Genomic DNA, 88492 nt, shown 5'->3' on the forward strand with positions numbered 1-88492 from the left:
CTGGTCATCACGGCTGTGGGAGGGACAGTCCTGCGACGCCGTTACACACCGTTCGGTGCGGCGCGCAGTACCGGCAGCTCCCTCCCGTCTTCCACGGACCGGGGCTTCGTGGGCGGGCAGGAGGACGACTCGACAGGCCTGTCATTGCTGGGCGCCCGTATGTACGATCCATCGTTGGGCCGGTTCCTGAGCACCGACCCCCTGACCGCCGCAGGGGAGCCACAAAGCCTGTCGGCGTACAGCTACAGCAACAACGACCCGGTCAACTTCGCGGACCCCACAGGCCTCCGCCTCGCCAACTGCGTGGGCGGCTGGGAGGCTTGTGGTCCCGGACCCTCAAAGCACCGGGGCGCATACACGGACAACACTGCTGGTTTGAGTACGACCAGCAGCAACTCCAGCCAATCCAACAGCGCGGGTTCGCCGGCGATCGGAAAACCCCTCGACAACAAGACGTACAACTGGCTCGAGGAACTCGGCTACAACGGTAGTTCGGACTTCACCCAGGACGACTTCAACAACTGGTTCTCGAACGCCAAGCAGGACAATCTCGAGCAAGTCCAGAGCTTCTACACTTGCATGGGGAAGCAGAAGTCGGCAAAATCATGCAGAAAGGATGCCGAGAGCAAGGCCCCGGAGCCGGAGAACGAAGGTCTGGTGTCCGACGATGCGATGCAATGGTATTCCGGGGCGGCCACCCTTGCCTTTGGCGCATGGGCAGCCTGCGAAATCGGTACGGTTGGTTTCGGTTCTGTGGTCTGTTCCGCGGGCGCTGTGGGCATCTACGCAGGCGTGGTACTCGGTGTTTCCGTGATTGCTACGGTCGACTCCTGCATGGAAAAGAAGTGGGGTGACTGTGCGCTCGGTGCCGTGAGCACCCTTATGGCAGGGCGTGAGTGGGTGACGGCCGGCCAGATGTCCGCAGCCGGTTCCAGTATCCGGAGCACTGCATCCACTGCCTGGCAGAAGACCAGTTCGGGTGCCCGATCTGCCTGGAACGCCGTCTCCAGCTGGCGACCCTTCAGCTAGCCGCCATACGATGGGGGGTTCTCGCCGGGCATTCAGGGGACCCCCCATTCGCAGGACAAAGCGGCAACTCGATAGTCTGCCACTCAGAGGCTGACGTGGAGAAAGAAGTGACAAAATTGGCGGGAAGCATACGATTGGTGCGGATCGTCCCCGCTGCCATGGGGGAGGCCGTGGCCGGCATATCTGCTGCAGCCCTCGTGGATGCAGTTCTCTTTGCGACGTCTGGTGATCTCCAACTCTCCGGGAGAACTGGTCGCATTCAGTGCGGTGTCGTTCTCGCTCTCGCTCTGCTGTGGACCGTCAATCTCCTGGTGTCACGACCTCGCGAACGGCGGGCCCATGCAGCGGCGGTGCCGGTGGAAAACCCGCAAGCACTGCGCGAGCAGGTTGTTCTGCAGCGTCGCCTGATGCGGCGGGGGCAAATCCGTAGTGCAGCACTCGTGACGGTTTTCTCAGTAGTCGTTTACCTGATCCACCTGCCCATCGCCGCTCTGGGCATGCCGGCCATGCTGCTGATCTCACTCTTGCACGTTTGGCGCATTTCGGTCTGGGAGCGCTCGAAGGGTCTCACCCTCTGGAAGCCGGCACCGTCCGAGGCTGGCCGTGAGGAATGGCGAAACTCGCCGTATTACTCGACACCTGTCGCATAGGAGACGCACCGTTTCGAGGGGCATGGGCCTGGCGGAGCACCGTCTGGCCCATGCCTTTTAGTACTCCAGTCAGATTTCGTGTCCTGAGCCGGTGGTTGTCGTTGTCCGGGTATGGAGGCGATAGTCGAAGTCGACCAGTGGCAGCGTGAGTTGGAGGCGGTGTTCGCTCGGGTGGCGGGCCGCTTTGCCCGGGTGGATCTGCGCCGGCGGATGCGGGACTATGTCCGCGGTCTGCTGGCGCCGGTGGGACGCAAGAACGGCTGGCAGTTGGCCGAGTGGGCCGGCCATCGCGACCCGGCAGGTCTGCAGCACCTGCTCAACGGCGCCCGATGGGACGCCGACGCGGTCTGGGACGATGTCCGGGCCCATGTCGCCGAACGGATCGGCCCGGGCGGGGTGTTGATCATCGACGACACCGGCTTCATCAAGAAAGGCAGCACGTCGGCGGGGGTGGGTCGGCAGTACACCGGAACCTTGGGAAAGATCGACAACTGCCAGATCGGGGTGTTCGCCGCCTACGCCACTGGCTCGGGCAGGGCTTTGGTCGACCGGGAGCTCTACCTGCCCAAGTCCTGGACGTCGGACCGCGAGCGCTGCCGGGCGGCGAAGATCCCCGACGAGCGGGGCTTTGCCACCAAGGGGGAACTGGCCCGAGACATCGTGCGCCGCTGCCTGGCCGCCGGTCTGCCCGCCGCCTGGGTCACGGCGGACGAGGCCTACGGCCAGGACTGGCACTTCCGCCGCCTGCTCGAGCAACTCGACGTCGGCTACGTGGTCGCCGTGCCCAAGTCCCAGCAGATCAAGTCCCTGGCCGGAATCTGGCGCATCGACCAGCTCATCGACGAGGCACCCGGTGATGCCTGGCAGCGGCTGTCCTGCGGCGACGGAGCGAAGGGGCCGCGGATCTATGACTGGGCCGCGGCCAAACTGCCCGCCAACCTGATCTTCGACCCCGATCCGCCCACCCACCACCGCTGGGTGATGGCCCGCCGCAGCCTGCCCGACCCCGCCGAGGTCGCCTACTACCTCGCCTACGCACCCGTCGGCATCGAGCTCGACGAACTGGTCCGGATCGCCGGCAGCCGATGGGCGATCGAGGAATGCTTCCAAGCTGTGAAGAACGAGTGCGGCCTGGACGAGTACGAGGTCCGCCGCTACCTCGGCTGGTATCGACACATCACCCTGGCCATGCTCGCCGACGCCTTCCTGACCGCCCTGACCGCCCTGACCGCCCTGGCCGCTCAGGCAGACGGTGACGCAAGGGGGCAGCAGAAACGGATCAGCCCTCGCCCCGCTCACCGTGGCAGAGATCCGGCGCCTGCTGGACACTCTCCTGCCACATCCCCGCCCCCATCAGGACAGACGCCTCCACGCCCTGAACTGGTCCCACTGGCGCAGACGCCACCAAGCCACAGCCCGCCGCTGTACTACCGAAAGGGAGCCAGCCCAGGACACGAAATCTGACTGGAGTAGTAAGAGCTGTCCCGTAATTCCTCGTCACAGGTGGGATGGACTTGCCGTGGCGGGTCTGATCACGTTGCTGGCGCCGTCGCGGATAGCCCCGTTAGCCGAGTTCTCGCCGCTCTACTTGCGGCCCGCCTCACAAGGGCAGCCAACTGGGCCATCCCACGGGCGTGCCGCCCGGTTCGCACATGCTGTCCGGGCGGCCGGGCGACACGTACCACACTGCCGGCTCCGGCCAGAGCAGCATCGTACTGGCAACACCTCGTCCCAGTAGTCGCCGATCCGGCCGCCGGACCAGCGGTACCTGCGGCGGCTCGCCAGGCCCATCGGGCCGCCGTGGGTGGCGCCGAAGAACGGCTCGGCCGCGGGGGACCGCCAGTCGACCAGCAGCCGGCGTCCCGCGCCGTCCGTCAGACCGAGCCGCCCGACGTAGACCGGTTCGGGGCTGTCCGCCGCGACCATGCGCCCGAGGCACAGGTCGAGGCCGAACCGGCGCAGCGCGCGCAGCCGAGCGGTCAGCCGGTGGATCTCCGCGTCCCGGTCCATCGCCTGCCGGCCCGCGCCACCGGGCCCCCTGCGCTCGGCGTCGAGGCGGTCGGACACCTCGGCGACCGACTGCTCAAGAGCCTCCGCGACGGCGGCGAAATGCCGTTCGTCGTCGGCGATCAGCCGCGGATCGGCCTTCGCGGAAAGGCGGTCCGGAAGGTCGAACGCACTGGTGGTCAGGGGATTCAGAATAATCAGCTCCGCATTCTCGGACCGCGGGCCCACCGGGCGCGCCGGCCCGGTTCGACGTCCTCACGCGAACCGATGCCGGCAGCGCCGCGGGTACTTCGCGATTCCCGCGTTTTCGCAGGTTCTGGCTTCGGCCGGTCATTGTGCGGGACACCGGGGGCCTTGCCGCAAGCCCCCCGGTGCGCTATAAGTTGAGAGTGGAAAGGAGTGGGAAACCGCCTTTCCCTTTCTTTTTGCCCCCGCTCTTTCACCGGCCGGAACCCGGCCGGACTTTCCTGCCTGCCGCCGGGTCCGCTGCGCGTGCCGGGCACCGGACGGTGCGGGACTCTGTAAGCGTGTGTGCTGCTCCAGCCGGCCGGATCCCCGCGGCCTACGCCGCCTCGGGCCGCCGGGCGGTACGCGTGACGCTGGTCGCCACGACGGGGTTCTTCCTGTTCCGCTACGGACTGGGCCTCCCGGTCGCGGCCACGTACGCCCTGTTCTCCGCCGTGGCGCTGGGCGGGCTCTCCAGGATCCCCGGCACCGGACGGCAGCGGGCCGCGACGGGACTGCGGGCGCTGCCCGTGTGCTGGCTGCTGGTGATCGCCGGCACCTGTCTGTCGGTGCGGACCTGGAGCGCCGTCACGGGCATGCTGGTCGTCGGCTTCGCCCTGGCCTTCTCCGCCGTGGGCGGTCCCCGCCCGGCCGGGGCGGCCCCCGGCCTCCAACTGCTCTACATCCTGCCCTCCTTCCCGCCGTACGACCCCGGCTCGCTCGGTGAACGCCTCGTCGGGACGACGACGGGACTTGTCCTGCTCATGGCCGCCGAGGCACTGCTCCTCCCCGAGCCCCCGCCGCCGTCGTACCGGGAGCGGGCCGCCCTCGCCGCGCGGACCGCGGCGCACTGCGCGACCCTCCTGACCGCGCCCCCGTACGCCCTGACCGGTACGGACAGCGCGGCGGCCCGGGAGGCCGGCGCGGCTCTGCGGCCGCTGACGGTGCCGGAGGCGGAACGTCCGGCCGGACCGGGGCTGCGCGACCGCGCCCTCGCCCACACCGGTCTGGCCACCCGCACCCTGCTCAGCCGGATGGCACGGCTGACCAGCCCGGGCGACGCGCAGGGCTCCCGGGTGACCGCCGTCCTGCGTGCGGTGGCGGCCCTGTCCGCCGGGACCGCGGACAGCCTCGGATCCGGGCCGTCGCCGGTGGCCGCCCACGCCGAACTGGTGGCGGCCCGGGCGGACCTGTCGGCCGTGTCGGCCGCCCCCGCGGCCGCCGCCCGGGGCGGCCCCCGTCCGCCGGAGTTCCCGCCCGCCGTACTGCGCCGGCATGCCGCCGTGCTGGAGATCGCCGACGCCGCGCTGGCCATGGCCACCGCGGCCGACCTGGCGGTACGGGGCCGGCGGGCGTCGCTGCCGGTGCCGCCGGGCCGCTTCTGGTACGCCAGGAGCCGGGCCCCGGTGCTGTGGTGGCACCGGGCGCGCGGTCACGCCGGGCGCCGGTCGGTGTTCTTCCAGAACGCGGTGCGCATCGCCCTGGCCCTGACCGCGGCCCGGCTGATCGCGGGCGTGGCCACGCTGCCGCACGGCTTCTGGGCGATGCTGGCCACGCTCACCCTCACCCGGACCACCATGGACGAGACCTGGAGCACCATCCGCCTGGCCCTCACGGGCACGCTGGCCGGGGCGCTGCTGACCGCCGGTCTGCTGACCCTGGCGGGCTCCGGCACCGGGATCTACGCCGCCGTGCTCCCGCTGTGGATGCTCCTCGCCTTCACCCTGGGCCCGGTCAAGGGCGTCGGCTGGGCACAGGGTCTGTTCACGGTGCTCGTGGCCCCGGTCTTCGCCCAGCTCGTGCCGCCGACCTGGCGGCTGGCGGAGGTGCGGCTGCTGGACGTGCTGGTGGGCAGCGCGATCGGCGCGGTGTTCGGCCTGCTGGCCTGGCCCCGCGGCGCCCATGACGAGCTGCGTCGAGCGGCGGCGGAACTCCTGCGCCGGGCGGCCGAGATCGTGGTGGCGACCAGCGCCGAGGTGGCGGCCGGCGGCACCGTGGCCGCGCCGCCGGTGGCGTCCTGCCACCGCTCGCTGCACCAGGCGGTCATCCTCGCCGAGTCCGCGTACGCCCAGTTCCTGAGCGAGCCCACGCCCTTCGGGGGCCGGGGGAGGAGGGCGGCGCCGGCGCCGGTGGACTGGCAGGCCGTGCTCATCGCCGGGCACCACACCCTGTGGGGATCCGAGCGGCTGCTGGATCCGCCGCCGACCGTGCTGGGCCCGGCCGCCGCCGAGTCGGCCGCCGGACTCGGGGACCGGGTGGCCGGCCGGATGCTGCTCGTCTCGGCGGCGCTCGACCCCGGGAGCGACACCCCGGCCGCGCCGGTGCCCCGCCTCGATCCGGTCCTCGCGGGCTTCACCGCACAGCCGCCCGGCGCGCCCCGGCGGTACTGGGCGACCGTCTCGTGGCTGAGCGCGCTGATGACGGACCTGTCACGCATCCCGCGCACCGGCCCTGAACGCGAGCCGGCGGCGGCCGGGGCACGGGCCGGCGACTGAGGCCGCTCTCGCGACAGCCCCCGGAGGGGCACGTCTGTCTGTTCCGTCACGGCGACGGCCGGTGAGGACAGAAGCGCTTGCGGGAGCCGGGCGGCCGCATGGATGATCCATTTGAGGCCGGTCGCTCACATCTGATCGGCACGACCGTTGCACACGAAGGGAAACCCCATGCCCGAGCTGGACGAACGCTTCGACGTCGTGGTCCTCGGAGCGGGACCCGGCGGCTACGTCGCCGCCGTCCGCGCCGCGCAGCTGGGCAAGCGCGTCGCCGTCGTCGAGGAGAAGTACTGGGGCGGTGTCTGCCTGAACGTGGGGTGCATCCCGAGCAAGGCGCTGCTGCGCAACGCCGAACTGGCGCACATCTTCACGCGCGAGGCGAAGACCTTCGGGATCAAGGTCGACGGGACGGTCTCCTTCGACTTCGGCGAGGCGTTCCGCCGCAGCCGCAAGGTCGCCGACGGCCGGGTCAAGGGCGTCCACTACCTGATGAAGAAGAACGGCATCACGGAGTTCGACGGCCGCGGCACCTTCCTCGACCCGCACACGCTCGAGGTGGCGGGCTACGACGGCTCGACCCGCACCATCGGCTTCGACCACTGCGTCATCGCCACCGGCGCCACCCCCAAGCTGCTCCCCGGCACCCGCCGCACCTCACGGGTGGTGACCTACGAGGAGCAGATCCTCGCCGAGGAACTGCCGCAGTCGATCGTGATCGCGGGCGCCGGCGCGATCGGCGTGGAGTTCGCGTACGTCCTGCACAACTACGGCGTGAAGGTCACCGTCGTCGAGTTCCTGGACCGCATGACCCCGCTCGAGGACGCCGAGGTGTCCGCCGAACTCGCCCGCCAGTACCGCAGGCTGGGCATCGACGTGCTGACCTCCACCCGGGTCGACGCCATCGACGAGTCGGGACCGACGGTGCGGGTCACCGTCACCGGCAAGGACGGCGCCCAGCAGGTCCTGGAGGCCGACAAGGTGCTCCAGGCGATCGGCTTCGCCCCGAACGTGGAGGGCTACGGCCTGGACAAGGCCGGCGTACGGGTCACCGAGCGCGGCGCGATCGACGTCGACGGGCGCTGCCGCACCTCCGTCCCGCACATCTTCGCCATCGGCGACGTCACGGCCAAGCTGATGCTGGCGCACGCCGCCGAGGCGATGGGCATCGTCGCCGCCGAGACCCTCGCCGACGCGGAGACCATGGAACTGGACTACGCCATGATCCCGCGCGCGACCTACTGCCAGCCCCAGATCGCCAGTTTCGGCTACACCGAGGCCCAGGCCCGCGAGCTGGGACACGACGTCAAGGTCGCGAAGTTCCCCTTCACCGCGAACGGCAAGTCGCACGGTCTCGGCGACGCCACGGGCTTCGTGAAGCTGATCAGCGACGCGAAGTACGGCGAGCTGCTCGGCGGCCACCTGATCGGCCCGGACGTCACCGAGCTGCTGCCCGAGCTGACCCTGGCCCAGCAGTGGGACCTGACGGTCCATGAGGTGGCGCGCAACGTGCACGCCCACCCGACGCTGGGCGAGGCGGTCAAGGAGGCCGTGCACGGCCTGGCCGGCCACATGATCAACATGTGAGAGCGGGCCGCGGCCACGATCCGGCGATCGTGGCCGCGGCCCGTCCCCGCCCGCACCGGTCAGTTGAGCGCCGGCGGACCGTCATGGGCGCCGGTGCCCCACCCGGACGGCTCGGCGCCGACCGTGAACGCCAGCGACCGCATGCCGCGCAGCTGCCGCGTGGTCACGTAGGTGCGGCCGTAGGGGGCGCCGTCGACGCGCGCCGACTGGATGTAGCGGTCGCCGTCCGAGGTGCCGGGCGCCGTCACGGTGAGCGAGCCGCGCGGGTAGTAACGGCGGTCCAGGGTGAGGTCGACCCGCTCGAAGACGGGCGTGGACAGGCCCCAGGTGTCGTAGCCGGGCTGCACCGGGAAGACGCCGATGGACGACAGCACGTTCCACGCGGACATGGTGCCGAGGTCGTCGTTGCCGGTCATGCCGGTCGGGGCGTCCGTGAACAGGGTCAGCGCGGCATGCACCACGTCGGTGGTCTTCCAGGGCTGGCCGGTCGAGAGATAGGTGTAGGGGGCGATGAGGTCGGGCTCGTTCTGCGGGTTGTACTTGTCCGCGTTGTAGTAGTCGTACGGCCCGTTCACCCACACCTCACGGGCCGTTCCGGCGGGGTCCCGCACCAGCTTGTCGTAGGCGAAGAAGGAGTCCAGCCGCTCGTTCGCCGCCTTCTCGCCGCCGATCAGGCCGACCATGCCCGGCAGGTCCTGCGGCACGAGCCACTGGTACTGCCAGGACGTCCCCTCGTGGAACCCCTCGCTCCGCGCCGGGTCGGCCGGGCCGGTGAAGGCGCCCGAGGCGTCGCGCGCGCGGAAGAAGCCGGTCGAGGAGTCGAAGATCCGGCGGTAGTTCTGGGCCCGGGCCGCGTAGCGGGCGGCGTCGGCGTCATGGCCGAGGTCGCGGGCCATCTCGGCGAGCATCGCGTCCGACAGGGCGTACTCCAGGGTCGCCGAGGCGCCGTGGTCGTAGTCCGAGTCGCCCGGCTTCGCGTGCGGCCGGCCCTTGACGTAGGGCGCGAAACCGTCCGCGATGTACTCCTTGTTGGCCTCGCGGCCCACCGCCGGCGAGTCGGCGGGCGGCACCCCGTCGGCGTTCTTCCTGAGGGCGCGGTAGGCCCGCTCCTCGTACCCCTTGAGCAGGCCCTGCTGGTAGGCGTTGGTCAGGAACGGCGTGACCGGGTCGCCGGTCATGATGTTCGTCTCGACCGTGCCGTAGCCCCACTTGGGCAGCCAGCCGCTCTCCTCGTCGATCCTGATCACCGATATCGCCATGTCCCTGGCCTCACGCGGCGCGAGCAGGGACAGCAGTTGCGACTGGGTGCGGTAGGTGTCCCACAGGGACCAGTTCTGGTAGTACGTGAAGCCCCGGGCGCGGTGGACCTTCTGGTCCCAGCCGGTGTACCGGCCGTCGGTGTCGCTGCCGATGTTGGGCGCGAGGAAGGACCGGTACAGCGACGAGTAGAACGTGCGCCGCAGGGTCTCGCCGCCGCCCCGCACCCGTACGTCGTCGAGCCGGTCCTCCCAGGCGCGCTGGGCCGCCGCCCGGACCTGCTGGAACGAACGCCCGCCCTCGGCACGGAGGTTGAGCGCGGCGCCGCGGGCGTCCACGTACGACAGGGCGGTCGTGGCCTCGACGGTGCGGTCCTTGCTCGTGTCGAACCGGACGTACGCGCCGTCCCGGCCGCTGCGGGACCCGTCGCTGACCGTGGAGCCGTCCCAGGTGCCGAACGCGGTGAACGGGCGGTCGAACCGGGTGACGGTGTAGACCGTGTAGGGCTTGGTGTCCTGGCAGAAGCCGCTGCCGGTGATCGCGGTCCGCACGGTCCGGTCGTCGAGCACCTCGACCTTGGTGGAGAGCGTGCGGTGCAGCGACTGCCCGGCGTTGAGCAGGACGTTGGCCTTGTCGGTGGCGGGGAAGGTGTAGCGCTGCACACCGGTGCGCGCGGTCGCCGTCAGCTCGGCGTCGATGCCGGTCTTCAGACCGACCTTGTAGTAGCCGGGGCCGGCCTGCTCGGTGTCGTGGCTGAACTCCGCCTGGTACCGCGCGTAGTCGGTCGACGTGACGTCGCCGGTGGTCGGCAGCACCGGCAGGTCCCCGCCCAAGCCGCAGCCCACGCCGGACAGATGGACGAGCGAGAAGCCCCGGATGTGGTTCTGGGCGTAGTCGTAACCGGTGTTGTGGCCGGTGTCCGGGGACAGTTGCACCATTCCGAAGGGCACGGCGGCGCCCGGGTAGGTGTTGCCCTCGTTCTGGGTGCCGATGAACGGATTGACGAGATCGGTCAGGCGGCCGTCCTGGGTCGCGGCCGCCTGGGCCGTGGGCGCGGCGAGGGCGGCGCCGATCAGCGCTGCCGCCGCGACCACCGTGCCCGCACCGCGTAGGCGTCGGCTCCAACTCGTGCGCGGATGGGTCCCACTCATGGGCGCGTGCGCCTCCCGAGGCTAGACAACGTTGTCAAATCGCACAGCGCGCCCATTCTTTGCGCTGTACGTGTACGCGTCAAGGGTGTGGACGGAGCGGCCCGGATCCCTCCGGGACCCCGGCCGGGCACGAAGGCGGCCGACGGGGCCCGCTCGTACGCCGTGACCCGTCCAGCCAGATGACCCGTCACCTCACCACGGACCGCCCGGCACTTGGCAAGGCGCGCGGGCGGCCACCGCTCGAACGGTGGCCGCCCTCGGTACGGTCTCGGGTCCGGTGCAGCCGCTGCCTATTCGTCGTTCGAGTACTGCGGCTGGGAGGAGACGAACACGTCGGGGCCGGCGATGTCGATCGCCGTCCGGATCTGCTCCGGCGTCCACTCGCTGAAGCCAGGCGGCGGGGCGGACGAGCGAGGCCGTCCCCCGGTCTGATCGGCCAGGTGGGGGCCGAGCCGGCGGACACCACCCGTTCGGGCGGTACATGCGGGCATACACGACCGAACCGGTGGCATCCGGGAAGTGATCACCGACAGGCCTGAGCCACCGCTTCGGGCGGCCCGGTCTCGCCCGTCATCACACCGAGGAGATTCGTCGTGTCACAGGTCGAAGAGTCCATCGAGGTCAACGTCCCCGTCCGTGCCGCCTACAACCAGTGGACCCAGTTCCAGGACTTCCCCCAGTTCATGGACGGCGTCGAGCGTATCGAGCAGCGCACCGACACCCTCATGCACTGGAAGACGAAGATCGGCGGAGTGGAGCGCGAGTTCGACGCCGAGATCACGGAGCAGATCCCCGACGAGCGCGTCGCCTGGTCCACCATCGGCGGCGACGCCAAGCAGGCCGGGGTCGTCACCTTCCACTACATCGACGACAACACCACCAAGATCATGCTGCAGCTCGACTACGACCCTCAGGGCCTGGCCGAGACCGTGGGCGACAAGCTCGGCTTCGTCAAGCGCCAGGCCACCGGCGATCTGCGGCGCTTCAAGGAGTTCATCGAGTCGCGCGGCGGCACGGAGACCGGCGCCTGGCGGGGCGAGGTCTGAGCCGTCGAGCCGCGTCGCTCCGACGGTGCCGGCGCGTCGCCGGGGCGGCGTCAGGGGTCGCCGTTCCCCACGGCGGTCCGCCGTCTGCGGCTCATCGTCGGTGACCACCTCGGCCGTGCGGACCGCGGCGCCCGGCACGCCGGGTCGGCCCAGGTGGTCACCGGTCGCGTCGGTGGCCTCAGGCAGCGATGACGGTGATGACGGCGGCCCGCTCCGCCCGGCGGCAGGCCGGAGCGGGCACCGCGGTGTTCAGGCGCTGGAGGCCTCGCCCTGCGGGTGCGCTCCGGCGGCCTGCGCCTTGTGCAGCTCCGCGGTGAACTGCGCGCCGGCGAGCAGCGCGAGGTTGGACAGCCACAGCCAGATGAGGAAGACGACGATGCCCGCGAGGGACCCGTACAACCGGCTGTAGGTGCCCAGCACATCGGCGTACAGCGCGAAGCCGGCCGAGGCGGTCAGCCACAGCGCGGCGGCCAGCGCGCCGCCGAGCAGGCTGTCCCTGCTCCGGCGGGCCGGGGCCGGTCCGGTGTGGAAGACCACCACGACCAGCACCGCCACCAGGCACAGCAGCAGCGGCCAGCGCGCGATGCCCCAGACGAGCTGCGCGGTGCCGTCCAGGCGCAGCAGCCGGCCGAGGAGCTCGGCGACGGGCCCGGACAGCATCAGCACCAGGGCGCTGACCACGAGCAGGGCCAGCAGGACCAGGGCGGTCGCCACGATGCGGTGCGCCTTGCGCCAGGGCGAGCGGCGGTCGGGGATGCGGTACATGCCGTGCAGGGCACGGCGGAAGACCGCGAGATAACTGCAGGCCGACCACAGGGCGCTGACGGCGCCCGCCGCCATCAGCGTCCAGGTCGTGGAGTGCTGCCTGAGCACACCGGCGAGCACGCCGTGGAGTTCGGCGCCCGACTGGCCGGGGGCGTAGTGGGTGACGTGGGCGATGAACTCCGCGGCCGTGCTGGGGCTGACCAGGCCGAAGGCGAGCACGGTGACCAGCAGCGAGGGGAGGACCGCCAGGATCGAGTAGTAGGTCAGCGCGGCGGCGTAGTCGGTGAGGTCGTCGTTCCACATCGTCACCGGCGTCCGGCGCAGGGCCGGCCACCACTCGCGGGCCGGCCGGGCCAGACCGCCGCGCAGGCCGCGCGGCCGCCGGGCGGGGCGCAGATCAGCGGACATGCGGCGGCCAGGGGGGACGGCGGCCGGAGCACAGGATGGCTGCTGTGCAGAAGGACAACATCTCTTCCAACGATCTGGGCGCGCTGACCTGTCCTGCTCGGTCACGGTCGCCGAAGGCTATCAGCCGGCCCCGGTGAGCTGGCCCGATGCGGTGATCTTGGGCGCAGGGAGCGTGTCGGGGGCAACGAGCGTGCGGCCGGCCTACTCCCTTAGGGGGCGAATGTCATCCCATTGGCGGCGTAATCGGCCGGTCAGGGCGCATTACCGGGTTTGTCGCCGAGAGGATGGTGCCCGACTGACAACGCGAACCGCGAGCATCGGGAGAGATCCGACCAGTGAGCATCCTCAACGAACCTCCCGGAGCAGCGGCAGCCGAGGACTCCTACGAGAACGAGCTGCCGGTCAGGCGCAAGCAGCCCGGCAACGTGGTGGTCAGATGGCTGACGACCACCGACCACAAGACGATCGGCACGCTGTACCTGTCGACGTCGTTCCTGTTCTTTCTCTTCGGCGGTGTGCTGGCGCTGCTCATCCGGGCGGAGCTGGCCCGGCCCGGTCTGCAGATCGTCTCCAAGGAGCAGTACAACCAGCTCTTCACGATGCACGGCACCGTGATGCTGCTGATGTTCGCCACCCCGCTGTTCGCGGGATTCACCAACTGGATCATGCCGTTGCAGATCGGCGCGCCGGACGTGGCGTTCCCACGGCTGAACATGTTCGCCTACTGGCTGTACCTGTTCGGCTCGCTCATCGCTGTGGGCGGCTTCCTCACCCCGCAGGGCGCCGCGGACTTCGGCTGGTTCGCCTACGCCCCCCTGTCGGACGCCATCCGGTCGCCGGGCATCGGCCCGAACCTGTGGATCCTCGGACTGGGCTTCTCCGGCTTCGGCACCATCCTCGGCGCGGTCAACTTCATCACCACGATCACCTGCATGCGCGCGCCGGGCATGACCATGTTCCGCCTGCCGATCTTCACCTGGAACGTGCTGCTGACCTCGGTGCTGGTCCTGTTCGCCTTCCCGGTGCTCGCCGCCGCGCTGTTCGCCCTGGCCGCGGACCGCATCTTCGGCGCCCACGTGTACGACCCGGCCAACGGCGGCGCGATCCTGTGGCAGCACCTCTTCTGGTTCTTCGGCCATCCGGAGGTCTACATCATCGCCCTGCCGTTCTTCGGCATCGTCACCGAGATCATCCCGGTCTTCTCCCGCAAGCCGATCTTCGGTTACATGGGCCTGGTGGCCGCGACCATCGCGATCGCCGGTTTGTCCGTGACGGTGTGGGCGCACCACATGTTCGTCACCGGTGCGGTGCTGCTGCCGTACTTCTCGTTCATGTCATTCCTGATCGCGGTCCCGACCGGGGTGAAGTTCTTCAACTGGATCGGCACGATGTGGCAGGGCTCGCTGTCCTTCGAGACACCGATGCTCTGGGTGGCCGGCTTCCTCGTCACCTTCCTCTTCGGCGGCCTGACCGGCGTCCTGCTGGCGTCCCCGCCGATCGACTTCCACGTCTCCGACTCCTACTTCGTGGTGGCCCACTTCCACTACGTCGTCTTCGGCACGGTCGTCTTCGCGATGTTCGCGGGCTTCCACTTCTGGTGGCCCAAGTTCACGGGCAAGATGCTGGACGAGCGCCTCGGCAAGATCACCTTCTGGACGCTGTTCGTCGGCTTCCACACCACCTTCCTGGTCCAGCACTGGCTGGGCGCCGAGGGCATGCCGCGCCGCTACGCCGACTACCTGGCGGCCGACGGCTTCACCGCCCTGAACACGATCTCGTCCATCGGCTCGTTCCTGCTGGGTCTGTCGATGCTGCCGTTCCTCTACAACGTGTGGAAGACGGCCAGGTACGGCAAGCCGGTCGGCGTGGACGACCCGTGGGGCTACGGCCGTTCGCTGGAGTGGGCGACGACCTGCCCGCCGCCGCGGCACAACTTCCTGACCCTGCCGCGGATCCGCAGCGAATCCCCGGCGTTCGACCTGCACCACCCCGAGGTGGCCCAGTTCGAGCACGAGGCCAATCTGGGCCGGCGTGACGCGGCCGAGCCAGAGGGCGGCCGGCGGTGACGACGCCGAACCGTCCTGGCGCCCCCCGGGGCGGCCAGGACGGCTCGCTCGCCAACGAGGTCGAGGGCTACCTGCTCCTGCACGCGGAGCTCGAGCAGGCCCAGCGGGAGGCCGAGGCGCTCTGCGCCCGCCTGCCCTGGCTCACCACCGGCCAGGCCGAGGACCTCACCCAGCACTACACCGAGCAGCGCCTCGGCCTGACGCGCCAGGCGCTCCAGGTCACGGCCGACCGCGCCAAACGGCTGCGCGGCGAGTACGAGGCCCGCTACCGGGAACTGCGCCGCACGCTGATCCGGCGCCATGCCGTGGCCGCCTGCTTCATCGTCACCTGCACCGGCACCGCGAACACCCTGGCCTGGTACGCGACCCGCTGAACCCCGGTGCCCGGGACGCGGCCGGGTCCGGCGTGTGCCCGGGGGAGCGGGGGGAACCCGGGGCCGGGGGACAGGGTGCGCCGGGGCAGGCAGCCCCGGCCCGGCGAGTGAGGTCCGGCATGCATGACATGGACGACACGGACGACACGGTCGATCTTCATTTCATCGGCAACGCGACGGTTCTGCTGCGCTACCGGGGCCTCACACTGCTGACGGACCCGAACTTCCTGCACCGCGGCGAGCGGGCGCATCTGGGGTACGGCCTGGTCAGCCGCCGGCTCACCGAACCGGCCCTGGACGTGGCGGACCTGCCGCGCCTGGACGGTGTCGTCCTCTCCCACCTGCACGGGGACCACTGGGACCGCCGGGCCAGGAACCACCTGGACCGGTCGGTGCCCGTCGTCACCACACCGCACGCCGCGCGCCGGCTGCGCGCCTTCCAGGGGTTCGGCAGGGCGGGAGGCCTGCGCACCTGGGAGAGCTGCGTCCTCCAGCAGGGGGGTGCGCAGGTGCGGGTGACCTCCCTGCCCGGCCGGCACGCCCTGCGCCCCGTGCTGCGCGGTCTGCTGCCGCCCGTCATGGGCAGCATGCTCGAGTTCGGACCGGCCGGCGGCCCGGTACGGGTACGGCTCTACATCTCGGGCGACACCCTCCTGTACGACGGCCTGGACGAGATCGCCCGGCGTTTCCCGACCGCCGACCTGGCCGTGCTGCACCTGGGCGGCACCCAGCTCCCCGGAGGCTTCGTCGTCACCATGGACGGCGCCCAGGGAGCCGAACTCGCCCGGCGCCTGGACTACCGCCACGTCATGCCCGTGCACTACGACGACTACACGGTCTTCCGCTCCCCGCTGCACGACTTCCTGACCGAGGCCCGCGGGCTGGGCCTCGAGGAGCGGCTGGTGCACTGCCCCCGCGGCCGGCACGCCCGGCTGGCGCCCCGCGCCGACCGGCCCACCGTCCACTGAGCCCGCCGGCACCGTACGGCGGCGGGCTCCCGGTGCGGGCCGGGGCCGGTCATGAGGTGCGACCGGGCCGGGGTGCGGCCGTCGGGTGCGCGGCGCCGGTGAGCCGGTCGAGTATCCGCTGTTCCGAGGGCTGCAGCGGCGGCTCGGAGGTCTTCGGGAGGGCCGGTCCGGTCAGGGCGGCCAGCAGGGCCCTGGGCCGCAGCGCGCGCGTGGCGGGCGTGGTGAGGCTGGTGACGTCCCACAGCGCCGAGGCCGCCTCGTACGTCCCGGTGGCCGCCCGGGTCAGCCGGTTGGTGTACCAGGCGGCGACCCGGTCGGCGGCCCTGGGCCGGGCGCCGACGACGTCCGGGTAGAGGACGTCCACCCCGACGGCGGTCGACCAGGCCGTGTCGACGTGGCGGGCCGCGCCGCGCAGGACGCGCCGGGACAGTCCGGGACCGGTGAGGCCGTGCCGCCGCACCTCCCGGGCCAGGACCTGCGCGCCGAGCGCCGCCACCGACATGCCCTGCCCGTACGCCGGGTTGAACGTCGCCAGCGCGTCACCGAGGACGATCAGCCGCTCTGGCCAGTGGCCGGCCTTCTCCAGGTACCGGCGGTTGTTGTCGGTGCTGTGGCCCCGGCTGACCGCCACGTCGGTGAGCGGTTCGGCGCCGGAGATGAGCCGGCCGACGATGGGGTGAGGCAGGGTGAGGGCGTACTCCAGGAAGCCCTCCGGGTCGCGGGGCGGTTCGCCGCCCCTGGTGCCGGCCGCGCTGACCATCCACCGGTTGCCCTCGATGGGCAGCACCATGGCGCTGCGGCCGGGCCGGCCGTTGTACGGGTTCGCCTGCACCAGGGTCAGCGGGAACGACTCGGCACCCGCCGGGGTCCGGTAGATCCGGGTGGCGTTGGTCAGCCCGGAGTCGATCTTCTTCTCCTCGATCCCGCTGATGCCGATGCCGGCCAGCCAGGCGAGGCTGCCCGAGCCGCGGCCGCTGGCGTCGACGACGATGTCCGCCTCCAGTTCGGGGCCCAGCCCGGCGTCCGCGTCCTGGCCGACACGGACGCCGCCGACCTGCCGGGCGTCGCCGAGGAACCCCTCCACGGTCGCCCGGTGGAAGGAGACGCCGGGCCGGGTCTCGAGCAGGATCTGCCGCAGCACCCAGTCGGTGAGCGCCCGGGTACAGGTGATCATGTGCGGTCCGCTGCGTTTCCAGCGGTGGAACCAGCTGCCGTCCGGAGTGAGGGCCAGCATCCCGTTGCTCAGCGCGATCTCGTGCGCTCCCGCCTTCAGGAGGCGGTCCCGCACGCCGACGGGGAACAGGTCCTCCATCGCGGACAGGCCGCCGGCCATGAGCAGGTGGGCGTGCCGTCCCTGCGGGACGCCACGCCGGTTCTCCGGCCCCTGGGGCAGCTCGTCCCGGTCGAGCACATGGATCTGCAGCGTGGGTTCCGCCAGGGACAGCGCTGCTGCGGCCACCAGTCCGGCGGTGCCGGCTCCGATCACGACAGCTTTGTGCGGCAACGGGCTCTCCTCGTAGTGTTCTTGAGACTGCGTCACTGGGTGTGTATTCGCTCCGGCGCCGCCTTGTGCAGACGGTGCACGGCGTTCGCCAGCTCGACCAGATCGATGGTGATGCGGAACTTCTCCGGTGGATCGGCGGGGCCGGCGCACTCGCCCGACGCACGGCGTAATCCGTCCATGATCATCGCTTCCTCCGATGCGGCGCGTGCCCTGTCCTGGCGCTCACCGCGCTGGACGGCAGCCGCGTACGCGGTGTGGCCGACCCGCTGGTCGAAGTGCGCGGTGAGCTGCAACAGGGCGTCGCGGATATTGGCCTCCAGCAGGTAGAGGCGGTTGCTCGGCAGTTGCCACCACAACTGCCACCAGGTCGGTTCCGCCCTCGGCGCCGTCGCCACGTCCTGCACGGCCGGCCACAGGGGCTTCAGCGCGCGGTAGGTGGCCAGGCTCTGCCGCTCCGCCGCCGCGGCGGAGGCGAGGCGCGGCAGGACGAAGCCGGCGGAGTAGATCAGGGCGCCCAGGGCGGCGGCCGGGGGCGCCACGGTGGTCGACAGGACGTCCAGGTCGTACCCGAGCCAGCGGGCGGCGACCGCGGTCACCTTGGTGAGGGTGAAGCCGAGGGTGTCGACCAGCAGACCCGCGAGGATCAGCCGGAGGCCGATCCGCAGCAGGCCGGTGACCTCGTCCCGCGCCCACTTCAGGCAGACCGCGCTCAGCACGATGGTGCTGGTCAGGTGCCCCACGAGGTAGAGGACGATCATCTCCCTCATGTACGGGGTGTTCGCGTAGTAGGTGTCCAGGTCGGTGAGCCGCTCCGTGCGCGCGTCCGCGAGGGCGAACAGCGCGACGACGGCGACCACGAGCGTGCCGTAGACCGCGACGGTCATCCGGACCATGCGCCGTATCCGCTCCCGCGGCCCGCCCCGCCAGTGGATCAGCAGGATGATCAGCGAGCAGCTGAACGCGGAGATCGAGCCGTAGGTGAGCGGGGCGCCGACGTTGGGGATGCCGGTGGCGCGGTTGACCGCCGCGAGGGTCACCGGCGCCGACCACACGAAGCAGACGGCGGCGAGGAACGTGGTGGCCCGGGTGGCGACGGTCAGCGGGGAGCGGGGAGTCGTGCGTGGTCGGCGCAGCAGCATGGCGGCCAGGGCCAGGAGGAAAGCCGCCGTATACACGACAAGACTCATATCGTGGGGGACTCCGTTCAGGTCCTCTTGCGGTGTGGGGGGACGGGGGCGGTCGTCGTCAGACGCGGGGCCGGGCCGGTCCGGCCCCGCCGGCGACGGGGGCGATGGCCCGCGTCGCGCGTCCTGATCTCTTCAGGGCGTCGGCGATCAGGACCAGGGCCTCGGAGTCGCGGGGGTGCGACAGGCGGGTGGCCGCGCCGGCGGGTTCGAGCAGGGGCTGGGTACTTCGCTGGGCGGCGGCCGCGATGGTGGCGGCCCACGCCGCGGAGACGGCTCTCTCCCGGTCGCCCGTCCGCGTCAGCTCCGCGTCGTGGACCTCGTCGAACAGCCGCGTGTCGAAGAGCGTCTCGATCGCGTGCAGCCCGTTGAGGATGGTGCTCCGGCGCCAGGTGCCCCACAGGAACGGCGAGCAGGGCCGCTCCACCCGCAGGGCGCGGTCGCGCAGCACCGGGTCCAGCGCGGCGTCCAGGGAGGCGAGCCGGAAGAAGTCGCGCCACGCCGAGAAGTGGTAGCCCGCCATCGGCAGCAGCACCCCCGCCACGGTCAGCAGTGCCCCGAGGCCCGCGCAGGCGGACGGTACGGACGTCGCGAGCACCGGCCAGTCCCGGCCCGACCAGCGCGCGACGACGGCGATCAGCTTGGAGACGCTGTACCCGGCGGTGATCACCGTGCCGGTGCCGATCGTCAGCAGACTGGCCCGCAGCCAGGGCCGCTCGCGCACCTCCGCCTCGAAGGCCCAGCGCAGCGACCACAGGGCGCTGACCGTCCCGGCCGTCAGGTGCGCGACCAGGTACAGGACGACCATCTCGGCGATCCAGGGCGTCGTCGCGTAGTACGTGTCGAAGTCGGTGCGCCGCTCCTGCGGCGTCCTGCCCAGCGCGAACAGCGCCGAGATACCGGCGAGAACGGCCGCGTAGCCGCCCATCCAGCGCCGCGTCGTCCGCCGCACCGCGGGGCCGCCGCGCCAGCAGGCGATCAGGATGAGCAGCGAGGCGCTGTAGGCGGTGATCGAGACGTAGGTGAGCGGGGCGGCCAGGTTGGGCACACCGCTGACCCGGTTGATCATCCCGACGGAAGGGGGCGCGCCGAACAGGAAGCACAGCGAGGCGAAAGCCAGCACCGCGTTGATGGCACGCTGGGACAGCTCGCTCCGGTGCCGGATCAGATCGGGCAGCTTGGCCAGCAGTCCGACCCACAGCAGTCCGCAACTGACGTAATTTATCGCCCCGCTCATTTCCGGTTACCCCGATAGTTGAGAGCGTCGGCGATACGGCGGGCCGTCTCACCGGTGATCACATCCCGCTCCATCAGCGCCCGCATCTGCTGGCCGACCCGGATGCCGAACAATTCGGCCTCTTTCTCGGGGTCGTCGTCGAAACGAGAACGTGCGGCAGCCGGCTGTGCGCCGTGCTCATGCCCTGCTTCCAGGGGGCCGCAGCCCCCGGCGGCCGGCTGCTCGGCGGCGAAGCCCTCCCGCTGCCGCATGTGCCACAGCTCGTGGCCGAGTATCTGCGCCTGGTGCCAGATCTCGGCGCCCTGCTCGATGATGACGTCGTCCCGGTCGGCGCGTTCCAGCCACATCCCCGTCGCCTTGAACTCGCGGGGAATGGGCACGCGGTGCACCTCCAGCCGGCGGTCGCCGCGCCACTGCCTGGCGGACTCGACCAGGGCCTCGAACAGGTCCTCCGGACTCCCGGCCGGTCCGGCACCCGGCCCGCCCCCGTCAGCGCCGGTGGCGCTCAGCCTTTCCCGGATGGGGTCGATGAGCGCCGCGGCTAGTCGGCGCATCTCCCGGTCGCGCCTGCGCTGCCTGTGCCACCGGCGGAGCCGGTCCGGGGAACTCATCGGCCGTCCAGCACACGGGCATGCCGGAGGGACTCCGGGGCTCCGCCCAGCCGGGCGCCGGCATCGTCTGCTGCCACCGAGTCCTCTCCCGGGCGCGTAGCTTCGGATCAGGGAACGTGCCTGACGTGAGGGTATCCGCAACGCCCCCCGGCAGGTCACCGGAGTTCGGCATCTCCGATTCGTCCTGCGGCCCGACTGCCCCTTTCCGCGGCGCCAGTTGACACTCCGTGATACCGGTCGACGGAACCAGCACGCGCAGTGACCCCTCCGGCCTACCGGGGTCCGGCCCACGGTCGGCCGTTAATCGCTCAAATCCGCCCGCACCGCTCCGATAGCATGATCCGGCCCAAGACGAGCGTCCTCGACGCCCGTTCCCCGGGAAAGAGGTGCCAACCGGCACAACTGGCGACCCAATAACCTGAGATCTGACAAATCGGCCAAAAAGTTGATACCTATACCATCGCGCGTGTTCTCGCGAATAAACAGCGGAGTCAAGTCCGTGCCGTGGCGTGAACCGCGGACCGTCCTGTGGATCGCCGCGGGGGCGGTGACCCTCGGCTTCCTCGTCGCGCTCGAGATCGCCGCGCATCATTACGGACTCGCTGGACCGATCGCCAGCCAGGCGCGAGAGGTGATCTTCCCGCCCAAGTCGGGCTTCCTGCTGTACGCCAGCATGGCGCTGATGATGGTCGTCCTCACCTGGCGGCAACGCGTCATCGCGCTGTGCACCGCGATCGGCATCGACGCCGTCATCCTGCTGGTGCGCTGGGCCGCGGGGGCCGACCTGACCGAGGGACACCCCTTCGGCAACGGCGCGCTGTGGGTGCTCCTGGGCTGTGCGTTCATCGCCGTCACCCGCCGTACGGGTGCGGAACGCGCCCTGCTGCTGAAGGGCGTCGGGCTGGGTCTGCTGCTCGTGGCCGGCCGCAAGACGGGCGACACCTGGCTGGTCATCACGTCCCAGACGCGCCCGGAGGTGCTCGACCAGTACGTGGCGGCCGCCGACCACGCACTGGGCAACCCGTCGTGGCTGGTGGGCCGGCTCGTCAGGGCCACGGGCCCGGTCGGCGCCCACGCGCTCGACTACGTCTACGCCCAGCTCGCGGTCGCCGCCGTGGTCGTCGCGATGTACCAGTTGCGCAACGTGGCGGCCGAACGCCGCTTCCCGCGCCACCACCTGGTGCGCACCTTCCTGGTCATCGGCCTCATCGGGCCCGGGATCTACATGATCTTCCCGGTGGTCGGACCGGTGTTCGCCTACGGCGCCGACGGCGGGCACTGGGCGGTGGCCAACCTGTGGCCGGACACCCCGACACCGCTGTCCGCCCCGCGGCACATGCCCTTCGACGGCATCACCCCGCGCAACTGCATGCCCAGCCTGCACACCGCCTGGGCCACCGCGATCTTCATCCACTCCCGCAGGGGCCCCCGCCTGCTGCGCTTCGCGGGCGCGTTCTGGCTGGTCGCCACGCTGACCGCGACCCTGGGCTTCGGCTACCACTACGGCGCGGACCTCATCGCCGGCGTGGTGTTCACCCTCACGATCGAGGCGGCCCTGCGTTCCCTCGAACGCGGCTGGGACCGCACGGGGACCTGGCTCGTCGCCCACGGCACGGCGGTGTTCGCGGCGCTCCTCGTCTCCTACCGCTACCTGCCGGTCGAAATGGCCAAGCATCCGTGGGTGTCCGGACCGCTGCTCGTTCTGGCGATGGGCTCGGTGATCCACGCCTACGTACGCGCCACCAGACTCTGGGACCCGCTGCCGCTGCCGGTCCCGAATCCGGAACCGCAACCCGAGCCGGCGTGAGCCCGCCGGGGGCGGCAGGCGAAAGCCGCTCCCGGAATCGCCGCAACCAGCGCACATGCCCTTCATCGCATGGAAAAAACCAGCAATTCCGTGCGTGTGCAGAAGAACCAAGGGCATTCGGTGGCCAGGAGGTTGATAACTATGGTTCCCCTGCTTCTGGTTCTTCTGCTGGCCCTCATTCTCTTCGGCGCGGGTTTCGCCCTGAAGGCACTGTGGTGGATAGCCGTCATCGTGCTGGTCGTCTGGCTGCTGGGCTTCGTCGTCCGGTCCGCGGACGGTTCGGGCCGCAAGGGGCGCTGGTACCGCTGGTAAACGGGTGCACCCCAGCGCACGGAACACGCCACGCCTGATTCGTGGAGGGGCCCGGCCGGGTACGGCCGGGCCCCACGCGTGTGCGCGAGCGCACGGTGCGCTCCCGAGCCCGCGGCGCGCGGGGCCGGGGCGGTCCACCACGGACCGGGCCCGGCTCAGGAAGCGGCCGCGACCGGGGCCGACGCCTCCCAGACGAACCCGTCGGGGTCGCTGAACGGACCGGCGGCGCCGGCGAGCACGAGCCGGTGCGATCCGGTGCCGTCGGCGGGCAGCCCCGCGTCCTTGGCGAGCGCGCGGCGCTTGTACAGAGCGAGCTTCACGGGTCCCGCTCCGGCGGCGAACTCGACGTACGTGCCGCCGAAGCTCCTGCCCACGGTGAGGCCCCGCTCGACGTAGAACCGCTTGCTCGCCCGCACGTCCTCGACGCCCAGCAGCACCACGAACTGGTCGAAGCCGCGGGTGACCGGGCCGGTGTCCTTCTTCGCCGACGTGGCGATCTTCCAGACCGTGCCGTCCGGGGCCTGGACGACTCCGCCGTAACCCCACAGCGACTTCGCGGCGGGCCTGAGGGCGGTCGCGCCGCCGTCGAGGGCCGCGCCGACGAGGGCGTCCACGTCGCCCGGCTGGGACACCACGAGCGACAGCGTGAAGCCGCGGAAGCCGCTCGCCGGTTCCCCGCCGGAGCGCACGCGCACGAGCGAGGGGTCCAGGCCGAAGGCGGTGGAGTGGAAACGGGCGGCGGCCGCGGCGTCGGCCACCTCGAGAACGACGGAGTCGATGGAGGTCATGTCCTCGACCGTAGAGAACACCGGGGCGCCGGGGCTTCTCGAAAACTGACCGATCCCTTCCCGGCGGCACGGCCGGCGGACGGGGTACCCGATCGGCGTCCCCCGGCGCACCCCGCTGCGGCGGAACGGGTGTGACCGCGGGGCCCGGTGGGCGCGCCGCGAGCCCGGCCCCGGCTTTCGGAGTACAGGTGTCCGCGTCGAAGGAAGGGAACCACGATGACTCCGCACAGCGGGCAGCCGGACATCGTCGTCGTCGGCGCGGGCCTCGCCGGCCTGGCCTGCGCACTGGACCTGTGTCACGCCGGCCGGCGCGTCGCCCTGCTCGAGGCGTCCGACGGCGTGGGCGGCCGCATGCGCACGGACCGGCGGGACGGGTTCCTGCTGGACCGGGGCTTCCAGGTGTTCAACACCTCCTACCCGCAGGTGCGGCGGCGCCTCGACCTGAAGGCCCTGCGCCTGCGGCCGTTCACCCCCGGCGTCATCGCGCACACCCCGAGCGGGCCCGTCCGCCTGGCCGACCCGACCAGGCGGCCGAAGGAGGCGGGGTCGCTGCTGCTCGGGAGGGTCCTGCCGGCCCGCGACCTGGCCGCCCTCGCGGCGCTCACCGCACGGGACACCCTGCTGCCCGCCGGCGCTCTCAAGCGGGGCCCGGACCGCTCGACCGCCGCGACCCTGATGCGCGCCGGTGTCTCGGCGCGCACGGTGAACGAGATCCTGCGCCCGTTCCTGTCCGGTGTCTTCCTGGAGGACGAACTGGAGACCTCCGGCCGCTTCTTCCACCTGGTGTGGCGGAGCATGGCCCGCGGGACGCTCTGCCTGCCCGCCGAGGGCGTCGGCGCCGTACCCGCCCGGCTGGCCCGCGACCTGCCCGGCGGCGTGCTGCGGACCCAGACGCCGGTCACCGGGGTCACCGCCGCCGGCGTGCTCCTGGCGGACGGCCGCGAACTGCCCGCCGCGTCCGTCGTCGTGGCGACGGACGCCGGCGCCGCGGCCCGTCTGCTGCCCGGCCTGGCCACGCCGGACACCCGCACCGTCACCACGTACTACCACGCCGCCGCCCGGTCACCGCTGGCCGAGCCGACCCTGATCGTGGACGGCTCCGGTGAGGTGCTCAACACCTGCGTCCTGACCGAGGTGACGCCCACGTACGCGCCGCCCGGCACCGCGCTGGTCTCCACCTCGGTACTGGGACCCGACCGCCCGGAGGCGGGCCGGGCCGTGCTGGGGCGCCTCGCCGAGCTGTACGGCACCGACACCGGCGGGTGGCGGCAGGTCGCCGCGTACACCGTGGCGGGAGCGCTGCCCGCCATGCGGCCGCCCTGGCCGCTGAGCCGCACGACGCGCTTCGCGCCGGGCAGATACGTCTGCGGGGACCACCGGGCGACGGGTTCGGTACAGGGAGCGCTGGCGTCGGGCACCCGGGCCGCCCGGGAGGTGCTGGCCGACCTCGCACGCGCCTGAGCGGCGCGCTCCGCTCACGGGGGCGCGTCACCCCGCGCGCGTTCCTGCCGGCGTACCTCGGCGAGGTCGGCGAGCCGCTCCAGCTGCCGCACGGGCTGCGCGATCCGCTGGTTGCGGGCGAGGCGATCGCGGTGCCGGTCCAGGAACGCCCAGTAGCCGGCGGTGTAGGGGCAGGCGTGCTCACCGGTGCGCTCGCCCGGCCGGTAACGGCAGGGCCCGCACAGGTCGCTCATGCGGTTCACGTACGAACCGCCGGACGTGTAGGGCTTGGTCGTCATCCGGCCGCCGTCGGCGTACTGGGACATGCCGACGACGTTGGGAACCATGACCCAGTCGTACCCGTCGACGAAGCAGCGGTGGAACCAGTCCGTGACCGCGGCGGGGTCCCAGCCCCGCTGCAGGGCGTGGCTGCCGAGGATCATCAGCCGGGGGATGTGGTGCGTCCACCCCGTGTCCCGCACCTGCGCCAGGACCGTGCGCAGACAGCGTGCCCCGACCGCGTCCGCGTCCAGCTCGGTCCACCAGCCGGGCAGCGGGGCGGTGTGCCGCAGGAAATTGGAACGCCGGTACTCCTCACCGAAGTACCAGTACAGCTGCCACACGTACTCGCGCCAGCCGGCGATCTGCCGGACGAAGCCCTCCACACTGCCGAGCGGCGCCCGCCCGGCGCGCCACTCCGCCTCCGCACGCTCGACGCACTCGGCCGGGTCGAGCAGGCCGAGGTTGAGCGAGGAGGACAGCAGACTGTGGCTCATCACCGGGTCCTCGGCGAGCACGGCGTCCTCGTAGGGCCCGAAGGTGCCGAGCCGATGGGACAGGAAGCGTTTCAGGGCGGCTCGCGCCTCGGCGCGGGTCGCGGGGAACGAGCGGGGGCCGTCACGTCCGACGAAGGACACGTCGCCGTCCCGCTCCCAGCGGTCGAGGTCGTGCCGGACCTCCTCGTCGATCCCGTCCTCCCGGGGGCGGTAGGGCGCGGGCACCGGAAGGGTCCGCGCGCCGCCGGGCGGCGGACGCCGGTTGTCGTGGTCGTAGTTCCACTGGCCGCCGGCCGGGGCCTCACCGTCCATCAGCAGGCCGTGTCCGCGGCGCACCCAGTGGTAGAAGTCCTCCTGCCGCAGGCGTTTGCCGCCGTGCCCGTCCGCCCACGCCGCGAAGTCGGCCATCGGCACCAGGAAGCCCCGCGCGGGGCCCACGGTGACCCGGGGGAGTGAGCGCACCAGCCGTGCGGCGGCGTACGACGTCGGGTGGTGCACGGTGACCGGGCGGCCGCCCGCAGCGCGCTCCAGGCCCTCCCGGTAGGTGCCGGCCCGTACGTACGTCATCCGGTCGCCGAGCTCGGCCGCCCGGTGGCGCATCGCGGACAGCACCAGGTGTGCCTTGGCCCGGTGGAAGCGCCTGCGCCGGAACACCGACCGGGCCTCGATCATCAACAGCGGTGTGTCCCGGCCGGGGCCGTCCTCGCCGGGGGTGAGGAAGTGCGGTCCGAGCTGGTCGCCGAAGAGCCAGTGCACGGTGCGTCCCGGCTCAGCCGCGGTGGCGGGCATACGGCGCGTACCAGCCGTCGTCGTGCATGGGGGTCTCCCGTCGAGGGCTTCGGGCGGTGCCGGCCGGTCGCGGCCGGGCGGCCGGGACCGGGCCGCCCACCCATCACTTCCCGGAACGGCTGGCCGGCCGATGCGCGGCACGGCGGCGCACCACCCGACCGGGGCCGCCAGTCGGCCGAAGGGCGCGAGACGTCAGCCGCCGGCGGTGAGGGCGACGGCGAGGGCGGCGACGATGAGGGCGTACGCGGCCACGGTGAGCGCGGCCCGGGCCAGACGCAGCGCGTTCACACGCGGCCGGGCCGGCGGCGTGAAGCTGCAACAGGGCTGCTGCGAGGGCCGGGCGGGGACCTCCAGCCAATAGGAACCCAGCAGGCGCGAGGTGCCGGTGAGAGATGCGTGTTCGTCATGCACGTGCGGGCAAACGGACGTGGGACACGGCGAGTTGCGGCGGCGGGCGCGGTCGGCATCAGACCGTGATCTCGCATAGTTCGCGGGCATCTGCCGGCGAGCCGTCCCGGTGACGCCCGACGAGGAGGACCACCCGCCCCCCGCGGCGCGGCCGGCGGGCTAGCGCACCCCGGCCGCCGGCTCCGCAGATTTGTTGCGAGCCGCAGGCGTGGGTGCAGGATGTGGGGGTAAGCGCTGCGTGGTCAGCCCCTCGCCAATGGCAAGAGCCGCGGGGAGGACAGCAGCGGCGGGTCCGGGATTTCGGGAGGGGAAGCATGACGCTCACGAGCATGGTGGCAAGAGGCACGCGGACGGCGGAACTGCCGGAGGTCGCCGACCCCTCCAAGGTGGCGCCCAAGGACGCCCGCGAACTGTCCAGGCTGTTCTTCCGGCAGCTCGCGGAGCTGGAGGAGGGCACCCCGGAGTACCAGTACGCGCGCAACACGCTGATCGAGATGAACATGTCCCTGGTCCGCTTCGCGGCCGGCCGGTTCCGCAGCCGGGGCCCGGAGGAGATGGAGGACATCGTCCAGGTCGGCATGATCGGCCTGATCAAGGCGATCGACCGGTTCGAGCTGTCCCGGGAGGCGGAGTTCACCTCCTTCGCCATCCCGTACATCGTGGGCGAGATCAAACGATTCTTCCGCGACACCACCTGGGCCGTGCACGTGCCCCGGCGCCTGCAGGAGGCCCGGGTGCAGCTCGCCCGCGCCACGGAGGAACTGCAGAGCCGGCTGGGCCGCATGCCGACGGCCGGGGAACTGTCGGAACTGATGAGCCTGTCCGAGGAAGAGGTGCGCGAGGCCCGGCTCGCCGCGAACGGCTACAACTCCTCCTCCCTGGACGCCACCATCAACGGCAGCGTGGACGGCGAGGCGGCGCTGGAGCACTTCATCGGCGCCGAGGACGCGGCGCTGGAGCTGGTGGAGGACTTCCACGCGCTGGCCCCGCTGATCGCCGGGCTCGGCGAGCGGGACCGGCAGATCATCCACATGCGGTTCGTGGAGGAACTCACGCAGGCCCAGATCGGCGAACGCCTGGGCGTCTCGCAGATGCACGTCTCGCGCCTGCTCTCGCGCACCCTCGCCCGGCTCCGCGAGGGCATGCTCAGCGGCCGCTGACCACTCGGCCCGCGCACGGAACCCGATGCCCGTCACTTACCTGACGGGCATCGGCCGTGTCCGTACCGCCGGACGGCCGCGTGCGGCGGAGAGGGCAGGATTCGAACCTGCGTGGGCCCCGAGGGGGCCCGACCGTGAGGCGAGCTCGCTGGTCCCCGATCAACCGCTCCGGGCACCTCTCCCTGACCGGCCCGGGCGCCTTCCCCGTGCCGCTCACGGGAAAGAGCCTGCCGTGTCCCTCTGACGGGACGCCGACGCGGCACTGACGCCCGCCGTGGAGCGGCGTGCGGGCCGCGCGGTCCCGCGCGCGGCCCGCGCCGGCTCAGCCTGCGTCGATCTGGTGGTCGGCCCAGACGTAGCTCTCCGGCAGCAGGTCCGCGACGGGGACCGCCCGGAGGCCGTCGGCGCTGCCGACGATGACCCGGAGCGCGGGGAAGTAGTCGAGCAGCACCTGGCGGCAGCGGCCGCACGGCGGAACGACCCCGCGGTCGCGGTCGCCCACGGCGACCATCGTCTCCAGGTCGTATGCCCCCTGGGCGGCCGCCGCGCCGATGACGACCAGCTCGGCGCAGGGCCCTCCGGTGAAGTGGTAGGCGTTCACCGCCGTGACGATCCGGCCGTCGCGGGCCCGGGCCGCGGCTGCCATGGTGTGGTTGTCGCCCCGGCAGCGCGTGCCGGCGACGTCCGCCGCGGCCTGGACGAGTTCGTGGTCCACGGGGTGGGCCTGCGTGTTCATGTGCTGAGCCTCCTTCAGATGTCCAGCGACCTTGACCCGCGGAACGGAAGCCGCGCAAGCCCCTATCGACGGCGTGCCTGCCCGGGATGCCGTCCGTGCCCCGTGGACCCGGGGGGTCAGTTCAGATGCCGGGCGAAGAACCGCACGGCACCGTCCAGTTCGAAGACCGGAAGCCCGCCGTGCCCGCCGGGGTTGGCGTGCAGCGTCTTCTCGGCCGAGGCCAGGGCGTCGAACAGCGCGAGCCCCGCCGCCCGGGGCACCCGCTCGTCGTCCCACTGCAACACGAACTCCACCGGAACGGTGATCCGCGAGGCGGCTTCCACCGAGGACGGCGCCGCCGCCCCGCCCAGCCCCAGCACGGCCGCACGGACCCGGGGCTCGGCGGCGACGAAGGGGACTCCGAGCCCGCAGCCGAGCGACACACCCCAGTAGCCCACCGGACCGGCGCCCACGTCCTCCACCGCCTGGACCGCGTCCAGCACCGCCCGCCATTCCGGCACGGTCCGGCGGGCCACGAGCGCCTGGAACTCCGCGATCAGCGGGCCCGGTTCCGCGCCCGCTTCCACAAGCGCCTGGTTCTCGGCCGCGAGCCGGCCGTACTCCTCGTGCAGGGGCCGGTCACCGTGGCCCGGAACGTCGACCACCGCCACCGCGAAGCCGAGCCCGGTCACGAAGCGGCGCGCCAGGGCGACGACGTCCGGGTCCTTCTTGTGGCGGCCGCCGCCGTGCCCGATCAGGACGAGGGGACGAGTGCCCGTGGCGCCCGCGGGCGTCCACAGCACACCGGGGATCTCGCCGAGGTGGAAAAGTCGTTCGGTGACGCCGTCGGACGACGTCGCGGAGGTGAAGCGCATGGCCTTGGCCCTTCGGGATGCCTTACGCGGGCACTCCCCGGACCGTGCGAGCGAGGGAGTCCCGACCTGTCGAAGCGTTGATCGGTCTCACCTCCTCGGTTCGCAGCGGCGCACGTCGGTCAGAACGTATCACCGCGCGAACCGGCGCCGCACGGAACCGGCCCGGTCCCGGACGGATTACGGCGCGCAGAAAAACTTCGCCGAACTATGTCGAGAACCCGTGGCCGGCTCCGTCCCCGGGGTGAAGGCGGCCAGAATGGGCCGTCCCGGTACCGAGGAGTCACACCATGGCGAAGTACTTGCTGCTCAAGCACTACCGCGGCGCTCCGGCGGCGGTCAACGACGTGCCGATGGACCAGTGGACGCCGGAGGAGATCTCCGCGCACATCCGGTACATGCAGGACTTCGCGGCCCGGCTCGAGGGGACGGGAGAGTTCGTCGACGGTCAGGCGCTCGCCCCCGAAGGGGCGTGGGTCCGCTACGACGGCGAGGGGCGCCCGCCGGTGACCGACGGCCCGTTCGCCGAGACGAAGGACCTCATCGCCGGCTGGATGGTGATCGACGTCGACAGCTACGAACGGGCCGTCGAACTGGCCGGAGAGCTGTCGGCGGCACCGGGCGCGGGCGGGAAGCCGATCCACGAGTGGCTCGAGGTGCGCCCCTTCCTGGCCGCGCCGCCCACCATCACGGAGTGACGTCACCCATGGACGAGGCACTGCTCAGGAGCCTCACGCCGGGCGTCATCGCCGTCCTCGTCCGCCGCGGAGCCGACTTCGCGGCGGCCGAGGACGCCGTCCAGGACGCACTGGTCGAGGCGGTGCGGGTGTGGCCGGCCGACCCGCCGGGGGACCCGAAGGGGTGGCTGGTCACCGTGGCCTGGCGCCGGTTCCTCGACGCGGCGCGGGCGGACACCTCGCGCCGCCGGCGTGAGGACCGGGCCGAGGAGGAGCCGCCGCCGGGTCCCGCGCCCGCCGTGGACGACACGCTCCAGCTCTACTTCCTGTGCGCCCACCCCTCGCTGACGCCGGCGTCGGCGGTCGCGCTCACGCTGCGCGCCGTCGGCGGTCTGACCACCCGGCAGATCGCGGCGGCCTACCTGGTGCCCGAGGCGACCATGGCGCAGCGCATCAGCCGGGCCAAGCGCACCGTGCGGGGGGTGCGGTTCGACCGGCCCGGCGATGTCGCCACGGTGCTGCGCGTGCTCTACCTGGTGTTCAACGAGGGCTACTCGGGCGACGTCGACCTCGCCGCCGAGGCCATCCGCCTCACCAGGCAGCTCGCGGCCCGGATCGACCACCCGGAGGTGGCGGGCCTGCTCGCGCTCATGCTGCTGCACCACGCCCGGCGGGCCGCCCGGACGGCGCCCGACGGCGCTCTGGTGCCGCTCGCCGAGCAGGACCGCGCCCGCTGGGACACCGCCTCGATCGCCGAGGGGGTCGGGGTGCTGCAGGCGGCTCTCGCCCGGGACCGGCTGGGCGAGTTCCAGGCCCAGGCCGCGATCGCGGCGCTGCACGCCGACGCGCCCACCGCCGGGGAGACCGACTGGGTGCAGATCGTCGAGTGGTACGACGAGCTCGCACGCCTGACCGACAGCCCCGTCGTCCGGCTCAACCGTGCCGTCGCCGTCGGCGAGGCGGACGGGCCGCGCGCCGGGCTGGCTGCGCTCGCCACGCTGGACGACTCGCTGCCCCGGTACACGGCGGTGGCGGCCTACCTGCACGAGCGCGACGGCGACCTGGCGACGGCGGCACGGCTGTACGCCGAGGCGGGCCGCAAGGCGTCCAACCTGGCCGAACGCGACCACCTCGTCCGCCGGGCCGCCCGGCTCAACGCCCGCCGGGCCCGTTGACCGGGCGTCATCCGGACGTACCGGCACGCGGCTCGGCGGGGCGCCGGCCGTGATGTCCGGTGAACCGGAGGGGGATGTCAGACCAGGGTCGTGATGCAGAACGGGTGACCGGCGGGGTCCAGCAGCACCCGCCAGCGTTCGGGCTGCGGCTGGAACCCGGGCTTGGTGGCGCCCAGGCCCAGCAGGTGCTTCTCTGCGACGTCCAGGTCGTCCACGCCCACTTCGATGTGGGCCTGCTTCTCCTGGGCCGGGTCCGGCCAGGTGGGCGGGCGGTAGCCGGCCAGGCGGTTGAAGGCGAGGCCGGTCGCGCCCTCCTTGCCCAGCAGGATGAAGTCGTCGCTGGTGAAGTGCGCCGACATGCCGAGCAACCCGCCGTAGAACCGGGCCAGTTCGGCAGGGTCGGCGCAGTCGAAGGTGACGGCGACGTAGCGGAAAGCGGGTGCGGAAGTGGTGTCCGTGCTCATGGGGGAACGCTATGCGCCGACCCGGACAGTTCCGGTCCTGGTCGTGGTGCGGTGTGGGAAACTTCCCCGGGTGATCGGCTCATCCGCCCGCCTGCTGCGGCTGCTGTCCCTGCTGTCCTCCCGGCCGTCGTGGACCTGTGCCGAACTGGCCGCGCGGATGGGGGTCACGGACCGCACGGTGCGCCGGGACGTCGCCCGGCTCCGCGAGCTGGGCTACACCGTCGACTCCGAGGCGGGCCCCTGGGGCGGCTACCGCCTCCGCGCGGGCTCGCGGGTGCCGCCGCTGGTCCTCGACGACGAGGAGGCGCTGGCCGTGGCGGCCGGACTGCGGGAGGCGGCGCAGGGCACCGCCTCGGGCGGTGACCAGGCCGCGCTCTCCGCGCTGCTGAAGCTGCGCCAGGTGCTGCCCCCGCGGATCGCCCGGCGGCTCGGCGACCTGGACGACGCGTTCGTCAGCCTGCCCACGGCCGACGGGCCGCGCGTCGCGACGGGCATGCTGCTGGAGCTGGCGGCCGCCTGCCGGCGCGGTGAACGGGCCCGGCTGTCCTACGTCGACGCGGAGGGGCGCACGACGCTCCGGGAGGTGGACCCGTACCGGCTTGTGTGCACCGGACGCCGCTGGTACTTCGTGGCCCGGGACGTGGCGCGCGGCGAGTGGCGGACGTTCCGGGCCGACCGGGTCGGCCGGCTGCAGCCCACCGGCCGGCCGGCGGACCTGGGCGATCCGCCCGACCCGGCGCGGCTGGTCTCCCGCAACATCGCGAACGGCCCCTACCCGGTCTCGGCGACCGTCCGTATCCCGCTCCCCATGGACGCGGCGCTACGGCTCGTCCCCGCGACGGTCGGCACCCATCGCGCCGACGGTCCCGACGCGACCGTGGTCGACATAGGCGGCCCCGACCCGGACGGCCTCGCGCGCTACCTCCTCGGCCTCGGCACACCGCTGCGGGTCCTCGCACCCGACTCGGTACGGCAGGCCCTGGTGGAGCGCGCCCGTCGGCTCCTGGAGGCCCAGGGGTGACCGCGCCCTCGCCGGAGCGGGGCGCCGTGCGGGGCGCGGCGGACGCGGGCGGGTCTCAGACCTCGACGCGGGGCCGGGCGGGGCTGAGGTAGTGCACCGCGGTGCGGTCGGCCCGCGGGACGAGCAGGCCCTGCAGCTCGTCCGCGGCGAGCTTGAGGAGGTGGCCGTCGCGGGTGGCGTGGAGGGTCTCCAGGAGGAAGGCGACCGTGGTTGAGTCCTCGGTGACCCGGGTGCGATGGGCGTCGCGGTGGTTCCAGTGCCGGGTGAGGACGTCCGTGCCGTCGAGGTAGACGATCTCGCCGGGCTTGGGGTGTTCGACGGTGCCGGCCTCGCCGAGGGGGGTGAACGTCTCGCTGCCTTCGGCGTGACGGATCTCGACCTCGCCGGTGACGTGGTCGAGGTCGAAGGCGCCGGCGGGCAGGCCGTGGCGGACGGAGACGGCGTTGTAGGAGTCGACGGCCCGGTTGATGCGCGGCAGGGTGCCCTTCTTGGTGAGACGGCGGCCGAGGGCGTCGACGCTGGGGCGGATGCGGCGGGGGTTGGTGCCGAAGGAGCGGTAGGCGGTGTGCCACGCGTCGATCCGGGGGTCCTGCTCGTCGGCGGGCTGCCAGGTGCCGTCGGCGAGTTGCTGCTCCAGGGCCTCCAGCGCGGCGGTGGTGTCGGGCCAGGGCTCCCGGCCGCGCAGACCGGCGGCGGTGACCACGGCGATGAGGGTGTCGGGGAAGGCGTCGGCGACGGCGGGGCTGATGCGGAAGACGGTCATGAGCGGATTCCTGTTTCGTGCGCGTGTGCGGGGCGGGGTCAGGGCTTCCAGGGGCCGATGCGGTCCAGGCGGCGAAGCTGCTGCTGTGCGGCGGGCACGTCGAGGCCCTGCCCGCGCCCGGTGAGGTGGCCGGCCACGGCCGTGCGGTGCTCGACCGGTTTGTGGTCGTCGTACTTGAACTTGGCCCGCACCTCGACGACTTCCAGCTCCAGGCCGCGGATGCCGGGCAGCATGCGCCCGTAGGGCGGCCGGCCGGGGTTGATCGGGGCGTGGTCGCCGTCGGGCTGGAAGTGCGCCATCTGCCGGCGCAGCAGCTCGGCCTTGGCCTCGGGGTCGTCGACGACGCGGGCCCGGCAGGAGAACTGCACGGCCGCGTAGTAGCTGGTGGGCACGCCGTCGGTGGGCGGGGTGCCGGGCTCGGCGCGCCAGGGTCCGGGGACGAACGCGTAGTCGCCGAAGACGGTGAAGGTGACGTTGGGGTCGTGCTCGATCGCCGCCCAGACCGGGTTGGGCCGGGCGAGGTGTATCAGCAGCCGGCCGGCGTCGGTGGTGAAGTGGGTGGGGACGACGGCGGGCGGGTGGCCGGGCAGCCCGTTGACGCTGAGCTGGCCGAAATCGTGCCCGTCGGCGATCCAGGCCCGCCATTCGGCGTCGTCCAGGCAGGCGTCCCAGGGCTGGATGAACATGCGGTTCTCCTTGCGGCGAGGGGGAGGGGTGGCGGCTCAGGCGAGGGCGAGGAGGCCGACGGCGACGGCGGCGGTGCCCAGGCCGACGAGCTGGCCGCGGTGGATGCGTTCGGCGAGCACGCCGCGGGCGAGCAGGACCGTGCCGGCCGGGTACAGCGCGGTCGTCACGGCCACCACCGTGAGGTCCCCGCTGCGGGCGGCGAGCAGGAACAGCAGGTTCGCCACCGAGTCGAGGGCGCCGGCGGCCGCGGAGATCGCGTACGCGGGCCGCTCCGCCCCGAGCCCGCGGCGCAGCATCCCGGCCGCGGCCAGCGTGACCGCCGAGGACACGGCCCGGCCCATGATCAGCGGAGCCACGCCGCTGTCCGCGGGAGCCTGGTGCAGGCAGACCAGCTGGAGCGCGATGGCGGCGCCCGCCCCGAGGGCCAGCACCAGCGCCGTCCGGGAGACCCGCGCCGAGCGGGCACCGTGCCCCGCGCTGACCAGCACGACCGCGACGAGCGCGAGCGGCAGGCCGATCAGCCCGGCGGGCGTCAGGCGTTCGCCCTGGCACAGGCCCACGCCGACCGGCAGCGCGGCGGACACCAGCGCGGTCACCGGTGACAGCACATTCATCGGCCCGATCGCCAGCGTCCGGTACAGCAGCGCGAACGCGGCGGCCGAGGCGACCCCGGACGCGGCGCCCCAGAGGAGGGCGCCGGTGGTGAACGAGGCGCCGAGGACCGGCCACAGCAGCAGCTCCACCGCGAGGGAGGCCGGAGCGGCGACCATCACGGTGCGCAGGACGTGGGCCCTGCGGGCGCCGAGACCGCCGAGGAAGTCGGCGCACCCGTAGGCGAGGGAGCTGCCCAGGGCAAGCAGCAGAGCGATCACGGTGCATCCCTTACTATCAGTGGAACGACTGAACCGTACAACGAACCGACCGGGTTGTGTCAATCAAACGACCGGACGGTACATTGCAGTGGTCCAAGGATGGTGATCGGATGGCAGAGACCGAGGCGGCCCTGCGTGCGCTGGCGCACAACGTCCGCGCGGCCCGCACCCGCGCGGGTCTGTCGCTGGACGAGCTGAGCAGGCGCGCCCAGGTGAGCAAGGGCGCCCTGGTCGCGCTGGAGAAGGCCCAGGGCAACCCGAACTTCGCCACCCTGGTGCGGCTGGCCGACACCCTCGGCGTCTCCGTCTCCGCGCTGCTGGAGGGCCGGGCGGAGGGCCGCGTGCGCGTCGTGTCCGAGGACGCCCTCGCCCCGTTGTGGAACGGACCGCGGGGCAGCGAGGCCCGGCTCATGCTGACCACCTCGGGCCCCGCCCCGGTCGAGGTCTGGCGCTGGAGCCTGGAGCCCGGCGAGGAGTACCCCAGCCACCCGCACCAGGCCGGCGTCGTGGAGACCGTCAGCGTCACCTCGGGGCGGATGACCCTGATCGTCGACGGCACCGAACACCCCGTGGAAGCCGGTGAGACCGCCACCTTCGACGGGGACACCGCCCACACCTACCGCGGCTCGGGAACCGGGACCTGCCGTCTGATCATGACCGTCCACCTTCCGCCCGGCCCGGGCCCGGCGGCCTGACCCGCGCGGCCGTGCGCTCCGGGCGCGGCGCTCACCGGTCGTGCGAGTTCGAGCCCCCGCTGGTGGTCCGCATGCCGGAGCGGCTGCCGTGCCAGTCCAGCACCAGGGCGGTGGCGTCGTCCGCCAGCGTCCCCCCGCTCGCGTCGAGGGCGGCCGTGGTCAGGGCCCGCACCACCTCGCGGGGGTGCTCGCCGCTGGTGTCCCGGATAAGGGCGGGCAGGTCGACCGCGGCCGCCTGGCGCTCCTGCATGCCGTCGGTGACCAGCACCAGGCGATCGCCCGGCTCGAGGCGGAACCGCTGCACCTCGTATCCGGCCGGCGAGGGCACCCCGAACGGCAGGTTGATCCGCACGGTCAGTTCCTCGACCCGTCCGTCGCGCAGCCGCAGCGGCCAGGGGTGGCCCGCGTTGACCAGCTCGCAGCACCCGGATTCCAGCTCGACGCGGATCAGCTGGCCGGTGGTCATGCCGCGCGCGTGTGCGACCAGGGCACGGTCCGCGGCGCGCGCCTGGTCGAGCAGGCCGAGGCCTGCGCGGCGGGCCCCGCGCAGGGCGTTCACGGTCAGCGTGGCCAGCAGCGCCGAGTCGGTGTCGTGCCCCATCGCGTCCGTGATCGACAGATGCAGTACGTCCTGGTCGAGGGCGTAGTCGTAGGTGTCGCCGCCTATGTCGTCCGCCGGGGCCAGACCGCCCGCGAGGGTGAACTGGGCCGCCTCGCAGCAGGCCGCCGACGGCAGGAGCTGGTGCTGGATCTCCGCTGCCAGGCTCACCGCGGTCGTGCGCCGCCCCGCGTGGTAGAGGTCGGTGAAGCGACGGTCGGTCACCACTATGTACGCGAGCGCGTGCGCGGCCCTTGCCACCGAGTCCCGGACCGAGTCGTCGATGCACGGGACCACCATCTCCAGCACGCCGATGCAGTCACCGCGGTTCGTCACCGGCGCCACCAGCCGGTAGCCGGCCCCCCCGTCTTCCTCCTCGTGCATCCGCTGGGAGCGCAGCACCCGGTCGTAGACGCTGCCCGCGAGCTGAACCCGCTCCGGCTTGCCGGGGGCCTCGTCGGCCGTACCGGCCCGAGGCAGCCGGACGGCCTCCTGGCCGAGCACGTCGACGAGGAGGAAGGACACCTCCGCCGCCGAGAAGCGCTTCTGCAGGTTCCGCGCCACCACGTCCACCGACTCGACCGGCGCGGCGTCCTCCGCCGCCCCGAGCACCTCGTCGAGGCCCAACCCGTCATCGCCGGCCACACGTACCTCCCTGGTCCTGCCCTTCCGCGTGCCCCGAAAGCACGGCCCGGATGCGCGGCCCCGCGCGAGCGGCACCGGCCCGCGCCCGGCACCCGGACCCGGGCCGGCCGGGTCAGGCCCGCAGCGCGGCGAGCGCGGCGGCGAGCCGCTCGGACACCTCGGGCGGGGTGGAGGCGTGCGGGGACAGCCGGAGCGAGTCCTCGCGCACCGTCAGCGCGATGCCCTCGGCGTGCAGCAGTTTCGCGACGTGGGACGGATCGTGGCCCGGCACGGCGAAGGAGAGGATGCCCGCGCGGCGGGCCGGGTCGGCGGGGGACAGCACCCGGCCCCGGTGCCGGTGGACCACCTCGGTGAGTTCGGCGATCCGCGCGGCGACGGCCGCCTCGACGGCCGCGACGGTGTGCCGCTCCACGAGGTCCAGCGCGGCGGCGAACGAGGCGGCCGCCACCGGACTGAGATTGGTGATGGACCACCGCCGCGCACCGGCGGCGGGCGGGTGCTCCGCGCCGTCGAACACTCCGGCGTCCCGCACCCCCGTCCAGCCGGTCAGCACCGGCTCCAGCGTCTCCAGAGCCCGGTCCGACAGGGTCGCGAAGCCCGTGGCCCAGCCGGCGCGCAGCCACTTCTGGCCGCCCGCGACCACCACGTCCGCCGCCTCCCACGGCATCTCGGCCACGCCGAACGCCTGGATGGCGTCCACGACGAGCAGCCGGCCGGGCCCGATCGCCTCGCGCAGCGCCGCCAGATCGGTGCGGAAGCCGGTGCGGAAGTCGACGGCGCTGACGGACACCGCCACCACGTCGTCGGTGAGGGCGGCGCGGACCAGGTCCGCGGTGACCCCTTCGCCGGGCCCCGGGTCCAGCCAGCGAGGCGTGGCCCGGCCCAGTTCCCCGGCGCGCCGCCACGGATAGTGGTTCGCGGGGAAGTCGCTGCGCGGCGCGAGGACCACGCCCTCCCGCACGCCCAGCGCGGCGTGGAACAGACCGGTCGAGGCGTTGGGCAGCAGCACGGTGTGCTCGGCGTCGCTGCCCGCCAGCCGGGCGGCGGCCTCGCGTGCCGTCACCTCCGCGCGCATCAGGTCGTCCACGGTGGTGTGGTCCGCGTGCGCGGCTGCTTCCATCGCGCGGGTGGTGGCGGCCACGGCGTCGCGTGAGGGCGGGCCGAACCGGGCGAAGTCCAGGTACCCGGCAGGGGTGTCGAAACGGTCGGCGTAGGAGGTGAGCACGCGGCTCGTCCTTTCACGGCGGGACGGACGGGGCGGGGCGGCGGGCGCCCCGGGCGGGCAGCGCCGCCGGCCGGCCGGTGACCCGGTGTTCCTCGCCGTTGCGTGTGCGCGTCCCGCTCGTCCGCACGCTACGCGTCACGTGCCGCGCGAGCGGCCCCGGGGTGCGCGTGCCCGGCGCCGCCGCGCCGGACCCGCTACGCGACCGGCGGTGTGCGCAGGGCGAGGAGGGCGACGTCGTCGAGGCCGGGCGGCCGGACGCGCTGCAGGAGCTGATCGGTGAAGGAGGTCAGCGGGCGGTGGGCCAGGGCCGCCGCGTGCTGGCGCAGCTCGGCCAGCCCCTCGTCGAGGGTGCGGCCGGGCGCCTCGATGAGGCCGTCCGTGTAGAGCAGGAGCGTGCTGTCCGGCGGCAGCGTCGTCGTGGCGTCGGGCCGGGTGACGCGGGTACCGGTGCCGAGCAGCAGGCCGTGCCCGTCGGTGAGGTACTCGGTCAGGCCGTCGTGGGTGATGAGCAGCGGCGGGGGATGGCCGGCGTTGGTCCAGGAGAGCTGCCAGAGGCCGTCGTCGGTGCGGGTCAGCCGGGCGAAGACGAGGGTGGCCATCGCCACGTCGGTGATCGGCATGATCGCCTCGTCGAGCCGGTCGACGATCCTGCTGGGCGGCTTCTGCTGGGACCAGGCGTAGGCGCGGAGCATGTTCCGCAACTGCGCCATCCCGGCGGCGGCCTCCAGGTCATGGCCCACGACGTCGCCGACGGCCAGTGCGGTGGCGCCGTCGGAGAGGGTGAAGGCGTCGTACCAGTCGCCGCCCACCTGCGAGGCGTCGGGGGCGGGCAGGTAGCGCACCGTCAGCTGCAGCCCGGGCACGCGCGGCATCTGCGGCAGCAGGTGGTTCTGCATGGTCTCGGCCACCGCCCGCTGGCGCTGGTAGAGGCGCGCGTTGTCCAGGGCAAGACCGGCACGGCGGGCTATGTCCTCCAGCAAGGTGAGGTCGGCGACGGTGAAGTCGTCCGGCTGCCCGGCGCGGCCCAGCGTCAGCGCGCCCAGCACGGCCCGGGTGCTGCGGATGGGCGCGATGGCGGCGGAACGGATGCCGGTCGCGTCGAACAGGCGGCGCTGCTCGACCGCGATGCCGGAGTCCGGGGCGCCGCGGTAGGTCTCCGGACCCGTGAGCGTGGAGGCGACGCCCCGCAGGGCCCGGGACAGCGGCATCGGTGACGTCTCCGGCACCGGCGGCATCGGCCCCTGGAGGTTCTCGTGATGGACCAGTGTGCTGCCGTCGGCCTGGACCACGGCGGCCCGCCACACCTCGTCGCGCTCGGTGATCAGGTCGATGACGGCCCAGTCCGCCAGCCGGGGCAGGACCAGGTCCACCAGCCGGCGCAGCGCCTCGTCGACGTCGAGGGTCGAGGTCAGTCGCGTGGTGGTCTCGGCGAGCAGGGCCAGTCGTTCCAGATCGGTGAGCGTCTCCGTCGCCTCGTCGGGGTGCGGGCCGGACCGCGGTGGCTCCGTCAGGGGGTGGAAGACCACGAGCGTGCCGCTCTCCTCGGCGCCGATGTCGTAGGGGGCGAGCATCCAGGAGATGGGCAGCAGGGAGCCGTCGGCGTGCGCGAAGTAGTCGATGTTGCCGTGCGCCGGGTGCCCGGAGTGGAACGCCTTGCGCATGCCGCACTGCGTGGCGGGCAGCCGCTGTCCCCGTGACCCGCGGTGCAGCAGGTCATGGGCGTCCTGGCCGATCATGTCCTCGGGTCTGCGGCCCAGCAGGCGCCAGCCGGGCGTGTTGACGGCGACGATGTGGCCCTGCTCGTCGACGGCGTAGGCGCCGGCGCCGATGGCCTCCAGCGCGCGGGTCAGCCGGGGCGAGGGCGCTGCCCGGATCCGCTCGTCGCGCGTCTCCGTGCTCTCCGGCCGCCCCATGTCCTCGCCTCCCGCTCATCTGTTCCGGCTCCGCGCCGCCGCTCGACGCGCCGTGCGAGGCCCTTGCCTGTCCCTTGTACCCCGTCTGCCCCACTGAAGGGGAGAAACCACGGCCCGGCCCCCCGGCCCGCCCATCGGTCAGGGGTGTTCGCAGAGCTGGAGAACACCGGCGACGGAGAAGCACAGGGCGCCCGTGAGCGTGCCCCAGTTCGCGATGCCGGTGCTGACGAGGTCGCCGGTGACGGGGCGGTCGAAGGCGGCGACGGCAGAGACCATGAACAGGGCGGAGCCGAGCTGGTTCACCGCGACGATCCACCAGCCGGGACTGCGCGGGCGGGCGCAGGGGCGGCCGCCGTGACAGATCTCGGCGAATCCCAGGTGCCCGGAGATCAGGAAGAGCACGCAGCCGATCACGTCGGGCACCCAGATCAAGCGGTTGGTCTGCTGGATGCTCAGGCCCCGCAGGAACGAGTCGATCAGGTTGACGGCGAACACCAGGGTGCCGGCGAGGAGCACGAACGCGCTCAGCCAGTCCAGCCGCATCGGCTCGTAGCTCCACCAGCGCCAGCGGCGCGTGATCAGCCGGCCCCCGGCGTGGAGCGGAGCGTTGATCACCTGGAGCAGTGACACGTAGCCGCCGGTGTTGAAGAACAGACCGCCGGCGAAGTAGACGGCGGCGCACCGCAAGGCGTCACCTGAGCCGAACTGGGCGATGCCCGCGCCCACCGAGAAGAGGGCTCCGCCGATGACGAAGGCGGACGCCGCGATGACGTTGAGCCTGCGCAGCCGGCCGACGGACACCGCGTCCGCGCGGGCGTGACGGCTGTGTGCGGCGCCGGGCGGACGGACGACGACCGTGCCGCGCCGCCGGGCGTCTCGTGACTCCCACACCACGGTCCCACCGCCGGGAGGGTGTGACGTCAGCCTGGTGACGAACGGCCCCGCGCCCTCGGCCTGCTGCTCCGGCTGCCCCACGCGTCGAGGTTAGACGGCGGGCGGCCCCGCGATCGCTGCGAAACGCCGCCCCGCCCAGGGCGTGGGCCAGCCGGCCGGGCACTCGTCGTGTACGGGCGGCCCAGGGTCTGGGCCGGTCGCGCGTGTGGCGGAGAGGGCAGGATTCGAACCTGCGTGGGCCCGTGCAGGGGCCCGACCGTGAGCGTGCTCGCTGGTCCCCGATAAACCACTCCGGGCACCTCTCCTCGTTCCCGGCCCGGCGTTTTCCCGGCCCGTTCACGTGAACGAGACTGGCAGGCCCCCCTGACGTGCCGCTGATGGGGCGCTGACGCGCGGCGGGCGGGAGCGCGGCGGCCCCGGGCGCGAGCCGGCCGGCTCGTCCCCCTCCCGAGCCGGCCGGCTCGCCCCTCCCGGTCGTGACCGGCCCACCCCGGCGCGGGCCAGAAACTCGGTGGCGGACCCGGGCGGCCGTTGGCCACCATGCCACGCATGAGCGATCAACCCGCGCGCTGGACACAGGCGACCGTCTACCCCGACATGTGGTCGGACCCGGACGACGACCCGCGCAACAACGAGAACAGTCCGGAGGGCGAACTGGCCACGCTCACCGACTTCCTGGCGAACTACCGCCTGACCCTGCGGATGAAGTGCGAGGGGCTGGACGCGGAACAACTGGCCCGCAGGTCCGTCCCGCCGTCGACGATGTCGCTGCTCGGGCTGCTCCGGCACCTCGCCGAGGTGGAGAGGGACTGGCGCAACTGGCTCGGCGACGGCGAACCGCTGCCGAAGCTGTACGGGGCGCGGGACGCCGACTTCCTGGAAGCCGTCGCGGAGCAGTCCGTGGTCGACGCGGCCCTCGCCGATCTGGAGCGTGAGCAGGCCGCCACCGACGCCGCGCTCGCCGCGTACCGGGATCTGGGCGAGCGCGTCGGGAAGGACGGCATCGCCGTGCGGGAGCTGCTGGTGCACAGGATCGACGAGTACGCCCGCCACTGCGGCCACGCCGACCTGCTGCGCGAGTGCGTGGACGGAAGAGTCGGCCAGTGACCGGCCCGGGACCGGTCCCGGCGGACCGGTCCCGGGGCGCGAAATCGCGCGAAAGGACGTGACGCGGCCCATAGGAGCCATGTCACGTCCTAAGCGAGGTCGTAGGAGCGGTCCGCGGCGACGGGGGCGATCAGGCGGCGAGAAGTCCGATATGAGGCATGTCTACTCTCCTGGGTAGTAGGTCACACTCTTGCGCGGTATCGGCGGGCCTGCCAAACATGTTGCTCGTTGCCGCCCCGCACACCGCGGGGCGACCGGGCGTCCATCGCCGGGTGTGCCCGCCGCCTCGTGCGGCACGGGTCCCGCCCCGGAGCCCTGCAGCGCGACCGGCACCCGGCCGGCGCTACCCGCAGACACCCAGGAGTCCCTCACCTATGACCGCGATCACCGCCAACCGCCGCCTTGCCCGCCTGCGCACCCTCGCTCTGACCGGCATCGCCACGACTGGCGCCGCGACCGTGGCCCTCACCCTGATGCCGGCTTCCGCGCAGGCCGCCGAGGCCCGGCAGACCGCCCACACCGTCACCGCCCCCGCGCGCGACGGCAGCACCGCCCCCAAGAGCGGCACCGGCAGCGTTTCCGGGAACCTCGACGGCTGGATCAAGCAGTCGCTGGCCATCATGAAGGAGAAGGGCATCCCGGGCAGCTACGAAGGCCTGCACCGCAACATCATGCGCGAGTCCGGCGGCAACCCCAACGCCCAGAACAACTGGGACGTCAACGCGCAGAACGGGATCCCGTCCAAGGGCCTGCTGCAGGTGATCGACCCCACCTTCAAGGCCTACCACGTCCCCGGCACCGCCAACAGCGTCACCGACCCGGTCGCCAACATCACCGCGGCCGCCAACTACGCGGCGCACCGCTACGGTTCCATCGACAACGTCAACTCCGCGTACTGAGAACCCGGCCGGACGCCCAACCACCCGGAACCGACGGCGCGTCCAGGTGGTCCTCCCGGCACCGACCTGCACGGCAGGCCGGCCCGGTGAGTCGCCGAGGGCCGCTCATGGTGCGGTGAACAGGGCCGGGAAACGCGGGCCGAGCCAGGGGCGGGGACCCCAGGCGAGGACCTGCCCCCGGGCGATCGCCCGCCAGGGATCGAGCCGGCCCAGGGCGATGAGCAGGAAGGCCACGGGGCCGAGCAGGATGGTGCAGTCCGCGCGCCGCTGCGGCGGCCCGGGCGTCACCCGCACCTCACCGCCGTCGAGCGACACCGCGAACTCCGCGCCCCCGCGCAGCCGGATGCGGTAACGGGCCCTGAGCCGGGCCGTGGCCACGGGGTCGGCCACACGCGGCATGACCGACAGCATGAACGGCATGCACAGGCTGACCCGGGCCGGGTCGACCATGTGCGGGCGTCGCATCGCGCGAGCCAGGTCGTATCCGTGGCCGAGCATGTGCGTGAGCAGGTACGAGGCGAGAACGGACCGGTCCATCACGCCCAACGGCGTGGCCGGCGCCGGACCGTCGGCCGCGGTGCGCGACAGGGCGTCGAGGAACGCCCCGGCCTGCTCCGTGATCATCGTCGCGAGCGGCCCCGCCCGGCGTTCCGTGAAGGCGGCGAGGGACTGCGCGTTCGCCGCCGCGAGACTTCGCGGTGTTCCGTCGCCATAGGGACGCTCCCGCCCGGCGGCCAAGTCGGCCATCAGCTCGTTCGCCATGGCGAGGTGTGCGGCAACCTCACCGACGGTCCACTCCGACCCCGGCACGGACAGTGCCGTGTCGCCCGCGCTCCGCACCAGCGCGGCTATCTCCTCGGCGGTGCCGCGGATCGCCTGCCCCAGCCCCTCGGGCAGCTCCCACGAGCCGTCCCGCCGTACCGTCGTGCCCACGTCACCAGCTCCGTTTCCCGCCCGCCGGACGCGTCCGACGTGCCGGCGGCGCTGGTACCCAACCAGACGCGACGGCGCATCACAAGCCCCGCCGCCCGCGGAGGGCCGTGACGGAAGCCGGGGGCTGCCGGCGGGACCCCCGTCAGTCCTTCCGCGCCTTTCCCGGCGTCCGGCCGGCGGGTACGGAACAGGCGGCCGTACTGCCCGGCAGCCGGTGGCGGTTGCGGGCGACGGCGCGGTAGACGCCGTGGGCGAGCAGACGCACCGGCGCGAGCTGCAGCACCGCTCCGGCGACGGCCCAGCCGCCGCGTGCGCTCGACAGCAGTTTCGCCACCGCCTGCGCGCCGCCGTACACGGTTCCGTCGGGCGTGACCCACAGCGCCTCGTACTCGGCCCGTTCCTCGGTGACGCCCAGAGTCTCCAGTTCGGCCCACTGGCGGGCCGTGATGTCGCAAGGGGGCCTGATCCACCGTCGTACGAGGTTCACCGAGGCCGTGCAGAAGCCGCAGTCGCCGTCGTACACCAGCACGGGTCGCGTTCGCATACCTCCATGATGCGTCGGCCGGTGCGTGCGCCGCGGGCGCGGGGCCGGCCGCCCCGCGCCCGCGTGCCCCGTCGAACGGGCCGTCGGCTCAGGCGGCCAGGGACTGGGACGTCCGCGTGGCCGTACGCCGGTTCGCGCAGAGCTGTGCCAGGAGGGCGTCGGCGGCGGCGAGGGCCTCGTCGATCGTCTGGGTGCCGGTCATGACGCAGAGCGTGTAGGAAGTGTCCTCCAGCTCTCTGCTCGAGCGGCCGGTGGGCCGCAGGTCATGGCGGAAGCGGGCATCGGCGAATCGAGCCAGCACCGAACGCAGTTCCTTCTCCGCAGGCAGCAGCACAGCGACAACCTCTCTCGAAGACGGGCCGTCACCCGGGGGCCCGTGACATCCGTGACTCGTGTGCCCCCGAAGGATCACGGTATGCACCACCGCCGTCGCACGCCGCCGACGACGCCCCCGTGTCACTCGTGGCCGGCCGCGCCCGGAGTCCCTTCCCAGAACGCGCGCAGTTCGGCGACGAGCGCCTCGGGAGCGTCCTCGGCGATGTGGTGTCCGGAGTCGACCGGGCCGCCCACCAGCCGGTCGCCCGCCCAGTCGCGCCAGACGCCGAGCACGTCCCCGTAGAGGCCGGCCATGTCGTCACGGGTGGCCCACAGCACCTGCAGCGGGCAGCCGATACGCCGGCCGGCCCGCCGGTCGGCCTCGTCGTGCTCCCGGTCGACCCCGAGACCGGCGCGGTAGTCCTCGCACATGGCGTGCACGGTGGCCGGGTCGTGGATCGCCCGCCTGAAGTCCTCGTACGCCTCCGCGCCCATCTGCTCGGCACCGGCCTTGTACCAGGCGTCGGGGTCGGCGTTGATGACGCGTTCCGCGGGTTTGTCCGTCTGTCCGAGGAAGAACCAGTGCCACCAGCTCGCCGCGAACCCGGCGTCACAGCGCGCGAGCGCCTCCGCGATGGGGACGGCGTCCAGCACGCTGAGGGCGGACACGGCCTCGGGGTGGTCCAGGGCCAGGCGTGTGGCCACGTACGCGCCCCGGTCGTGTCCCACCACCGCGAACCGCTCGTGTCCGAGCCGGCGCATGACCGCGAGGCAGTCGCCGGCCATGGCGCGCTTGGCGTAGGGGCGGTGCTCCGGGTCGGTCGCGGGCTTGTCGGACTGGCCGTAGCCGCGCAGGTCGGGGCAGACGACGGTGTAGCCGGCCGAAGCGAGCAGCGGGGCGACCCGGTGCCAGGTGGCGTGCGTGCGCGGGTGCCCGTGCAGGAGCAGGACGCCGGGGCCCTCGCCGCCGTGACGCACGCGCAGTCGCGCGCCGTCGCCCTCGCAGCGCGTCGTCTCGAAGCCTTCGAACACGCAACCTCCCAGGGTCGGTTACGAGGCGACTGCCCCGGGGCCGCGCGATCACGCCGGCCGGCGCAGCCGCGCGGGGCGGAGCCGAGCGCGGGCCGCCCGTTCCGTCGTACGGGTGGGGCGGCGGCCGATGAGTTCTCGCCCGGCCGGCGGTCGTACATCCTGAATGGTGCGTCTCGGCCGCGAGCGCGGCCGCGGCCTGCACGGACCGCCCGTCAGAACCCGGACACAACACACCGAGGACCCAGGATGCGCACTCTGATCAGCACCGCCTTCGTCTCGCTCGACGGCGTCGTGGAGGCCCCGGGCGGCGAGCCCGGTTACCGGAACTCCGGCTGGACCTTCAAGCACGCCGAGTTCCTCCCGGAGGCCTTCGAGATCAAGGGGCGGGAGCAGAAGGAAGCCACCGCGATGCTGATGGGCCGGCTGAGCTACGAGGCGTTCAGCCCCGTGTGGCCGGACATGACGGAATTCGCCGACTACAAGGTCATGCCGAAGTTCGTCGTCTCCACCACCCTCACCGAGGACGACCTCGTGCCCGACTGGGGCGAGACCACGATCCTGCGCTCGCTCGACGAGGTCGCCGCGCTGAAGGAGACCGAGGGCGGCCCGATCATCGTCCACGGCAGCGCCTCCCTGAACCGGTCCCTCTCCGACGCCGGCCTCATCGACCGGTACCACCTGCTGGTCTTCCCGCTCCTGCTCGGCGCGGGCAAGCGGCTGTTCAGCGACACGGACAAGGACGCCCAGAAGCTGAAGCTGGTCGAGCACGAGGCCTACGCCAACGGCCTGCAGAAGAACGTGTTCGACGTCGTCCGCTGAGCGGGCTCCCCGACCGCCCCTGCCCGTCCGGTGCCTCCCGCTCGTGTCCGTGCCGTCGTGCTCCGAGTTTTGGAACACGCTTTACGCGATACACGCAACTGTGGCCCGCTTCCTCACTGTCTGACAGGGAGTTGGGCCTGACATGGCCGAATGAAGAGAAAGTGGGGCAGTTCGTGGGACGGGGCAAGAGCGGCATAGGGATCGCAGTCGTGACGGGCGCGATGCTGTTCGCGGTGAGCGCGTGCGGAGGCACCGGCGACGACAAGGCGGGCGGCGACGACGCGAAGGCGCCCGGCGGGCACAGCGCCGGCGCCTCGCCGTCGCCGACGAAGCCCAAGGGGCCGCCGATGCTGCTGGAGACCATCACCCCGCAGACGGGGACCACGGTCGGCGTCGCCATGCCGATCTCGGTGGTCTTCACCGACCCCGTGGCCCAGAAGGCACGGGCCGGCGTGGAGAAGCACATGAAGGTGAGCGCCTCGCAGCCGGTGGCCGGCGCCTGGCACTGGTTCGGCGACAAGCGTGCCGACTGGCGTCCGAAGACGTACTGGCCGGCAGGTACGAAGGTGAAGATCGAGGCCGACATGCAGGGCGTGAGCAACGGCAACGGCCGCTACGGCGTGCACGGTTACACGCACAGCTTCACGGTCGGCGACGACGTGCGCGCGGATGTGTCGGTGACCGGCCACACCATGAAGGTGACCAGGAACGGCAAGCTGGTGCGCACCCTGGCGATCAACGCGGGCAGTTCCCAGTACCCGACGTGGAACGGCACGATGGCCGTCATCGACAAGCAGGAGAAGGTCCACATGACCTCCTGCAGCGTCGGCATCAGCTGCGACAAGGGCAGCTCCGACTACTACGACCTGACCCTGCCCTGGGACGTCCACCTCACCCAGTCCGGCACCTACGTGCACTACTCGACCGGTGACCCCAACCCGGGCAGCGGCAGCGCCCGCGGCTCGCACGGCTGCGTCCACCTGTCCATGTCGGACGCCAAGTGGTTCTACGGCCAGGTCAAGCAGGGCGATCCCGTCACCATCACGGGCTCGTCCCGCGCCAAGGCCCCGGCCGACAACGGGTACGCCGACTTCAACCTGGGCTGGGACGAGTGGCTCGCGGCGAGCGGATCCGGGGAGGGGACCACCGCGGCACTGTGACCCGCCGCGGTTCTCCTTCACCATATGACGAGATCGGCTCCCTCCGTTCACGGGAGGGAGCCGATCTCGTCATATGGCGGCCGTGCGGCGTCACGCGTGGCGGTGCGAGCGCCGGTTGCCGGTGACGAGTCGGTAGAGCACCAGCAGGATGAGGGAGCCGACGATCGCCGCGATCCAGGTGGAGAGGTCGAAGAAGCCGTCGATGGAGTCGACTCCGAAGATGACCTTGCCGAGCCAGCCCCCGAGCAGACCGCCGACGATGCCGATGAGCATGGTGACGATGATGCCGCCCGGGTCCTTGCCCGGCATGATGGCCTTGGCGATGGCGCCGGCGAGCAGGCCGATGATGATCCACGCGAGGATGCCCATGTGTGTGTCTCCGCTTCGTCGTGTAAAGACTGTGTTAGTTCATCGTGTGCACCGTCTCGGCCCGAACAAACGTCCTCTCTTCCAAGCTTGTTCTGGGAGCCCGTCCGGGGCCGGTCGGGATGACCCGCTCTCGGCCGGGGGCGGCCCCCCGGCGCGGAGGGAACCGGCCGCCGTCGTCCGGCGCCTGTCCGAGCGGACGCGGATGTGACACCCTGCAGGGAGAACCAGCCTGGTCTGGTGGGAGACCCCGCGCCGCCGTGCGGTGACCGTGCAGGTGTGGCCGATGGACGGTGCGGGTGGTCTCGCTCGGCTGTGAGCGGCCCCTGCCGCGCGCTTGACGGCCTACTTCCCGCAGTGGGAGCCGACCGTGATGGGCTTCGAACCCGAACGGTGGTTCCACCATGCCCTCATTCGACGTACGCGTCAGCAGCCGGCACGATCGCATCGTCATCACTGTCGCGGGCGAGCTGGACTTCGACACCTGCCCGCGGATCACCCAGGTCACCGACGCGGTGAGCGTCCGCGACCGCACCCTCTGCCTGGACATGGCGGGGGTGTCGTTCATGGACGCCAGCGGCCTGGCCCTGCTGCACAGCCTGCACCGGCACAGCGAGGCACAGGGCGGAGCACTGGAACTGTCCGGCCTGCAGGCCCAGCCGCGGCGCGTCCTGGAACTCGCCGGCCCCGGCGCCCGAGGCCAGGAGGCTGCCGGGGCACCGTAGTCGGGTGTGCCTTCCGTCCCGCGTCCGCTCTCGGTGTTGGGTAAGGCCCCGGCTGCCAGCAGGCACAGGACGTTGTCGGTGGCTCCGGTGACTGATGCCGCGTAGAGAGGCGTGGTGCCCTCGGCGTCGGTTGCCTCCGGGCGGGCCCCGGCTCGCAGCAGAGCGTTGATCTGGGTGCTGTCGCCGAAGGTCGCCGCCTCGACGAGACGCTTGGCCAGTTTCCCCCGCCGTCGTCTGTTCACGGTCGCTCAGGCTAGCCAGGAGGTGAGCGAAACGTCTGGTCACAACCATTCGTCGATGGCCGCTACCAGGACGGTCGCCTCGTAGCGGACCGCGAGTTCGTCATACCTCGCGGCCACTTCTCTGGTTCAAGCGCCCGGCTGGGCTCCGCACCGCCGGGCGGGCTTCCCGATTCCGCTCGGGGCGCCGCTCCTGCCTCCGGCCCGCTCCGCCCCGGTGCGCCGACGCCGGCCCACTGGCCCGGAGGGTACCGGGTCGAAGATCTCCTCCTGCGCGATTTGCATGTCCGGCGCCACCCGGTCGAAGATCGTCGGCTCCACGAAGAAGCCCCGGTCGTACGCCTCCCCGCCGAGCCGGCCACCGCCGATCACAACCTCGGCGCCCTCCTCCCGGCCGATCCGCAGGTGGTCGAGGACCCGGGCCTGCTGGCGGGCGGCAGAGCGGACCGACAGCGGTGAAGTCGCGCCCCCACCTTGGTCAGCCGTGACATCGATGTCATGTTTCGGCCAATGATCGCCTCCATGGAGCCACTGCCTGAAGATCCCTTGAAAGCGGGATCACTTCTGGACGACGCTGGGGCGCGCATTCGTGTCCGATCGCCAACTCCGGTCGCATCAAGGAGTCTTCAATGAGCTTGGCCATCCGTGCCTCGCTGGTCGCTGTTGCTCTCGTTGGGGCTGTCGCCGCGCCTGCGGGCGCGGCCTCCCAGGATCAACCACGTTCCGAAGCGAAGCCGTTGGCCGCGCAGTCCACCGCGGTGAGCGGGACGGGCGGTCTCAAAGTCGCCATCAAAGCCGCGAGCGGGACCGAAGAGGTTCTGAAGGCCGACACCGCCGCCGCGGTCGCCGCCGCCAACGTGTGCGGATCGGGCTACACCATCTCGGTGAGCGCCGCGCGGTACGGCACCTACGGCACCGCGTACACGTGGTGGAACGGCACCTACAGCGGTAGCAACACCCTGTACGACCGGCCCATCTGCGCCGTGTTCTTCAACGACACCGGCATCACGCACTACATGGGCATCCGGCTCAAGGACAACTACACCGCCACCGCGGACACCGAGGACTTCGGCGCCTTCTCCCAGTACGCCGGTCCCGTCTACCAGAGCAAGGGTTACTGCGGCCAGGCGTACTCCTACATGGAAGACGCCACCGGCAAGGTCCTGGTCGACAACTACCTCAGTGTCGGATCATGCAACTGATGCACCTCCCGTCCCGCCCGCTCCGTCCCGGCCCGGCCACACCGTGGAAGGGCCGGGGCATGTCCGGCCTCGCCGTACTGCTCCTGACGACCGGTTGCGGCGCCGGGGAGGACAACGCCCACCGCCCTGAGACGCCGACCGCGGTGGTCTCTTCGTCGGCGCGGCCGGACACGCCGACCGCCGTCGCCACCTCCGGGGAACCGGCGGGGGACGCCGAGCCGACGCCCTCCTTCTCACAGGACGGCGCCACCAGGGTGCTCTTCTACGGCAACCTGACGGTGTCCGCCACCCCGGAGGCCGACGGCGTGCGGACCACGGTCACCGTGCGCAACGACACCGAGGACAGCGCCAACTACTACATCGAGATCAGCGTCGGGAACGGCGTCGACTGGGTAGGCACGAACACCTACCGCCTGACCGATGTGCCTGCCCATGGCAGCGACAGCCAGACCAGCACTATCGGCGGCGTCCATCTCGGGCCCATCCCGCAGCACCCGAAGATTTACGTCGACCGGATGGAGCAGTACTGAATCGGGACGCGGCGTCTACCGGCCCGAGGAGACGCTGTCACGAAGGATCCACCATGGTCGCGTCGATCGACACCCGCTTCAACCGCCTCACCGCCACCCAAGTGACCGTGGAGGACACGAGCGGCCGCGACGCCGACCACATACCTCTGGCGTTCCCCCAGGACGCCGACCAGAAGATGGCCCGGGTGAACGGGGTCGAGGCCGCTGGCGTGTACACCAAGCGCAAGGCCCTTCGCAACGCCGTCAGTGACGAATGGACGCCCGTCCTCGACCCGGCGACCCTCGCCGCTGCCCCCGCACTCGGGCTCGCCACCGGTCTCCTCGTCGGCCTGTATCCGTCCTGGCGTGCAAGCCGCATCCAACCCGTCGAAGCACTGCGGCACTGACCTCACCTCCCTGGCGCGGTCCGCCCGGATCGCGCCACTTGCACCTGGTTTCACGCGAAAGGAAACAGCTGTGGCAGACGAACAAGTCCTCAGAGCCCAGAAGTGGGTCAACTCCAACTACGGCAGCGTCGCCGGCTACGTCGCCTGCCCGGAGAACGGCCAGACCGGTTGGGGGACCATGAACTCCCTGGTCATGGCACTTCAACACGAACTCGGCATCAGCCCGGTCGTGGCGTCCTTCGGCCCCACCACGGCCTCGAAGTTCGCCGCCCTCGGCGACATCGGCTTCGAGTGGGACACCAACCGCAACATCGTTGCCATCCTCGAGTACGCCCTGTGGTGCAAGGGCTACTGGGCCGTCGAGCCAGGCAGTGAGGGCTGGTTCACCGGCGTCACCCGTGATGCCGTCGCAAAGCTGCGGTCCAACATGGGCATTGGTGGCGAAGGAGTCATCAACGTCCAGGTCGCCAAGGCCTTGATGAACATGGACGCATACGTCGTCGTCGCGGGCGGAACCGACGGGATCCGCGAGATCCAGCAGTGGCTCAACGGCCGCTACTGGACCAGGAGCGCCTACAGCATCGGCCCGTGCGACGGCATCTACTCCCGCGACGTCCAGAAGTCACTGATGATCGCCCTGCAGTACGAACTGGGCATCGCCGCTCCGAACGGTAACTTCGGGCCAGCCACCCAGGCAGGGTTGCAGTCCCACACGCTCACCCAGGGCAGCTCCGGCGTCTTCGTCCAACTCTTCTCCGCCATATGCCTCTTCAACTCACCCACCTACGACAGCGACGGCAACGACGTCAACACGACATGGCGTTCCTCCTACGACTCCGGGCTCACCCAATGGGTCCAACTATTCCAGCGATTCAACAAGCTGACCGCGAACGGGAACGGTGACTACGAGACATGGGCACAGCTCCTGGTCTCCATGGGAGACCCGGATCGTGCTGTGACCGGCTCGGATACGCGGTACGAGATCACCAGCTCCCGCGCCAAGTGGCTGTTCGACAACGGCTACCGATTTGTCGGCCGTTACATATACGACCCGCCCGGCTCCACTCTCGACAAGGAGATCAAGCCGGGTGAACTGGACGTCATCTTCGGTGCAGGCCTCAAGGTCTTCCCGATCTACCAGGACAATGCCCGCCGGCTCGCGGACTTCACCTACACCAACGGCTACTCACACGGTCTGAACGCACACAAGTGCGCCTCCGACTACGGCTTCAATCGCGGTACCACCATCTACTTCGCCGTCGACTACGACGCGACCGGCGAGGAGATCGCCAGCTCCATCGTGCCGTACTTCCACGGTGTGCAGGCGGCCCTGGCCAGCCAAGGAAAGAAGTACACGCACGGTGTGTACGGATCCAGGAACGTCTGCAGCACCGTGAGCAACAAGACGTTCGCCCGTTACTCCTTCATTTCCGGCATGTCCTACGGGTTCTCCGGAAACCTCGGCTTCCCCATCCCCAGGAACTGGACCTTCAACCAGATCAAGGAATTCCACGTCACCAACGGCTCCGACGGGTTCGATCTGGACAACGACGCGGTCTCCGGCCTCGACCGCGGCGTCTCGTCGGTGAGCGACGCCGGTGGCCCTGCCGACGACTTCATCGCCTACGTCCAAAAGCTGTACGACCTGGCGGGCTCCTACGGTGCCAGCGGCCAGAAGCGCAGTCAGCTCGTCATGGAGTACATCCGCCACCACTCGTACGGCGACAAGGACCTCGCGAACAAGGTCGGCTGGTGGTACCTCATCGGCTCGTACGACAGTGGGTTCGTCGACTACTGCAACTCCAACGGCATGAGCGTCAAGGCCCTGTTCACCGATCCCTTCACCGGCTACCAGCTCGGCGCCGAGCACATGATGGCCACGGCCAACGCCCACCTCCTGACGGCGCAGCCGGACAACAAGAAATCGGCCAACGGGGGCGATGTCGGCGGTTGGGCAGGCGACTTGATGACGTTCTGGGCCGATTGGCGCAACTCCGAGCAGGAGTATGCCGATCCGCTGCAGTTCGCCCACGCCAAACTCGCGGTACCCGGGGTCAATTCATCGTTCGGATTCAACGATCTCATCGAGGACGCCGACGGATACCTTCTCGCCCGGGCTGTAAATGGCGGCAAGACCATCGTCGATGCTGTGAGGGACCACTACAACGGCGGCGGCGGCCTCAAGCGTTTCAACGACTATTTCACCAACAGGTGGGGCAACGCCACCGACTGCAAGACTTCCGCGCACAACGCCTTGACCGCGGTGGACGCGACGCTATCCGTCGCTCAGCTCCAACTCATCACCCTCGCCGGAGTGGTGTCTCCGAGCGACTACCAGAACCTCCCCGGCGGCGGTGACAAGCTCAGCAACTTCGAGCAGGGCTTCGTCGACGCACTGCTGGCTCGTATGGGTACGGAGACCGCCAAGCTGTCTCTGTACCAGGCGAACCACGAAAAGTACCTCAAGGCGGCCCGCTCACGCGCCGCCCAGTGACGACAGATAGAACTACGGAATGAAGCAAGCCGGAGCCCTTATCGCCGCACTGATCCTCGTCGTCTGGTTGGTGTGGAACCTGTGGAATGTCTTCCGTATCGTGACCGGACTTCGAGACCGATCATGGCGGCGCCCGCTGTGGTGGGTACGCGTGTGCTCTGTCTCTCTCTTCGCGGGCCTCTTGGCGTGGATCTGGGGCGTGTTCAGGACAGGGCTCGATGTCCGCGAAACGTGCCAGTTCGTCCATCACGTGCACTACGACAGGGCGTACAGGGATGCGCACGCAGCGGAGTTCCAGAAGTTCTTCCCACTGCACAACAGGTGCAATGCACACTTCGATCTGGTTCCCGCGTGGGTCAACCCGTCCCTTGCGGTGTGCGCCGTCATCTCCATCGTCGCCATGGCCGTCCTCGTGAAGTTCGGCATCACCCACCTCACTCGCTTGCCCCGAAAGGAAAGTCAGTCATGACCCAGACTGGTCTGTCACGACGCCGGTTCATCGGCGCCACGTCCGGCGCTGCGGTAGCCGCAACACTCGTCAACCTCAGCGGAACCGCAGTGGCCTCCGCCGACACTCGCACGTGGAAGAGCGCAACGTCGAAGAACGGCTGGTCCGTCCTGGACGAGGCAACAGCGTTCACCATTGAGGGCAGTGGCCGGAAGGTCTCACTCGCCGAGGGCGACGCGGCCACGATCCTGCTGCACGTGGCCCGAAGATTCCACTACGAGATCGACTCCCTGCGGGCCGGTGACGTTCACGGTTGGACCATCAACCGTGAGGTGGCCGAGGCATATGAGTCGAACTACCTGTCCGGAAGCGCGATAGCAATCCGACCCGTCGCGTATCCGGTCGGCGCGAAGGACAACCTGTACCCGAACGAACTTGTCGTCGTCCGCGACATCCTCGCTGAACTTGATGGCGTCGTGGCCTGGGGCGGTGACTTCAAGACGCCGAAGGAATCTCACTTCGAGATCGCGCTCAAGCCCAGCCACCCACGTGTGAAGGGGGTGGCTCGCAAGATACTCGGGTGGAACGACGGCCCGGGCAACCACGGTGCCGGCGCAACCGACGCCTTCGACCCAGAGCGCCTCAAAGTATCTCGCACGTTCACGCAACGCACATCTTGACTGGTCTGGTGCTCTTGCTCCCGCGAGTTGATCTAGGCCCCTCGGATCACGTCGGCTCGGAGAGCAAGGGCGATGCTGGGTGGCTGGGTGAGTGCGTTGCGCGGGACACCGGCTTCGAGGGCGAGGGCGGCGATAGTGGGCGCATCACCCAGCCGGCTCTCACCACGTGCTGGGTGATGCGCCTCTCGGCCGGGTGAGCGGCGTGGTCGGGGCGGGGGCAGTCATGGTGGTCATCCCCGTCGGTATCGGTCAGTGGCCCGACATCGGGCGCAGGCGCACGGGGACGGAGGCGTGCCCGTTGCTGATGAGGCTCGGCAGTTTCTTCAGCGCGGTTCGCTCCGTGGCGAGTCGGGCGTCGGGGAAGCGTTCGAAGAACAGGCGCAGCGCGGTGGCGACTTCGAGTCGGGCCAGCGGGGCACCGAGGCAGAAGTGAACGCCGTGTCCGAAGGCGAGGTGTTCCTTGCTGGGGCGCATGGCGTCGAAACGGTCGGCCTCCTCGTGCCAGTCGGGATGGCGGTTGGCGGCGGCGTAGGAGGCAAGGATCGCCTCGCCGGCCTTGATCGTCTGGCCGTCGGGGAGCGGGATGTCGGTGCGGGCATAGCGCAGGGGAAGGTGCTTGACCGCGGGCTGGTGGCGCAGGGTCTCCTCGACGACGTCCTGCCAGGTGCAGCGGCCTTCCCGGATGTGGGCGAGCTGCTGGGGATCGGTCAGCAGGGTGGTGATGGCCTGGTCGATCACGTTGACGGTGGTCTCGTATCCGGCGCTGATCACCAGCAGGAGCGTGTCGCGTAGCTCGGCGTGGCTGAGGGCGGAGCCGTCTTCCTCGTCGCGGGTGGCGATCAGCAGCGAGGCCATGTCCTCACCGGGCTCAGTGCGCTTGGTCTCGATCAGGACGTCCAGCAGGCCGTAGAGGGCGGCGGTGTTCGCGGCCTGCTCCTCGACGGAGAGATGGGTGGCGAACACGTTGTCCACCACGGTGCGGAACTCGGCGCGCTGGTCGGCGGGGACGCCCACGAGCTTGCCGATGACAGCGATCGGGAGCGGGTAGGCGAAGTGCTCGCGCAGGTCGACCGTCCCGTCGGCCGGGAGGCCGTCGAGGATGCCGTCGACGAGGGCCTCGATGTCCACCTGGAGGGCGGCGGTACGGCGGGCGGAGAAAGCGGGGGCCACCATGCGGCGCAGGCGGCTGTGATCCTTGCCGTAGGCGGTGAACATGTTCTCCGCCACGACCCACAGGGCCAGCGGCCAGGCGGTGACGGTCTCTGCGAAGGCCGGCCAGTGGGCGCGGCCGTCCTTGGAGACGTCCTTGCTGGTCAGGAGCTGCTTGAGGAGGGCCGGGTCGGAGACCGACCAGGCGCGCACGCCGAGGATGTCCACCAGCGTCGCCGGGCCGCGCTCACGCAGGGCCCGGTGTTCGGCGTCCGGGTCGGATCCGGTCGGGTCGAGGACGAGTATGTGCTGTTCGGACACGGTGAGGTCTCCTTCAGCTGCTGTGGAAGGTGACGGGCAGGGCGACCAGGCAGCGGTGGAAGGGAGGAAGACGCCAGACGACGTCGTCCCGGCGGCCGTCGAGGTCCGTCACGGGCAGAACGTCGACGGCATGGTGGATGGCGGCTTCGGCGCTGAGGTACGCATGCGATCTGGCCGGGCGGCTGTGCGGGCCGGCTCCCCAGGTGCGGTGGGCCCGATTGCCCAGCGGCCGGTGGGAGCCCAGCGTGGAGTCGTTGTTGCAGGCGGTGTGACTGATGACCACCGGCGGTCGGCCGGAAGCAGGGAGCCGCCGATGTCGACCGGCCGGGTCGGGTAGGTCATCAGGAAGTCCGCCATTCGAGTCGGTCCGCCGAACGTAGTGACTCCAGCAGGCGGAGTAAGTCAGGCCGGGACAAGGCCACCGCGCACCTCCTGCGTCCCGTCAAACATGGAGAGTTGCACGGTGGCTGCCTCATGTGCAGGGAGCGGAGACCGTCACCGGATGCACGCCCCGGGCATCCGCCCGCGCACACCCGCACGGCGATCGGCTACACCGTCACGCGTGAAGCCATCTCGTCGCAGCGGCTGGTGGAGTTCGCCAGTTCGACCATGCCGGGCCGCAGCCCCTGCTCGGGGACTGAATCAGTCATGTCACGCCGGCGCGGTCGCTCGCTCGGTGGATGGCCCCATGCGGTGAGCTTCGTCCTGCGCGAGCAGGGAGAGGAGTGAGGCCACCGTCACGCCGAAGTTGGCTTCGGCGGAATGGCGAAGGGTCCTCGTGGGCTCGATCTGGTACGTGTTGCCGCGTCCCTCGTGGGTGGGGGAGAGGTAACCGTCCTGCTCCGGGTCGGCGATGATCTTCTGCACCGCCCGTTCGGTGAGGCGACAGTCGCGGCGATGTCCCTGATCCGGGCGTGCTGGGTAACGGACGGCGAGGCACCGGTAACACTCTGCGTAGTGCCGCGGGAGGTTCGTCGGTGGCTGGCCTCACGACCTCACCGGGGCCGCCCGTGCACAGCGCCCGGGCAGGCCGACCGATCTGCTGCGATGCCAAGGAGTCCCACAAAAGCGCATATGTGCCGAACCGTATGACCCTCGCTGTCCGTGGAGCCAGACAGAAGCCGACTTGCACGCAGTACCTCATCGATTCCCTACATGCCGAAGGACGGATCAGAGGTTCCCGAAACACACCATGCGATGCATGCGCTCCTGGCACCGGCCACGCTCGTCGTGTCCCCGCGCTGCGAAGTCGCCGCCACCGCGCGGCCCCGGCCCGTACTCGGCGGACACCACGGCGACGGCACTGCGCGGCGACGGAGGCGTGCAGCGATCGAGAGAGGCCGTGAACACGGCATCCACCACACATCCCTGTCCTCGCCTGCGCCCCCCTGTCGGCGCAGTCCCCGTCACCACCAGATCAGTGAGGAACCGGCACCATGCATCTGAACTTCCGCACACCAGGCCCGCGATCACGCGCTGCGGCCGGACTGGCCGTCGCCACCATCGCCACCGCCGGCGCGCTGGGGCTCCTCAGTTCGTGCGGTCCGTCGTCGCATCCCTCGTCCTCCGGAGCCGGGGCCATCACGCCCGGTCCGGGTCAGCATCAGACCCCCGGGATGCCCGGTGCCACGAGGCCGGGGAACGCGGCGGGCTCCCCTCCCGGCTCGTCGCCGATGCCCAGCATGAGCATGCCCACGAGTCACTCGAGCCAGGGCGCGGCGGCCGCGCCGGTGACCGGGAACGCCGTTGCGATCAAGAACTTCGCATTCTCCCCGGCCACTCTGAAGGTGAAGGTGGGCACGACGGTGACCTGGACCAACCAGGACACCGACGCCCATACCGTCACCAGTGCCGGAACGGGCGGCCCGTTGCATTCCGCCGCCCTGGCCACCCACGCCACCTACCGCTACACGTTCACCAAACCCGGCACCTACGCCTACCTCTGCACCATCCATCCGTTCATGACCGCCACCGTGGAGGTGACCTGATGACCGACTACTACGACAGTCACGACGGAGCGCCGGACGACGACGCCGGTCGGCCCGACACGGAACACGGTATGACTCGGCGTCAACTGCTCCGCCACGCAGGATGGTTCGGCGGCGCCGTGGTGCTGACCGTGGCCAGTGGAGAGGTGATCAGCCACATCGCCGACTCCCCGGGCACCAACGCCGGGGCCACTGCGGATGCCGCCGCCGTGAGAAGCGGCGCGCTGCGGTTCGTGCAGGTCTCCGACAGCCATATCGGGTTCCAGGGCCCTGCGAACATGGACGTGGCCGGCTCATTCACCGAAGCGATCAACCAGGTCAACTCGCTCGGCTTCAGGCCTGACTTCGTCATGCACAGCGGCGACCTGACCCACCTGTCCACGGCCGGACAGTTCGATCAGGTCAAGCAGATGATGGCGGGAATGAGGACAGAGCGTGTCTTCACCGTACCGGGCGAGCACGACTCCATCGGCGATGCGGGCCGCGCCTACCGGCGGACCTTCGGCATGGGCACGCTCGGCGACGGCTGGTACAGCTTCGACACCCACGGCGTGCACTTCATCGCCCTGGTCAACACCCTGAGCCTGGAGAAGCTCGGCCATCTCGGCAACGACCAGATCGACTTCGTTCGCAAGGACGTCGCCGGACTGCCGTCGGACACCCCCGTCGTGGTCTTCAGCCACATCCCGCTGTTCGCAATGTACCCGCAGTGGGGCTGGAGCACCGACGACGCCCTCAAGGTCATCGCCCTCCTGCGCCGCTTCTCCTCTGTCACCTGTCTCAACGGGCACGTCCACCAGCTGTTCACCAAGACAGAGGGCAACATCACCTTTCACTCCGCCACCACCACCGCCTACCCCCTGCCCAAACCGGGCCGTGCCCCTGCCCCCACCCCGCAGGTCGTTCCCGCCCGACAGCTCAAAGAAGCACTTGGCATCCGCAGCGTCGGCTACCGCCAAGGCGACCGCGAACTGGCCATCAAGGATCAGAGGCTGGCATGAACATCCGAAGACTCCCCATACCAGCCTTGCGGTGGACGACCGCCGCCACCCTCGCCGCCGGCGGTTACATCCACGCCCAGCTCTACGTCGACGAGTACCGCTTCATCCACATCATCGGCCCCCTGTTCCTCCTCCAGGCCAGCGCGTCCTTCGCCCTCGCCGCCCTGCTGCTCCTGGGGACACCACCCCTGCTGCTCAGGGCCGCCGCGGCAGGCGTCGCGCTCGGGGCCCTCGGCGGCTTCACCGCCTCGCGCACCGTAGGCGTGTTCGGATTCACCGAGCGCGGCCTGCAGCCCGCACCACAGGCCATCCTCAGTCTCCTCGCCGAAACCGGAACGCTGCTGCTCCTCGCGGTCTGGCAGATGACGGTGGCCACACGACACCGCGCTGCCCGACCACCCGTCAGACCGGCGATCCCGAACCGGGCCACCACCCGCGCACCATTCGACTGAGCCACCACGGCGAAGCCCGCCGTCTACGACACCGGCCACTCTTCCCGGAACCAAGAGGTATCTCCCATGCACCTGGAACCACGCCCAGGAATCGCCTGGCCGAGTCCGCACCTTCGCGAACTGAGGGACGCTGTGCGCATCCTGCTCGGCCTGGACGACGACACCGCAGTCGTGATCCGCCAATTCGGCTGTGGTGGAATCGGTTACCCACCGCTGGAAACCGTCGTCGAGGTGCTGCCCATGGACGGCGGGCTCCACCGCTGGACACTCCACCGCCCAGCCGACGAGATCACCGAGCACGACCTGGCCTCCGCTTTTCAGTCGACTGCGGCTGAGCTGGGTTGACGGCGTCGATGACGTCCTTGCTGGCCGTACGCGGTCGCGGGGCATGCCGAGGGCCCGACACGTAGAGGTCGGGCCCTCCGCTGCCGGAAGCGGTTGTGAACGGTCGACCAGGCGCCGTAATTCACCCGGCAGCGCCCGCTGCCGCCCATCGGTCATGAACCGCCACATCACGCCCTCGAACTGCTGCCGCAGCCGCCCGGGACAGGGGTCGTGACGAGGCCTCACGCCGAAATGGTGAGCAGCTTCTGGCTGCTGCCGGCGTAGATGTCGAAGTGACTGATCGCTCCTGGCGACATGGGTACCGTCCCGGAAATCCTGGCGCCGCCCGGGTACTCGCCGGCCTGCCAGGTGGCGGCGGTCGCTGTGGCGCCCGTGACCCCGACCGCTTGCAACCTGCACGTGATCCCCGGGGGCGCTCCCTTGGCCGAGACCTGCAGGTCACTGCCCCAGGCGGCGGGCGAGACCTGCACCGAGGCGGTCACGCCTGTGGCGGGGTCGGTTCCGGAGAATGTGCGGACCGGGGCCGGTGACGTCGGTGCGGGCTGTGCCACCTGGCCGCTGGTGGCCGCGACGGTAGCCAGCCACGTGCCTCCCGACGCTGCCCCCGCGATGAGCGTCGTGGCCGTGGCGACCCCCACCAGCTGCCTCCGCCAGACGGTACGACGTCGGGACGCGGCCTGCTGGAGCAACCGGTCGAGCCGGCTTCCTTCGGTTCGCCCCGGGACGCCCCGTACGGCAGCGGCCGCAGGCTGCGGCCGCGCGCTTGCGGCGGCCCGCCGTACGAGCCGATCGGCCAGTTCCTCGCCTGCAGGCGCGGCCGCGGCCTCGGCCTCGGCCACGCTGACCGTCGCGAGCAGCGCGGGCAGCCCCGCCAGTTCGGCATGCTCGGCGCGGCACTCGCCGCATTCCGCGAGGTGGGCGCGCACCCCCTCCGTCTCCGCAGGGGACAGCGCGCCTAGCACGTACCCGCCCAGGGACAACCGGATGGCGTCATGGTCGCCCTTCATGGTCTGCACCTCCTCCACGCCGCTGTCACGGCTCGATACCCCGTTCCTGCAGCGCCAGCCGCAGAGCCTTCAAGGCGTAGTACGTCCGCGACTTCACGGTGCCTACCGGAAGGTCGAGCACCTCCGCGGCCTCGACCATCGTCCGGCCCCTGTAGTACGTCTCCAGCAGCACGGCACGGTGTTCCGGGGACAGGGTCCGGAGGGCGTCGGCCACCGCCCAGCTCTGCAACGCCTGCTCGATCTCGTCTTCCCCGGCCGTCCGGTCCGCGACCCGTTCCAGCGCCTCGCCATCGACCTCGGTAGGCCTGGCCTGGCGGGCCCGGTGGGCGTCGACGACCAGATGCCGGGCAACCGTACAGAGCCATGCCCGGGCCGGACCGCGTTCGGGGTCGAACGCCTCGGGGTGCTGCCAGGCCCGCAGCAGTGTCTCCTGCACCACATCCTCGGCCCATTGCCAGTCTCCCGAGGTCAAACGCAGGACGAAGTGGAACAGCGGCCCGGCGTGCTCGGCGTACAGCGTGCGGAGCAGTTCCTCGTCCGCGTCGGAAATGGTCCCCCCGCCAGAGACACGGTTTCCGGAGCCATCCGGCTCACTCGTTGGACCGCGCTTCGGAAGACTCCACGGCATGGAACAATTATCGCATAGTGCGTAAATCTTCAAAATGTCACAAAGGGCACTTAAGTGCTGAAACAGGCGCTCCGCGAGCACGGCGGATTCACTGCCCACGTCCTGCTGGGCCCCCTGCCATCACGTACAGCGGCTGCGCTGTCGCAACCGACGCCCCGGCATCCGGCTACCGGCCGACGGATCACCACCGTCCACGCCGCAACCAACTCCGGGTCGCGCGGGCCCTTGCGCTCGCCCGCGCGAGAGGCTGTTGTGGAGCACGCGATCGAGTGTCTGCTCCTCCGCGCCGGAGGCCCGGATGACCTTACGCCGGAATGGTGAGGAGCTTTCGGCCGTTGGCCGCGTATATGTCGAAGTGGCCGATGGATCCGGGGGGCACAGGTGCTGTCCCGGAAATCGTGTTGCTGTCTGAGTAACCGCCGGCCCGCCAGGTGGCGGCGGTCGCTGTGTCCCCCGTGACCGCGACCGCTTGCAGCCTGCACGTGGTCCCGGGGGGCGCTCCCTCAGCCGTGACCTGCAAAGTGCTGCCCCAGGCGGCGGGTGAGACCTTCACCGAGGCGAACACGCCGGTGGCGGGGTCGCTTGCCGACAAGGTGCGGACCGGGGCCGGCGAAGTCGTTCCCGGTTGAGCCACTTCACTGCCGGCGAAGCCCGCGATCGCCAGCAACGTGCCGCTGGAGGCGGCCGCGGCCATGAGCGTCAAGGCGGCCGCGACACTGACCAGCCGCCGCCGACGGGTCGCGCGACGTCGGGCCGTGGTCTGTCGGAGCAGTTGCTCCAAGAGACCGGGCTCGGGCACCTGCGGGATGGACGGCTCGGCGGGTGGATCAGTCAGCTGTGGGCTGGGACGGGCGCGGTGCGCGGCCTGTCGCAGCAACCGGTCCGCCCGGTCCTCGCTGGGCGTGGGCGCGGTCCGACCCGAGGCCTCGGCCTCGGTGATCGACGCGAGCAGGGTGGGCAGCCCCGCCAGCTTGGCGTACTCAGCCTGGCACTCGGTGCATTCCGCGAGGTGGGCGCACACCCGATCCGACTCTGCGGGCGACAGCATCTCCAGCACGTATGCGCCCAATGACAGCCGGATGGCGTCACGGTCCGCATTCATACTGTCCACTCCTTCCTGCCGCCGTCACGATGCGTGTAGGGACGTCGAGCGCTGTGCTGCTTTGACCGTCGTCCGGCCCTGGTACACGTCGCGGCCAGCAGGGCGCAGGGCGCACTTCGCCTATAAGAGACACGGCTGCGGCAACGATTCGGATCAGCCATTGGAACCCTTTTTTGCGCAGGGCTTCCCTTGTCACTCCGCGTGGGTCGCTGTGCATGAGGCCGCCGCCACCGCGCGAGCCGGTCGTGGTGCCGCGTGCTGAGGAGCGGGTCTTCGTGCGGCCCGCCCGCGAAGGGACCCCACAAAAGGTGCGCATCCATCGAACCGGGTGACGTCCGCCGCCCGTGGAAATGAACAGCGCTACCGACCACGGGATCCCCCCACACCGACCGCAAGGAGCGAGCTGAGATGACCGACACGCTCCACTCGCAGCGAGGACCCGTGACGCCCGCGACGCTCACACCGACCAGGCACGTGGAAGCCTCCGCCGCCGAACGGCCGGCCCGTACGCGGCGCGAACGTCACGCACTTCGGTCGTACGAGGCGCTCGGGGAACACGGCGGCTTCACCGCCCGCCTCCACTCGGGCACGTTTGTCATCGCCCGCGACGGCTACGTCGCAACCGGCGCCGACCGCGTTCGGCTCTTGGCAGGCCGCCGGGCCGAAAGGACGACGTCGTGAGCGTGTTCCTGCCGGGGATCGGTGCCGCCTGCTGCCTCGGCTTCGGCTTTGTCCTCCAGCAGCGACAGGCCCAGCGGGCGCCCCTTTCCGAGTCTCTCTTCTTCCGGTTGCTGCTCGGCCTGATGCGTCATCCGCAATGGCTGGTCGGCGTCGCCGCGATGATCGTGGGCATGGTGCTGAGCACCATCGCCCTTGCCAACGGCGAGGTGTCGCTGGTCGAACCGCTCACCACGACCAACCTGCTCTTCGCGATGGCACTGTCCCGCTGGCTCACCGGCCAGCCGCTCGGCTGGAACGGCTGGGGCGGGGTGCTGCTGCTGGCGCTGGGCGTGACGGGGTTCCTCGTCGCCGGACAGCCGTCGGAGGGCGGGCACCTGGCCGGGCCGCTGCGCCAGTGGATCCTCTTCGGCATCGTCGTCGGACTGGCCGGGCTGCTCGTCACGCTCGCCCGGCACCTCCGGCCGGCGCTCCGGGCGGCCGTGCTGGCCTGCGCCGCCGGACTCCTGTACGGGTTGCAAGACTCCCTCACCCGCATCTCGAGCCGCATCGTCAGCAGACACGGGATCGCAGTGCTGTTCGCGCACTGGCAGCCCTACGTGGTCGCGTGCCTCGGCGTGACCGGCCTGGTGCTCGTCCAGACAGCATTCCAGGCCGCGCCGCTGCGCTCCTCACTGCCCGCGCTCACCGCTGCGCAGCCGCTGGCCGGGATCGCCAGCGGCGTCGGCATCATCGGCGACCGGCTCCAGGCCACGCCGGGCGCGCTCACCGTGCAGACCGTCGGACTCATGACGATGGTGATCGGCATTGTGCTGATCGGCCGCCACCCCTGTGTGGCTCCAGAAGTCCCGCACGGGCGCTGAGCCGCGTGTGCGCTGAGTCCTGATTCGCCGTCAGCCACTGCAGTACTCGTGGATGAGCAGGGCTGTGCCTCATACCCCCGACCTCTTCAGCACCATGCCCACCAAGCCCGGGCTCGGCGGGCAGCTACCGTCCGACCCTCAGGCGCGTGGGCCCAGCCAGGCCTCCGGTATCGACGTGACCCGCAGCAAGTCGAGCAAAAGGTGCGGATCACTCGAACCGAGGGGCGTGCGTCGGCCGTGGAACTGAATGAGCGCGCCTATCCACGATCCGGCCCACCGACCGCCCCGACCTTGTCGGCGGTCTCACCCCGTTCCGAGCTCCGCACTTCCACAGAAGAGCAGAAGACCATGTTCGTGACCGATTCCCCCAGCCCGAGCTCACAGCTCGGCCGGCCCTGCCCTCACCAGGCGTTGCTCACCCTGCCCGCGCAGGAGGCGCACGTCTCCGCCGCTCGTCACTTCGCGGCCGATCTGCTCACGGCCTGGAGTGTGCCCGCGAGCGAGCGGGACTCCGCCGTTCTCATCGTCGACGAACTCGCCACGAACGCCGCCCAGTACGGCCGAGAACGCATGACCCTCCAGCTCGTCCTCCACGACGGCACTCTGCACATCGTGGTCACCGACTCCGGCAAGGCCGTGGAGCGCCACCGCCCCGACATCGCCCCCGACGAACACGGCCGAGGCACCTCCATCGTCCAGTACCTCGCCCAGTCGACCCAGGTGCACCAGACGCGCAGTGGCCGCGAAGTCCGCGCCTGCCTGAGGTGCTCGCCATGACCGGCCCGGACGTCCCGCACGGGCCGCGGCCCTCCGCCGGGGCCGACACTGCGGCACAACGACAGGCCACCGGGGGCGGCTGCGGCGCCGGGTCACCCGACGACCCCTCCGCGCGGTCCTCCGCGGCCCACAAGCCGCGCCCCATCGACGGCTGCCCGGACCCGGCCCAGGTGCCCACACGGCTCCGGGCGAACCTGTCGGCCCTCGACCACGCCGGCCCCGACCACGACACGGTGCTGTGTCAACGCTGCGGCAGAGGCATGAGCGTGGAGGTCAGCCCGAACAGCGGCGAGGACATGGCCGCCCCGCCCCCGCATGAGGCGTACGCGGACGCCCCCGACCTGCGTCGCGAGATGCACCAGGTACTCGCCCTCGGTGCCGAACGCGACGGCCGCCGGGCCAGGTCCGTCATCGGCCCCCCGGTCGACGCGACGGCCGCCGAACGCGCCTGGCTACTCCGCCGGGCCGCCCTCATGGACCGGATGGCCCTGGACGATCCCGGCCCCGGCCCGGCCGCGGCCGCCGCACAAACCGCCGAACAACTCGTTCTGCACGACCGCCGCCATCCCGACCTGGTGGCCGGCCCACACCATCCCGACGCCATCACACTCGCCCCCAGCCGCCGCCTCTACGTCCGCCAGGAGTACGCCGCCTGGACGGCCGCAGGGCGCCCCGGAACCTGAACCGACCCCACCCCCGTCAGGAGGAAGGACATATGACTCGCAAGGATGTCGACTCCAGGAACACCCCCACAGCAACCGACCGGCCCCACTCGCCTCGCCTTCCACGCTCGAATGCCCTGCGTGAACAGTGCGCCGACCTGCTAGAGGAACGGTCATGCCAGGGAAGGGCGATCAACACACCATGGCCGAACACGCAGACCCACCAACCGCTCCAGGTGCCCGAGCGTGATTGCTCTCAGGGACAGCGGCTGGGGGTCCAACCGACCCGAAGGCCCCCGCACATCCTGCGGGCCGGGCAGCCGGCGCAAGTGGCCATGCAGGTCACAGGTGGTGAACTACGCCCCGTCATAGGCCTGTTGCTGATCGATCTCCCCACGGTCGCGGCGGCGCCCCAAGGCCGTACGGATACGCACGGTAGCAAGCATGCGTTCGAAAGGCTGGTGTAACGATGTTCCGCAATGCGTTGGAGCCCTGGCACCTGCTGCTCCTGGTCGCGGTAGTGGTTCTGATCTTCGGTTCGAAGAAACTACCCGACACGGCCCGGGCGCTGGGCAAGGCCATGCGAATCCTCAAGAGCGAGACGAAGGCCATGAAGGACGACGGCGCCTCGAACGAGCCACGCCCCGAGCCGGAGCCTGCACCGGGGCCGCGGACGATCCCGGACGCTCCCGAAGACACCGCCACTGTCCGCACCGTGCCCACGGACAGCACGACCAGACACCGAGACTGAGCCCGGTCCAGCGCGCCCCTGGCTGATCCCCCGCACGAGATGCTGCCCGAGCCTCCCCTGCCGGCTCGCCTCTCGCGTGAGCCGCTCCACCGGGCGACAGAGACGATCAAGTACTAACGCCGGGCCGGTGGTCTCCGGCCCGGCGCACGAGATGAGGACGCGGCGTGCCCCAGTCAACCCGCAACAAGGAGAAGGATTCCGGGGGGCGGATGCCGCTCGCGGAGCACGTTCGTGAGCTTCGCAACCGGCTCGCCAAGGCCGTCCTGGCCATCCTGGTCGTCACGATCGCTGCGGCCCTCCACTACAGGGACGTCATAAACTTCTTCACCAGGCCGGTGCTGGACTCGGTCGGCTGCCCGACGTCCTTCGCCGTTCTGGCCAAGCAGACCGCGAACACCACCTGCGCGCGGATTACGATCAACGGTCTGCTCGCGCCCTTCACCCTGGCGCTGAAGGTGACCCTGATGACCGGCGTCGTGCTGGCCTCGCCGGTATGGCTGTACCAGCTGTGGGCTTTCGTCGCTCCCGGCCTGCACAAGCACGAGCGGAAATACGCCTACGCGTTCGTCGGCGCGGGCGTCCCCCTGTTCTTCGGCGGCGCCTTCTTCGCCTACAAGGTGCTGCCCACGACCGCGAAGGTGTTGATCGACTTCACCCCGCACGGGGTGAGCAACCTGCTGCCGCTGGACGATCTGCTCGACCTCGTCACCCGCATGGTGGTCGTCTTTGGTCTCTCCTTCGAGATGCCGCTGCTGCTGGTGATGCTGGACCTCACCGGGGGAGTGTCCGGCCGGCGAATGCTCGGCTGGTGGCGCGGCATGATCCTGGGGATCACGGCCTTTTCGGCTGTGGCGACGCCGAGCACGGATCCGCTGTCCATGCTGGCGCTGGCCGCGCCGATCTGGGTGCTCTATTTCGCCGCCGTTGTTTTTTCGCTTTTCCATGACCGGCGCAAGGCCCGCAGAGAGGCAGAGGGACCGGGCGACGACGAGGCCTCCGACCTCGAACTCACGCCGCAGGACATCGGCGAAGTGGAATCGGTGTCCGCCGGCCAGCCCCTGCCCGCGCAGCCGGACGCTGACGACGACCGCGCCCACGGGTAACAAAAGCCAATTCGGTCACCGGCGGGCTTGACGGTTCGTGCCTGGGCCGTTGCGCCCACTGCGAGGACCCAATGCGGCACTGGTGCTGATGGACGGAATGGCCGGACGCCGGGGCGGCGCTCGCTCAGGCCGGGAAGTGACGCCACTTGCCCTCGGAGACGACCTCGACCGCGCCGTCGACGACCGTGATGGCGGTGTCGTCGTCGATCGCGTATGCGGGATTCGAGAGGCCGGCTGCCCACTTCTCCGCCTCCGCCATGGTGTTCTCCGGCAGGGCTGTGTGATCCACATGCGGGAAGATCGAGAAGTCGACGACGCCCAGCGCGCTGTCGTCCCCGGTGGGCGCCGTCCACTCGACGAAGTATTCGCCGATACGAGGGGCCATCACCATGCTCCCGGCGCTCAACCCCACCCAGACCTTCTCGCTCAACGACGGCAGCAGGTCCGCCAGGCCGGATTGCCGCATCCAGTGCGCCAGATACAGCGCATCACCGCCGTTCACCAGCAGGACGTCCGTCTCCTGGACCCAGGGGACCCAACGCTCTGCACCGATGCTGGGCAACGCCGTGAGCTCCAGCACTCCCAAGGACTTCCACCCCAGGTCGCACATGGGCAGGCGAGACTGTCCACTGATGAACCGCCAAGCCCCAGCAGGACTGCCCATGGGGTGCCCGTACCCCGCGGTGGGAATGCACAGGGCGTCGGACTCGGCGATCGGCTTGCCCAGCAGCCGCACCAGCGCGTCCTGGATGCTCGCGTTGGTGATACCCGCCGCCGTAAGAAGAAGCTTCAAAGTGGCCCCTGACCCGAGTGTGATGGAGCGGTCTGACCGGTAGACCGGGGACCACGTCGAAACTCATCGCTGTGCAGCGTGGCCATGCACCGGCGGTCGGCGAACGGACATGTAGCGCAGGGCGAGGCTCGGGGCTGGGGCGGGCGCGAGGGTCGATGGCACAGCGAGCGGCCGCAGCCATGCCGTCCGACGTGGGCCGACGCCTCGCCGAACCGATGGCATCGCTCAGCGGGGCCTGAGTCCGTCGACGACGACGTCCAGCATGCGGTGCAGTTGGGGGCGTTGCTCGGGTGCGCCGGCCACGGAGAGCAAACCGGCGAGGATGCCGCCTACCTCGACCGGGTCCATGTCGCTGCGCAGTTCTCCTGCTGTGGCGCCGGCCTCGAGCACCATCGCCAGGACTTGCTGGACCTCGTCGCAGACCGGTCCGGTGCCGAAGCGGCCGGAAGCGCTCATGGCGACCAGGGCCTCGCAGATGCCGCGTCGTTCGCCGGCCCAGTCGGCGAATCGGAGCATCCATGCGTGGAGGGCCTGTGCGGGCGGCTTGGTAGCCAGCAGGGTGTGCGCGTCTTCGCGCAGGGGGCGGATTTGGTCCCGGTAGACCTCTTCGACCAAATCTTCTCGGGTGGGGAAGTGCCGGTACAGGGTTGCGTTCCCCACTCCCGCGCGTTTGGCGATCGCGTCCAGCGAGATCGGGCGTCCGGAGGCGAAGGCTTCGGCGGCCGTGGCGATCAGCTGCTCGCGGTTGCGCTGCGCGTCGGCGCGCAGGGTGCTGCGTGGAGGTGTCATGACCTTCGCGATCGTGAGTGTCGGATGAGGCTCGGGAACTATTCGGGGATGTCCCCGGTTCAGTGTACGGTGTGACAAACGGGGAGTTCCCCGATTACGGGTGGCCTCACCCATCGCTTCAGCGACGAAAGGTTTGCCATGTCTAAAGCGGTCATCACCGGGGGAACGACCGGGATCGGCACGGCGGCTCGATCGTGCTGACCGTCGGCATCGGACCCCGTCGCGGCACCCCTGGCGCCACGGTGGGGGCGGCGACACGCGGCGCGCTGCTGGCCATGCTGCCCTTCCTCGCGCTCGAACCGGCCCCGCGCAGGACTGGCGTCAACGCCGTGAGCCCCGGGGCCACCGGCACCCCGCTGCTCAACATCACCGGCCAGGACATCACCGTGGCCGGCGGCTACGGGCTCGGCGCCTGAAACCCGGGCGAGTCGACCACCGATCCGCACCTCTCGAACGCCACGAACCGCACCTCACAGGAGAACACGATGGCACTCACTCTCGACACCTATCGGCTGCTGGGCCGTTCCGGACTCCGGGTCTCACCGCTGGCGCTGGGCACGGCGACCTTCGGCACCGAGTGGGGCTGGGGCGCCGAGCGCGACGAGGCGCGCAAGCTCTTCGACCGCTACACCGAGCTCGGCGGCAACTTCTTCGACACCGCCAGCACCTACACCAACGGCAGCTCCGAGCGACTGCTCGGCGAATTCGCCCGCACCAACCGCGACAAGATGGTGCTGGCGACGAAATACTCGACGCTGCGTCAGCCCGGTGACCCGAATTCCGGGGGTACTCACCGCAAGAGCATGCTGGCGTCGGTGGAAGCCAGCATGCGGCAGCTCAACACCGACTACATCGATCTGCTCTACGTGAACGTATGGGACTTCAGGACGCCGGTGGAGGAGATCCTGCGGGGCCTGGACGACCTGGTGAGGCAGAGCAAGGTGCTGTACGTGGCGATCTCCAGCGCCCCGGCCTGGCAGGTGTCGCGCATGCAGGCGATCGCCGACCTGCGCGGCTGGTCACCACTGGTCGCCCTGGAGACCGAGTACAGCCTGATCGAGCGCACCGCGGAGCGTGACCTGATCCCGATGGCACGCGAGATGGGACTCGGCGTGGTCCCCTTCTCCCCCTTGGGCGGCGGGGTGCTCACCGGCAAGTACAGCCGGGAGGACCAGAATCAGGCGGGCTCCGTTGTCGGCGAAACCGCCGGCAACCGCAAGAGCCTCAACGTCGCCCTGGGATGGGTCACCGACCGCAACCTTGCCATTGCCGATGTGGTGAAGGAGGTGGCCTCGGAGCTAGGCCGCACACCCGCCCAGGTCGCACTGGCCTGGACCCTGAAGGCCCCGGGCGTGACGGCACCCATCATCGGCGCCCGCACCATCGCGCAGCTGGAGGACAACCTGGGTGCTCTGCAGATCGACCTCACTCCTTCCCAGCTGGCCCGCCTCGACGAGGTCAGCTCCATCGACCTCGGCAATCCGCACGGCTTGCTCGCCAGCGATCACATCCGCACGGTCACCACAGGCGACATGAAGATCGAAACCCTCGGCTGATTCCATTCATGAATGGCGACATCCAGATATGTCGACATGCTCTTGATGATGGAACGGAGCAACCTCGGTATGGGTAAGTACAGCGACAAGGATGTGGTGATCACGGGTGGCAGCAGCGGCATGGGGCTCGCGCTGGCGAAGCTGCTGGTGCAAGGTGGAGCCCGCGTGGTGATCACCGGCCGTTCTCAGGCCAAGCTCGACGCGGCAGGCGAGCGGCTCGGCGAGAATGCCGTGGCTGTCCGGGCGGATGTGGCCTCACTGTCCGACCTGGATATGCTCGTCGGCCGTGTGAAGAGCGAGCTCGGCTCGATCGAGGCTTTGTTCGTCAACGCCGGCATCTCACCCCTCACGCCCCTCGAGTCGACGACCGAAGACGTGTGAGGGCGGAGCGGACCGCGAGCAACCCTATGAAGCGCTACGGCACCGTCGAAGAGTTCGCCAAGGCGGCCGCATTCCTCGCCTTCGATGCCACACCGGTCTACCCTCGGGGGCGCGCGGCCTGGGCAGGGCGTCCCGGGCGGTCAGGGCCAGGTCGAGGCGTCTGTTCATGTCCAGCTCGAACCGGCCGTAGGGGTCCACATGGGTCCAGAACAGCGGGGAGAGCGCCCGCCGGTCCGCGGTTGGTGATCTGGTGATGTGACTGGGTGAGTGAACGCAAGCCGTATCCGCTACGGGATCCTGATACCGCACCGGCGCTTGGTCCGCGACTACGAGCACCGCTCCTCCTCCGCCTCCCGCGTCTACTGGGCGATGTCCCACGTCATGACCCGACGCCTCACCGGCGCGAACGCCCCCACCTGGCGCGACCGGCAGACTGTGACCGCGTGACTATCCAGCCCCTACTCAACGCGCTCGGCATCCAGGAAGACGCCGCCAAGGACCTGGCCGACGGCCTCCGCACACAGATCGCCGAACTACAGGGCCGACTAAAGGAATCCGAGACCCATCTCGAGCACCTCGCGATCACTCGGAAGACCGTCACCGGCCTCACCGACCGGGAGGTGTCGAGCGTTACTGCGTACCGCTTGATGGCGATCGAAAACGGGCCACGATCTGGTGTGCGTACTGATCCTCCGGGCCGCAGTCCTGGACCGCTCGATGGGCCTCCTGGGCCCGATTCGTCTCGCACAGCAGCCGGACAAGGACGTACAGAGCGTCACGGTCACCATCTTTGGCGCGGCTACGCAGAACCGCCTCCATCCCCTGATCGCGAAGCGATCTGTTGAGTCTCCGACGTGCATGGACATCCGTGAGAGCAAGCTCCGTGAGTTCGGAGAACCGCTCCGCACGGGCGAGCAAATCCATGTGCCACAGATGGTTGTCGTGCATGTCGTGATCGGTGGAGTAGCACTCGGCATGGGCGCTTACCAACGCGATGGCCGCATCCCAATCCCGGAGCTGTTCCGCTACCCGGGCCTGCTCGAACCAGTCCACAGGACGAGTATCGCGCAGTGCTGTCTCGTACAGCGTGGCGGGAGTGGTCGCCTATGACGGTCCGCGAGGCCCAAGCACCTACCGCAACCCGTCAAATGCCATCAAAACGACCTCTTAGAGACAAGCTTCTCAATCTGATGGTTGGCCAGTGGTGATGCTTCTCGCCGGTGGTCGGTGAGCGGTGTAGGAACCGATGCGGGTGGTTCGGGCGTTTCAGCTTCACGGCAGGGGCGCTGTTTCTAGGCTGGGTCCGATCGAAGCCGCGCGGGACGGGGGAAGCAAGTGGATGCTGAGGCGGTGCAGTTGGTGGAGCAGGCGGGGCCCTATCTGACGGCTGCGGTGGGGGCGTACGGGGCGGTGGTGCTGACGCGTGCGCAGGACGCTGCCGCTGATGCCACGGTGGGTCTTGGGCAGCGGATTCTTCAGTCGTTGTGGCGCCGTGGGGACGAGGCGGGTCGGGCAGAGCTGGAACGCGTGGTGGACGAGGCCGCCGACGAACAGGACGACGTCTACTCCGCAGCGGTGCTGAGCAGGCTCCTGCGGCGCGCGTTGCGCGATGATCCCGGGCTGCAGGAGGAGTTGTCGGCCCTGTTGCCGGCTGCGGGCACGGTCACCATCACGGCGTCGGGCGAGCGTTCGATCGCCGCGCAGCACATCCGTACTGCGATCACTGGTGACGGTCAGACCCCGCCGCTGCCGTGACGACGGATGACGCCGCAGCTGGGAATCGGATCGAGGCCTCCGGGGGGCGGGCCATCGGGGCCCAGCGCATCAGAGACGCCTACACCGGCGATCTGAACGTCCTGCCGGCCGGAGTACTGCACGCGCCGGACAAGGTCACTGCGGCCCCGGGCACCTCGAACCTGCCCCCGGCCACGCTCTGCCTGGGCCGGGATGATGAGCTGGCCTGGCTGCGCCGTGTTCTGGCGGGTGAGGGCGAGGGAGCGATCACGCAGAGCGGTGCGGTGCACGGGCTGGGTGGGATCGGCAAGAGCACGCTCGCTCTGCGCTATGCCCACCGCCACCGCAGCGACTACTCACTGATCTGGTGGATCAACGCCGCCTCCGCCGACGAGATCGAGACATCCCTCACCGAATTGACCAGGGAGCTGGTCCCCGATTGGGCGGCCTCGACCGAGCGCGGGGCGCAGGTGTCGTGGGCGAGGCAGTGGCTGGCCTGGCACCGGGGATGGCTGCTCGTCTACGACAACGTCGAGGACCCTGCCGACCTCGCTCCCTATATTGGCGCACTGCACCAGGGTCACCAACTGGCCACCAGCCGTCGCACAACCGGCTGGCCGGACAGTGTCGCCACCCTTTGTCTGGGCAACCTCAGCCCCGACGATGCCACCACTCTGCTGTGCCGTCTGGTGTTGAAGGACACCCTGCCCACGCCCCAGCAGAAAGTGAACGCCCGCGCGCTCGTCGCTGATCTGGGGTATCTGCCACTTGCCGTCAAACAGGCCGGCGCCTACCTCGCCCAGAACCGAGGGGTCAGCCTGGAGGCTTACCGGCGCCGATTCGGTGCCAAACTCTACAAAACCGCCCTCGGCGTCGACGCCGAACGTACCATCGCCCGAGTTTGGAACGTCACACTCCAGATCTTGGAGGCCGAGCATCCCCTGGCTGTAGAGGTGCTGCACACCGCCGCATGGCTTGCCCCCGACGACATCCCCCACAGCCTCCTCACACCAGTCGACGCAGACCCGGACGACATCGCGGAAGCCATCGGCACCCTCGCCGCCTACAGCATGGTCGCCGACACCGGCACCACCGTCACCATCCACCGCCTGGTCCAAACCGTCCTACGCACCGGTGACCACGCCCAACCACCCCGGCACTTGCAAGGACGCGCTCATGCCGAGCAAGCAGTCCTCCACCACCTGACCGCGGTCTCAGGGAAGGAGATCTCCGCAAGTCAGTGGGATGACCTCACCGCCCACCTGGTCACCCTCGCCGCCACGACACCGCCCGGACACCACAACGCTCGCCTCACTGACTCCTACGTCACCGCCGCCGACCGCCTGCACCATCTGGGCCACACGGCCCGCGCCATCCCCTTGCTGGAAGCCACCCTCGCCGAGCGTGGACGGGTCTTGGGCGACGCCCACCCCGACACCTTGACCAGCCGCAACAACCTGGCCGGCGCCTATCGCGCGGCGGGGGACCTGGAACGGGCGATCACTCTGTACGAGGCCACCCTCGCCCAGCGTGTACGGGTCTTGGGTGACGCCCACCCCGACACCTTGACCAGCCGCCACAACCTCGCTTACGCCTACCGGGCGGCGGGGGACCTGAAGCGGGCCATCCCTCACATCGAGACCGCCCTCGCCCAGCGTGTACAGGTTCTGGGTGATACCCACCCCCATACCCTGACCAGCCGCCACAACCTCGCCGGCGCCTATCGGGCGGCGGGGGACCTGGAACGGGCCATCCCCCTGCTGGAGACCACTCTCGCCCAGCGCGAGCAGATCTTGGGTGATACCCACCCCGACACCCTGACCAGCCGCAACAGCCTGGCCGGCGCCTATCGGGCGGCGGGGGACCTGGAACGGGCCATCCCTTTGTACGAGGCCACCCTCGCCCAGCGCGAGCAGGTACTGGGTGATACCCACCCCCATACCTTGACCAGCCGCAACGACCTGGCGGGCGCCTTCCGGGCGGCGGGGGACCTGGAACGGGCCATCTCCCTGCTGGAGGCCACCCTCGCCCAGCGTGAGCAGGTCTTGGGTGATACCCACCCCGACACCCTGACCAGCCGAAACAACCTTGCCGCCGCCCGTAAAGCGGCGGCGGCTGGGCAGCAAGCGAATACAGCCACCCCAGCGACCGCGCTGGACCATCAGCCACCCTCAGACACGGCCGAAGACTCGGCATGACCGCTCAAGGGTCGCCATCCCGGCAGTTTCCATGAGGGGATTCACGGGGAACAGCAGCGTCGATCGCGCTCCGGCTCAGGTCAGGGAGTTGCCAGGTCAGCCGCCATCCGCATTCGCCGTCTTCCAAACCGGCTCATTTGCCGGAGTGAGCAGCCCTTTTCAAGACCGCGTGCGGCGGCTGACATCAGTGGCTGACACCAACAAGCGCGCATACCGACGATCGCCACCGAACCTCAGTGGACGACCGACCGAGGCTCAGAACCGGTTGGTGGACATCGACTGTCCCCGTGGCCGACCTGATAAGGATGAGGGCAGATCTTCAAGTCTGTGCCTCCCGGAGGGTGCGGATCAGTTGCTGACTACGCGGGAGGGGCGTAAGGGTTCCCGTTGGGCACCGGTGGGCCACCCCACCGTGCCCCCGGTGGTGGGACAGGGACCCAGTCCGGGCCCCGGTGATCCAGCCACCATCTACCGATGGTGTGAAACTTTTTCTCGAAGCTGCGATCCCAGTTGAGGAACGCGGTGATCGGCGCCCGCAGGCGAGTACGGCGGCCACCCGCTTCGTAGATCACGACGGTCCGGCTCCCGAAGAGAGACTCGATCTGGATGGCCTGGACGCTCGACCACGGGATGGTCCGGCGGCGGAGGTTGTGCACGATGGCCGCGGATGGGGTGAGAGTGACCCCGAAGAGCCGGGAGGCGATCGGCACGACACACCACACGAGCAGTTCTGAGACCAGAAAGAGGCCGGACGGTCCGCCGTCCACCCGGAACAGGACCTGGGAGGCCACGATGATGATGCCGGGCACCATGGACAGCAAGCGTTGGAGGGGCGTCAACCGGTACCGGATGCGCGCCGGCGGTATAGCCGCGACCTGCGATTGCTCCATCGATCCCCGCCCCTCACTCGATGCAGCCCGTGATGGCCCGTCATCGCGATGGCAGCATGGCGGACCAGGGGCGCCCTGTCCATCTGCCTACTCTCGGGAGCTCGGGACGAAGAGGCCGTGCCAGATGCATGCCAGCTCGTGCGAGGAACGCCAGGGATCAGGGGCAGCTACCTGGCCTCACTGGGCGCGCCGTCCATCTGCTGTGGAGGGGGAGGGAGTGTCACGGGCTGTGGTCGCGTCCGTCCCGCGGGGCGAAGGCTGCGAGGGCGTCGGCGTCGGACGCGCGAGCGTGCAGGAAGTAGTCCGCCCACTCGGTGATGTCGGGGTAGGACGAGTCCTGGCTGAGCTGGGTGGCTGCGGCTTGGAGGTCGAAGTGCACGGTGCGGATGTCGGTATCGAGTCCGTTGAAGACTTCCTGCCAGCGGTCGAGGCGGGAGTCGACCAGGACAACCTCCTCGTCGTCGCGAGGGGTGGCATGGCAGAACAGCACCTTTCCCAGCCGATGTGGTCGGCGGTGCGGACGTCTGGTTCGGCGAGCACTGCCTCCAGGGCCGGCAGGACTCCGTGAATGTCGGACAGGACGGCTACTCGGTTCAGCATGGTCACCACTGTGGGGCGAAGGCAGCCGAGCGGAATGATCTTTCGCCGGCGCGTAGTTCAAGGGGGGCCGTTCAGCGTGTGTGGTCGCCGGGTGCGTAGTTCTTCCAGGGGGCTCCGGCCGCGGTAGCGATGCGGGCAACCAGGCAGCGCACCGCGGCGGCCGCCACCAGGAGGGGCAGCACCACCAGGCACGCCGATGTCGTGCCGCCCGCGCGGCCTCTCGCATCAGGCTCGCGCTCGTGCTCGCGCCGCCCTCGTATCCAGCCGTCGCCATCTGCCGCCCCTCCCTCGTCACGCCGGAGGCTGGCGCTCCGGGGCGATCTGACATCGTCAGCGTCGTCTGGTGTCTCTCGGGCAACACCGAGGAGTTCACCAGGTAGAAGGTGCGGTTGTCGGGTACTTGCAAGAACGCTGTTTGCCCAACGGCAACGATCCTGCCACGCCCCTGGGAGAAAAATGACGATCCCGCTGGACACCCGGTCCTCTGAGCCCTCGCCGGCATCGACGCTCGCCGGACGATACGAGCTGGGTGAACATCTGGGGGCCGGCGGTGCCGCGGACGTTTATCGCGGCATGGATCTGCGGCTCAGTCGTCCGGTGGCGGTCAAGGTTTTTCGGCCGGGGAGCGGCACGAGCCTGAAAGACCGGTTCGAGGATGAAGCTGTCGTCCTGGCCCGCTTGCACCATCCCGGACTGGTGACCGTCTTCGACGTCGGCCGCCACGAAGGGCACGCCTTTCTCGTCATGCAACTGGTCGAGGGCAGCACCCTGCGCAGGCGCATCACCGAAGCGACCATGACCGTTCCCGCTCTTGTCGAGCTCGGGATCCCGCTGGCCGAGGCCCTCGGACACGTGCACCGGGCGGGAATTCTGCACCGTGACGTCAAGCCGTCCAACATCCTGCTGGACGCGCTGAATCGGCCCTACCTCACTGACTTCGGCATCTCTCGGGCGATCGACGCCACCGCGACCACGCGGGACGGCGCCATCGTGGGGACCGCCGCGTATCTGGCCCCCGAACAGGTCACTGGCCGTCGCGTGGAGCAGAAGGCCGACATCTATGCTCTCGGTCTTGTACTGCTGGAGTGCCTGACGGGTCGGCTGGAGTACGAGGGCGCCCCGCTGGAGTCCGCGGTCGCCCGGCTGCACCGGGCACCGCGGATCCCCAGGCGACTGCCTGCGGAACTACGCGATCTGCTGGGTTCCATGACCGCGATCGAGGCGGCGGACCGGCCCGATGCGCAGACGTGCGTGGCAGTCCTGTCCAGGTTGCAGCGGTGCGAGGCCGGCGCAGGCGCTTCGACACCGGCAGCCGGCCTGCCGGACGGCGTGCGTTCCGGCTCCGACCGCGGAACTCAACGCGCAGACAGCCGAACGGTCCTCCGGCGTCACAGGATGACGCTCGCTGCGGCCGGGGCGATGGTTACCGCGACAGCGATCGGGATGACCGTGCCGACGTGGGGCTCCGAGGCCTCAGCCGATCGGAGGTCGTCCGCGACCTCGCCCATTTCTCAGAAGCCTTCGGCGGCTGCCGAGAGCAGGGAACACAGGGTTGAGAACAGTGCTGCCCAGCCTGCCCGTACGGGAGAGCCGGTGCCTACAGGCGCCGTAGCGGCCGTGGACTCCATTCCGGCTCCGGCGACGCCCCTTTCGTCTCGGCGCCCACAGCCGGAACAGGCAGACCACAAGGACGACCATCACGCCCAGAAGGATTCGGCAACGTCCCTCGCGTCTCGGTTCTCACGACCGAAACCGGCGGGACACAAGGACCACCATCACACCGAGAAGGCGACGAGGGACAGGGCCAAGGGTTCCGAATCCGGCGGGGAACACCCGGCCAGGAGCGGGCCGAAAGCAGGGAAGCACACGGCGGACAAGGGCGGAGGCCGAGGAAAGCCTCACCGGTAGCGACAGGAGGGACAGTCTCGCTGTGTCGAGTGGACTGGCGGCAACCGCAACGACGTCACCCAGTTACTGCCCCTGCTCGACGCGATCGCGCCCGTCCGCGGCCGCGTTCGCCGTCCCGTCGCAAGCCGGACTCGCTGCTCGCCGACCGAGGCTATGGCCACGACATCTATTGCCACCAGGTCCGCCACCGAGGCATCGTGCCTGCCATCGCCCGCCGCGGCACAGGGCTGGGTACCAACCGTTGGGTGATCGAGCAAACCTTCGCCTGGCCCCATGGCTTTCGGCGCCTGCGGATCCGCTGGCACGACGGGCATCCCAAAGCGAGAACCTCGGACTGCGATGCCGCCTCGGCCCGGGCGCAAGCCGTCACCGGTAATCCAGTCGCCAGGACCGGTCCCGTTCGGCAGACTCCACCCAGTGGACCAAGTAACGAAGATCGCGAGCCGGCTGGCCGGCGTTGGCGGCGTCGTCGCGGTCTGCCTCGGCGGCAGCCGGGCACGCGGCACGCATGGTCCCGGTTCCGACTTCGATCTTGGCCTCTATTACCGCCCTCCGCTGGACACCGCCGCCTTGCGCCTGCTCGCCACCGAGCTGACCGGCGGCGAGGTCGAGGTGACCGAGCCGGGCGGGTGGGGTCCCTGGGTCGACGGCGGTGGCTGGCTGACCGTCGAGGGGGTGCACATCGACTGGATCTACCGCGACCTGGACCGCGTGCACCGGATCTGGCGGCAGTGCCAGGCCGGGCACTTCGAAGTAGGCACCCAGGCGGGCCACCCGCTCGGGGTCTACTCGCACGCCTACGCCGGTGAGGTAGCCCTCGGACGCATCCTCGCAGACCCCACCGGTGAACTGGCCGCCTTGCAGGAGCAGATCCAGACCTCATACCCGCAGCCGCTACGTGAGTCGCTGGTCGCCAACGCGCGATGGGAAGTGCCGTTCACTTTGTCCATCGCCCGCAAAGGCGTGACCCGGGGCGACGCCTTCTACATCGCCGGTTGCCTGTTCCGCGTGGTGGGACTCCTCGTGCACGCCCTGCACGCCCAGGCCGGGTGCTGGGTGGTCAACGAGAAAGGAGCCGTCCAGGCGGCAGGGCAGCTTCCGACCGCTCCGGCCGACTTCTCCGCACGCGCCCACGCCCTGTTCGGCGCGCTCGGCGCCACCTCGGACGAGCTCACCGCCGCGATCGACGACGCGGACCAGCTGGCCGCCGATGTCTTGGGCAACCTCTCTCCAGGGTGACGGGGCGCACTGTCACGCACGCTACTGCAAGTGCTCCACCTGCATAGCTACGGACCGCTCGCCCGATTGCCCCGGATACGACCTGGACCACCTGGTACATCGACGCCGCCATCGCCCAACTCCGGGTCAAAGACCACGAGATCCGGGACGAGGACATCGCTCGGCTCTCCCCGCTCAAGCACCGCAACCTGAACCTGCTCGGCCGCTGCAGCTTCACCGCCAGCGTTCCGGCCGCCGGTGCCCTGCGTCCGCTGCGCGACCCTGATCTACGCCCGCCGGCCTAGGGCGGCGGGCGTCACTTCTCGTGTGTGCCGGGTTCCGCGTTGATGGATGTCTGGTAGACATCCGCGTACGTAGGGGAGTCCTTGACCAGGTCGTCGCAGAACGCGGCGACGTCGGTGCCGATAAGTTCCACAACCCCCTTGCCTGCGGCGACGCCCTCCTCGAAGAAGTCGACGATCCCGGGGAGCAGGGGCCCGTCAGACAGGCTGGTCGGTCCGACTTTGAACAGGTACTTCTGCATTTCCTTGTAGACGATCTGGTAGTCCGGGGGAAGTGCCTTGACCCGAGCCACGTGCGCCCGCCACTGTTTTTTGCCTTCGATGATGTCGTGGATGCTCACGTCAGCCTCCTAGCCGGCTCAACTTCCTTGCGACGTTCCTGTTCAACTGCGCGCGCCACCGGTCGCGATAGGTCCGGGCCCCTGCTCCGCCGGCCAGCGCGGTGCAGAAGCCTTGGATGTCCTCGCCGAGCACCTCGTGGACGCTCTGGCCGTCCGCCGCTGCTACTTCGAGCAGCCCCAGGGCGGAGTCGAGGATCGGCGCCAGGTTGCGACCGGTGAAGTCCCCGTAGGGGAAAAGGTGAGTGATGATCTGCCCCCAAGCCGCCCGGTAGCCGTCCGGCAAGACCTCGGCCCGGGCCTCGAACGCTTTCCATTCCCTGGTGAGATCGCTGCCGGTGGCCTTCTCCCAGAAGTTCATCTCCCGCCCTCCTTGAGCCTGTCGATGCGTGATGAGACGTACTGCCACTTCGCCCAGAACTTCGCGAGTTCCTCGCGTCCGGCGTCGTTGAGCGCGTAGAACTTGCGCGGCGGACCAACCTCGGAGGGTCGTTTCGTCACCTGAACGAGCCCGTTCCTCTCCAGCCGCAGCAGGATGGTGTACACCGTCCCCTCGATGACGTCGGCAAAGCCGAGCTCGTTCAGCTGACGGGTGATGGCGTACCCGTACGTTTCCTCGCTGTCGATGATTTCCAGCACGCACCCTTCGAGCGTGCCCTTCAACATCTCCGTCAGGTCTTCCATCGCGGGTACTCCTCAGCCCTGTCGGTACTGCGTAGTACCGAGTACCGCTATACGGTACCACTGAGTAGTGAAGGGTGGCAGGGCCTCGGGGGTTGAGGAACATCCATGTCAGATCGTGCGCTGAGCCGACGTCGGCCCTGGTGGGCGACCGGCGGGGCATCGGCACGGGCGCCCTTCGCCTTGACCGGGCAACGACGCTGGCCCGGCTTTCCTACGGACAAGCCCGCGCCCTGCTGGACGACCACACCGCGGCTGTCGACCGCGCGTCGCGGGCCCCGATGCGGGAGGGTGTTGTCCATTCACAACGGACGGAAAAGAGCAAAGGCAAGGAGGTTACCCACTCCTTGCCACTTTCAACTTATAGCGCACGGGGGGCCTTGCGGCAAGGCCCGGGTCGTGGCGCAGAATCGTCGGCCGAGGCCAGAACTTGGGGAAATCAGGGATTCGCGAAGTATGTGCGCCTTCGAAATGCAACCTTGTTGAATGGGGGGTTCATGATTGATGTGATCGTTGCCGGCGGCGGACCGACCGGCTTGATGCTGGCCGGCGAGTTGCGGCTGCACGGCGTGCACACGCTCGTGCTGGAGAAGGACGCGGAGCCGACCAGGATCGTCCGCTCGCTCGGCCTGCACGCGCGCAGCGTCGAGGTGATGGACCAGCGCGGTCTTCTCGAGCGGTTCCTCGCGCTCGGCAGGCAGCACCCGGTCGGTGGTTTCTTCGCCGCCATCGACAAGCCGGCGCCGGACCAGCTGGACACCGCGCATCCGTACACCCTCGGCATTCCGCAGACCACCACCGATCGCCTGCTTGCCGAGCACGCCACCGAACTCGGCGTCGAGATCCGGCGCGGCTGCGAACTCGTCGGGCTGAGCCAGGACGAACACGGGGTGACCGCCGAACTCGCCGACGGCACGCGGCTGCGCTCGCGCTACCTCGTCGGTTGTGACGGCGGCCGCAGCACGGTGCGCAAGCTGCTCGGTGTCGGGTTCCCCGGCGAGCCCTCCAGGGTCGAGACGCTGCTGGGCGAGGTGGAGGTGACCGCGCCGCCGGACACGCTGAACGCCGTGATGGCCGAAGTGCGCAAGACCCACAAGCGGTTCGGCGCCATGCCTCTCGGGGACGGGGTGTACCGCCTCGTCGCGCCCGCCGAAGGGGTGGCCGAGGACCGTACGGTGCCGCCGACCCTGGACGAGCTGAAGCGGCAGGTACGGAAGCTGGCCGGCACCGACTTCGGCGTGCACTCACCGCGCTGGCTCTCCCGCTTCGGCGACGCCACCCGGCTGGCCGAGCGCTACCGGACCGGCCGGGTGCTGCTGGCCGGCGACGCGGCGCACATCCACCCGCCGACCGGCGGGCAGGGGCTCAACCTCGGCATCCAGGACGCGTTCAACCTCGGCTGGAAGCTGGCCGCCGAAGTCAACGGCTGGGCACCGGAGGGACTGCTGGACAGCTACCACACCGAACGGCACCCGGTGGCCGCCGATGTGCTGGACAACACCCGCGCGCAGATGGAGCTGATGTCCGTCGAGCCGGGTCCCCAAGCAGTGCGCAGGCTGGTGTCGGAACTGATGGACTTCGGGGAGGTGAACCGGTACCTGATGGAGAAGATCACTGCGATCGGGGTCCGCTACGACTTCGGCGAGGGGCATGAGCTGCTCGGCCGACGGCTGCGGGACGTGGGGCTGAAGCGGGGTCGCCTCTATGAGCTGATGCATGGCGGCCGCGGGCTGCTGCTCGACCAGACCGGCCGCCTCTCGGTGGCAGGCTGGGCAGATCGAGTCGACCACGTCGCCGACATCAGCGAGGAACTGGACGCGCCCGCGGTGCTGCTGCGGCCGGACGGCCACGTGGCGTGGGTTGGTGACGATCAGCAGGATTTGCTCGACCGGCTTCCCCGGTGGTTCGGCGCTGCGGTCAGCTGAGCGCGCAACTCGGGGCACGAAAGCCCACCGGGCCTGCCGGGACGGAGCGGGTACGCAAAGCTGTCACTCGTGAGGAGACGCTGTACCCGCTCCAGGCCACTGACCAGTACTGCCCCGGAGTGGGAGGCGGCCAAGAGGCCGGTCACTCGTCCTCGAGTAGTGGCGCAGCGCCCGCGCTCCGGCTCCCGGACGGCGCCCCGGCCGGCCGCCCGGCGCGGCCGCAGCTCCGACGCACCGGCCACCCATGCTGAGAGCAGGCCACGCCACGCGGCAGCCCTTGTCACGGCGCGGGTGCTGTCGATCACTGACAGGTCCGTTGTCAGTGTCGGCGTCTATGGCACGTATCCGCGGAACCGCTGCGTCGCGGAAAAGGTCGACCACTGCCTCCGCACTGGTCGCACCCCGGCTCCGGGGACGGTGTGCCGGGGCAGCATGTCCTGAGGCTCGTGCGGTCCGTCGGGCGGCTTCGAGAGCCGCACCTCCGACCGCATGACCTGCGCCGCGGACCGGACGGGACGCCCCGCGCGCCGATGGGGCGCGCGTCCGGCACCGGGCGGGTAGGGAGCACCCGCCCGGCAGGCCGTCGACGCGAGGGCGCCGGGACCCTCAGATGTCGATGACGCGGTAGGCGATGGTGTAGACGCCACCGGACCCCTCGAGCGAGCGGTACTGGATCTCGGCGCCCGCCTCACTGCCCGTCACCAGCGTCGCACCCAGCTTGTCGTCGCCGCTCGTCGTGTCGTAGTCCCACAGCGTCATGGTGCGCGCCTGCTGCTTGCCGAGGACGAGGGCCGCGTTGCCGTTGCCATCGGTCATCGACCGGACGTAACCCGGGCCCATCGTCTGGTACTTGAGGCTCCCCGGCCACACCTTGACGGCGTTTCCGTTGGCGTCGGTGACCTTCAGGTAGGCCTCGTCGTGATCGCCCTCGCTCTGCTGGTGACAGGTCAGCTCCAGCAGTTCGATGCGGACGTAGTCGATCGGCTCGGCCTGGGCCGCCGCGGCGAATCCGGCGACGCTCCCCAGCGAGAGCAGAGCGGCCGTGGCCACTCGAGCGATTCCACGCATGGTTGGTTCCCCCTTGAACGGTGTGGTGGCCCCGCGTTGTCCTGCGAGGCCCGTGCCGTCCCCCGGCACGCATCCACCCTGCCCGCCGTCACCGCCTCGCATCTACGCGCGTCCCACTGAGTGGAACGCGGCCGGACGCCCTCACGGAAGTACCTCGATCCCGGACCGGCCCAGTGCACGGGTGACGGCGGCGGCTGCTTCGGCGACCCGGTCCGCCATCACCTCCAGCCGCTGGCCGGCCTCGACCATCACGGCCACCGCCCCCACCACGGCCCCCGCCGCGAGCCGCACCGGCAGCGCGGCGCAGCAGACACCGGCCACCACGTCCTCCCTGTCCAGGACGGCGCCGCTGCGCACCGGGCCTCGCAGCGCTTTGCCCAGCGCCGTGTCCAGCGAGAACGCCTCGCCGTTGCGGACCGGCACGAGTGGCTCCGTCCGGCCGGGCACCGAGCAGACCGTCAGAGCCCGTTCCTCGTGCATCACCGCCAGCACCGCACTGCCTCCGGTGGCGGCTCTCAGCCGGTGCAGCGGCAGGCGTCCCGCCATGCGCAGTCCCGGGTGCGGCTGCCATGCCTGGCCGAGCCGGTAGAGCTGTGCGCCCAGCCGGTAGCGCACGCCACGGCGCTCCACGGCCCCCAGGGCCACCAACTGCTCCAGCAGTCGGTGAGCCGTGCTCTTGGGCACTCCGCAAGCGACCGCCAGTTCGGTCACCCCTGCCTCGTCGCCGTGCCGCCGCAGGGCTTCCAGCAGCGCGAACGCCCCCTCCAGCACTCCGCGTCCTCTGTCCGCCGTTCGTGTACGTACGGCTGTGTCCATGACATCCCCCCGATGGCGTGTTTTGGTCGCGTCGCCCCACAACGGCGCGGCCCTCAACGTCCGGGCCCATGTTCCCCGGACCGCTGTGCCGGGCGAAACCATTCCGGCGTGTCGCCCCGCACACACCTGGGATGCTCGAAGGCTGCCTTCGCGCCACCGCTCCCGTGACCGCTGAGAACGACGCCCACGCCGTTTTCCCGAAGGAAGGACGGCCCGGTGCGGCATGCGGTCCTCGCCGACGGTCTGGACGCGTGGCTTGTCACACGCTACGACGACGGACTCACCGCCCTGTCCGCCGGGGCCGGCTCGTCGGAGTTATTCGCGAGCCTCGACACATCGCCTGACCTGGTCGAATGAAATTGCGGACAGTCGAGGTGTTCCGCGTCGCGGATCATGGTTGACGGGTTGCAGCGGATGACCTAAGCTCACTTTCCATTCGATCAAGGTTGTGAAACTCTCGGGGGGTGAATCCAACCATGATGGTCGAGACCAAGTGGGGATTGTGCGAGCGTGAATGTTGAACATCCGCTCCACCTCACACTGTTCATCTTTCATTCAACTTCCGGATCCTGATGCCGGCCACCCTCAGTGGGCTCTCTCGAAGAGAGCCGTCGTGGCCATGGACCGTTGACGTGCCGCCGGGATGGCCTGTCGTGCTGGACAGCGGGAGTCGCCGACTGAACGCGGACAGCCGCTCCCGAAGACCGTCCGGAAGTGATCGGTCCGCACGAAGAACGCGCCAGCTCAGCCGGATCAATCGGCTCAGCACGCGGCGGTCAAGCCTTTTTCGGGCCACTTTGTTCAAATCCACGGGGACCGTGCGCGCATTCTTCGGCGGCGCCTTCTAGGATTCGACGCGGAGCCAATCGGTATCGGACCTGACGGGACCACTCGCGCGATTCCCGGCACCCGCTCCAACGGCCGCCGGCACCCGGTGTCCGTCATGTCACCGAGCGCTGACTGAACCGCGACGGACTTATTCCGGCCGCTGTCGTCCTGAACTCGACAAACACTGCCCTCCGGCCCGCAGAGCGGTTCGGTCCGAACCGCATGCCCATGCGCCGGCATTCAGGGATCCCGTAGCGCGAATCCGGCTGTTTTCCACCGGCTATGCCCCCATCAGGCACACCCACCGGCCTGATGCTCCTACTGGGACGGACACCGATGAGCGAATCGACCACGTTCAGCGAGACCTTCACCGTCACCGCCGACAACCCCCTGCTGCACGGGCACGTCGTCTACGGACGCAGCCTCCTGCCCGGAGTCGGCTACGTGGACCTGGTCCTCCAGGTCCTCGCTCGGCATGGCCACCCCATGCAGGACGTGGAGTTACGCAACCTCACCATCCTTGCCCCGCTCGTCGTAGGATCCGGTAACCGCGCCCTGACCACCGTCGAGGGACGCCGGGGGCCGGACGGCGGCTGGCGTGTCGAGGTCCGCAGCCGACGCCCCGAGGACACCGCCGACGTTCTCCACGCCGTCGCGACGGCGCACCGCTGTGCCCCCGCCGCCTACACCGAACGGCTTCCGCTGCCGGTCGACGGGGCCACCCGGAAGACCACGCTCGATGAGATCTACACCTGGTGCCGCGAGTACGACCTGGTCCACTCCGGTCTGATGAAGATCGGCGGCATGGTCCACCACCGACCCGGCGACTGGATCGCCGAAGTGGAACTCGCACCCGAACACCGGGGAACCAACCCCGCGTTCCTCTTCCACCCGGCCCTGTTCGAGGCGGGCCTCCTCGGCGGTGGCGTCGCCATCGGCATGCTGTACGGCGACAACGACGGCCCCGGCCTCTACCTGCCCCTCATGTTCGAGCGGTTCCGCGCCACCGGACCGCTGGGGAGCCGCTGCTACGTCCGCGTCCGCGCCGACTCCGTACGCCGGGACGAGGAACTCATACGGCTCGGCGTGGAGTTCTACGACGCCACCGGCGCGAAGGTCGCCGAAGTGGGTCAGTTCGTGGCCAAGCGGGTACGCGCCGCGTCGTCCCTCGACGTCAGCGGCGACGCCTCCACGCGGCCGGCACCGGCTCCCGCCGCGCCTGTGGTGGCTGAGGCGGCGGTTGCTTCGGTCGGGGGGAGCCTGGCCGAGGTGGTGCAGGGGTTGGTGGCTGCCCGGTTGGAGGTGGCCGCGAACCAGGTGGATGTGGGGCTTGGCTATTACGAGTTGGGGTTGGCATCGGCTGATCTGTTGTCGTTGGTCACCGCGTTGGAGGAGCGGCTGTCGGTGGAGTTGTCGCCGACGGTGATGTTCGAGTACCGGACGATCGCGGAGCTGGGGGAGTGGCTGGAGTCGCAAGTGCCGGCGCAGGCCCCGGTGACAGCCTCCCCCGCGACCCCTCTCCCGTCCGATGGTGGGCCGGCTCCCGTCGCCCCGGCTCCCGTCGCCCCGGCTCCCGTCGCCCCGGCTCCGGACGCCGCCGCCCTTCCACAGCCCAGCGTCCGGAGCGGCGCTCCGTACTCCGACTCCGCCCTGCGCGCCGCCCTCGCCGAGGAGGTGTCCGCGCTCCTCGGCGTTCCCCTCGCCGAACTCCACGCCGACGCCGAGCTGGCCGAGTTCGGCCTGGACGTGAGGGGCCTGGCCCACCTGGCCGACCGGGTGAACGCGCGCCTCGGCCTGACCGTCCCGCTCGCCGCCTTCCAGGAGCACCACACCCTGCGGGCCCTCGCGGAACACCTCGGCCGTGCACACCGCACCCCGGTCGTCTCCGGACGGCGGATACCGACGGCGCAGCCCCATCCACTGCTCCACCGGACCGTCAGCGGTGACGGCGACAGCGACGGCACGACGTACGAGACCCGTTTCACCGGCGACGAGCCGTTCCTGCGGGACCACCAGGTGCACGGCGACCGGATCCTGCCCGGAGTCGCTCATCTGGAGATGGCCCGGGTGGCTGCCACGAGGGCGCTGGGACGAGGCGATGCCGCCGCCGTCCGGCTGACCGACGTGGTGTGGCTGCGGCCCGCCGTCTGCGGTCCCGACGGACTCGTGCTGCGGGTGCGCGTTCGCACAGCCACCGCGGACGGCTGCACGTACGAGATCCACAGCGTGGACGAACGAGGTGACTCCACCCTGTGCAGCCAGGGGCGCGTGGCCCTGGCCCAGGACGCCCCGCGGCTCCCGGTCCTTCTCGACGACCTGCGTGCCGCCTGCGTCGATGCCGTGCACCCCGGCGAGCACATCTACGGGCTCTACGACGGCATGAACATGGTCTACGGCCCCTCCCAGCGTTCCGTGACCGGGCTGCGCACCGGCACCGACCCCGACGGACGCCCCCAAGTCCTGGCCGAACTGCGCCTGCCGCCCGAGGCGGAGCCTCTCGGCGTCGC

General features: G+C 70.5%; 84 protein-coding genes and 11 pseudogenes (1 of these 95 running past the window's edge). 51 read left to right on the forward strand and 44 right to left on the reverse strand.

The window, feature by feature from the left end; translation table 11 throughout:
* The 3 genes and pseudogenes from TNCT1_RS21055 to TNCT1_RS21065 all read left to right on the forward strand — a co-directional run.
* Positions 1–1029 carry the final stretch of an RHS repeat-associated core domain-containing protein gene (locus TNCT1_RS21055; protein WP_160160420.1) on the forward strand. Its footprint begins 5436 nt before the window's first position, so only the last 1029 of its 6465 coding nucleotides appear in the window; its start codon lies off the left edge, out of view; it ends in the stop codon at positions 1027–1029.
* A 95-nt stretch (positions 1030–1124) separates the two neighbouring features.
* Entirely contained in the window at positions 1125–1679 is a 555-nt protein-coding gene (locus tag TNCT1_RS21060; protein WP_143634429.1) for a hypothetical protein, read from the forward strand.
* A 111-nt stretch (positions 1680–1790) separates the two neighbouring features.
* Positions 1791–2897, forward strand: a pseudogene (locus TNCT1_RS21065) (IS701 family transposase); the annotation flags it as partial.
* A gap of 504 nt (positions 2898–3401) precedes the next feature.
* On the opposite strand, the pseudogene TNCT1_RS21070 reads toward TNCT1_RS21065, so the two are convergent.
* Positions 3402–3878, reverse strand: a pseudogene (locus TNCT1_RS21070) (AAA family ATPase); the annotation flags it as partial.
* Positions 3879–4213: 335 nt separating this feature from the next.
* Between TNCT1_RS21070 and TNCT1_RS21075 the strand changes: the two are divergent.
* Complete coding sequence (locus tag TNCT1_RS21075; protein WP_143634431.1) at positions 4214–6406, forward strand: FUSC family protein; 2193 nt, start codon at positions 4214–4216, stop codon at positions 6404–6406.
* A gap of 168 nt (positions 6407–6574) precedes the next feature.
* A complete protein-coding gene (lpdA, locus tag TNCT1_RS21080; protein ID WP_143634433.1) occupies positions 6575–7987 on the forward strand; it encodes a dihydrolipoyl dehydrogenase in 1413 nt (470 codons plus the stop codon).
* 59 nt (positions 7988–8046) lie between these two features.
* On the opposite strand, the gene TNCT1_RS21085 is transcribed toward lpdA, so the two are convergent.
* On the reverse strand, positions 8047–10395 hold the full coding sequence (locus TNCT1_RS21085; RefSeq protein ID WP_143634435.1) for a GH92 family glycosyl hydrolase: 2349 nt from the start codon (positions 10393–10395) through the stop codon (positions 8047–8049).
* Between the two features lie 593 nt (positions 10396–10988).
* Between TNCT1_RS21085 and TNCT1_RS21095 the strand changes: the two genes are divergently transcribed.
* Positions 10989–11441 carry an SRPBCC family protein gene (locus tag TNCT1_RS21095; RefSeq protein ID WP_143634439.1) on the forward strand — a complete coding sequence of 151 codons (453 nt, stop codon included), beginning with the start codon at positions 10989–10991 and terminating at the stop codon, positions 11439–11441.
* Positions 11442–11690: 249 nt separating this feature from the next.
* Here the strand turns inward: TNCT1_RS21095 and TNCT1_RS21100 are convergent, their stop codons facing one another.
* Positions 11691–12614: a YihY/virulence factor BrkB family protein gene (locus tag TNCT1_RS21100; RefSeq protein ID WP_174266379.1), complete on the reverse strand. Its 924-nt coding sequence runs from the start codon at positions 12612–12614 to the stop codon at positions 11691–11693.
* Positions 12615–12949: 335 nt separating this feature from the next.
* On the opposite strand from TNCT1_RS21100, the gene ctaD reads away from it, so the two are divergent.
* The 3 genes from ctaD to TNCT1_RS21115 all read left to right on the forward strand — a co-directional run bounded on the left by ctaD (position 12950) and on the right by TNCT1_RS21115 (position 16022).
* Positions 12950–14680 carry a cytochrome c oxidase subunit I gene (gene ctaD / locus TNCT1_RS21105; RefSeq protein WP_143634441.1) on the forward strand — a complete coding sequence of 577 codons (1731 nt, stop codon included), beginning with the start codon at positions 12950–12952 and terminating at the stop codon, positions 14678–14680.
* A complete protein-coding gene (locus TNCT1_RS21110; RefSeq protein WP_174266380.1) occupies positions 14677–15054 on the forward strand; it encodes a hypothetical protein in 378 nt (125 codons plus the stop codon). Before ctaD ends, TNCT1_RS21110 begins: the two co-directional genes overlap by 4 nt.
* 119 nt (positions 15055–15173) lie before the next feature.
* Positions 15174–16022, forward strand: coding sequence for an MBL fold metallo-hydrolase (locus tag TNCT1_RS21115; protein ID WP_373920492.1), 849 nt, complete (start codon positions 15174–15176; stop codon positions 16020–16022).
* A gap of 49 nt (positions 16023–16071) precedes the next feature.
* Here the strand turns inward: TNCT1_RS21115 and TNCT1_RS21120 are convergent, their stop codons facing one another.
* Genes TNCT1_RS21120 through TNCT1_RS21135 form a run of 4 tightly spaced genes read right to left on the reverse strand, consistent with a single transcriptional unit; the run spans position 16072 to position 20501 of the window.
* On the reverse strand, positions 16072–17526 hold the full coding sequence (locus TNCT1_RS21120; protein ID WP_143634444.1) for an FAD-dependent monooxygenase: 1455 nt from the start codon (positions 17524–17526) through the stop codon (positions 16072–16074).
* Positions 17527–17558: 32 nt separating this feature from the next.
* Positions 17559–18713 carry an MAB_1171c family putative transporter gene (locus tag TNCT1_RS21125; RefSeq protein WP_143634446.1) on the reverse strand — a complete coding sequence of 385 codons (1155 nt, stop codon included), beginning with the start codon at positions 18711–18713 and terminating at the stop codon, positions 17559–17561.
* Positions 18714–18771: 58 nt separating this feature from the next.
* The gene (locus tag TNCT1_RS21130) at positions 18772–19947 is read right to left on the reverse strand and encodes a hypothetical protein (RefSeq protein WP_216856670.1); all 1176 of its coding nucleotides are present in this window, start codon (positions 19945–19947) and stop codon (positions 18772–18774) included.
* Positions 19944–20501, reverse strand: coding sequence for a toxin (locus tag TNCT1_RS21135; protein WP_235902779.1), 558 nt, complete (start codon positions 20499–20501; stop codon positions 19944–19946). Before TNCT1_RS21135 ends, TNCT1_RS21130 begins: the two co-directional genes overlap by 4 nt.
* A 556-nt stretch (positions 20502–21057) precedes the next feature.
* On the opposite strand from TNCT1_RS21135, the gene TNCT1_RS21140 reads away from it, so the two are divergent.
* Both TNCT1_RS21140 and TNCT1_RS21145 read left to right on the forward strand, forming a co-directional pair.
* Positions 21058–22365 carry a phosphatase PAP2 family protein gene (locus TNCT1_RS21140; protein WP_143634629.1) on the forward strand — a complete coding sequence of 436 codons (1308 nt, stop codon included), beginning with the start codon at positions 21058–21060 and terminating at the stop codon, positions 22363–22365.
* Between the two features lie 141 nt (positions 22366–22506).
* Positions 22507–22677, forward strand: a complete 171-nt coding sequence (locus TNCT1_RS21145) for a DUF5670 family protein (protein ID WP_143634452.1) — start codon at positions 22507–22509, stop codon at positions 22675–22677.
* Between the two features lie 155 nt (positions 22678–22832).
* Here TNCT1_RS21145 and TNCT1_RS21150 read toward each other — a convergent pair whose 3' ends face one another.
* Positions 22833–23465, reverse strand: a complete 633-nt coding sequence (locus TNCT1_RS21150; RefSeq protein WP_143634457.1) for a glyoxalase — start codon at positions 23463–23465, stop codon at positions 22833–22835.
* A gap of 216 nt (positions 23466–23681) precedes the next feature.
* Here TNCT1_RS21150 and TNCT1_RS21155 point away from each other — a divergent pair, with 216 nt between their 5' ends.
* Positions 23682–24926 carry an NAD(P)/FAD-dependent oxidoreductase gene (locus TNCT1_RS21155; protein WP_143634460.1) on the forward strand — a complete coding sequence of 415 codons (1245 nt, stop codon included), beginning with the start codon at positions 23682–23684 and terminating at the stop codon, positions 24924–24926.
* Between the two features lie 14 nt (positions 24927–24940).
* Here the strand turns inward: TNCT1_RS21155 and TNCT1_RS21160 are convergent, their stop codons facing one another.
* Entirely contained in the window at positions 24941–26470 is a 1530-nt protein-coding gene (locus TNCT1_RS21160) for a cryptochrome/photolyase family protein (protein WP_235902781.1), read from the reverse strand.
* A 192-nt stretch (positions 26471–26662) separates the two neighbouring features.
* Positions 26663–26881 (reverse strand): hypothetical protein, encoded by a 219-nt coding sequence (locus TNCT1_RS21165; protein WP_143634463.1) that lies wholly within the window; start codon positions 26879–26881, stop codon positions 26663–26665.
* 311 nt (positions 26882–27192) lie between these two features.
* Here TNCT1_RS21165 and TNCT1_RS21170 point away from each other — a divergent pair, with 311 nt between their 5' ends.
* Positions 27193–28038: an RNA polymerase sigma factor SigF gene (locus TNCT1_RS21170; protein ID WP_143634466.1), complete on the forward strand. Its 846-nt coding sequence runs from the start codon at positions 27193–27195 to the stop codon at positions 28036–28038.
* A gap of 86 nt (positions 28039–28124) precedes the next feature.
* On the opposite strand, the pseudogene TNCT1_RS35605 reads toward TNCT1_RS21170, so the two are convergent.
* The 3 genes and pseudogenes from TNCT1_RS35605 to TNCT1_RS21180 form a co-directional block, all read right to left on the reverse strand.
* Positions 28125–28220 (reverse strand): annotated as a pseudogene (locus tag TNCT1_RS35605).
* 140 nt (positions 28221–28360) lie between these two features.
* A complete protein-coding gene (locus TNCT1_RS21175; protein ID WP_143634469.1) occupies positions 28361–28774 on the reverse strand; it encodes a cytidine deaminase in 414 nt (137 codons plus the stop codon).
* A gap of 116 nt (positions 28775–28890) precedes the next feature.
* The gene (locus TNCT1_RS21180; RefSeq protein ID WP_143634473.1) at positions 28891–29628 is read right to left on the reverse strand and encodes a dienelactone hydrolase family protein; all 738 of its coding nucleotides are present in this window, start codon (positions 29626–29628) and stop codon (positions 28891–28893) included.
* A gap of 287 nt (positions 29629–29915) precedes the next feature.
* Here TNCT1_RS21180 and TNCT1_RS21185 point away from each other — a divergent pair, with 287 nt between their 5' ends.
* Together TNCT1_RS21185 and TNCT1_RS21190 are read left to right on the forward strand one after the other, a co-directional pair.
* Positions 29916–30323: a YciI family protein gene (locus tag TNCT1_RS21185; protein WP_143634475.1), complete on the forward strand. Its 408-nt coding sequence runs from the start codon at positions 29916–29918 to the stop codon at positions 30321–30323.
* 8 nt (positions 30324–30331) lie between these two features.
* Positions 30332–31477 (forward strand): RNA polymerase sigma factor, encoded by a 1146-nt coding sequence (locus tag TNCT1_RS21190; protein WP_143634633.1) that lies wholly within the window; start codon positions 30332–30334, stop codon positions 31475–31477.
* Positions 31478–31554: 77 nt separating this feature from the next.
* On the opposite strand, the gene TNCT1_RS21195 is transcribed toward TNCT1_RS21190, so the two are convergent.
* Entirely contained in the window at positions 31555–31941 is a 387-nt protein-coding gene (locus TNCT1_RS21195; protein WP_143634477.1) for a VOC family protein, read from the reverse strand.
* Between the two features lie 70 nt (positions 31942–32011).
* Here TNCT1_RS21195 and TNCT1_RS21200 point away from each other — a divergent pair, with 70 nt between their 5' ends.
* The gene (locus TNCT1_RS21200) at positions 32012–32962 is read left to right on the forward strand and encodes a YafY family protein (RefSeq protein ID WP_143634479.1); all 951 of its coding nucleotides are present in this window, start codon (positions 32012–32014) and stop codon (positions 32960–32962) included.
* A gap of 55 nt (positions 32963–33017) precedes the next feature.
* Here TNCT1_RS21200 and TNCT1_RS21205 read toward each other — a convergent pair whose 3' ends face one another.
* The 3 genes from TNCT1_RS21205 to TNCT1_RS21215 are packed head-to-tail and all read right to left on the reverse strand — an operon-like array spanning position 33018 to position 35284.
* Positions 33018–33725 carry a B3/4 domain-containing protein gene (locus TNCT1_RS21205; RefSeq protein WP_143634481.1) on the reverse strand — a complete coding sequence of 236 codons (708 nt, stop codon included), beginning with the start codon at positions 33723–33725 and terminating at the stop codon, positions 33018–33020.
* Positions 33726–33763: 38 nt separating this feature from the next.
* Positions 33764–34411 (reverse strand): FMN-binding negative transcriptional regulator, encoded by a 648-nt coding sequence (locus tag TNCT1_RS21210; protein ID WP_143634483.1) that lies wholly within the window; start codon positions 34409–34411, stop codon positions 33764–33766.
* 36 nt (positions 34412–34447) lie between these two features.
* Positions 34448–35284, reverse strand: a complete 837-nt coding sequence (locus TNCT1_RS21215; protein ID WP_143634486.1) for an EamA family transporter — start codon at positions 35282–35284, stop codon at positions 34448–34450.
* Positions 35285–35394: 110 nt separating this feature from the next.
* Here TNCT1_RS21215 and TNCT1_RS21220 point away from each other — a divergent pair, with 110 nt between their 5' ends.
* Positions 35395–35979 carry an XRE family transcriptional regulator gene (locus TNCT1_RS21220; protein WP_143634488.1) on the forward strand — a complete coding sequence of 195 codons (585 nt, stop codon included), beginning with the start codon at positions 35395–35397 and terminating at the stop codon, positions 35977–35979.
* Between the two features lie 31 nt (positions 35980–36010).
* Here TNCT1_RS21220 and TNCT1_RS21225 read toward each other — a convergent pair whose 3' ends face one another.
* From TNCT1_RS21225 to TNCT1_RS35610, 5 genes and pseudogenes are all read right to left on the reverse strand, one after another.
* Positions 36011–37222 carry a PP2C family protein-serine/threonine phosphatase gene (locus TNCT1_RS21225; protein WP_143634490.1) on the reverse strand — a complete coding sequence of 404 codons (1212 nt, stop codon included), beginning with the start codon at positions 37220–37222 and terminating at the stop codon, positions 36011–36013.
* Between the two features lie 112 nt (positions 37223–37334).
* Positions 37335–38447, reverse strand: a complete 1113-nt coding sequence (locus tag TNCT1_RS21230) for an aminotransferase class V-fold PLP-dependent enzyme (protein ID WP_143634492.1) — start codon at positions 38445–38447, stop codon at positions 37335–37337.
* 194 nt (positions 38448–38641) lie between these two features.
* A complete protein-coding gene (locus TNCT1_RS21235; protein WP_143634495.1) occupies positions 38642–40360 on the reverse strand; it encodes a SpoIIE family protein phosphatase in 1719 nt (572 codons plus the stop codon).
* Between the two features lie 138 nt (positions 40361–40498).
* A complete protein-coding gene (locus TNCT1_RS21240) occupies positions 40499–41335 on the reverse strand; it encodes a hypothetical protein (protein WP_143634497.1) in 837 nt (278 codons plus the stop codon).
* A 125-nt stretch (positions 41336–41460) separates the two neighbouring features.
* A pseudogene (locus tag TNCT1_RS35610) lies at positions 41461–41559 on the reverse strand.
* Between the two features lie 235 nt (positions 41560–41794).
* On the opposite strand from TNCT1_RS35610, the gene TNCT1_RS21245 reads away from it, so the two are divergent.
* A complete protein-coding gene (locus TNCT1_RS21245) occupies positions 41795–42361 on the forward strand; it encodes a DUF664 domain-containing protein (RefSeq protein ID WP_143634499.1) in 567 nt (188 codons plus the stop codon).
* A 374-nt stretch (positions 42362–42735) separates the two neighbouring features.
* The gene (locus TNCT1_RS21250; protein WP_143634501.1) at positions 42736–43260 is read left to right on the forward strand and encodes a transglycosylase SLT domain-containing protein; all 525 of its coding nucleotides are present in this window, start codon (positions 42736–42738) and stop codon (positions 43258–43260) included.
* Between the two features lie 105 nt (positions 43261–43365).
* Here the strand turns inward: TNCT1_RS21250 and TNCT1_RS21255 are convergent, their stop codons facing one another.
* The 4 genes from TNCT1_RS21255 to TNCT1_RS21270 all read right to left on the reverse strand — a co-directional run bounded on the left by TNCT1_RS21255 (position 43366) and on the right by TNCT1_RS21270 (position 46084).
* On the reverse strand, positions 43366–44193 hold the full coding sequence (locus TNCT1_RS21255) for a maleylpyruvate isomerase family mycothiol-dependent enzyme (RefSeq protein ID WP_143634503.1): 828 nt from the start codon (positions 44191–44193) through the stop codon (positions 43366–43368).
* A 142-nt stretch (positions 44194–44335) separates the two neighbouring features.
* Positions 44336–44737: a thiol-disulfide oxidoreductase DCC family protein gene (locus TNCT1_RS21260; RefSeq protein WP_143634505.1), complete on the reverse strand. Its 402-nt coding sequence runs from the start codon at positions 44735–44737 to the stop codon at positions 44336–44338.
* Positions 44738–44825: 88 nt separating this feature from the next.
* Entirely contained in the window at positions 44826–45071 is a 246-nt protein-coding gene (locus TNCT1_RS21265) for a DUF5133 domain-containing protein (protein ID WP_143634507.1), read from the reverse strand.
* Positions 45072–45193: 122 nt separating this feature from the next.
* Positions 45194–46084 carry an alpha/beta fold hydrolase gene (locus tag TNCT1_RS21270; RefSeq protein ID WP_143634508.1) on the reverse strand — a complete coding sequence of 297 codons (891 nt, stop codon included), beginning with the start codon at positions 46082–46084 and terminating at the stop codon, positions 45194–45196.
* 246 nt (positions 46085–46330) lie between these two features.
* Here TNCT1_RS21270 and TNCT1_RS21275 point away from each other — a divergent pair, with 246 nt between their 5' ends.
* Together TNCT1_RS21275 and TNCT1_RS21280 are read left to right on the forward strand one after the other, a co-directional pair.
* Entirely contained in the window at positions 46331–46903 is a 573-nt protein-coding gene (locus TNCT1_RS21275) for a dihydrofolate reductase family protein (RefSeq protein ID WP_143634510.1), read from the forward strand.
* Between the two features lie 221 nt (positions 46904–47124).
* A complete protein-coding gene (locus tag TNCT1_RS21280) occupies positions 47125–48063 on the forward strand; it encodes an Ig-like domain-containing protein (RefSeq protein WP_143634635.1) in 939 nt (312 codons plus the stop codon).
* Positions 48064–48153: 90 nt separating this feature from the next.
* Here TNCT1_RS21280 and TNCT1_RS21285 read toward each other — a convergent pair whose 3' ends face one another.
* Positions 48154–48432, reverse strand: a complete 279-nt coding sequence (locus TNCT1_RS21285; RefSeq protein ID WP_143634513.1) for a GlsB/YeaQ/YmgE family stress response membrane protein — start codon at positions 48430–48432, stop codon at positions 48154–48156.
* A gap of 401 nt (positions 48433–48833) precedes the next feature.
* Between TNCT1_RS21285 and TNCT1_RS21290 the strand changes: the two genes are divergently transcribed.
* Positions 48834–49154, forward strand: a complete 321-nt coding sequence (locus TNCT1_RS21290) for an STAS domain-containing protein (protein WP_143634515.1) — start codon at positions 48834–48836, stop codon at positions 49152–49154.
* A 368-nt stretch (positions 49155–49522) separates the two neighbouring features.
* On the opposite strand, the gene TNCT1_RS36975 is transcribed toward TNCT1_RS21290, so the two are convergent.
* Positions 49523–49936: an aldehyde dehydrogenase family protein gene (locus TNCT1_RS36975; protein WP_143634637.1), complete on the reverse strand. Its 414-nt coding sequence runs from the start codon at positions 49934–49936 to the stop codon at positions 49523–49525.
* 194 nt (positions 49937–50130) lie between these two features.
* On the opposite strand from TNCT1_RS36975, the gene TNCT1_RS21310 reads away from it, so the two are divergent.
* The 6 genes and pseudogenes from TNCT1_RS21310 (at position 50131) to TNCT1_RS21340 (ending at position 55133) form a co-directional block, all read left to right on the forward strand.
* Positions 50131–50595 carry a hypothetical protein gene (locus TNCT1_RS21310; RefSeq protein WP_235902785.1) on the forward strand — a complete coding sequence of 155 codons (465 nt, stop codon included), beginning with the start codon at positions 50131–50133 and terminating at the stop codon, positions 50593–50595.
* Positions 50586–51125 (forward strand): hypothetical protein, encoded by a 540-nt coding sequence (locus TNCT1_RS21315; protein WP_143634517.1) that lies wholly within the window; start codon positions 50586–50588, stop codon positions 51123–51125. Before TNCT1_RS21310 ends, TNCT1_RS21315 begins: the two co-directional genes overlap by 10 nt.
* A 251-nt stretch (positions 51126–51376) precedes the next feature.
* Positions 51377–51511: pseudogene (locus tag TNCT1_RS21325) on the forward strand (ABC transporter permease); the annotation flags it as partial.
* A gap of 193 nt (positions 51512–51704) precedes the next feature.
* Positions 51705–54005, forward strand: coding sequence for a glycoside hydrolase domain-containing protein (locus tag TNCT1_RS21330; protein WP_235902786.1), 2301 nt, complete (start codon positions 51705–51707; stop codon positions 54003–54005).
* Positions 54006–54024: 19 nt separating this feature from the next.
* Entirely contained in the window at positions 54025–54474 is a 450-nt protein-coding gene (locus tag TNCT1_RS21335) for a hypothetical protein (RefSeq protein ID WP_143634520.1), read from the forward strand.
* Positions 54471–55133 (forward strand): hypothetical protein, encoded by a 663-nt coding sequence (locus tag TNCT1_RS21340; protein ID WP_143634522.1) that lies wholly within the window; start codon positions 54471–54473, stop codon positions 55131–55133. The genes TNCT1_RS21335 and TNCT1_RS21340 overlap by 4 nt, the downstream gene beginning before the upstream one ends.
* A gap of 249 nt (positions 55134–55382) precedes the next feature.
* On the opposite strand, the gene TNCT1_RS21345 is transcribed toward TNCT1_RS21340, so the two are convergent.
* The 3 genes from TNCT1_RS21345 to TNCT1_RS21355 form a co-directional block, all read right to left on the reverse strand.
* Positions 55383–56603 carry a cytochrome P450 gene (locus TNCT1_RS21345; RefSeq protein WP_143634524.1) on the reverse strand — a complete coding sequence of 407 codons (1221 nt, stop codon included), beginning with the start codon at positions 56601–56603 and terminating at the stop codon, positions 55383–55385.
* A 13-nt stretch (positions 56604–56616) separates the two neighbouring features.
* The gene (locus TNCT1_RS21350) at positions 56617–56886 is read right to left on the reverse strand and encodes a cytochrome P450 (protein ID WP_216856672.1); all 270 of its coding nucleotides are present in this window, start codon (positions 56884–56886) and stop codon (positions 56617–56619) included.
* A 368-nt stretch (positions 56887–57254) separates the two neighbouring features.
* Complete coding sequence (locus TNCT1_RS21355) at positions 57255–57470, reverse strand: hypothetical protein (RefSeq protein ID WP_143634526.1); 216 nt, start codon at positions 57468–57470, stop codon at positions 57255–57257.
* A gap of 569 nt (positions 57471–58039) precedes the next feature.
* On the opposite strand from TNCT1_RS21355, the gene TNCT1_RS36380 reads away from it, so the two are divergent.
* The 4 genes from TNCT1_RS36380 (at position 58040) to TNCT1_RS21375 (ending at position 60389) form a co-directional block, all read left to right on the forward strand.
* The gene (locus tag TNCT1_RS36380) at positions 58040–58591 is read left to right on the forward strand and encodes a cupredoxin family copper-binding protein (protein ID WP_235902788.1); all 552 of its coding nucleotides are present in this window, start codon (positions 58040–58042) and stop codon (positions 58589–58591) included.
* Positions 58591–59592 carry a metallophosphoesterase gene (locus tag TNCT1_RS21365; protein ID WP_143634528.1) on the forward strand — a complete coding sequence of 334 codons (1002 nt, stop codon included), beginning with the start codon at positions 58591–58593 and terminating at the stop codon, positions 59590–59592. Before TNCT1_RS36380 ends, TNCT1_RS21365 begins: the two co-directional genes overlap by 1 nt.
* Entirely contained in the window at positions 59589–60044 is a 456-nt protein-coding gene (locus TNCT1_RS21370) for a hypothetical protein (protein ID WP_143634530.1), read from the forward strand. Before TNCT1_RS21365 ends, TNCT1_RS21370 begins: the two co-directional genes overlap by 4 nt.
* 132 nt (positions 60045–60176) lie before the next feature.
* Positions 60177–60389: a hypothetical protein gene (locus TNCT1_RS21375; RefSeq protein ID WP_235902790.1), complete on the forward strand. Its 213-nt coding sequence runs from the start codon at positions 60177–60179 to the stop codon at positions 60387–60389.
* A 221-nt stretch (positions 60390–60610) separates the two neighbouring features.
* Here the strand turns inward: TNCT1_RS21375 and TNCT1_RS21380 are convergent, their stop codons facing one another.
* The 3 genes from TNCT1_RS21380 to TNCT1_RS21390 all read right to left on the reverse strand — a co-directional run bounded on the left by TNCT1_RS21380 (position 60611) and on the right by TNCT1_RS21390 (position 63126).
* A complete protein-coding gene (locus TNCT1_RS21380) occupies positions 60611–61396 on the reverse strand; it encodes a zf-HC2 domain-containing protein (protein ID WP_143634534.1) in 786 nt (261 codons plus the stop codon).
* Between the two features lie 25 nt (positions 61397–61421).
* On the reverse strand, positions 61422–62024 hold the full coding sequence (locus tag TNCT1_RS21385) for a sigma-70 family RNA polymerase sigma factor (RefSeq protein ID WP_174266383.1): 603 nt from the start codon (positions 62022–62024) through the stop codon (positions 61422–61424).
* 304 nt (positions 62025–62328) lie between these two features.
* Positions 62329–63126, reverse strand: a complete 798-nt coding sequence (locus TNCT1_RS21390; RefSeq protein WP_143634536.1) for an anti-sigma factor — start codon at positions 63124–63126, stop codon at positions 62329–62331.
* Between the two features lie 408 nt (positions 63127–63534).
* Between TNCT1_RS21390 and TNCT1_RS21395 the strand changes: the two genes are divergently transcribed.
* From TNCT1_RS21395 to tatC, 6 genes are all read left to right on the forward strand, one after another.
* Positions 63535–63807 carry a hypothetical protein gene (locus tag TNCT1_RS21395; protein ID WP_143634538.1) on the forward strand — a complete coding sequence of 91 codons (273 nt, stop codon included), beginning with the start codon at positions 63535–63537 and terminating at the stop codon, positions 63805–63807.
* The gene (locus TNCT1_RS21400) at positions 63804–64667 is read left to right on the forward strand and encodes a DMT family transporter (protein WP_143634540.1); all 864 of its coding nucleotides are present in this window, start codon (positions 63804–63806) and stop codon (positions 64665–64667) included. Before TNCT1_RS21395 ends, TNCT1_RS21400 begins: the two co-directional genes overlap by 4 nt.
* A 354-nt stretch (positions 64668–65021) precedes the next feature.
* Positions 65022–65444 carry an ATP-binding protein gene (locus tag TNCT1_RS21405; protein ID WP_235902792.1) on the forward strand — a complete coding sequence of 141 codons (423 nt, stop codon included), beginning with the start codon at positions 65022–65024 and terminating at the stop codon, positions 65442–65444.
* A complete protein-coding gene (locus TNCT1_RS36385) occupies positions 65441–66127 on the forward strand; it encodes a hypothetical protein (protein WP_235902793.1) in 687 nt (228 codons plus the stop codon). The genes TNCT1_RS21405 and TNCT1_RS36385 overlap by 4 nt, the downstream gene beginning before the upstream one ends.
* 448 nt (positions 66128–66575) lie before the next feature.
* Positions 66576–66857, forward strand: coding sequence for a Sec-independent protein translocase subunit TatA (gene tatA, locus TNCT1_RS21415; protein WP_143634544.1), 282 nt, complete (start codon positions 66576–66578; stop codon positions 66855–66857).
* A 209-nt stretch (positions 66858–67066) separates the two neighbouring features.
* Positions 67067–67960, forward strand: a complete 894-nt coding sequence (gene tatC / locus TNCT1_RS21420; RefSeq protein ID WP_373920495.1) for a twin-arginine translocase subunit TatC — start codon at positions 67067–67069, stop codon at positions 67958–67960.
* Positions 67961–68084: 124 nt separating this feature from the next.
* Here the strand turns inward: tatC and TNCT1_RS21425 are convergent, their stop codons facing one another.
* Positions 68085–68753 (reverse strand): Type 1 glutamine amidotransferase-like domain-containing protein, encoded by a 669-nt coding sequence (locus tag TNCT1_RS21425; RefSeq protein WP_143634548.1) that lies wholly within the window; start codon positions 68751–68753, stop codon positions 68085–68087.
* 225 nt (positions 68754–68978) lie between these two features.
* Positions 68979–69542 (reverse strand): TetR/AcrR family transcriptional regulator, encoded by a 564-nt coding sequence (locus TNCT1_RS21430; protein ID WP_143634550.1) that lies wholly within the window; start codon positions 69540–69542, stop codon positions 68979–68981.
* Between the two features lie 188 nt (positions 69543–69730).
* On the opposite strand from TNCT1_RS21430, the pseudogene TNCT1_RS21435 reads away from it, so the two are divergent.
* The 4 genes and pseudogenes from TNCT1_RS21435 to TNCT1_RS21450 all read left to right on the forward strand — a co-directional run.
* A pseudogene (locus TNCT1_RS21435) lies at positions 69731–69958 on the forward strand (SDR family oxidoreductase); the annotation flags it as partial.
* Positions 69959–70027: 69 nt separating this feature from the next.
* On the forward strand, positions 70028–71098 hold the full coding sequence (locus tag TNCT1_RS21440; protein ID WP_143634552.1) for an aldo/keto reductase: 1071 nt from the start codon (positions 70028–70030) through the stop codon (positions 71096–71098).
* A 132-nt stretch (positions 71099–71230) separates the two neighbouring features.
* Positions 71231–71473: pseudogene (locus tag TNCT1_RS21445) on the forward strand (SDR family NAD(P)-dependent oxidoreductase); the annotation flags it as partial.
* 294 nt (positions 71474–71767) lie between these two features.
* Positions 71768–71926, forward strand: a pseudogene (locus TNCT1_RS21450) (IS5/IS1182 family transposase); the annotation flags it as partial.
* Positions 71927–72109: 183 nt separating this feature from the next.
* Here the strand turns inward: TNCT1_RS21450 and TNCT1_RS21455 are convergent.
* Entirely contained in the window at positions 72110–72532 is a 423-nt protein-coding gene (locus TNCT1_RS21455; protein ID WP_143634554.1) for a hypothetical protein, read from the reverse strand.
* Between the two features lie 297 nt (positions 72533–72829).
* On the opposite strand from TNCT1_RS21455, the gene TNCT1_RS21460 reads away from it, so the two are divergent.
* Together TNCT1_RS21460 and TNCT1_RS21465 are read left to right on the forward strand one after the other, a co-directional pair.
* The gene (locus TNCT1_RS21460) at positions 72830–73234 is read left to right on the forward strand and encodes a hypothetical protein (protein WP_235902799.1); all 405 of its coding nucleotides are present in this window, start codon (positions 72830–72832) and stop codon (positions 73232–73234) included.
* Complete coding sequence (locus tag TNCT1_RS21465) at positions 73231–75411, forward strand: tetratricopeptide repeat protein (RefSeq protein ID WP_143634558.1); 2181 nt, start codon at positions 73231–73233, stop codon at positions 75409–75411. The genes TNCT1_RS21460 and TNCT1_RS21465 overlap by 4 nt, the downstream gene beginning before the upstream one ends.
* Before the next feature lie 359 nt (positions 75412–75770).
* Here TNCT1_RS21465 and TNCT1_RS21470 read toward each other — a convergent pair whose 3' ends face one another.
* Together TNCT1_RS21470 and TNCT1_RS21475 are read right to left on the reverse strand one after the other, a co-directional pair.
* A complete protein-coding gene (locus tag TNCT1_RS21470; protein ID WP_143634560.1) occupies positions 75771–76301 on the reverse strand; it encodes a hypothetical protein in 531 nt (176 codons plus the stop codon).
* Between the two features lie 220 nt (positions 76302–76521).
* A pseudogene (locus TNCT1_RS21475) lies at positions 76522–76901 on the reverse strand (hypothetical protein).
* A gap of 456 nt (positions 76902–77357) precedes the next feature.
* Between TNCT1_RS21475 and TNCT1_RS21480 the strand changes: the two are divergent.
* The 4 genes and pseudogenes from TNCT1_RS21480 to TNCT1_RS21495 form a co-directional block, all read left to right on the forward strand.
* Positions 77358–78809: a serine/threonine-protein kinase gene (locus tag TNCT1_RS21480; protein ID WP_143634562.1), complete on the forward strand. Its 1452-nt coding sequence runs from the start codon at positions 77358–77360 to the stop codon at positions 78807–78809.
* A 33-nt stretch (positions 78810–78842) separates the two neighbouring features.
* Positions 78843–79111 (forward strand): annotated as a pseudogene (locus TNCT1_RS36390) (transposase); the annotation flags it as partial.
* 115 nt (positions 79112–79226) lie between these two features.
* The gene (locus TNCT1_RS21490) at positions 79227–80048 is read left to right on the forward strand and encodes a nucleotidyltransferase domain-containing protein (protein ID WP_143634564.1); all 822 of its coding nucleotides are present in this window, start codon (positions 79227–79229) and stop codon (positions 80046–80048) included.
* Between the two features lie 83 nt (positions 80049–80131).
* Positions 80132–80332, forward strand: a pseudogene (locus TNCT1_RS21495) (Tn3 family transposase); the annotation flags it as partial.
* An 11-nt stretch (positions 80333–80343) separates the two neighbouring features.
* On the opposite strand, the gene TNCT1_RS21500 reads toward TNCT1_RS21495, so the two are convergent.
* Genes TNCT1_RS21500 through TNCT1_RS21510 form a run of 3 tightly spaced genes read right to left on the reverse strand, consistent with a single transcriptional unit; the run spans position 80344 to position 81351 of the window.
* On the reverse strand, positions 80344–80670 hold the full coding sequence (locus TNCT1_RS21500) for a DUF1048 domain-containing protein (protein ID WP_143634566.1): 327 nt from the start codon (positions 80668–80670) through the stop codon (positions 80344–80346).
* A gap of 1 nt (position 80671) precedes the next feature.
* Positions 80672–81028: a DUF1048 domain-containing protein gene (locus TNCT1_RS21505; RefSeq protein ID WP_143634568.1), complete on the reverse strand. Its 357-nt coding sequence runs from the start codon at positions 81026–81028 to the stop codon at positions 80672–80674.
* Positions 81025–81351: a PadR family transcriptional regulator gene (locus TNCT1_RS21510; RefSeq protein WP_143634570.1), complete on the reverse strand. Its 327-nt coding sequence runs from the start codon at positions 81349–81351 to the stop codon at positions 81025–81027. Before TNCT1_RS21510 ends, TNCT1_RS21505 begins: the two co-directional genes overlap by 4 nt.
* Before the next feature lie 494 nt (positions 81352–81845).
* Between TNCT1_RS21510 and rox the strand changes: the two genes are divergently transcribed.
* Positions 81846–83273, forward strand: coding sequence for a rifampin monooxygenase (gene rox, locus TNCT1_RS21515; protein ID WP_143634648.1), 1428 nt, complete (start codon positions 81846–81848; stop codon positions 83271–83273).
* Positions 83274–83432: 159 nt separating this feature from the next.
* Complete coding sequence (locus tag TNCT1_RS36980; RefSeq protein WP_373920493.1) at positions 83433–83714, forward strand: alpha/beta hydrolase; 282 nt, start codon at positions 83433–83435, stop codon at positions 83712–83714.
* Positions 83715–83879: 165 nt separating this feature from the next.
* Here TNCT1_RS36980 and TNCT1_RS21520 read toward each other — a convergent pair whose 3' ends face one another.
* Positions 83880–84341: a hypothetical protein gene (locus tag TNCT1_RS21520; RefSeq protein ID WP_143634572.1), complete on the reverse strand. Its 462-nt coding sequence runs from the start codon at positions 84339–84341 to the stop codon at positions 83880–83882.
* 141 nt (positions 84342–84482) lie between these two features.
* Positions 84483–85157, reverse strand: coding sequence for a helix-turn-helix domain-containing protein (locus tag TNCT1_RS21525; protein WP_143634574.1), 675 nt, complete (start codon positions 85155–85157; stop codon positions 84483–84485).
* 1164 nt (positions 85158–86321) lie between these two features.
* Here TNCT1_RS21525 and TNCT1_RS21530 point away from each other — a divergent pair.
* The coding region (locus TNCT1_RS21530) for a phosphopantetheine-binding protein (protein ID WP_174266385.1) at positions 86322–88492 on the forward strand (2171 nt) is incomplete at its 3' end.

Origin of the sequence: Streptomyces sp. 1-11 (genome assembly GCF_007176755.1) — a bacterium.
Classification (GTDB): Bacteria; Actinomycetota; Actinomycetes; order Streptomycetales; family Streptomycetaceae; genus Streptomyces.

Excerpts from the sequence above, each read along its gene's own strand:
- rox (WP_143634648.1), top strand. The coding sequence starts at position 81,846 with ATGATTGATGTGATCGTTGCCGGCGGCGGACCGACCGGCTTGATGCTG.
- TNCT1_RS21205 (WP_143634481.1), bottom strand. The coding sequence starts at position 33,725 with ATGACCGTCTTCCGCATCAGCCCCGCCGTCGCCGACGCCTTCCCCGAC.
- TNCT1_RS21130 (WP_216856670.1), bottom strand. The coding sequence starts at position 19,947 with ATGAGCGGGGCGATAAATTACGTCAGTTGCGGACTGCTGTGGGTCGGA.
- TNCT1_RS21330 (WP_235902786.1), top strand. The coding sequence starts at position 51,705 with ATGGCACTTCAACACGAACTCGGCATCAGCCCGGTCGTGGCGTCCTTC.
- TNCT1_RS21285 (WP_143634513.1), bottom strand. The coding sequence starts at position 48,432 with ATGGGCATCCTCGCGTGGATCATCATCGGCCTGCTCGCCGGCGCCATC.
- TNCT1_RS21385 (WP_174266383.1), bottom strand. The coding sequence starts at position 62,024 with ATGCCGTGGAGTCTTCCGAAGCGCGGTCCAACGAGTGAGCCGGATGGC.
- TNCT1_RS21510 (WP_143634570.1), bottom strand. The coding sequence starts at position 81,351 with ATGGAAGACCTGACGGAGATGTTGAAGGGCACGCTCGAAGGGTGCGTG.
- TNCT1_RS21190 (WP_143634633.1), top strand. The coding sequence starts at position 30,332 with ATGGACGAGGCACTGCTCAGGAGCCTCACGCCGGGCGTCATCGCCGTC.
- TNCT1_RS21365 (WP_143634528.1), top strand. The coding sequence starts at position 58,591 with ATGACCGACTACTACGACAGTCACGACGGAGCGCCGGACGACGACGCC.
- TNCT1_RS21470 (WP_143634560.1), bottom strand. The coding sequence starts at position 76,301 with ATGGAGCAATCGCAGGTCGCGGCTATACCGCCGGCGCGCATCCGGTAC.
- TNCT1_RS21525 (WP_143634574.1), bottom strand. The coding sequence starts at position 85,157 with ATGGACACAGCCGTACGTACACGAACGGCGGACAGAGGACGCGGAGTG.
- TNCT1_RS21280 (WP_143634635.1), top strand. The coding sequence starts at position 47,125 with ATGCTGTTCGCGGTGAGCGCGTGCGGAGGCACCGGCGACGACAAGGCG.
- TNCT1_RS21210 (WP_143634483.1), bottom strand. The coding sequence starts at position 34,411 with ATGTTCATCCAGCCCTGGGACGCCTGCCTGGACGACGCCGAATGGCGG.
- TNCT1_RS21100 (WP_174266379.1), bottom strand. The coding sequence starts at position 12,614 with ATGTCCGCTGATCTGCGCCCCGCCCGGCGGCCGCGCGGCCTGCGCGGC.
- TNCT1_RS21180 (WP_143634473.1), bottom strand. The coding sequence starts at position 29,628 with ATGCGCTTCACCTCCGCGACGTCGTCCGACGGCGTCACCGAACGACTT.
- TNCT1_RS21370 (WP_143634530.1), top strand. The coding sequence starts at position 59,589 with ATGAACATCCGAAGACTCCCCATACCAGCCTTGCGGTGGACGACCGCC.
- TNCT1_RS21170 (WP_143634466.1), top strand. The coding sequence starts at position 27,193 with ATGACGCTCACGAGCATGGTGGCAAGAGGCACGCGGACGGCGGAACTG.
- TNCT1_RS21250 (WP_143634501.1), top strand. The coding sequence starts at position 42,736 with ATGACCGCGATCACCGCCAACCGCCGCCTTGCCCGCCTGCGCACCCTC.
- TNCT1_RS21135 (WP_235902779.1), bottom strand. The coding sequence starts at position 20,501 with ATGCGCCGACTAGCCGCGGCGCTCATCGACCCCATCCGGGAAAGGCTG.
- TNCT1_RS21235 (WP_143634495.1), bottom strand. The coding sequence starts at position 40,360 with ATGGGGCGGCCGGAGAGCACGGAGACGCGCGACGAGCGGATCCGGGCA.
- TNCT1_RS21340 (WP_143634522.1), top strand. The coding sequence starts at position 54,471 with ATGACCCAGACTGGTCTGTCACGACGCCGGTTCATCGGCGCCACGTCC.
- TNCT1_RS21160 (WP_235902781.1), bottom strand. The coding sequence starts at position 26,470 with ATGCCCGCCACCGCGGCTGAGCCGGGACGCACCGTGCACTGGCTCTTC.
- TNCT1_RS21315 (WP_143634517.1), top strand. The coding sequence starts at position 50,586 with ATGCAACTGATGCACCTCCCGTCCCGCCCGCTCCGTCCCGGCCCGGCC.
- TNCT1_RS21380 (WP_143634534.1), bottom strand. The coding sequence starts at position 61,396 with ATGAAGGGCGACCATGACGCCATCCGGTTGTCCCTGGGCGGGTACGTG.
- TNCT1_RS21125 (WP_143634446.1), bottom strand. The coding sequence starts at position 18,713 with ATGAGTCTTGTCGTGTATACGGCGGCTTTCCTCCTGGCCCTGGCCGCC.
- tatC (WP_373920495.1), top strand. The coding sequence starts at position 67,067 with ATGCCGCTCGCGGAGCACGTTCGTGAGCTTCGCAACCGGCTCGCCAAG.
- TNCT1_RS21260 (WP_143634505.1), bottom strand. The coding sequence starts at position 44,737 with ATGCGAACGCGACCCGTGCTGGTGTACGACGGCGACTGCGGCTTCTGC.
- TNCT1_RS21440 (WP_143634552.1), top strand. The coding sequence starts at position 70,028 with ATGGCACTCACTCTCGACACCTATCGGCTGCTGGGCCGTTCCGGACTC.
- TNCT1_RS21390 (WP_143634536.1), bottom strand. The coding sequence starts at position 63,126 with ATGAATGCGGACCGTGACGCCATCCGGCTGTCATTGGGCGCATACGTG.
- TNCT1_RS21115 (WP_373920492.1), top strand. The coding sequence starts at position 15,174 with ATGCATGACATGGACGACACGGACGACACGGTCGATCTTCATTTCATC.
- TNCT1_RS21220 (WP_143634488.1), top strand. The coding sequence starts at position 35,395 with ATGGCAGAGACCGAGGCGGCCCTGCGTGCGCTGGCGCACAACGTCCGC.
- TNCT1_RS21145 (WP_143634452.1), top strand. The coding sequence starts at position 22,507 with ATGGTTCCCCTGCTTCTGGTTCTTCTGCTGGCCCTCATTCTCTTCGGC.
- TNCT1_RS21520 (WP_143634572.1), bottom strand. The coding sequence starts at position 84,341 with ATGCGTGGAATCGCTCGAGTGGCCACGGCCGCTCTGCTCTCGCTGGGG.
- TNCT1_RS21395 (WP_143634538.1), top strand. The coding sequence starts at position 63,535 with ATGACCGACACGCTCCACTCGCAGCGAGGACCCGTGACGCCCGCGACG.
- TNCT1_RS21505 (WP_143634568.1), bottom strand. The coding sequence starts at position 81,028 with ATGAACTTCTGGGAGAAGGCCACCGGCAGCGATCTCACCAGGGAATGG.
- TNCT1_RS21245 (WP_143634499.1), top strand. The coding sequence starts at position 41,795 with ATGCCACGCATGAGCGATCAACCCGCGCGCTGGACACAGGCGACCGTC.
- TNCT1_RS21335 (WP_143634520.1), top strand. The coding sequence starts at position 54,025 with ATGAAGCAAGCCGGAGCCCTTATCGCCGCACTGATCCTCGTCGTCTGG.
- TNCT1_RS21430 (WP_143634550.1), bottom strand. The coding sequence starts at position 69,542 with ATGACACCTCCACGCAGCACCCTGCGCGCCGACGCGCAGCGCAACCGC.
- TNCT1_RS21185 (WP_143634475.1), top strand. The coding sequence starts at position 29,916 with ATGGCGAAGTACTTGCTGCTCAAGCACTACCGCGGCGCTCCGGCGGCG.
- TNCT1_RS21155 (WP_143634460.1), top strand. The coding sequence starts at position 23,682 with ATGACTCCGCACAGCGGGCAGCCGGACATCGTCGTCGTCGGCGCGGGC.
- TNCT1_RS21290 (WP_143634515.1), top strand. The coding sequence starts at position 48,834 with ATGCCCTCATTCGACGTACGCGTCAGCAGCCGGCACGATCGCATCGTC.
- TNCT1_RS21085 (WP_143634435.1), bottom strand. The coding sequence starts at position 10,395 with ATGAGTGGGACCCATCCGCGCACGAGTTGGAGCCGACGCCTACGCGGT.
- TNCT1_RS21480 (WP_143634562.1), top strand. The coding sequence starts at position 77,358 with ATGACGATCCCGCTGGACACCCGGTCCTCTGAGCCCTCGCCGGCATCG.
- TNCT1_RS21150 (WP_143634457.1), bottom strand. The coding sequence starts at position 23,465 with ATGACCTCCATCGACTCCGTCGTTCTCGAGGTGGCCGACGCCGCGGCC.
- TNCT1_RS21275 (WP_143634510.1), top strand. The coding sequence starts at position 46,331 with ATGCGCACTCTGATCAGCACCGCCTTCGTCTCGCTCGACGGCGTCGTG.
- TNCT1_RS36380 (WP_235902788.1), top strand. The coding sequence starts at position 58,040 with ATGCATCTGAACTTCCGCACACCAGGCCCGCGATCACGCGCTGCGGCC.
- lpdA (WP_143634433.1), top strand. The coding sequence starts at position 6,575 with ATGCCCGAGCTGGACGAACGCTTCGACGTCGTGGTCCTCGGAGCGGGA.
- TNCT1_RS21175 (WP_143634469.1), bottom strand. The coding sequence starts at position 28,774 with ATGAACACGCAGGCCCACCCCGTGGACCACGAACTCGTCCAGGCCGCG.
- tatA (WP_143634544.1), top strand. The coding sequence starts at position 66,576 with ATGTTCCGCAATGCGTTGGAGCCCTGGCACCTGCTGCTCCTGGTCGCG.
- TNCT1_RS21195 (WP_143634477.1), bottom strand. The coding sequence starts at position 31,941 with ATGAGCACGGACACCACTTCCGCACCCGCTTTCCGCTACGTCGCCGTC.
- TNCT1_RS36385 (WP_235902793.1), top strand. The coding sequence starts at position 65,441 with ATGACCGGCCCGGACGTCCCGCACGGGCCGCGGCCCTCCGCCGGGGCC.